A 115,343-nucleotide genomic window follows, 5' to 3' on the forward strand; every position below is an offset into this window, starting at 1 on the left:
GTCAGTTTGCTATTCCTATTTTTTCAACATAAGTGTCGAACCTACTTTCGTCACTTATGCTGAAAAAATAGCTCGAATAAAGACACCCCTTAATCAAACAGACACTGTTAGAAAATAGCCTCTATTTATCCCTGAGACATTCCTTTTACCACACCGATTTTTTCATTGAAAAATTCCACCGATTTTAAATAAGGATTGGCAAAAAATTCCGAATAGAAAAAATTAAGAAACAGCCACCTTAATTATAGATGTCTCTAATATGATGTCATACCTATAAGATAAGCACACATTAAATACTTCCATTTGTTTAATTAACAAACGTTATATTTTCAAAATTCAACATTTTTTAATGAAATTATTCATTTAAAAATCATCGTCCTGAGTGAAATTATTTCATTTATAAAAAATCAAATTTATAGATCGGCATACACCAATAAAACAGAATTTAATTCTGTAAATTAAATTTTATTAAATCAATGATTCATTTGCATAGTATTTACGATCATAAATATTGACTTAAGCCAGTGGAGTGGCAAAATTAACCAAAATTTCATTTTTATATTTTTCTATTTTTCCGTAGGAAAAATCACAGTATAAATATCCAAACTAATAAAATAATGAAAATAACAACAACCCTTTTGTTATTTTCTCCTCCCAAAGTAAAGGACTTTACAGCATGATTAAAAAAGAATTTTATCGTGAGCAGCGTGCTCTAGCGGTAAAAGAGAAATATCCCATATTCTCTATATCGACTAAACATTTACTCAGTAAGCTTTTGCCTGTTTCTCTACTTATGCTGTCTGCCCCGGCGTTTTCAGCGGACTGTTCACCCGATGCGACGGGCTATGTCAGAATTCATGCTGACAGCTGTACAGTCATTACCTCTGATGCTAATGGGTATCAGAATGCGACCGGAAGATATCCAAACCCACGCGTTTGGTTAAGTGGACAGACGATTGACACCACTATCGACGGTAATTTTTCCGTCACCTTTGATACAGCAATTACCTTTGACGGCCTCCGCGTTTACGGCGTAAGCGTCAGCGACGTTCAGGCCGGAGAAGCCTCACGCCCTAAACTCATTACGAAAGACGTCTATTTTAAAGCCTCGGTAAGCGGCGATACGGCAGGAATCATCGGCAGTGCCGCCTATAGCGGTGGCTATATTAAGGGTGAAAATCACACCTATGATCTGTCGCTATCGACAACAGTATTAAACGGCGGCAATACGCCGCTATATGGCATTGTGGCTGGCAGCTCTGTGCCCTCAGGGGAAACGGACGCCGCCTATAACGGCATCTATTCCACCGTCGAGCTAGAGAATCTGACACTAAATCAGAATATACCCACTACAGGAGTTATTCCCCCGCTTAACACGGGCTTAAGAGCTATTCAGGGAGCCTATCAGAATTCTAATAACGGCTCGTCAGGCAGGATTGTTATTAATAACAAACTGGACATGAATCTTGCAGGCAAGCGGGTTGAGGGTATTTACATTTCTGGATCTGCCGTCGATGGAAGCGGTAAAGAAGCCACCAGCATTGTCGAACTCAACCACAGCGATATCGTGCTGTCGGGTACAACGTTAGCCTATGACAGCAGCGCCATCAAAATCGGCAAGTCGCGCTCCGTCGGCAGCGGCAAAGGAACGCTGATTTCCAAAGGGATAATGCGCATTGATGCCTCATCGCCCGCTAAGAGCGCCATTAAAATGGCCGTTTCTGGCTCAATTCTTGATGCATCCGCCGCTACAGCACAGACCGTTGTTCGCGCCAACAATACCGTGCTGAGAGTGGGCTTTGAAGACTGGGGCTCGTCCGTCAGCTCCGATGCCATTTCCGCCAGCTTCAATAACGCCACCTTTAGAACCGACTCAGACACGGCCTCGTTGATTCTGGTCGACAAAAACCAACGACAGGTCGAGCTGGACTTTACGGGAAATACCGTTTACAGCGCAACAGACTTTAACGTCTCTGGCGACACGGAAAATAACCTGCTGGCAGCGACAAACGGCTGGCTGGTTGATGTCAAAACGGGCAGTTCCGTCAATATGAATATTGCTGACGGCAAAATGAAAGGTATGACCAGCATCGAGGGCAGCGGTCAGCTTAACGTGTCGCTCAACAGCGGTGCGTCGTGGGAGCTTTCTGAAAAAGGTAGTGATACCACCACCACCCTCACCTCTTTAAGCCTGAGCGACTCAACGCTGGTTGCCCATAAAACGGCGTCAACTGCCCCCGCGGCTTACACTCTGGTCGGCGACGTCAGCAACCAACGTTCCACTATTACGCTCTCTAACGGAACGGCCGGAGACACATTCACCATCAACGGTAACTATAGCGGCAGTGCCGCTCTTGCTGATGCAGGGCGTATTGCTCTTGATACTGAACTGGGTGACGACGGCTCATTGAGCGATCGACTGATTATTAACGGCCTGGCAGACGGCTACACCAAAATCAGTATCAACAACGTTGGTGGCCTCGGAGACAAAGCGCTGGAAGGCATTGAAGTCGTCACTACTCAGGGCACTACCGCTGATGCGTTTTCTCAGGAAGGTCGCGTCGTCGCGGGGAGCTATGACTACTCGCTGGTCAACAAAGGCACTAACTGGTACCTGACCAGCCAATTTATCGATCCGACCGTTCCCACCGATCCCGATCCAGATCCGGGTACCGACCCTGACCCTGAGCCGGGTGAAAGCATTCGCGTTCTGCGCCCTGAAATCGGCAGCTATCTTGCCAACGCGGCAGCGGGCAACACCCTGTTTACCACCCGACTGCATGACCGCTTGGGGGAAACCCAGTATACCGACGCATTGACCGGCGAGAAGCTTGTTACCAGCATGTGGATGCGCAACGAAGGCGGACGTAACAGCTTCCGCGATGGCTCTGGTCAGCTAAAAACGACCGGTAACCGCTATGTGGTACAAATTGGCGGCGATCTGGCTCAGTGGAGCACTGACGGCCTTAACCGCTGGCACCTTGGCGCCATGGCGGGCTATGCCAACGCCGAGAGTAAAACTCACTCTCGCCTGAAGGGGCACGAGTCTAAAAGCAAGATTGACGGCTACAGCGCAGGCCTCTACGGCACCTGGTACGCCAACGCGCAGGACAAGAGCGGCGCCTACGTCGACAGCTGGGTGCTGTACAACTGGTTTGACAACGAAGTCAAAGGCGACGACCTGAAGGCAGACAACTATAAGTCTCGCGGCGTCACGGCCTCTCTGGAAACGGGTTACAGCTTCAGGCTCGGCGGCAGTGAAAATGCCAGCTACTGGCTGTCACCGCGAGCGCAGGCTGTCTGGATGGGCGTAGGCTCTGACAGCCACCGCGATGCCTACGGTACCCGCGTTCAGGACGGTGAAAGTAACAACCTGCTGACTCGCTTGGGCCTTAAGGCTTACGCCAGCGGCCGTGCGGATACCGACAGCGATAAGCAGCGCACTTTCCAGCCGTTTGTTGAAGTGAACTGGCTTCACTACATGAAAGACGTGTCGGTGAAGCTGGCTAACGACAGGCACTATCAGGACGGTGCGAAAAACATCGGCGAAGTGAAGCTGGGCGTTGAGGGGCAGCTGACTTCAAAACTGAACGTCTGGGGCAACGTGGCGCAGCAGGTGGGCGACAGCGGCTACCACGACTCGCAGGCGATGCTGGGCGTGAAGTACAGCTTCTGATAGCAAAGACGCGCGGCGGCTCGATATGTGAATCCGGGCTGCCGCGTTTTAAACGGAAAGTTGATAGTGATAATAAGGAAAAGACCAAAGTGCCCGTTTTGCAGCAGTGCCGCACACGTCAAAAAATTCGGCAAAAGCCGCAGCGGCCTTCAGCGATACCGGTGCAATAGCTGTGAGAAAACGTTTCAGGACAAGTATATCTACGACGCCTACAAACGATAATCGCTCACCTTTTCGTATGCTCATTCAGCAGCGCCGCACAGGCGGCGCTATTATCTATACCGTATGCCACTATCTTATTGCTATCTATTACGACTGGCGAAAAAAAGACAGAGGGTGACGCTGATGTGATTTCTCGTCAAAGTTGTCTTCCGCTAGCCAGCGCGTTAGCGCCTTTTTGTTTTCCGGCCACTCTTTATCCAACAGCGAAAGCCACGTCGTATCCCGCGTGCGCCCTTTATAAACGACCGCCTGGCGGAAAATGCCTTCAAACGTAAAGCCGAGTCGTTCAGCGGCGCGTCGAGACGGCGCGTTCAGGCTGTCACACTTCCACTCATAGCGGCGGTAGCCTAGCGTGTCAAAAACGTATTCCATTAGCAGATATTGTGCTTCTGTTGCCACTCTAGAACCTTTTAAACTCGGCGAATAGGCAACGTGTCCGACTTCGACGCTGCCGCTGGCCGGTGTCACGCGCATTAGGGCAAAGCTTCCTACCGGCTGCCCGGTTGCATTGTCAATAATCGCGTAGTGGAGCGGATCTTCGCTTTTTTCTATCAGGCGAGCGTAGTCAATGTAGTCCTGCTCTTTCATAAAAGGGCCAACGGGCATCCACGTCCAGTCCCTTCCGTCCGGCGCTTGAGAATAGGCTTTAAACAGCCCAGAAGCGTGCGCCTCTGCGCTATAGGGAATCAGCGTGCAATAGCGTCCAGTCAGCGTAACGCGAGCCGGTTTTGGCGGCGTGACCCAGTTATCTAGCGCATCGCCGATAGGTTGCCCATACTCATTCGTTCGTTGTGTCATAACTCCCTCCTGATAGCTTCTGTAGATGACGCGTTATCTCGCGCGCTTACTTATTTACAATCAATAGACTACCGGATTATCCGCCTCTGACTACTGAAAAAAATGTGTTTGAACAGAAAAAATGCAGAAAAGCAGAAGCGCTAAGACCTCAGCGCCTTCAACATGTGTTCATCAGCGGTAAAATTGAAAGGCAGAGCCCTCTTTTGATGATATTCTTACGCTCAAACGATTCATTCACGGCCTCGGTTTATTCTAAATAACAAGCATGAAAGACGAAAAGCAGCAGCCTACGTTCTACGTTCACGACTATGAAACTTTCGGCATTAGCCCGGCGTACGATCGCCCCGCACAGTTTGCGGGCATTCGAACCGATGAAGATTTCAACATCATTGCCGATCCCCAAGTCGTGTACTGCAAACCCGCTGACGACTACCTTCCCGACCCAGATGCCGTCATGATAACCGGCATTACACCGCAGGAAGCGCAAAGCAAAGGCGTCCCCGAAGCCGAATTTTCTCAACAGATCCACGAGCAGTTTAGCCACCCTAACACCTGTATTATCGGCTATAACAACGTGCGTTTTGATGACGAAGTCAGCCGCAATCTGTTTTATCGTAACTTTTTTGACCCCTACGCCTACAGCTGGCAGCAGGGCAACTCGCGCTGGGATCTGCTCGACGTAATGAGAGCCTGCTACGCCCTGCGTCCAGACGGCATCGAGTGGCCGCTGAACGAAGACGGGCTCCCCAGCTTTCGCTTAGAGCACCTGACCAAGGCTAACGGCGTCGAGCACAGCCACGCGCACGATGCGATGTCTGACGTCTACGCGACTATTGCTATGGCCAAGCTGGTGAAGCAGGCTCAGCCGAAGCTGTTTAACTATCTGTATCAGCATCGCGCTAAGCGAAAAATCGCTACCCTTATCGACATTGTCGACATGACGCCGCTAGTGCACGTGTCCGGTATGTTTGGCGCACAGCGGGGAAACACCAGCTGGGTTTCACCGCTGGCCTGGCACCCAGAAATGGACAGCGCTGTTATCGTCTGCGATCTGGCGGGAGATATGTCACCCCTGCTAGAGCTGGATGCAGACACGCTGCGCGAGCGGCTGTATACCCGCAAAGATGAGCTGCCCTCCGGTCAGTCCCCTATTCCGCTAAAGCTTATTCACACCAACAAGTGTCCCGTTCTGGCTCCAGCCAAAACGCTGCTGCCGGAAAACGCCGAACGGCTGAACATCGATCGCCGCCGCTGTCTGGAAAACCTCCAGCTATTAAAACAGCACCCAGAAGTCAGAGAAAAAGTCGTCGCAGTCTTTAGCCAGTCGAGGCCGTTTCCTCCGGTGTCTGACGTTGACGGCCGCCTGTACGACGGCTTCTTTAACGACGCCGACCGAGCCGCTATTCGTATTATCCGCCAGACCAAACCGGAAAACCTGCCCGCCCTGGATCTGAGCGTGAGCGACAGTCGTCTGGAACCTTTGCTGTTTCGCTTTCGAGCGCGGAACTATCCGCACACGCTGGACGACAGCGAACGCCGGCGCTGGCACGCACATCGACAGGAAGTGCTCACGCAGGATCGCCTGCAGCGCTATGCAGAAAAGATTGAAGCGCTGGCCCAGCAGCACGCCGACAGCGAAGAGAAGATCGCGCTGCTAAAACAGCTCTTTCTCTACGCCCAAAAGCTGGTTGGCTAGCGTTTAGCTAACGTTGATAGAAGGAAAGCGCGACAGCGCTGTTTTTAACATTACCGCGTCCTCTCGAATTACGGGACGCGTTTAAATCAGGTGACAGGGTGATTGCGTTGAGGTCCGGCGCTGCGCTGGCAGTCTTTTCATTCATACTTTGGGGCATTACGCCGCTTTACTATCGGCTGCTTCCCGGTGCCTATCCGCTTGAAATGCTGGCTCAGAGAGTGCTTTGGTCGGTGCCTCTGCTGCTGTTAGTCCGGCCGCTGTTTGTGCACCGAACCCGATGGAAAGAGGCCTGGCAAGATAAGCGATCGATTCTATTTTGCCTGCTCGCCACCGTCGTTATGGCCATTTCCTGGTGTACCTTTACCTACGCCTTAACGCACGACCAGGTGCTGGCCGCTAGCCTCGGCTATTTTATCAATCCTTTGTGTTCAGTCCTGCTGGGAACGCTGTTTCTTCGAGAACGAATGACCATTGCACAAAAGCTGGCGGTTGGCTTTGCTATCGCCGGAGTAGCCTATCAGCTTTTACAGTACGGCCAACTGCCCGGGCTGGCGCTCCTTATGGGTTGTGCGTTTGCTCTATACGGTCTGATCCGCAAGTTTATCCGCTTTGACATCATCACTGCCCTGACGATAGAAACCCTATGGCTAGTGCCGGTAGCGTTGGCTGTCGTAGTTATTCTACCGATGCGCGGTGAAAGCCAGCTGGTAGGAGCCGACCTGCAAACCCATATTTACTATGCGCTCACCGCACCTGTTACCCTATTACCGCTGATGTTCTTCGCCGCTGCTGTCAGGCGCACGACGCTCATCACCGTGGGGCTAGCGCAGTACATTGAGCCTACGCTACAGTTTTTACTGGCTATCTTTCTGTTCAACGAAGCGTTCGACAGCGTTAAAGGCGTCAGCTTCAGCCTGATTTGGATTGGCCTGCTGTTTTGCGTATCAAGCATGTTTAGCCAGTGGTTTAGGCAGTGGAGAAGCAAAAGGCAGGCTGTCTTGAGGTGAATTCAGCCCCCAGACAAGCGATACCCTGTGACGGCCTGGCTTTACTGATTGCTGGACAGCGGTGGCTATCATTAACGATAGCCACGGGGAAATGGCGTTTTTCTCACGCCGTTCAGCGGAGTTTACTGATGGCTGGCCATCTTGGCGACAAGATAATCGTAAAGCTGCTCGGCAAAGCACTCGGCGTGTTCTGTTTTCACTATCAAATTCAGGAAGTAGTGCTGATGCTCCAGCTCTTCAATCTGTGGATGAGAGCACATAAAGAACTCCACGTAAGAGAGATAGAGCCTTTTGATATCATTCGATACCGCCTCTATATCCATGGAGTAGTTAGTGACGTCGTAGAAAATACTCGCGTATTCCTTGTCGATACGACCAATTTTAATAAAAGGCGCGCGCATCTTTTCGCACTCTTGCCAATGAATAGCGCTATTTTTGCTATCGGTATAAATAAATTTTGTCATAATTTTTCTGAAAGCGATGTCTTACTTAGCAAAGCAAATACGCCATCCACGACCTGCGCCATGCGCAGATAGTTGAGGCGATCTGCCGAATCTCCTGCCTGATGATACTGATAGTTTCTATAAAACGCAGTATCCGTAATCATTACCGCGGGAATATCCCGCTTCCAGTAGTTAAAATGATCGGAAAAATCTACGCCCGTTACGCGCTCTGGCGCATTGAGTGAATAAACCGGTAACTCACTAACGGACAACAGCGCAGATTTTACCCGCCTAACTGAACCCATATCGCTGACCCGACCAACCACAGCGATAAAATCACCCTGACGGGGATAAATATAGCCTAGCACAGAAAAAGGGTAGCTCTGGCTGTCGGATTCAGAATTAAAGTAGCCAATCATTTCCAGCGCAATCATCAGAGAAACGGAGCGTTTAGACTGGCTAAATGATGCGGCGTGTACCGCACTTCCCATACTCTCGGTGCGAAAAAACGGAGGCTCTTCCAGAGTGTATGCAACCAACTCAACGCCCACGTTCAGAGGCGCATCTTTTAATAGACGTGCCAGTTCTAATATTCCTGCAATACCACTGGCGTTGTCATCCGCTCCCGGCGTGTGGCTCTCCGCCCCATAGCCCTTTTCATATTGCACGGCCAGGTCAACGTCAGCATGTGAGTCATAGTGTGCCCCTACCACAACTGTTTCTCCGATTTTCGAGCCGAAACGGGCAACAATATTGCGGTAGCGCTTTTGTTCTACATAGTATTCTTGTTCGAACACCTCAGCGCCGCTTTCTTGTAGCACCTGTTTGATATAGTCCGCCGCCGCATTTAAGTTTTCAGCTTGCTCAAAGCTGCGTGGGTACACTGTCTGTGATAGATAGCGCACATGGGCTTCCAAACGGGCGGGATCTGCCTGCCGTTTAGCCGATGGCTGAGGCGTCACGAAAGGCTGAGTAAGGATAAACAATACTGTCAACACAGCGACAGTTAACGCCAAAAGAAAGAGTAATGAAGCACGCTTCGTGGATATGGGCAGGGGCATAATTTCTACTAGTAAACGTCGTTTACGGTTTTCATCGGTATCTTACCTAACCTATCTCATCCTTTGAGTCTCATTCAATAGACAATCGCTATATGACAGCAATCGTACGATAAAAGAGCTGCCTCTTTAAAAAGAGGCAGCCCGTTCATATTTAACGCTAGTTCACCATATCCTGGCACTCTTTCGTCATGCCTGCTGTGTCACTACCGTAAAAATAGTTCCAGTAGGCACGCTTTGTCATAGCAATAGGCAATAAACCACTGCTTCTCATTCTCTCAAGGACATAGGCCTCTTTCGGGGAAAGATTGTCCTTTTCGATAAACATTACCGTTTCAAACTCGTTAAGTCCGACTTCACACGCCTGAGGTAGTGGATAGGAAGTCTTACCCTGTTGATAGTCACTCTTGTTCAGGCTATCGCCCTTTTGCCAAACGGATGCTGCATAGCTGCAATAGTTTGCTAGCGCTTTTTCACCCTTCAGGCTTTTCAGAGAGTAAAGGTCTTTGTCCATTTCCTGCGTCATGCCGCGCAGTTTGGACTCGTCGTTCATGCTAGCCGACATTTTTTTCTGAAACGACGTGCGATACTGTAAACACACCTGTGGCACCATACTCTCAATATGGGCTGTCAAAGCATCCTGATTCAGAGACATGGTGTCCTCACAGGATTCGCCGGTTTTGTTTTGAGCAATAAACTTTTGCTCCAGCAGCTTTCTCTGCGCCTGACGATCTTTCCCCTGCAGTTCTGCCGGCACTTTATCGCCAGCGGCCTGCATCAAACTGGGTTCAGTCATAAAGTCCACCATCACTCGGCAGCTCTGCGGCAGACGAGGATCGTAGCTATACTGTTCGGTTGAAACACAGGCAGAAATCAGCAGGGAAGACGCCGCAATGCTCCACAGGGCAATAATATTTTTCGTTTTCATAGAGATGAGTCCATTTCATCGTTAATAGCAATGGAATAAAGCACAGATCATAACAACCAATTTGCAATAAGAAAAAGCGTTAGCGCAAAAAGTGGGAAAATTAGCACATAAAACAGCACAGAAACCCGCGCAACGATAGACGCCGACAATATTTTGTTTATATCACTACTGCAAGATAGCTACCGTTTATGCACATATTCGCACCTGATACTGAAAGCCTTGCGTTTTTTACTACGTTTAACCTAGCGAGACTGTAGCAACATTCCCACTTTTACGCATTTATTTGCCAGCACCTCAGGATTTTTCTTAAAGAGGTAATTACTATGAACGCGCTTGACTACCATTTCAGCTATCGTGTTGACTCTTTTCTGTTGCTTACTTTCAGAAAGAGGCTCTTTTTCTATTTTGAATACCTGCGACTCTAACCGAACTAGGTTCTCTTCACAGGGCTGAGGCAAAGGATAGGCGGCTTTTAACTTACGGTACTCGTCTTCTGTTATGGGGGCATTTTCTTGCCAGACAGATATCGCATATTCGCAGAAGTTTTTTAGAACCGCTTCTCCTCTTACGCTCTTAAGCCGATAAAGATTGCTGTCCTCTTGTACAATACGATTCGCTGTATATCTCTCACCAAATCCTTTTGCATCCATTTTTTCTTTAAAAAGAGTGCGGTACTGTAAACAAATAGGGGGAATAAATTTATCTATCTTAAGTTTCTCTATCTCCCAGCCTAAAAACAGCAGGCAATCCTCCTCACTCTTGTGAGCGTTAAGCATCATTTCTTCCACCCACCTGCGTAGACCATCGCGTCCCTGCCCTTTTACCTCGTTAGGAATTTTATCCTCTCCGGCAGCAACAATGGCAGGCTCCGTCATGAACTCAGCAACAGCACGACAGCCCATTGGAAGTTTAGGATCGTAACTGTATTCTTTATTGCTACAGGCACTGCTCAATAACGCAAATAAAAACAGGGCAATGGGTATATATCGTTTCTTAATTAACATAGTAGTTGCATCCATTCTAAAAAGCGCCAGAGTCAAAAGTAAAAGACTAATGCCCCTGGGTAGGGAAAACATTAAATACCTGGCTTATCTTCCCACCATCTCAGCACATTCTTTAGCGATGGATTCACGATCGTCGCCGTAAAAATAGTTCCAATAGGCGCGCTTAACCATAACTTTCGGCAAAACCTTACTGCTTTTTATAAATCCCAACGCGAACGCATCATTAAACGAAAAAGAGTCTGGCTTCTTAAAAAAAGCCGCCTCCAGTTCAGACATTTTGTCTTCACACGCCTGAGGTAGCGGGTAGGCCTGCTGTCCTTTGCGATAGGTGTCTTGAGTAACAGACTCCTCATTTTGCCAAACGGAAAGAGCATAACTACAGTAGGCTTTCAGCGTCTTTTCCCCCTTCACGCTCTTGAGCAGATAGATGTCGCTGTCATTTTTTATCTGCTGACGCTTCGTTTTAGAGCTATCCCACTGACTTCCTTCCACTTTGTCTTTAAATAGTGAACGATATTGCGTACAGACAGGCGGCATTATCTGCGCCATGTCAATCTTCACAATGGCTCTCTCCAAAAGTCGATTGCAGTCCTCGGCACTCTTATCGGCACTGAGTATATTTTTCTCTACTAGCTGGCGCTGCTCGTGGCGAGTTTTTCCCCGAAGCTCCTCAGGTACAGAGTCACCACTGCTCTCAATCATTGAAGGCTCAGTTATTAATTCAACAACGCTGCGGCAGCTCATTGGGAGCTGAGGGTCGTAGCTATATTTTTCAGTCGAGGTACAGGCTGCAGTCAGCAAAACCAGAAAAGAGATGGAGCTAAAGGCGGACATTTTCTTCATAGACATGGTGATAAATCCTTTTAGTAGAGGCAGACATAGTTTAAGCAATATAATAAGTTAAACGAAAAAAGACTTCACTGGTTATAGTTTCACACGTGAAATAATTAGCAAAAAAAAACCGCAGCCCATTCAGCACTGCGGTTTTTTTCTGGTGCACGCCTATGTCTCTATTCCACTTTCAGCGGTTCCGGCAGCACTTCCTGCACAGGAGTTTTCCCCATATTAGCGCCCAGCGTCGGCACCGGACGGCGAAAAGCTCGGGTAATAAAGACCAGATAGAGAACCCCTAACCCGCCCCAGATCAGCCCCAGGCGCAGAGAGTCTACTTCCAGATTCAGCCAGAGGATGAATATCATCAGCGCGCCAACCAGCGGCATAATCAGAAAGCTGAACACATCTTTGGCGGTCTTGTTGCGCTTTTGGCGAATAAAGAAGAACCAAAATACTGAGATGTTTACAAAGCTAAACGCCACCAGCGCGCCAAAGTTAATCAGCGAGATGGCACTTTCCAGATCCAAAAACAGCGCTAACAGGGCAATCACACCAACGAGCAGAATGTTGCTGACCGGCGTTTTCCATTTTGGATGCACATAGCCAAAAACCTTTTCCGGCAGCACATTGTCGCGCCCCATAACGTACAGCAGGCGGGCAATACTCGCGTGAGAAGCCAGCCCAGAGGCCAGTGCGCCAACAACAGTACAGCACAGCAGAACGGACTGGAACAGCTTGCCGCCAACGTACAGCGCAATTTCCGGCGTGGCGTTATCCGGGTCGTTAATCAGCGTCAAATCAGGAAAGTAGAGCTGAATAAAGTAGGACACCGCCACGAAAATAATACCGCCGTACAGCGCAGTCAGAAAAATCGCCCGTGGAATAACTCGCTTGGGATCCGGCGTCTCTTCCGACAGGGTGCTAACCGCGTCAAATCCGAGAAAAGAAAAGCACAATACCGTCGCCCCGGCGATAATCGGCACCAGCTTCGCCTCGCTAGAGAACAGTGGCCGGGTCAAATCAACCGGATGCCCCGGCTGGCCCTGGCTAAGCCCTTCCCACACTAGGTAGATAAACACCACCAGAATCGCTACCTGAAAGAAAACCAGCACCATATTCAGGTTCGCTACCCAGTTCACGCCGCGCAGGTTAGTCAGGGTCATGATAGCAATACAGCCAACAACCCAGATCCACGTCGGCACGCCGGGGAACAGCGCCGTCAGGTAAATTTTTGCCAGCAGCACGTTGATCATAGGCAAAAACATATAGTCCAGCAGGGACAGCCAGCCCACCATAAACCCGACATAGGGGTTAATCGCCTTTTGCGAATAGGTATAGGCAGAGCCTGCCTCTGGGAACTGACGCACCAGCTTGCCGTAACTGATAGCGGTAAACAGCACCGCCGCCAGCGCGAGAATATAGGCGCTGGGTACGTGCCCTTCCGTCTTGCCGGAAACAATGACAAATGAGTCAAAGACGGTCATGGGCGTCAGGTACGCCAAACCGATGACAACGATTTGCCACATTTTCAGCGAACGCTTGAGCTGAACGCGATTAGTTACGGGTATGGATGTAGCGGATAAACTAATGGACATAGCCGCATTCCCCCGTGCTCTCAACTTTTTTACTTAATCGAACGTAAAGTAGAGAGGCCGCTGGGGAATGACGCATCGGGCGGCTAGTATAAGAAGAAGGGTAACATCGACTGGCAAAGAGCTGGACGTTCGGGGCGCCATAGTCACTGCGGCGGTATGACATACCGACGCAGAGAGGTGGTTTAAGGATGAATACGCTCATATTTATTCCTTATTCAATAAGTTACCGACTGAGCCGGTATATACGAATAATTATTAACCTCGGAATAAGCCCTATAACTCTTTATAATATAATGAGTTATAACCATTTTTCTCTGGCCGGATGCAAAAAAATAACCGACATTCTGTCATGCCGGTTATTCGTTGTTGGCTGCATTTTGCATCACATTTTTCCCCTTGCCAATAGGTGAAAAAAAATAATTTTTCTTTTTGCAAAAATATTTTATAAATACATTAAAAACAATAGGTTAAAATAGTAAAATTCGCTATGAATTTCTTCTTTTTCGTGGCTGTTTTCCCTTTATTTCGTCACAATCTTGCCCGGTTCTCAGAAAAATTTTGAAACCATTTATCCTGTGGTATATTTTTGTGATCGGTAGCACAATTCAATTTTTGATTTGTATGATGAATTAAAATGTAATGCAGAGGGTAATACCATGCTTCCCTTTTTGGGCTTTTGCTGGCAGTACGTTAGAGCCTTTGCGCTGATTTATCTTTGCCTGCTGGTAGGCAATCTGTGCGCAGACTTTATTCCATTTGAAATTCCCGGCAGCATCATTGGTATGCTGGTTCTGTTTGTGCTGCTGTCTTCGCAAATCCTTCCCGCAGCGTGGGTCAAACCCGGCTGCTATCTGTTTATTCGCCACATGGCGCTACTGTTTGTCCCGATTTGTGCGGGAGTAATGAAGTATTATCCTCAGTTGGTGAGCCAGCTCGGCCCACTGGCCGTTTCCTGCCTGATTAGCAGCCTTGTAACGATGGTAGTTGTAGGATACTCCTCCCATTTTCTACACGGGACAAAGCGCTCACGCGGCGAGAAGGAGTCTTCATAATGTGGTGGGCAATTCCTCTGACCATGATAGCGTTCTACGGCGCCCGTCAACTGGCTATCAAGCTTAAGATGCCGCTGTTGAACCCAATGCTTATCTCGCTGCTGATCATTATTCCCCTGCTACTGCTGACCCATACCAGCTACGACAGCTACTATGCGGGCAGCGCCCCCATGAACGCCCTACTCCAGCCCGCTGTTGTCGCGCTAGCCTTTCCGCTGTACGAACAGCTGCACCAGATCCGGGCGCGCTGGAAATCTCTGCTTCTTATTTGCTTAGTCGGGAGCGTGCTTGCTATGGTCAGCGGCGCTGCCGTTGTGCTATGGCTCGGCTCTTCGCCGGAAATCGCCGCGTCGGTATTGCCGAAGTCCGTCACGATGCCGATTGCCATGGCGACGTCCCACGCCATCGGTGGTATTCCCGCGGTCAGCGCTATCTGCGTGATGTTTGTTGGCATCTTCGGCGCCGTTTTTGGCTACCCCATCCTTAAACTCTTGAGAATTACGACGCCTGCCGCCCGAGGCCTGTCTATCGGTGCGACAGCCCACGCCCTCGGCACCGCCCGATGTGTAGAGGAAGACTATCAGGAAGGCGCCTACAGCTCGCTGGCGCTGGCTATCTGCGGCGTGATTACCTCGCTTTCTGCTCCACTGATATTCCCTATTTTGATCCAGCTATTTTCTTAATCGCTCAGGCCAAAGGCAGAATTGCCTTTGGCCTTACACTGTACAGCGCAAGTCTGTTGCAATTTATTACATCCCACTCGCAGCAAGCTGCAACGCATTCGACTATACTTGGCTCCCCAAGGGGATTGCCCCCGGCTATTCGCCAAAAGTGTCACACGGCTCTCAATAATCAACAAAACGTTTATCTTTTCATAACATTGACTGTACATTTGAGCCGAGTCTCTTAAAATAGCGAACGCCAATGGGCTTTGCCCGATGATTCTTTCAATTACCCGATACCGAAGAGCCAACCTCATGGAACTCGAATACGAAAGTAAACGTCCGCTGTATATCCCTTATTCCGGCCCCGCCCTTCTTGAAACGCCCCTGCTCAACAAAGGCAGCGCATTTACCGACGAAGAGCGAAGCAACTTCAACCTGCACGGTCTGCTGCCTGAAGCCATCGAAACCATAGAAGAACAGGCTGAACGCGCCTATAAGCAGTTTCTCGGCTTTAAAACCGACATTGACAGGCACATCTATCTTCGCAACATTCAGGACACCAACGAAACTCTGTTTTATCGACTGATCGACAGTCATCTGAGTGAGATAATGCCGGTCATCTATACGCCAACCGTTGGCGAAGCCTGCGAACACTTTTCTGATATCTACCGTCGCCACCGCGGCCTGTTCATCTCCTACCCTAATAAAGACAATATTGATGACATGCTGCAAAACGCCACCAAGCAAAACGTTAAGGTGATCGTGGTCACCGACGGCGAACGTATTCTGGGTCTTGGAGATCAGGGCATCGGCGGCATGGGTATTCCTATTGGCAAACTCTCTCTTTACTGCGCCTGTGGCGGTATCAGCCCGGCCTATACTCTTCCGGTCGTGCTTGACGTTGGTACTAACAACCAGCAGTGCCTGAACGATCCGCTCTATATGGGGTGGCGCCACCCTCGTATTACCGGCGACGAGTACTACGAGTTTGTCGACGCCTTTATCAACGCCGTTAAGCGCCGCTGGCCTAACGTGCTGCTACAGTTCGAAGACTTTGCGCAGAAGAACGCCATGCCGCTGTTGACTCGCTACCGCGACGAGCTGTGCTGCTTTAACGACGATATTCAAGGTACTGCCGCCGTCACGCTGGGCAGCCTTATCGCCGCCAGCCGGGCAGCTAACAGCCAGCTGAAAGATCAGACTGTCGCTTTCCTCGGCGCAGGTTCTGCAGGCTGCGGCATCGCCGAGCAGATTATTGCTCAGATGATCGCCGAAGGCCTCAGCGAAGCGGAAGCGCGCGAGCGTATCTTTATGGTTGACCGCTTTGGCCTGCTCACCGACCAAATGCCTACACTGCTGGATTTCCAGGCTAAGCTTGTGCAAAAGCATGATGCCCTCAGCCACTGGCATACTGACAGCGAAGCCATCTCTCTGATGGACGTTATGCGCAACGCGAAGCCAACAGTGCTTATCGGCGTTTCCGGCCAGGCAGGGCTGTTTACGGAAGAAGTTATCCGTGAAATGCATCGCCACTGTGCCCGCCCGATTGTTCTGCCGCTGTCTAACCCAACGTCGAGAGTAGAAGGCCGCCCGGAAGACATTATTAACTGGACCGACGGCGCAGCGCTGGTCGCAACCGGTAGCCCATTCTCGCCAGTGATGTATCAGGAAAAGGTATTCCCCATCGCCCAGTGTAACAACTCCTATATCTTCCCCGGCATCGGCCTTGGCGTTCTCGCAGCCAAAGCTACCCGCGTCACCGACGGCATGCTAATGGCAGCCAGCCGAGCGCTGGCTGACTGTTCACCGCTGGCTAAGTTTGGTGAGGGAGCCCTGCTGCCAGAAGTTGACGATATTCAGGACGTTTCCCGCTATATCGCCCTCAAGGTTGCGAAAATGGCGCAGCTGGAAGGCGTTGCGGTTGTGACCTCTGACGAAGCGCTGCAAAAGGAAATTGAAAACAACTTCTGGAAGCCGGAATACCGTCGCTATAGACGTACTTCGTTCTAACTGTTCTTTCCCAGCGCGGCGGAGAAACGCCGCCGCGCTTTTTTACTCCCGCTTTACTGTTGCATGACTAACGCGTTACTCCCGCAGCTTTCTCGCTAAACTTTTCACTTTCACTCTCTTGTGTTCGCGCGTGGCGTCGAGTAGCCTTGAAAATGTCTCTGCCCTAAACAGACTCAATAAGAATGCTGAAACGCCTGATTTATAGCCTGTTAGCGCTGCTTCTGCTCGCTCTCGGCACCGCCCTGCTGCTCGACCGCTGGATAAGCTGGCGCACGGCGCCCTATGTCTATGAAAACCTGACTGAGCTGCCGTCCAGTCAGGTAGGTGTTGTATTGGGCACGTCTAAATACGTACGTACTGGCGTCCTTAATCAGTATTATCAGTTTCGCATTCAGGGTGCGCTAAACCTGTACAACAGCAACAAGGTCAGCTACCTGCTGCTCAGCGGCGATAACGCCCTGATGAGCTATAACGAGCCCATCACCATGCGTAAGGATCTGATTCAGGCAGGGGTTCCCTCCGCAGATATCGTGCTGGACTATGCGGGCTTTCGCACTCTAGACTCCATCATCCGCACCCGTAAAGTATTTGACACCAACGAGTTCACCATTATTACGCAACGCTTTCACTGCGAGCGCGCGCTATTTATTGCCATGCACAGCGGGATTAAGGCTCAGTGCTACGCCGTCGCCTCACCCAAAAACATGTTTATGGTTCGCGCCAGAGAAGTAGGCGCACGGCTTGGCGCCCTGATTGATTTGTACATTTTGAAGAAAGAGCCGCGCTTTCTCGGCCCGCTGGTGCCAATCCCAACGCCCTATACTATTAAAAGCGACGAGTGGGGTTACCCTGCCGTTTCGCCAGACCAGCTGTCCAAGCAGGAAAACACGACAGCAGCCCCCGCACAGGCCTCCACAGGAACGCCCTCAACAGCACACTAGAGTCAGTTATCTTACTGGCACCACAGCATCAGTAACTCTGCGCCACAGCCACTCCACGGGCCCCTGACGAAAATACCTCAGCCACAGCAGCGAAAATGCCAGATTGATTGCCCAAACGGCGGGCACGATGGCCAGTAGAGAAAGCCTGTCGAAGTGACGATAGCCTCCCAGCCGGTAAAAAAGCGTAGTGCACACCAGCGTTTGTAGAAGATAGTTACTCAGAGTCATTCTACCCACCTTCGCCAAACAGCGGCCTACCGGCGCCAGCATGGCGCTTTGACCATAGCCGAACCACAGCGCCATATAGGCAAGACCCTGTAGAACAGAGCCCAGTTCTTTAACGGTTTGCAGATAGTAGCCCGCCGTAGCGAGCTGCCAGTCAAAGCGCCACTGAAGCGCCACAGCGCCGCCCTTAATTGCCAAAGCGATCAGCATCCACAGCCAGCCCTGACGTCGGTAATCGGCGATGCGCCATTCTCCTTTTAGCCAGCCGCACTCTGTCAGAGCGGCGCCAATGAGCATTGTTCCCATCAGCTGCCAGCCGTACTGAAGAAAAACGGAAAACAGCACAGAGAGAGTCATACTCAGGCGCTCTCCTCTGGCCACTTCGCCTCCGGTAAGTTTCCAGGCCGCTTCGCGATCAAGGTCTACGACAGAGGGCGTCCAGTCAGCGCTAGAGCTACTATCAACCAGTGTCCCCATCCATAACATCAGCAGCAGGCCAATGACAAACAAAACAATCCCGGTACGAAGCATTCCTCGAGGTGACGAGGAAGACCGCATAACGATGACCGCACCCATACCAACAGCGGCATAGGTCAACAGAATGTCCCCTTCCCACAGCCAGACGCCGTGAAAAAAGCCCAGCATCGCTAGCCATCCCAAACGAGACAGATTCCAGGTTGCGCTCCGCTGTCGTAGAAGCGCCAGTGACGCACCAAACAGCAGCGCAAACATAGCAAGAAAGGAGCCCTGCGCCGTCACGTTTAGCACTGACCATACTGCCGCATCAGAAAACGACGGCACCCCCAAATAGGTCGGGTTCATATAGCCAGCGCGCGGTAGCGCAAAACCGCTGATATTAAGAATGAGAATGCCAAGCAGCGCCATCCCGCGGACGCTATCTAACGCCTGAATTCGGGAAGCTTTTACCGTCTCTGCGGGCATATTGGTAGATTAGGGATGGTGAGGAGCGTGTCGAACCGAACGCAAAAATTCCTGACGCGTGCTCGGATTACTTTTAAACAGCCCGCCCAGCGACGTGGTGCTGGTCGAACTGGTGGCATCACACACGCCGCGGGACTTCACGCAGTAGTGGATAGCATCAATAGATACCGCCACGTTAGTGGTACCCAATAGCGTTTGTAGCGCAACCAGAATCTGCTGTGTTAGTCGCTCTTGCACCTGCGGGCGCTGTGAGAAGAACCTGACAATGCGGTTAATCTTCGACAGACCAATCACGTAATCTTTGGGAATGTAGGCCACTGTCGCCTTACCGTCGATGGTGACGAAGTGGTGTTCACAGGTGCTAGTCAGCGTAATGTCACGCACAGTCACCATCTCGTCTACACTCATCTTGTTTTCAATCAGCGTGATTTTGGGAAAGTTAGCGTAGTCCAATCCTGAGAAGATCTCATCCACGTACATTTTTGCAATTCGCGAAGGCGTTTCCGCCAGACTATCGTCCGTTAGATCCAGATTCAGCAGCCGCATAATAGCCGTCATGTGCTCTTCAATCTGCTGCTTGCTGGTCGCAGCATCCACGGGAGCCCCGCGCAGCGGCGTTTCAAGGCCTTTAGCCTCCAGCGCGGCGTGAACTAACATAGCTTCCTGGCTTAGCGACGACATGGTTTACCTCGTGGAATAAAATAGTTTGATAGGGATCACACACAGCACTGTAATTTAGGCCGCCTTCTTTATCCAGCCCTCTGTAGAAATTTTGTTAACACTGTGCCGCTTATCAATCAGCCAAAGCAAAACGGCGCCGTGCAAAACGAGTGTGCTCACCGAGAACAAATCGGGCATAATAGACGCCACTTTTTCGCTTAACCTTCGGGTTTGCCATGGAGCCGCCGGATGGACTGCTGTTCAACGAACTCATCGCTGCTTTCTTTAGAGCAGGCGTTAGAAAAACTGCTTTCTCAATCTTCTGCCATCGCGCAGACAGAGCAGATCCCACTTGCTCAGGCCGTCGGCCGCATTACCGCACGACCAGTGATTTCACCGCTTAACGTTCCACCTTTCGACAACTCAGCAATGGACGGCTACGCCGTACGCCTTGCCGACGTTACGCCGGATGCCGTGTTGCCCGTTGCGGGTAAAGCCTTCGCCGGGCAGCCGTTTCAGGGTGAATGGCCTGCAGGCAGCTGTATCCGCATTATGACCGGCGCACCGGTGCCAAAAGGAACCGAAGCGGTCATTATGCAAGAGCAGGCTGAAGTGTTGGAAAACGGCGTGCGTTTTACCCACTCGCCTAAAGCCGGACAAAACGTTCGCCTCGCAGGGGAAGACATTCGTCAGGACGCAGAAGTCCTGCCTGCCGGCTCTCGCCTGGGCGTAGCTCAGCTGCCAATTCTGGCCTCTCTCGGTATCTCTCAGGTAGAGGTTTATCGCCGCCTTAACGTAGCGCTGTTTTCTACCGGAGACGAACTACAGGCCGTTGGCCAGCCGCTTCAGGACGGGCAGATTTATGACACCAACCGCTTTACCGTTCGCCTGATGCTCGAACAAATCGGCTGTAACGTTATCGATCTCGGCATTATTCGCGATAACGAGCAGGCGCTGCGTCAGGCGTTTCACGAGGCGGATGCACAGGCGGACGTTGTTATCACCAGCGGCGGTGTTTCTGTAGGCGAAGCCGACTATACCAAGCAGATACTGGATGAACTGGGAAAAATCGCCTTCTGGAAGCTGGCCATTAAACCCGGCAAGCCTTTTGCCTTCGGTAAACTGAGTAATGCTCTGTTTTGCGGGCTACCGGGTAACCCTGTTTCTGCTGCCGTCACTTTTTATCAGCTCGTTCAGCCGTTACTGATGCAGCTCTCTGGCCACAGCCAGTGGCAGCCACCGCGCCGCTTTAAGGTAAAAACCACCTCATCTCTGAAGAAGACCCCCGGTCGCTTGGACTTCCAGCGCGGAGTATTAAGCACAGGCGCAAACGGTCAGCTAGAGGTCAGTTCCACAGGTCATCAGGGCTCTCACGTGTTTACCTCATTCAGCCAGGGTGACTGCTTTATCGTGCTTGAGCGCGAGCGCGGTGCCGTCGCGGCCGGAGAGTGGGTCACGGTCGAACCCTTTAATCATCTGCTGGAGCGTTAAACATGCTGCCGGAACTGAGCGATAGCGAAACGCTGCGCTATAACCGCCAGATTATTCTGCGTGGCTTTGACTTCGATGGGCAGGAGAAGCTGAAAGCCTCTTCTGCGCTGATTGTCGGGCTCGGCGGGCTCGGCTGCCCGGTAGCACAGTATCTAGCCGCAGCGGGCATCGGCTCCCTAACCCTGCTGGATTTTGATACCGTTGCCCTTTCAAACCTGCAGCGCCAAATCCTGCATCGCGATGACCGCATCGGCATGGCAAAAGTGGACTCCGCTGCGCTGGCACTGGCGGACATTAACCCCGCCGTCACGCTGAAGAAAGTCAACGCCCGCCCTGACGATAGCGAGCTGGCGACACTGGTTGAGTCTGTCGACATTGTTTTAGACTGCACCGACAATGTCGACACACGCAATCAGCTTAATCAAGTCTGCCATCGGCTGAAAAAACCGCTGGTGTCCGGTGCTGCTATTCGCATGGAAGGCCAGGTCAGCGTCTTTACCTATCGCCCTGAAGAACCCTGCTATCGCTGCCTTAGTCGGCTGTTCGGCAGCGAAGCGCTTACCTGTGTAGAAGCGGGCGTCATGTCGCCTCTGGTAGGGATGGTAGGCACTATACAGGCGATGGAAGCTATTAAGGTATTAACCCACTACGGCACGCCGTTAAGCGGCCGCCTGCTGATGATTGACGCCATGACCATGCAGTTTCGAGAAATGAAGCTGCCGAAAGACCCGCCTGCCCAGTCTGCTCAGGCAGCTAACAAGACTGACTGTAAAAGTTCGTCAGGCATTTTATGTGGCCTGACGAACTTTAAGTGACAATGTCACTAGCTTTCAATAAGCTAAATTCATCACCAGATAAATCAAAAAGAAACTATTTCTAAATGAAATTACTTTCCTGTAAATTAGGTGCTCTCTTGCAAAGTGGCAACGGGCCCCTGTTTATGGACCTCAAGACTAAAGGATATTGCTGCGATCGCTGTGGAAACTACATCGCTCATGATATGGCAGCGACGGAAGAAGAACAGGAGCGCGAAACGGGCAGAACCAAAATCAAGTATCAGGCGATGATCGCCCGCAAAACCGAGTACCACTGGCAGGGCACCAACTACAGCGGCACCCGCTTTCTCTGTCTATCCTGTACTCGAGCATTTCTCTCTTTTATGCGGGACACGTCACCCCTCTCTTCGCCGCCGTCTCCAGCCCCAAAAACTAAAGTACGTCGCCAAAAGGCAAAGACCAGCCACACTGCCGATTTCTAATCACTACCCTTGCTACGGCTAACCCGCGCGTGGCAAAATGCCCCCCTTTTCACTCTCCCGCTTTCGGTGCTCTATGCGCGTTATGCTGGCTCCTATGGAAGGCGTTCTAGACGCGTTCGTACGAGAGCTTCTCACGGACATCAACGACTACGATCTGTGCGTCACAGAGTTTGTGCGCGTGGTGAATACGTTGCTGCCGAAGAAAACCTTCTATCGCCTAAGCCCTGAGCTGTACCACGGGGGAAAAACCGCCTCCGGCACGCCGGTGCGCGTGCAGCTGCTCGGCAACTCTCCAGAATGGATGGCGGAAAACGCCGCGCGAGCCGTGGAAATGGGCTCAAGCGGCATCGACATCAACTGCGGCTGCCCGGCTAAGAACGTTGTCGGCAGCGACGGCGGCGCCAGTCTATTGCGAAGCCCTGAAACTATTTACCGAGTGACCCAGGCTGTTCGCACAGCCATGCCGTCCTCACAGCCGCTATCAGTGAAGATTCGCCTTGGCTGGGACACCATCGACCGCCGCTTTGAAATTGCCGATGCCGTGCAGAAAGGGGGAGCCAATGAAATTGTCATTCACGGTAGAACCAAAGAAGACGGCTACCGCGCCGAGCGCATTAACTGGCAGGCAATCGGCGACATACGCCAGCGCTTAACTATCCCTGTAATTGCCAACGGTGAAGTCTGGAATTACGAAGACGGCCAGCGCTGCCTTGCCGCTACTGGCTGTAGCGACTTGATGGTGGGACGCGGCGCGCTGAACGTGCCGAACTTAGGGAACGTGGTTAAACACCAGCAGGATCCTCTTCCCTGGCCGAAGGTCGTCGAGCTGCTAAAAAAGTACGTTCAAACAGACAACCCTCACGATACTGGCCACTATCACGTCGCCCGAACCAAGCAGTGGTTAGGCTACTTAAAAAAAGCCTATCCGCAGGCAGACAGTCTGTTTACTACTATCAGAACGATTAAAGACGCCCCCACGCTGGCAGAAATCATTTTGGCCTTCTAACGCCGTTTGGATAAATATTCTTAATTTATGAATTAACTTATCTATAGATTTTTTAAATTCACTCTTTCTCAAGTACTTTAGGCATTTTATTGGTTATTGGTTTTATTTTTATTGAAAAACGAAAAAACCATTAAATAACATAACAATAAGAAATCAGGCATGAATAAACCCCGGCATTTATTTGCATAAAACGCCTACTTATTTCTTTTATCATTACCGCAGATCCGGTCACATATTGCTTAACCGTTTAGTGAATTTATCGCCATATTATGCAATAATGCACCTCTTTAAATGAGAATTAAGGCGGGTTGCTTAATGGATGCTCAACTGGCTCTTTTCGAAAAAATAAAACAGCATCTGCTGACCCAGTCGAACAAGACGGGTAAAAAAATCGAAACAGAAACAGCGCTGGCTGAACACTTTGGCGTATCCCGCTATAAAATTCGCCAAGCGCTGACGGCTCTGTCACAAATGGGCTATCTCGATCGCGCGCCGAAGAAAGGCAGCGTCGTTCGTCGCCCTGATGCCGACGCTCTCAGCGATCAGATGAAGTTTCAGTTTGCCGTTGCGGGCTTCAATGCCGCCGAATTCGTTGAGGCACGCGTACTGATTGAAACCGCCATTCTTCCCCTTGCCGTTCGCCGCATGACCCCTTCCCTAATGACCCAGTTGGAATACGCTCTGGAACAGATAGAGGCCAATGCGGACAACCCTCTGGAGGCGGACAAACACGACCGCGACTTTCACCTGCTGCTGCTGCAGGCCTGCGGTAATCGCGTGCTGCAAACCTTTTCCGGCGTGCTGATCACCTATTTTGAGAAAACCACCAGCCTGCTGGCAACCTGCGACCGAAACTACTTTATCGACATCGCAGAAAAAGAGCGTGAGATCCTTCAGGCGATAAAAGACGACAAGCCCGAGTTAGCTGAACGCCTGTTAAAAGCTCACCTAATTGAAAAAGCCGCCCTGCCGGCAAAATAGGCCCTAACGATAAATCTAAAAAAGCCGCCGCAGATTTCCACTGCGGCGGCTTCATCTTCAGCTCGGGTCAGGAAAAGACGCCAACAGAATGCGGTGCTGTCGCCAACAGCTGTACCACGTCATCCATGTCGTTAAGGTCGTCGAGTCCGAGCGTTGTCTCCGCTAGCCGATTGGCTGTTTGTTCATCCCATACCATCAGTGCTAGGCTGCGGTATTTCGCCACCAAAGCTTCCTCCGAAACGGGGTGAGTTGGCGATCCTAAAGGCACGTCTACCCGCCTTACGTAGCGGCGTCCGGAGTGAACAACGAGCGTTACCGTAGGCTCTTCGTCAGCCGCCATAGCGTCATCTACTGACAGCTCAACCAGCTCCAGTACCCTCGCTATATCTGGGTGGTGACGCTGCTCTCGGCCGTAGGCCGTTAGCCCTACGTTTTCCCAAACAAGGCGCGCTGCGATAGCATAAGGAATGCTCATCTGAGTGCGAGACATGGGCTCCAGCTCACGCCCGCCGCACATCCCCTCAACAAAAGCATTGAGCCGAACCTCAACGCGGGCGATATCCTCGCTCTTCAGTTCATTTTCTTTCATCAGCTCGTCAACAGCGTCTACCGCCGCGTGAGTGCTTCGACACGACGCATAAGGTTTTATAGAAACCCGCTGCATCTTCCAGTTGCTGCCGAGCTCCCGCAGCCAGGCCTCGCGATCTTCGCTCTGTGGCGCAAAGGTACGGCTAAAGCCGCCCCACACAGGCTCAAATATTGCCCCTGGCCCCGTAAAGCCCTCTTTCGCCAACAGCGCTGCGGTAAGCCCGCCCTGCGCCGCGTTGCCCGCGTGCAGCCGCTTGCTCTGAGCGCCGTCGTGAATAAACGCCCACAGTCCACCGGAATAGCTGGCAGCTAGCCCAAGCGCCCATCGCATCTGCTCTTCGTTCAGGCCAAGGAGCCTACCCGCGGCGGCGGCGGCGCCAAAGGTGCCGCAGGTGGCGGTCGAATGCCATCCGGCTTCGTTGTGCGGTTCATAAGCGCCGCAGGCTTCCAAAGCGCGGCGCGCAACGTCGTACCCTAATACGACTGACGTAATAAACGTTTTGCCACTGATTGGCGCCTTGCACAGAGCAAGGGCTGCCATTGCCGCAGGGATTACCACTGCACCGGAGTGATCGCACCCACCGGTATCGTCTAGCTCAAAGGCATGGCAGGCAATACCGTTAGCCCAGGCCGCATAGCCGGGCATTGCCTGCCTCCCTGTTCCCCATAAAGGTACCTGACCACCGCCGTCCAGCAGCTTCAACACCTGCGCGGTTTTTACCGCTTCGTCTGAGCGCGCACCGGCCAGCCCGGCGCCAAAAGTATCGAGAATATGCCGTTTGGTTTTTATTACTATAGATGTAGGAATATCGTCAAAGCGCGTGTTAACAATAAAGTCGGCAAGGCGCGCTGAAATCGCTGATGTCATCATCACTCTCTCCGTCTTTCATGACGTCAAGGGCCCGCATTTGCGAGCCCTTTTCATCATCAAAACACTATGGTTGAAATACCGTATCCGGCAATGACGGCAGATATCACCATCACAAATCCCGGTCTCAGGTAGCTGTGGTTTATCACATAGCTGCCAAGCTTGGTGGTTCCCGTTCGGTCAAAGGAAACGCAGCCGATCTGACCCGCGCCAGGGACAATAAAGTCACCGCAGCAGGCTGGGTACAGCGCCACCAGCATCGGGGGCGGAATGCCCATGGATGCGCCTAGAGGCATTAGCGACGCAACGGTTGTTGACGGGCTGAAGATCACCGCAGAAAAGCAAAACAGTACGACACCAAACAGCATTGGCGTTGACTGCACCATGTGCTGGAACAGCTCGATAAACATCGGTTTATAGGCTTCAAAGAACGTACCAGTCATCCATGAAATACCGAATACGCCCACTACACCAATCAGGCCGGAGCGGAACACTGAGCCAGAGGCAAACTTATCGCTTGGCACCTTACTGAAGACGATGATCATCAACGCTGTCGCCAGCATGACCATTTGGATCAGTGACGGCGTTGACAGCGGCACCATTTTGCCACCCTCTTCCCACGCGGGAAGCAGCGACTTAAACGACCCCAGCGTAATCACCAGCGCCACGCCCAGACCAAAAATCAGCACCCCCAGCTTTTCGGCTTTGGACGGTTTGTAGGCCTCTTTTTCCGCCTTTTCGCCATGCAGGAACTGATATTCACCAGAAGCCACGCGCTGGCAGAACACCGGATCTTGCTCTAGCTCTTTACCCCGCTTGAATACGGCCAAACAGCCGCAGAACGTGCCGATAAGAAATGCCGGGATGCTGACCGCCAGAATTTCGAGGATCGAAACGTTATACATCGACAGCGCGGCAATCATGCCTGCAGTTGCGGCACTCATTGGGCTGGCAATCACTGCAATACCCGCCGCAATCACCGACATCGACATCGGCCTCTCCGGTCGGATTTTCGCCTCTGCCGCCACTTCGGCCACCACCGGATAAACCGCAAACGCCACATAGGCGGTGCCGCAGAACATCACGAAAATAGAGCACACCAGCGGCCCAACGAAAGTAATCGCCGTTGGCTTCTTGCGCAGCAGCTTTTCCGCTATCCGCACCAGAAAATCGAGGCCGCCAGCCCCTTGTAGCACGCTGGTACAGGCAATCACCGCGATGATGATCAGCAGTACGGTCACTGGCGGTGAAGCGGGCTTCATGCCGAACACCAGCACCAGAATACAGACCCCTAACCCCCCGCCGCACCAAGACCCACACCGCCAAATCGCCCGCCTATACCGATAGCGAGAACAACTACAGCCAGCTGTAGCCAAAATTGGATATCCATGCTCTCTCCTTCCTTCGTACGCATAACGCACGAAAGCCATAAAGTTCACGTTAACGATGATCGGGTGCCAAAATCGACACCCGTCAATAAAGAAAGGATTTATCCCTGTACGCGGATCAGGCTTTTCGCCTTCTCAATTTGCGCGCGGACAGTTTCAGGCGCAGTGCCGCCGTAGGACGTCCGTGCTGCCACGGAGGCCTCCAGCGTAATAGCCTGATAGATATCCTGTTCGATGTTGGCGTGGAAAGAGTGGAACTCATCCATTGTCAGCGCATCCAGCATTTTGCCGTGCTTCACACAGTAGTTAACGACGCTGCCGACCACGTGGTGAGCCTCACGGAACGGAATGCCTTTGCGAACCAGGTAGTCCGCCATATCTGTGGCGGTGGAGAAGCCCCTATGGGCGGCGTTGCGCGTCCTGTCGGCGTTGACCTTCATTTTCTCCAGCATCGGCGCCATGATTTTCAGGCCAGAAAGCAGCGTATCCATAGAGTCATACACCGCCTCTTTGTCTTCGCTCATATCAGTGTTATAGGCCAGGGGAATGCCTTTCATAATGGTCAGAATTGCCATCAGGTTGCCGTATACTCGGCCGCCCTTGCCGCGCATTTTTTCCGCCACATCAGGGTTTTTCTTCTGCGGCATAATGCTGGAACCGGTACAGAAGTCGTCAGACAGATCGATAAATTTGAAGTCCTGACTGGAGAACAGCACCAGCTCTTCCGACAGCCGAGTCAGGTGCATGAAGCACATCGCTGCGGCAGCGTTAAATTCAATCATATGGTCACGGTCACTGACGGAATCAATACTGTTTTCCGTTGGGCGATCGAAGCCAAGCTCTTTAGCGGTAAAGTGGCGATCGATAGGGAATGTAGTACCGGCCAGAGCGGCGGCACCCAGCGGGCACTCTTCCATGCGGCGATACAGATCGTCAAAGCGGGTAAAGTCGCGCTGCATCATCCAGAAATAGGCCATGATCCAGTGTGAAAACAGAATTGGCTGCCCGGTTTGCAGGTGAGTATACCCCGGCATAATAGCGTCAGTGTTGCCCTCAGCCTTGGCGATAAAGGCAGCCTGAAGCCCGCGAATGGCCTCTTTCACTTCCTCAATAGTGGCACGCATGTGCATTTTTGAGTCCAACGTCGTCTGGTCGTTTCGACTGCGGGCGGTATGCAGTTTGCCCCCAACCGGCCCGACGATCTCCGTCATGCGCTTCTCAATCGCCATGTGGATATCTTCATCTTCAGTTCGGAAGTCGAACTTACCCTCACGGATCTCATCAGCAACCTGTTTCAACCCGGCAATAATCGCATCGGCATCGGCCTGAGTGATAATCCCCTGCTTTGCCAGCATGGTGGCGTGCACAATACTGCCCTGAATATCAAACGGGCAAAGGCGTGTTTCAATAAGAATGGTAGCGTTGAACTCTTCGACCAGCTTATTTGTCGGCATATCAAATCTGCCGCCCCACAGTTTCGTACTCATAGCGATCCTCTTTTCATCTTGATTTTATTTTTAGTGACTTTGGTGACGTTTTTGGTTTGACGCTTTTACCCTATTTACCCAGCTTTCTTCGCCACGGCGAAAAGCGGGCCTGCCAATGTGTCGCCTTTGCGCCTTATGGCTGAGCAAAAACTGACCCACCAATTTGGCGACAAATAGAAATCATGTTCAACACAAATGATTTAGTAACATGAAATAAATCACATTTTTTAAAATTAATTTGTCGCCAAATGGATTTAAATGAAGAATTGAAAACAAGTCGTTAGTTTAATGTAAGAATCATTCAGTGAATGTTAAAACCAAAATTTCATGAACGCGTTTTAGCCAGAAAATGGTGTCGATAAGGTAGTTGCATAAGCCAATATCATGAGGAGAAATACATCGTTAATATAAAAGCGGTGGTCGATATTAAAAATAGCGCACACATCGACACCTCTTTTTTGATTAGAAAAGTCTCCTCGGAGATTCATAAATACAATTGTTTACAAATAAGCGTTATCTCCCTGTAAAAATAATCTTTAAAACCCTGTCAGTAATCCTTAAGCAAAATTATAATTTCTTTGGCTGAACGCTTCGTTCATAGTTATGTCCCTTAAATAAGTCATCTTATGCGCACAAAAATTCGTTTTACTTTATTAAGTCTGGCGCTGTTCGCGTCTGGGCTTGCGATGACAGCCTCCGCTGATACCAAAAGCACCAAGACGGCTTCAGGCCCTGGCCTTGCTTCCAAAAGCGCGCTGGTAGTGGACGTAAAAACCCGAAAAGTCATTTACTCCAACAATCCTGACAAAGTGGTTCCCATTGCCTCACTGACCAAATTGATGACGGCAATGGTGGTTCTTGACGCCAAACAGCCGATGACTCAGGTTATTCCCGTAAAAATTAATGAGACCAAAGAGCTTAGGGGCGTTTACTCTCGCGTTCAGGTCGGCAGTGAGATTACCCGCAAAGAAATGCTGCTGCTGGCGCTGATGTCATCAGAAAACCGCGCGGCCGCCAGTCTGGCTCACAGCTACCCCGGCGGTTACCGCGCCTTTATTAAAGCCATGAACGCCAAGGCCAAGTCGCTCGGCATGAAAAACACTCGTTATGTCGAACCGACCGGGCTTTCAGAGAAAAACGTCTCTACCGCCCGCGATCTGAGCCGATTAATTCTGGCAACGCAAAAATACCCCATGCTCAGCCAGCTCAGCACCACCCCCGGAAAAACCGTGACGTTCGATCATCCGAGATACACGCTGGAATTTCACAACACGAACCATTTGCTGCGCAACGAGGGTTGGGATATTCAGCTGACGAAAACTGGCTATACCGATGAAGCGGGGCGCTGCCTGACGATGCGAACCACCATCAACCACCGCCAAGTGGCGCTGGTCACGCTTGACGCCTACGGCAAATATACCCACTTTGCCGACGCCAACCGATTGAAAAGCTGGCTAGAAACGCAAAAAGCGCTGCCTCTGGCAGAAAACCAGAAAAGTCCACAGAAACAGAAAGCCAAGCGCGTCAAACAGGGATAATGCCGCCGTACGCGAACACACCTCATTATCCAGCACCCCGCTTAGCGGGGCGATAACACAGCGAAAAAAATCATGATGAAGACATCGTTTTACTCTAGTCTGTCGCTAGCCTGCCTACTGGGGTTTTGTGCAGGCTCCGCCCTTCTACCTTCAGCCGCCTACGCCGCACCGTCAACAATGCAGCGAAGCGCGCTACCGGAAATCGCTTCCGGCAGCGCACTGATAGTCGATACCAAAACAGAAAAGGTCATCTATACCCTGAACCCCGGCAAGCAGGTGCCTATTGCTTCTATCACCAAACTCATGACCGCCATGGTGACTCTGGATAAAAAGCTGCCGATGACAGAGGTTATCCCCGTTGCTATTGAGCACACCAAAGAGCTGGAAGGCGTTTACTCTCGCGTCAGAGTCGGCAGTAAAGCGAGCCGAGAGGACATGCTGCTGATGACCCTGATGGCGTCGGAAAACCGCGCTGCGGCCTCCTTGGCTCACAGCTATCCTGGCGGTTATGACGCGTTTATTAAAGCCATGAACGACAAAGCTAAAGCACTGGGCATGAATCACACTCGCTACATTGAACCAACCGGGCTGTCGGAGCAGAACGTGTCTACGGCAGAAGACCTAACCCGCTTACTCATGGCAACGAGACAGTATCCGCAGCTCAGCAAAGACTCCGTCGAACGGGAAAAACCGTCCACTTTCGCCAGCCGGACTACACGCTAGAGTTTCGCAACACCAACTATCTGGTGACCAAAGACGAGTGGAATATCCAGTTAACCAAAACCGGCTTTACCAATCAGGCTGGCCACTGCCTAGCGATGCGCAGCCGCATTGCAGGAAAAGACGTCACACTGGTCGTATTGGACGCCTTTGGCAAATACACCCACTTTGCTGACGCTAATCGCCTGCGCAAGTGGATGGAAACCGGAGAAGCGCCGCCGGTTCCTAAAGCGGCAAAAGAGTATCGTCGCCAGAAAGCCATAGAGACCACTCAAAACTGAAAATATTTTAACGGCGCGCTCAAAGCGCGCTTTTAAGCTCCCGATAAGCTTTTAGGCGTATCGTTGAAAAAACCTTTTACTTTGGAGAAAACACCTTGGCAGGAAGCAGCTTACTGGCCCTACTTGACGATATCGCCGCCGTACTTGACGACGTCGCGCTGATGACCAAAATGGCGGCAAAAAAGACCTCTGGCGTACTGGGGGACGATCTCGCTCTCAATGCTCAGCAGGTAACCGGCGTCAGAGCCGAGCGCGAGCTGCCCGTTGTTTGGGCAGTGGCAAAAGGCTCTTTTCTCAACAAGCTGATTCTGGTTCCTCTGGCGCTGGCCATCAGCGCCTTTATTCCCTGGGCGGTTACGCCACTTTTGATGCTCGGCGGCGCGTTTTTATGTTTCGAAGGGGTCGAAAAGCTGGCTCACCGCTTTCTCCATCGCGACGATCGTGCCAGCGAGGCGGGCAGCGAAGCTGACGTGAAAACGCCAGAAGAAATCGCTGCTTATGAAAAGCAGAAGATTAAAGGCGCAGTGCGTACCGACTTTATTCTGTCGGCTGAGATCGTCGCGATTACTCTGGGTACTGTTGCGGGCGCAACCCTGAGTCAGCAGCTGGCAGTGATGTCCAGCATTGCCATTCTCATGACCGTGGGCGTTTATGGCCTGGTGGCGGGTATCGTGAAGCTTGACGACGTTGGCTTTTACCTGAATCGGAAAAAGGCCGCCGTGCTGCGTGCTATTGGCGCGGGCCTGGTTAACGTTACTCCTTACCTGATGAAAACCCTTTCTGTCGTGGGTACGGCAGCCATGTTTATGGTGGGTGGCGGCATTCTTACTCACGGTATTCCCGTCGTTTCTGACGCCATTGAGCGCGCTGCTCACGCAACGCTGACGCTGATCCCCGGGCTTATTGGCCGGGTCGTCAATGCGCTGACACCAACGCTGTTGAATATGGCCTTCGGCGTTGTTGCGGGCGCTGTCGTTTTGCTGGTCGTTATCCTAATCGGTAAAGTGCGCTCGACAAAGAAAGCCTAAATAAAAAAAGACCCGCGTAGCATGTGGACTTAATTGCTCACCGTACGGCTTACCTCTCTTATCGCTGTGCCGAAACGCCTTCTTCTCTTTTCGGCACAGCGTTCACCGTACGTTTATTGTCCAATATCACAGCGCATTAGCCAACATAGTGCCTGTCAAATTTTTCAATAGATTAACGCCCTGTTTAAAGAACCGGCGAGTTTTTTAACAGCCTTTTTAAACACAGTAATATCTGTAACAGCATCCACACCTATAAATATAATTACCCGACCAGTTTCGCATAAAAAAAGCCACTCAATATATAATATTCAAATCTCATTTTTTATTTATGGAATGTCTCTGCCAGAAAAAAGAACTACTTCCGCATAATAAATAACGCGTTTCGCTAAGTGCCGCACCATGACGGGCTAAAACTGAGATTTGGATTTCAAATAGGCGATAAAAAAGCCGTTTACTAAGAAAAAAAGCGGCAGACTTAGCATATTGAGCGCTTGATTTAAAACGGAAGAATAATATAAGAAGCGCCTCACAGAATTCCTGTCCTAATTGCGTATTGTTAATCTTGTTACTTATTAATGTCGCTTCGTACTTTGCGAGGAGACGCTATTTATTTTTTTCGGCTATCCTATTTTGATGCCATAAAAAAGGGAGAGAGGGAATGTCGACGGCGCTCGAAGAAGACCTGATCCAACGATTAGTACAAGGAACCTGCGCAGACCCCTTTTCTCTCTTAGGGCCTCACGCCTCGCCGGAAGGGCTAATGATAAACGCCTTCCTGCCCGATGCTACCCGCGTTATCGTTCTGGATAAAGACAGCGGTTCTGGGCTGCTTACCCTGAAGCCAAGCCACTATGCGGGATTCTTTTCCGGTACCCTTCCCCCTAGAGAACAGCCCTATCGCTATCAGCTTGCCGTTGAGTGGGGGGACTATCGTCAGGTGATCGAAGATCCCTACCGATTTGGCCTTTTGCTGAGAGAAATGGACGGATGGCTGCTGTCAGAGGGCACTCACCTGCGCCCCTATGAACAGCTCGGCGCTCATCCGATGCGGCTGGACGACGTTGACGGTACCGCGTTTGCCGTATGGGCGCCTAACGCCCAGCGCGTTTCGGTGATCGGGGAATTCAACTACTGGGACGGCCGTTGCCATCCAATGCGCCTTCGAGCAGAAAGCGGCATCTGGGAGCTGTTTCTTCCCCACGTTGAGGAAGGCCGACTGTACAAATATGAAATTATTGACGCCGACGGTCAGACTCGTCTGAAAGCCGATCCCTACGCTTTTGACGGGGAAATACGCCCTGAAACCGCGTCCAGAACCGCCGTTCAGCCACCCTACACTGCCATGCCGTCTTGGCGGCAGCAGGCTAACGGCCTTTCTGCACCAATGTCGATTTATGAAGTTCATCTAGGCTCTTGGCAGCGCGGTGAAGGCGGTCAGTGGCTTAGCTATCGCGAACTGGCCGAGCGCCTTATCCCTTATGTGAAATGGATGGGCTTTACCCATATCGAGCTGCTGCCTATCCACGAGCACCCGTTCGACGGCTCTTGGGGCTATCAGCCCGTTGGCCTCTATGCGCCAACCCGCCGCTTTGGCTCTCCTGACGACTTTCGCTATTTGATCGACTGTGCACACAAAGAAGGAATCAACGTACTGCTGGACTGGGTCCCCGGTCACTTCCCCAATGATGAACACGGTCTGATCAGGTTTGACGGCACTGAGCTGTATGAGTACGCCGATCCCCGCGAGGGCTTCCATCAGGACTGGAATACGCTGATCTACAACTACGATCGCCATGAAGTTCATAACTATCTCACTGGCAACGCCCTGTACTGGCTGGAGCGCTTTGGCCTCGACGGCCTGCGCGTTGACGCTGTCGCCTCTATGCTCTATCGCGACTACAGCCGGGCTGCGGGAGAGTGGGTGCCGAACCGCTACGGTGGGCGAGAAAACCTTGAGGCCATTGAATTTCTTCGCACGACCAATAAAACCATCGGTGCGCAGCGGCCAGGTGCTGCCGTGATTGCAGAAGAGTCGACTGACTTTCCCGGCGTTACGCTGCCGCCGGAAGACGGCGGATTGGGCTTTCACTACAAGTGGAATCTCGGCTGGATGCACGACACTCTCGACTATATGTCCCTCGATCCCATTTACCGCAAGCACCACCACGGCCTGATGACCTTCGGCATGCTGTACGCCTATTCCGAAAACTTCGTCCTGCCCCTATCGCACGATGAGGTCGTCCACGGCAAGCGTTCACTGTTAGGCCGCATGCCGGGCGATACCTGGCAACAGTTTGCCAACCTGCGCGCCTACTACGCCTTTATGTGGGGCTATCCGGGGAAAAAGCTGCTGTTTATGGGGGGGGAATTTGCACAGGGAAGAGAGTGGAACCACGATTCAAGCCTCGACTGGCACCTGCTTGATGACGTCAACGACGGCTGGCACAGCGGCGTTCAGCAACTGTTGCGCGACTTGAACCACCACTATAAAAATCTGCCGCCTCTTTATCAGCTCGACTTCTGCCCAGAAGGCTTTGAATGGCACGTAGTAGACGACAGCGATAACTCGGTATTTGCCTTTCTTCGCCGCGATGAGCAGGGTAATGAAGTTTTGGTAGTCAGCAACTTTACCCCTGTCCTAAGGCAAGGCTATCGCATCGGTGTAGCGCATTCCGGCTTTTGGAAAGAGGTGCTGAATACCGACGCAGGCCTCTACCGAGGCGGTAATGCAGGCAACTTCGGCGGCGTTCACAGCGATGACATACCCGCTCATCAGAAGCCCTTCTCTCTGTCTCTGACGCTGCCGCCGCTGTCAACCCTCTACTTTGTCCGGGAGGGATAGCGTGACGGCAGCAATAGCAGCGGCTCTGGCGGCCGGAAGGCCCTATCCCTTTGGCTGTTACTACGACGGCCAGGGTGTCAACTTTGCAATCTACTCCGCTGACGCCCAGCGCGTAGAGCTGTGCCTGTTCGACGAACAGGGCAGCGAACAGCGTTTACCCCTTCCCTGTCGTAGTGGAGATGTCTGGCACGGCTACCTGCCGGGTGGTCTTCCCGGTCAGCGCTACGGCTATCGGCTTTATGGCCAGTGGGAGCCCTCACGTGGACTACGCTTTAACCCACAGAAGCTGACGATTGATCCCTATAGCCGCGCGCTAGACAGCAAAGTTCCTGACGCTCCGTCGCTGTACGATCGCGAACCGCCCCCTAATTCACAGGACAATGCGCAGTTTGTCCCAAAAAGCGTCGTCGTGCACGAATCCTACGACTGGCAGAACGACAGTCGCCCTTGCGTGCCCTGGTGTAACACCGTTATCTACGAAGCTCACGTTCGCGGCTTGACTAAAATGCATCCCGCTATTCCTGAGGCACTGCAGGGAACTTACGCGGGGCTCGCTCATCCCGCAGCAATCGCTCACTTGCTCAAGCTCGGGATCACCACGCTTGAACTGATGCCGATCCAGTTTCACGTTGACGAACCCCGGCTGCAAAGCATGGGGCTTAGCAACTACTGGGGCTATAACGTGCTGGCGCCGTTTGCCGTAGAGCCTCGATACTGGTCACAACGGCCCGGCTCGACGCCGCTGTCGGAATTTCGCGATCTGGTCAAAGCCCTGCATCTGGCTGGCATCGAAGTTATTTTGGACGTCGTCTTTAACCACACCGCCGAGCTGGATGAATTCGGCCCTACGCTCTCTCTGCGCGGTATTGACAACCGAAGCTACTACTGGTTGGAAGAAAACGGACAGTACGCCAACTGGAGCGGCTGCGGCAACGCCCTGCGGCTCAGTCATCCCGCGGGGATTCAGTACGCTCTCGACTGCCTGCGCTTTTGGGCAACCGAATGCCGCGTTGACGGCTTTCGGTTCGATCTCGGCGTTTCACTAGGCAGAACGCCGGATTTTTCGCCTTCGTCCCCCCTACTCGTGGCGCTACAAAACGATCCACTGCTGTCGACCCTTAAGCTCATCGCTGAACCTTGGGATCTCGGTCCCGGCGGCTATCGTCTGGGAGAATTTCCCCAGCCGTTTGGCGAATGGAACGATCGCTTTCGCGACACCGTGCGTCGCTTCTGGCTCAGAGGCGACGTCGGGCTTGGTGAATTCGCCCGTCGTCTAGCGGCTTCCAGCGATATTTTTGCACACCACGGACGTCAGCCCTGCGCATCGGTCAACCTCATTACCGCTCACGACGGCTTCACCCTCAGAGACTTAGTAAGCTTTGACCACAAGCATAATCAGGCTAATGGGGAAGATAACCGAGACGGACACGGCGAAAACTACAGCGCTAATCACGGTTATGAAGGGCTTGAGGCACCAGATGACATTTTACAGCACCGGCTCAGATCCACACGCTCGCTGCTGGCCACCCTGCTGCTGTCGCAGGGAACGCCGCAAATATTAGCGGGAGATGAACTGGGCAACAGTCAGGAAGGAAACAATAACGCCTACTGCCAGGACTCCCCCATAGCCTGGATTGACTGGTCATCGGCAGACGACTCTCTGACGGCGTTCGTGTCCGGCCTGATTTCTCTGCGTAAGCGCATCCCGGCGCTCACCTCACCGCTATGGTGGCAGGGAGACGCCAAAACGCAGGACGTCCAGTGGATAAATGCCGAAGGCAGTCCTATGACGCCTGAACAATGGGAACAGCCCGACCGGCGAACGCTGCTGGTAGTGCTTTCTGAAAAGTGGCTGGTGGTCATTAACGCCAGCAATATGTCGCAGCCTCTTAACCTGCGACAAACACAGTGGGAAATTGCCGCGCCCTTTTCCCACGACGATATCGACATTCAGGGCGAGCTGTACGCTGCGCGCCCCAACAGCATGACCGTATTGCATAAAAAACGTTAGCGACGCTGCGTTGCGTCTTTTTGTCATTTTTACTTTTTATAGGAACATTTGATGTCTGGAGGAAACATGGTTAGATCGGATGCCAATCACAAGCTGATGCTGGCAAGGCAACTCCCTAAACAGTCCGTCGCGCTGATCCTTGCCGGAGGTCGCGGCTCTCGCCTGAAGGACTTGACCTCCAAGCGGGCTAAGCCTGCGGTACACTTTGGCGGCAAGTTCCGCATCATCGACTTCGCGCTGTCTAACTGCATGAACTCAGGCATCCGCCGCATTGGCGTTTTAACACAGTATCACTCCCACTCGCTGGTACAGCACATCCAGCGCGGCTGGTCGTTTCTCAACGAAGAGATGAACGAATTTGTCGATCTGCTGCCCGCCCAGCAGCGTGAAGACCACGAAGAGTGGTATCGCGGCACCGCCGACGCCATCTACCAAAACCTGGACATCATTCGTCGCTACAGCGCCGAGTACGTGGTTATTCTTGCCGGTGACCATATCTACAAGATGGACTACTCCCGCATGCTGCTTGACCACGTAGAAAAAGGCAGCCAGTGTACCGTCGCCTGTATTGCCGTTCCTCGCTCTGAGGCCTCTGGCTTTGGCGTTATGGACATTACGGAAGATCACCGCATCGTCAACTTTTTGGAAAAGCCGGAGAATCCGCCCGCCATGCCCGGCGACCCAGACGTGTCGCTGGCCAGTATGGGGGTTTATGTGTTTAACGCTCAGTACCTGTATCAACTGCTGGAAGAAGAGAGCCTAAATCAGGACACTCATCACGACTTTGGTCAGGATCTTATTCCCAAAGCCGTCGCTCAGGGAGTCGCGTGGGCTCACCCATTCAACCTCTCCTGCGTCACCTCAGACGTCAACGCTCAGCCCTACTGGCGCGACGTCGGTACCATTGACGCCTACTGGAGCGCCAACCTCGATTTGGCCTCGGTAATGCCAGAGCTGGACATGTACGACACCACTTGGCCTATTCGTACCTACATGGAGCCTCTGCCTCCGGCCAAGTTTGTTCAGGATCGCTCCGGCAGTCACGGAATGACCATGAACTCGCTGATCGGCGCGGGCTGCATTATTTCCGGTTCTGTAGTGCTGAACTCCGTGCTGTTTCCCCGCGTTCGCGTGAACTCGTTTTGCACACTGGACTCTGCTGTGGTGCTGCCAGATGTTCACATCGGCCGCTCCTGTCGACTGCGGCGATGCATTATCGATCGCGCCTGTCACCTGCCGGAAGGGCTGGTCGTTGGAGAAAACGTGGAAGAAGACGAACGCCGTTTTTACCGCTCTTCGGGCGGTATCGTCCTGATAACCCGAGAAATGCTGGCAAAAATGGACAAATAGTCCTCTTTGGGTATCCAACCCTTCATTGGCGAGGGATGCCGAACAGTGCTTAGATTAACGTAGTGAGTATTTTTTAATCGGGAGTATGGATGCGAGTTTTACACGTCTGTTCAGAACTTTTCCCTCTGCTGAAAACCGGCGGCTTGGCTGACGTGCTTGGTGCACTGCCTCAGGCACAGATCGCCGCAGGCGCTGACGTTCGCCTGCTAATGCCGGGATTTCCCGCACTGATGCAGCAGATCCACCCCACCTCGGCGGTAGCAGAAATAGACACATTTGCGGGCAGAGTAACTCTGCGCTACGGCAGCTATAACGGCGTCGGCGTTTATCTGATTGACGCGCCACACCTTTATGACAGACCGGGTAGCCCCTATCACGACGCCTCGCAGCACGAGTATGCCGACAACTACAGGCGCTTTGGCCTGCTGGGCTGGATAGCCTGTGAGCTCGCCTGTGGGCTAGACGCCCTCTGGCGGCCTGAAGTGGTACACGGACACGACTGGCACGCCGGGCTGGCTAGCGCCTACCTGGCCGCACGCGGCTATCCGGCACGTTCGGTGTTCACCGTTCACAATCTGGCCTATCAGGGGCTGTTTTCTTCCCGCCATATGAACGAGCTGTATTTGCCATCGCACTTTCTACAGCCGGAGGGATTAGAGTTTTACGGGCAAATTTCCTACCTAAAGGCCGGCCTTTACTACTCTGATATGGTCACCGCCGTTAGCCCAACCTATGCCGAAGAGATAACCCAAGCGGAATACGGCTTTGGCATGGAAAATCTGCTCAAACAGCGGCAGGAGCACGGCAAGCTGGCAGGCATCCTCAACGGCGTGGACTACGAAGTTTGGAGCCCGGAGAAAGACGCTCTGCTGTCTTTCGACTACAGCAGCAGTAAGCTGGCGGATAAGGCCAAAAACAAAGCGCAGCTTCAGTCTAAAACAGGGCTGGATACGGTAACCGATGCCCCTCTGTTTGCCGTCGTTAGCCGCTTAAGCGCGCAAAAAGGTCTAGACCTGCTGCTGCAGGCACTGCCCGACCTTCTGGATCGCGGCGGGCAGTTAGTTCTGCTGGGCAGCGGCGATGAAGCGCTACAGGAAGCCTATCTGGACGCGGCTCGCCGTCACCCTAAACAAGTGGCGGTGAAAATCGGCTATGACGAAACGCTGGCTCACCACATTATTGGCAGTGCCGACGTGATTCTGGTACCCAGCCGGTTTGAGCCCTGCGGCTTGACCCAGCTTTACGGGCTTCGCTATGGCACTCTGCCGCTGGTGCGTCATACCGGAGGGCTGGCCGACACCGTCTCTGACTGCTCGCTGGAAAATCTGGCGGACAAAAGCGCAACCGGATTTGTCTTTCACGACAGCCGGGTAGAGGCTCTCAGCAGCGCTATTCGACGCGCTTTCGCTCTGTGGGCCGAACCGCCCCGCTGGCGCCGCGTACAAAAACAGGCCATGGCAATGGACTTTAGCTGGCACAACGCCGCACAAAAATATCTCGCGCTGTATCAAAAGCTGGGATAACGCACTTAGCGCCGAAGGCTAACCTTCGGCAAAAATGGATTTTTATCGCTTTACGGCGAGTCAACAAACGGGTGGAAAACAGAAACATGTCACAATTTAACTTTGAGTCACCCTCAGAGCGCATCATGAACCTGAAGACGTCTATTCAGGAAAAGTTAAAGTTTGTTATCGGTAAAGAGCCCGCGCTGGCCACCGAACACGACTGGCTCAACGCCGTCTCCTTTGTCGTACGCGACATGATGGTTGAACGCTGGCTGCGTTCGACTCGCGCCCACTTCTCTCAGTCCGGCCGTCGAGTGTCCTACCTGTCGATGGAGTTTCTTATTGGTCGCACCCTTTCCAACTCGCTGCTAAACCTCGGCATTTACGATGAGCTTTCAGAAGCACTGGGGGATATGGGGCTCAACATCGAACAGCTTATCGGTGAAGAAGACGATCCCGGACTCGGCAACGGCGGCCTGGGGCGACTGGCCGCCTGCTTCCTCGACTCACTGGCTACTCTTGGGCTACCTGCGCGTGGATACGGCCTGCGCTACGAATACGGGATGTTCAAACAAAACATTGTTGACGGCCAGCAGGCTGAATCACCGGACAACTGGCTAGAATACGGCAACGCGTGGGAATTCCCGCGCCACAACGTGCGACATAAGGTGTTTTTCGGCGGCCGAGTGCAAACCGAAGGTAAAATCTCCCGCTGGGTAGAAACGGAAGAAATTTTGGCCTGTGCCTACGACCAGATTATCCCCGGCTATGATACCGACGCGACCAACACACTGCGCCTGTGGTCGGCGCGCGCCAGTAATGAAATCAATCTCGGTAAGTTTAATCAGGGGGACTACTTTGCCGCCGTTGAGGATAAAAACAACTCTGAGAACGTTTCCCGCGTGCTCTACCCCAACGACGCTACCAGCTCAGGGCGCGAACTGCGCCTCAAGCAAGAGTACTTTCTGGTTTCCGCTACGCTACAGGACATTCTGTACAGCCACTGGCGCGCCTACGAAACTTACGACAACCTGCCGGAAAAGGTTGCTATCCACCTGAACGACACGCACCCGGTTCTGGCCATCCCTGAGCTGATGCGCCTACTGATTGACTACCACCGCTTCACGTGGGAAGACGCTTGGGAGATGACTATCCGCATCTTCTCCTACACCAACCACACTCTGATGAGCGAAGCGCTGGAAACATGGCCGGTGGACATGATGGGTAAAATCCTGCCGCGCCACTTGCAGATTATCTTTGAAATCAACGAGTACTTCCTGAAGATCGTGAAAGAGCAGTACCCGGACGATGCCGACCTGCTGAGGCGCGTGTCCCTGATCGACGAAACTAACGGTCGTCGAGTCAGAATGGCGTGGCTGGCAGTCATTGGCGGCCACAAGGTAAACGGCGTTTCGGCGCTGCACTCTGAGTTGATGGTCACGTCGCTGTTTGCTGACTTTGCCAAAATATTCCCGCATCACTTTTGCAATAAAACCAACGGCGTTACCCCTAGGCGCTGGCTGGGTCTTGCCAACAAGCCGCTGTCAGAGCTGCTGGATAACAGTATTGACCGCACTTGGCGCACCGATCTGAGCAAGCTGTCCGCGCTGAACGAGCTGGTGGACTACCCTTCGTTTATCGACCAAATCAAGAAGGCCAAATACACTAACAAAAAAGCGCTGGCGGAATATATTGCTACCCATCTGAATGTCGTCGTCAACCCTAATGCGCTGTTTGACGTGCAGATTAAACGCATTCATGAGTACAAGCGCCAGCTGCTTAACCTGCTTCAGGTTATTACGCGCTATAACCGTATTCTGAAAGCACCTAACGATCCGTGGGTGCCTAGAGTAGTGATATTCGCGGGTAAGGCCGCCTCTTCCTACGTAAACGCCAAGCTGATTATTCGGCTGATTAACGATGTCGCTAAAGTCATTAACAACGATGCTCGCGTACAAAACCGCCTGAAAGTGGTCTTTATCCCTAACTACAGTGTCAGCCTGGCACAGATGATTATTCCTGCAGCGGATCTGTCAGAACAGATTTCACTGGCGGGCACTGAGGCCTCCGGCACCAGCAACATGAAGTTTGCCCTCAACGGCGCGCTCACTATCGGCACGCTCGACGGCGCCAACGTGGAAATGCGTGAACACGTCGGTGAAGAAAATATCTTTATCTTCGGCAATACCACTGAGCAGGTCAGCGAATTGCGCAATAACGGCTACAACCCTCGCCAGATCTACGAGGAGGACGCCGAGCTACACCAAACTCTCAGCCAAATCGCTACCGGCGTCTTCAGCCCAGAAGAGCCCTACCGATACAGTGCGCTGTTTGATTCACTAGTGAACTTCGGTGACTACTATCAGCTGCTGGCTGACTACCGTTCCTACCTTAACGCACAGGAAAGCGTGGATAGGCTGTATCAAAAGCCGAATACCTGGGCGCGTAAGGCGGCGTTGAACATTGCCAACATGGGCTATTTTTCTTCTGACCGGACGATTCAAGAGTACGCGGAAGAAATCTGGGAAATCAAACCCACCAAGCTGTAGGCTGACGCCATGGAAAAAACGTTCCATACGGGTGCCGCCGAGTGCGAAGCGCGCGAGCGGCGCCGCTACGACAGTGCGGGCATTGCCCGCGACTACGTCAACGCAGCCGGAAAAAGAGAGTCTATTTCTGATGCATCGCGCCAAAAGCTTTATGAAGCGATGTCTCAGGAACGTCTTGACGGCGATGCGCTGTCGCCGGTTTACGTTTTTCGTCAGAGAGAAAGTTACAGCGTCACCATAAATAGCCCTGGCCTCTATCAGTGGCGCCTCAGGCCTGAGGACTATGCAGACCGTTCGGCCGACGGCGACGGGCGCTATGAAGGAGAACTTCTCGCACCAAGCCTAGCGCTTTCTCTTCCTGGCAGTCTGGCCTGCGGCTATTATCATCTTACCCTGCGGGCAGGCGCTCAATTCTGGCATTCGCGAATTGTGATTGCCCCTCATCGCTGTTTTGAACGTCCGCCCAATGAAAAGCTGTGGGGCATGTGCGTTCAGCTTTATACGCTGCGATCTGAAGAGGACTGGGGCATTGGTGACTTCAGTACGCTCAAGGACGCGCTGTACCAAACCGCTCGGCGCGGCGGCGCGTTTGTCGGCGTCAACCCGCTGCACGCTCTGTATCCGGCGGTACCGGAGAATGCCAGCCCTTATAGCCCCTCTTCACGCACCGCGCTTAACGTTATCTATATCGATGTGCTGTCAGTGCCCGAGTTTCGAGCCAGCGCTGCGGCTCAGCGCTGGTGGCAAGAAGAGGTAACGCAGTGCGAATGGCGTCGCCTGCGGAGCACCGATTCCGTCGACTATTCGGCGGTTGCAGCCCTTAAACTGCATGCCCTCCGGCTAGCGTGGCAAGCGTTTAGCGACACAGCGCGCCAGCAGGCCTTTCAGCGCTTTCAGGACGAACGCGGTGAATCACTTATCCGTCAGGCGGAATTTGACGCCCTGCACGAGCACCTAAAGCAACAGAACGCAAACGCATGGGGATGGCCCGTCTGGCCTGACGCGTATCGCCAACCGAACTCTGACGCAGTTCGCCAGTTTGTCAAAGCGCATCAGGACGACGTTCAGTTTTATGTCTGGCTACAGTGGTTAGCCCACCAGCAGCTTGGCGAGTGCTTTACCCTATCCCGAAGGCTGGGTATGGCCGTTGGCCTGTACGGTGACTTGGCGGTTGGCGTCGCCGAGGGCGGTGTGCAAACCTGGTGTGATCGCACGCTTTATCGCCTGAAAGCCTCCATTGGCGCGCCGCCCGACCCTCTTGGGCCACAGGGACAAAACTGGGGGCTGCCTCCGATGGATCCTCACGTTTTGCGGCAGCGCGCCTATAGCCCGTTTATCGACGTGCTGCGCGCTAACATGCGCTATTTTGGCGCTTTGCGCGTTGACCACGTAATGTCGCTACTGCGGCTATGGTGGATCCCCTACGGTGAAACTGCCAGCGCGGGCGGCTACGTGAACTATCCCCTTGACGACCTGCTGGCTATTTTGGCGCTGGAAAGCCAGCGCCACCGCTGCGCGATTATTGGAGAAGATCTGGGCATTGTGCCACCGGAGATTGTGCAAAAGCTGCGAGAGGCCGGAGTTCTGTCCTATAAGGTGCTCTATTTCGAACAGCAGAGTGATGGATTTCGCCCCCCCGAGCGCTATTTCCCTCAGTCACTGGCGACGCCAACTACCCACGATTTGCCTACGCTTATCGGCTACTGGCAAAAAGGCGATCTCATCCTTGGTGAATCACTGGGTATCTATCCGGATGCCGATGTTTTAACCTCTCTGCAACGGGCACGCGATGATGACAAGCGGGCACTGGCAAAGCTGCTGGTTGAGCGAGGCCTCTTGGCTGAACTCCCCTCGTTCGATACGATGACAGACGGGCTAAACACCGCCCTACACCGCTTTGTCGCTTCGACATCAAGCCAGATGGTCGGCATCCAGCCCGAAGACTGGCTGCGTGTAGCAACACCTGTTAACGTACCAGGAACGTCGGATCAGTACCCTAACTGGCGCAGAAGGCTACCGGCCTCCCTTGCCTACGCCTTTGAAAGTCCGCTGGGTCAAAAACTGTTGGAAGCCGTTCAGCAAGGCCGCGAAGGCTCGGTACCCGATGCTTGAAATTACTCAAGAACACCATAAGGAAACGCCGACGTGAACATCATCATAGAAACCCGAGACACTTTCACCGTTTATGGCATACGCCACTGTGGGCCGTATAGCGAAATCTATAAAGCGTTTGACGAGCTGTGGCGCTGGGCTCAGGCTGAAGGGCTAGAGTCGAGAGTTCTGTGCGCCCTTGCCGTTTATTACGATAACCCAACTACCAGAACCCCATCGCTGTGCCGTTCAGACGCCTGCTTACAGTTTGATGCACCGCTCGCCGATGAGCTGATGTCCGAGCTTATTCAACCCATCGACGTGCTCGGAGGCTGTTACGCCAAGTACCGGCACGTTGGCCCTTATGAAGCATTGGAATCTGTCTATAGCCATTTTTACCAAACGTGGCTGCCGCAAAGTGACTACCAGCGAACCGAGCTACCCTCGTTTGAAACGTATTTGAATAATCCGCGCACAACGGCGGTAGAAGCGCTGATTACCGAGGTCTATTTTCCTGTGGCGCCAAAGTAGTCTAATCGTATCGGTCTCTGGTCAACAATCTGGCGATACCTACAGCAGATTCATAGACCGAACAGGACAGGTCGATGTGAAGGATGGCTTAAGCATCGCCCTGTCTACCTCTCCTTCATATTGTTCACATTTCCCCTATCAGCGACCTAACACACATTTCACTCTACAGGATAAGTCTTCGTAAAAACGACGTGCTATATTTCCGTTTGCCTGCTGCTATCAAGGAAGGCTCGATAGCTTGCCACAGTCAAGTGCACTTAGCGTTCACCCTTTAGGGCTGAGCAGCAAAGTCCGCGCATCACACTTATCAAGGAGACACTAAAAGTGAACGTCACTATCGAAAACCGCCAGGAAGAAACTGTCTACGGCATCATCCATATTGGTCCCTATGAAGAACTCGGCGCCGCGTTTAACACAATGTGGCAGTGGGTAGTGGATAATGAACTACAGGCACGGACTCGGTCTTTCCTCGGTATTTACTACTGTAACCCGTGCGTAACGCCTGCTGCAGAGTGCCGCTCTGCGGCCTGTATTGGGTTTGATGCGCCGCTTACTGAGCCACTAAATGATGAAAGAGTTCAGACTATCAAGCTAGAAGCCGGACGCTATGCCCGCTACCGTCACGTCGGACCTTACGCCCAGCTTGGAGAAGCCTATGACAATGTCTATGGCAAATGGCTGCCCACCAGCGGCTATGAATGCCGAGAGCTGCCGCCGTTTGAAGTCTATCTCAACCATCCGGATGAAACGCCAGAGAGCGAGTTAATTACTGATATTTACGTTGCCCTCAAGGCATAGAAATACAAAGCGGGGGGAGATTTCCCCCCGCCAGTAAAAACAGCCAAATGAGAATGCGCTATTGAACACAGGTAGCAAATCCTGCTGTACCTGACGGACTTACCACATAGTTATCTGTGCCCGTCCCCTCTTCCATACCGCTGTAATAAGTGCCGCCGCTTTTGGTCTGCGACAGATAAACATAGCCTTTAGAAGAGAACGTTGATGGCCACCCTAATGTACTGAACACAGAATGCAGAGACTGCAGATCGCTGTACGTTGGCGCATTGCTTAGGCTTCCGCACTGAGCTGCAAAATCCCACTTGCTGGCGTCTACTGTGTGCGCCAGTGCCCAGATTTCATTATTCACCGTCGCAGCGGCTGGAACTGTAGCTCCCGACGGCAGCTCTGACTTCAGCAGTGGACGATGCAGCTGCTTACCGTTAATTGCCACTACGTCCTGCATATGCCCCCAGAAATAGGCGGTAGGCGCATTGGGGCTGGTGTTCACAGTAAAAATAGTCTCCAACGTTGATGTCACATTGGCATACTGATCCAACGTGACCGTCAAGGGCGTTTTATACCCCAGCGTATCATCCTGCCTGACAGTGAACGTGGCCGAGCCGTCGGCTCCCGTCATTCCCTGTAGTGAATTACCGCTCTCTGTCATTGTTACCGCACTGCCAGACGAAGGCTGTACCTTAAGATCGTCCATCGCATCCACATTGTCGTACAGCGTTGCCCCGCTGTTTCGCGGTGAAGCGGCGCCGCGCGTCAGTGTAAAGGCCACGTTTGGCACTGGGTTACCCATGCTGTCTTTCACTGTGACAGTAATAGGCATCGTGTCGCCTTTTTTCACCACAGCGGCCTGATAGTCCACATTAAAGTCTGTTGAGGTTAGCGTCACGCTAGATACCGTCGAGTGCGGGTTCACTAGGCAGGCCTGATATGCACGAGTCTTAGTATTTTCAACCACGCCATTGGTCAAGTCGATCGTCTGACACTTTCCTGTAGAGGTATGGGAGCACGCCGCATCGTTCGTCCACCATGCATAACCACCGCTTTTCACTGGCCAGCCAATCTCTGTTGCAATAGAGCCGTTAGGATAGCGGCCAATCAGCGAATTCAATTCGTCCAGCGAAGGATGACGGGCCTCCTCACACGGCGTCGTGCCGCTACCCACATTCTGTGCCCCTGTTGGTGTAGGCCAGCCTTCATTATTGAGTAATACCTTGGTTACCGAACCGCCCGCCGCTAATTCAGCCCACAGTTTCGGCCGTTCAAACACCGTACCGTCAGCCGCCGTCGCAGTCTCCGGCATATGCCCCCAGAAATTTGCCTTAGGCGTATCCGGGCTGGTCACCACGGTGAATATCGCGCTCAGCGTATTTGATGATAGTCCACTGCCGTCATCCGTTTGCGCCGTCAGAGGGATACGCGTCCCCATGCCTTTATTGGTTTGATGCAGGGTAAATTCCACCGTGCCATCCGGCCCCGTCCGGCTATAGTAGCGACTGGTATCATAAAAATATTCAGAGCTGTGACTGTAGCTGTCCTGCACAGAAACCTGCTTCGACATGGTGTCTATCGCAATCGTATTCGTGTTGCGGGCAACGGTCGTACCATGATTTAGCGTAAACGGCACGTTGCCCAGCGGCTGTCCTTGCGCGTCACGGGTTGTCACCTTTACCACTATGCTGTCCTTGCTGTTAACGTAGTCCGTTTTAGCTTTCACCCCATCATTGCCGTCATAGTTCGCCGTCTGCGCCGAGGTGAGCTCAATCGCGGCCACTTTAGGATTCGCAGTGGTTTGACAGGTTAAATAGTTCGCATCACTGGCCGCCTGTGTGCCACTGGTACCGTTGCTGAGCTGCACGCTTTTGTATTTACGGCTGTCCGTCGCCGCATCATCCGCCGTGCTGCTGACATAATTTTTTACCACCGGCCAGCCGTCTATCGCATGGCCTCCCCAGCCGCCGGACAGCGCGACCAGCGCATCCTGAGTTGGGATATAATCCGCACCGCAGCCGTTCAGATCTGTCGATTCCGCCTGAGCTTCGGTAAACAGCGCCCAGGTTTCATTATCCTCGACCTGACTTTTCCGCCCGCTGCTGCTGCCCAGCTCAGCAAGCAGCAGCGGGCGTTTAAACGTTATTCCTCCCGCCGTCAGCGTCTCCGGCATATGGCCCCACATTTTGGCTTTCTCGGTATCTGGGCTGGTGGGCACAGTGAAAATGGTGTCCATACTGGCTTTCTTCGTCGGATCTGAATACAGCGCCACCGTCAGCGCCGTTTTGGTACCGCGAGTGTCCGGTCGGGTAATATTGAGCATTTTACTGCCGCTGCTGTCGGTCATCGCTGTATAGGTGGCTGTCTTATCACTCAGTGTCATTTCGTCAGGCTGACCGCCGTCCACCACTACTGACGAAACCAGCGTACCACCGGCGCCTGCGATATATCTTTCAACGGGATAATGGGTATAGCCATCTCCGCGATTGAGGGTAAACGGCATGTCCGGCATCGGGTTGCCCTGCGCATCTTTCACCGTCACCTTGACCCGTAGCGTTTCGCCCTTTTTCAGCTTCGCCGCGTCTTCCGCTGCGTTCCACTGTGCCGGATCCACGACTTCCAGCGTAATGCTGGCGGCTGGCGCGTTTGCGGTAGTCAAACAGCTGACGTAAGTCGCAGATTCATTATTGTTCACCAGACTGCCGTCATTTAACCAGACCGTGTAGAGATGTGGTACTTTGTCCGCTGGAGAACTGCTCCAGTATGGCTGACGCTGCGTCGGCCAGCCGTGAACGGTTTGGACGGTGTTACCGCTGTTAGCGTTATATAAATCCATCAGCTGTGTCCGACGCGGCAGCATATTGGCGCCGCAGCCGCCTGCGCTGGTATTAGTCTGGCTCGCCTGCGCTACGCGTACCCAAATTTCGTTATTCTCAGTGATGGAACTCTGCGCATTCGCGACTTCTCTCGCCAGCTTGGGGCGGGTAAAGGTCAGGGAGCCAACAGTGATAGCGTCGTCCATATGCCCCCACATCTGTGCGCCCTCAACGTCAGGACTGGTGAGAGCAGTAAAGATCACACTGTAGTTAACGGTATTGGGTATTGAGGAACTAGCAGGGGCAATCGCCAGAGGCGTTTCCAACCCTACCCCCTGCGGCTGTTTAATGACTACGGTAGCGACACCCTGTGCATTCGTGGTGCCTGAATAGACCATTGAGGCTTGAGAAGCTCCAAAGAGAACACCGTTCATCTCCAGCGCTCCGTTAGTTGGATCGGTAAAGCCGGTGACCATTCCTTCCCGATTTCTGCTCGCTCCTTTTGTTATCGTAAACGCAGCATAAGGTACTGGTGAACCGTTAATGGCGTTGACAGTGTGCACCGTCATTGTAATGCTCTCACCCACTTTCACTTTTGCCTGTTTGGAACCGGGCGATGTCTCACTGTCAGTGTTTACCACAACCTGCATAACCGCTTCGTTGCCAGAACAGGTAAGATAGTTGGGCTTAAAGTTAGAATAACTGTCAACGCCGCCTCCGCCGAGATCAACGGATGAATAGGCGCCCGCCTGTTCCACTGCGGTCAGATAGTTATAGCTTTCTGTCGGCCAACCATATTCCGTACTGATAGCGTTTCCGGAGTGTGCGGTATAGAGACTTGACAGCGTGCTTTGGCGAGGAATATGCCCTACGCCGCACTCAGCCTGCATGCTGGTATTTTGATCGTACAGTGCCCAATCTTCATTGTTTTCGCGTACGGAACCTATCTCGTGGGTAGTTTCATCCGCCAGCAGTGGACGTTTAAACAGATTACCCGACTCCACAATTCCACGCGCCATATGCCCCCACATGCGGGCTTTGTCGCTGTCTGGGCTGGTGATAACGGTAAAGATAACGTCTTTGGCGTCTGTCGTAGAGAAATTGCTACGCATTCTCGCCGTGATATGTGTCTTAACGCCAGCACCCTCGGGTTGGCTCAGCGCCAGCGTTGCCTCGCCGTTAACATCCGTTATGCCTTCATAGGTGTGTGCATCCACGCGGTGCAGTCTAGTCCCTCCGGTAATCAGCACTGGATGCGTCTCCCATGAAGCATCAGTTTGGCCTTTACGATTAGTACCGCCATCAAGACTCAGTGAGAAGTAATAGTAGGCTAACGGCTGGTTGCCGTTCAATCTATCGGTAATGGACAGGCGCATAGTGGTGGTATCGCCCACCTTTACTTTCGTCGCATTCACTGACTCGTCAAGGCTTTCCGGTGTCAACACAATTACAGGATCAACATCAGGAGCGGCTTTATCCACGCAGCTAACCAGAAAAGTTGCGCTATCCGGTTTTTGTGCTTCGCTGCGGTTGGTCATATTTGCTGCATGGTGTAACCCTGTGCTCCCCTCCAGTGATGACCAGTAAAAGTCTCCCTGAATCGGCCACCCTAATTCGCTTTGTACCGAGGTAGAGATCACCGTCGCCAGTGCGCCAAACTGGCGCATTCCCGGCAGAATCGTACAGTGCCCATCCGCACCGCTCCAGGTAAACGTTGACCAGGTTTCATTATGGTCGACAACAGTCCCATTTTCATTGCCTACTTCAGCCGCCAGCTTCGGTCGACTAAAGGTATAGCCATGAGCCTCTTTCGTTTCCGACATGTGACCCCACATGTTGGCTTCCGGTACGTCAGGGCTTGTGAGAACGGTGAAAATCACCGCTGTTTCGCTGGTTTGAGAAATCCCCGGCAAGCCCGCAAACAGCGGCGTTTTTACGCCAAGGCCATTCGGCTGTGTCACCTCCACCGTAGCCACGCCGTTAGCATCAGTCGTACCGCGATACTCTGTCGCTGTTGTTGTCAGCTCAGTGGATCCCAACGCGACTGGAGCTGCATTATTCACAGCACCTTGACGATTCTTCGCATCTCCTCGTTTAATCACAAACGGAATATTGCCTGCTAGGTTGCCTTGGCAGTCCTTAGTCGTCACGGTTAACGTTATTTTACCACCCACCTTCGCTTTCGCCGCTGCCAGCGCCTCACTATAATCGCTGGTGCTAACGCTAACCAAGTCGCCCTGCGCTTCTGCGATCTTTAACGTTACTTTCTGATCAGTCAGTGAAACTACCCCTTCATTCGGCACTCCCGTCATCGTCAAGAGATACAGTAAAGGCACTGCCTCCTCCTGATTGACTTGCGGCCAGGCCACTAGCGTATGTCCGGCTAAGTTTTGAGAGCAAAATGAACGATTGCCAATGGGCTGTGGATTAAGCGGCGTTTCCGGTGTCGCAGCCTCAGCCCACACCAGCGAAACGCCGGGAGGCGTCTGGTTTTCCCAACGCAACATCGGCGGCGTAGCAAACAGATCGCCTTGAGCATCCTGAGGATTATTCAGCATCAGTTTTGTTGCCGCATCGTCAACGCTGAACTCACTCGGTTTAGCAAAGGCCTGAACGTCGTGAGTAACGCTAGGATCAAGCTGAACGCTACCCTGATAGATAGGAACACTAGCACTGTCAGCTGTCGGTACCGTACCGTTGATAGCACTGGTGCTGGAGGATGGGCTCTGCCACTCTTCCCCACTTTTTAACGCTGCCTGAGCGGATAGCGTAATAAGGGCTGACAGTATTCCAACCCCAGCAATTTTACTCAGTCTCGACATGCCGGACATAAAAGCCTCATCCGATTGATGTTTATATGCTTTTCAACACACTTTGCTTAACACTCTGCTAAGAAAAATACGCTGAAAACGCCATCCCCACAGGGAATGGCGTTTGTGATTTCAGAACTAGTTGTCGTTGCGCTTGTACTTGATGGATAAACCGTAACCCTGTACGCCATCGGCACCCGCGCCGTTGAAAATAGAGGTTGCTGCGGTATTAGTAGCCGGAATAACCAGATCGGCATTTTGGACACTAGAGTCTCCACCTGCTGTCCCCAGCTGCATACTGGTGCCGGTAAACACCCACTTATAGTCGTACTTGTTAGTAACGTCTTCGTCCCCGGTATTGAAGGTGTTGCTGTTATCCTTATCTTTGTACAGTCTTGCTTTGTAGGTGTGTTCTGTGTGCAGCTTAACGGTATTGCTGGCCAGCAGATCAACGGTAGGCTCTGTACTATCGTAGATCATGACCTTCACGCTATCGTCAACAACCGGGCCGGTTGGAATATCGTCACTGTCTGAACCACCGCCGTCGCTGCTGGACAGGTCAGTTAACACAAGCTGAGTGCCTGCATTTGGAGTACCGGTACTGGTAGTTGGGGTGATCTTAATCCCGATGTAGTAATCCGCATCCGCATCGGTAATAGTGTAAACGTCTTTACCCGTCGTACCGGAAATTTCCTGTGCGCCTGTGCCATCTTGTGATTTGGAACGAACCCAAACCACGGTACCTTTCGTCAATGCATTGACGTCTCCCGTGTTATTAGCGCCTTTATCTGTATCGCCCTGCTCGTCGCCAATCGCCCAGCTAACGGTAAGTTTATCGCCAATATGGAACTGTTTTCCGGCTGGGGTTGAGGGGTTCCTTGTGCCGTAATCAGATACTATTGTCACGTGATCCTTATCGGTAGGCCCCGTTGCCGTGGCAATCCACGGCACTGTCCCCTCAACATTTGCTGTTGAACCCGACACCTGCCATTCATTCGCCGCTCCTAGGTTTCCTCGCTCATCAGCAGCAATCGCTGCAGGAATTGAACAATACCCCGCAATCACCATCGCCAAAGCGACCTTCGTCAAGCGTTGCTTAACAACCCGTTTCATTTAGACTCTCCTTTTTCACTTAATCTTAACGATGACCCCTTGGTCATTGCTTTGGCTATGCCGTTTTTATTTTGATAACAGATTCGGTTTACTGCGTTTTCTTACGGTACTGCACCTGCAATCCATATCCCTGTACGCCGTCAGCACCTGCGTTGGGAAAAATTGAGGTTGCTTCCGCATTGGTTTTTGGAATTGCTAAATCAGCATTTAGCACGCTAGACTCGCCGCCCGCTTTGCGCAGCTGCTTGCTGGTACCGGTGAATTCCCACTTGTACTCATACTGTTCCATTTCTTCGTCAGTGAGCTTTTCTGCCGATTGGAACACGCCGTCCCTATTGCTATCTTTCCAGAGAGCAAAACGATAGGTTTGTCCTACAGACAGTTGCCCCTCTTTATTAATCAGGTTCCCCTCATTCTCTGCGTTGACCTGATAAATGATGGGTTTTAATTCAACAATGCCGTTATCAGTAAAAGTTACGTCAACATAGTTACTGTCGCCGTAGGGAGAGGCTTTAGCCTTCCAGCGGAAGGTGCCAGATAGCGTACTGGCAATGGTTACTGTGCCTTCGTCTTTATTGCGCTCAATGATAAACACACAAGGCTTGTCCGTTGTGCAGGGCTTAGTACTTAGAGATACTTTATTGTTATTCACGTCATACAGTTCAGGCAGCATCTTGTCGTCTTCCAGCGGTTTACCGCTGCTGTCTGCCGTATCTCCGTTGGCATAGCTCAGTGACAAACTCAGGTCTACCGCATCCTTGCCGTTAGCCAGCACACTAGCCTCGTGACTGTGAGCATCCGACTGTCCATCAGCAGCGTCCTTGGCCACCAGCTCGATCTTGCGATTTTGCTGTATTGATAGCTCAACAGGATCGGAATTAATACGGTTGCCTTTCTCGTCTTCCAGCGTGATACGCACCTGCCAGGTGTTTAAGTCTCTGCGCGCTTTCTCCGTCGCACCGTTTTCCCAAGTTGGCAGCTGCAGATTCCAGAGGTTGTTGTTGCCATCGGCTATTGCATTGGCCTTGATGACGGGCATCACCAGTATTCTATTGGCACGGCTTTTTGCCTGCCATTCGGCAGAAACAATCTTGTAACGGTTAGTCACCATGGCATTGATAGTCCAACGGCACTTCTCGAGCCCAGTACCGGCTTCCGGTGTATCTTTAATCACACACTCAGGCTGTTCGTTAGCCGAATCTGCTTTAAGCCACAGTGCAACCTCTAAAGGGTCCTTTTCCCTATATTCAAGAACGATAAAATTATTGCGATCGACAAAATCATGACGACTTCCCACCAGTGTGCGCTTAGCGCTCACTTTTTCAGGATCTAGCTGATTGCTTAGCGGTACGCCGAACTGATAGCTGAGCGTGGCATTAACGGTAAGATCGCTGTTGTCTCCCGTACCTGCCTTATAGTCTGATCCCACGGTCACCAGAGGTACCGGTGTGTAGTTAACTCCCACCGTTACCGCATGGGGATCTTTTTGCAGATTGTCTTTACCAAACAGCGCGACCTCGTCACCGTAGTACTGTTCGTACACCAGCTTACCGCCCAGCTGTGGGTAGAACGGCAGATAGGCTTCAGAGCGCATGTCCCACCCTCTTGCGGGACGCTCTTCGTAAAAGTCGAAGTCTTTGGAGTCCTTCCAGTCAGAAAGGGGATGGTAATAGTTGGCTGACAGCTTGAGATAGTCTGTCCAGGCTTCACCACCAATCCCTAACCTCTCGTGATCCCGAGACAGGTCGCGATCGTAGAACACGTTAGCTCCGAGCAGCCATTTCTCACCAACGTTCTGGCGACCGCCAAATCCGATATTGCTAATGGTGCGATCTTCTTTTCGTTGAATAGAAAACTGATTAAATAGCACTGTACGCTGGTTGTCGTACCAAGGAACAAAGTAGTCCAGCGAGCTGCCTTCCAAATTGCCTTTATCATCAATAGACAGGTTGGTTCGCACGCTGCCGTAGGGAGAGAGAAGCTCTTCTAAATAGGCCTGAGATGTCGACGTTGCTTTGTTCTTCACGTAGCCACGCGCTTGAGACTCAAGCGCCTCCGGCGTCAGGTTTTCAAATCCCTGTGTTGCCGAGCTGGTGAAATAATCGGAGGCCTGTTCTTTCAGGTCTTTTTCTGAGCTCTTTTTTAGATGTTTATCTGCACCGCTGCTTAATTCAGGCAAAGTATCCGCATAAGGAGAGTCATTTTTACTTGCAGCACTCTCCGTTGAACCGCTGGGTGCCGGTGCAGCCCAGACGTATCCATTTAACGATAAAGCAAATGCCACCAGCCATCCTCGCCGCACAACTTAGCTCCCACAGAAAAATAGATAGGAAATAATTTCAATACTTATAATTTCATATTGAAATATACTACAAGGAAATAAGATATCGCTCAATAACCTTATTCCAGAGCGGAAAAAGCACAGGGGAAGTCTATATCGGCATAAAGAGGCGTGGTTATCCGAAAAACGAAATCTCTGGAACACCGCACCAGAGAAGGAATATGGCAGGACGATGTGTGAAAAACTGCTCTAGCGAGGCATTATTCAGCCACTAACAATAAAATTTTATTTATCAATAGTATTACGATATTAAGAGATAGCAAAATCAAGAATAAAACGACAAATAAAAAAGAGGCGAAATAGTCATTTCGCCTCTTTTTTATATTTTCACGCTAAAGAGCGCGACTATTCTTTTTCGCTTAAGTACTCCGCCTCGGCCTCATCAAATCGGGTCAGCATTTTTTCACTCGGCTTACCGCCAATAAGGCTAAATAGCACAATCGCCGCAGAGCCAAATATAAACCCTGGGATGATTTCGTACAGATTAAACCAGCCGAACTGTTTCCAAATCAGCACAGTGGCCGCGCCGACCAGCATGCCCGCCAGCGCACCGTTGCGGGTCATACCGCGCCACAGCACAGAGAACAGGATCACTGGGCCAAACGCCGCACCAAATCCGGCCCAGGCGTAAGCCACTAGCCCAAGCACGCGGTTATCTGGATTGGACGCCAGCGCAATCGAAATAATCGCGACCAGCAGCACCATCAGCCTGCCAACCCACACCAGCTCTCGCTGGCTGGCGCTCTTGCGTAAGAACGCCTTATAAAAGTCCTCCGTCAGCGCGCTGGAACACACCAGCAGCTGACAGCTCAGCGTACTCATCACTGCCGCCAGAATGGCCGACAGCAGCACGCCGGCAATCCACGGATTAAACAGCAGCATGGAAAGCTCGATAAACACCCGTTCGCCGTTTTCGCTTACGCTACCCGCCAAGTGCGGATTATTGGCGAAGAAGGCAATACCGAAAAAGCCAACAGCTACCGCTCCAGCCAGGCAGAAAATCATCCAGGTCATACTGATGCGGCGAGCATTGTGGATCACGTGATGGGAATCCGCCGCCATAAAGCGGGCAAGAATGTGCGGCTGCCCAAAGTAGCCAAGTCCCCAGCCCAAAAGAGACACAATAGCGATCCAGTTCAGGCCTTTAAACATATCGAGATATTCGACGTTTTTTGCCTCAATGACGTCCATTGAGCTGCCGAATCCTCCGACAGCGATAATCACCATCACCGGAGTCAGGATCAGGGCGAAAATCATCAGTGATGCCTGTACGGTGTCCGTCCAACTGATGGCCAGAAAACCGCCGATAAAGGTATAGGCGATAGTCGCCGCTGCGCCAGCCCACAGCGCGGTGTGGTAATCCATGCCAAACGTGCTTTCAAACAGCCGGGCTCCCGCCACTACGCCAGAGGCGCAGTAGATAGTAAAGAAAATCAGGATCACCACAGCGGAGAAAATGCGCAGTACGCGACTCTTGTCTTCAAAGCGAGTGCTGAAGTAGTCCGGCAGCGTCAGCGCGTTGTGGTTAACTTCGGTATGCACTCGCAGGCGGCCGGCCACGATACGCCAGTTAAGGTAGGCTCCGACTGTCAGTCCGATGGCAATCCAGCTTTCGGAAATTCCCGACAGGAAAATAGCCCCCGGAAGCCCCATCAGCAGCCATCCGCTCATGTCGGATGCCCCAGCGGACAGAGCCGTCACGAAGCTCCCCAGACGGCGCCCCCCCAAAATGTAATCACCAAAGTTATTGGTCGCCCGATAGGCCGCTAGCCCAATTGCGATCATCCCCACAATGTAGACCACGAAGGTCACTAGCATTGGTATGCTTTCGGTCATGCAGCTCTCCACATCCACGTCTTGCCTCTATTCAGTCGCTGCCAGTGACGGAGCGATACCTTTCTCAGGTACAGCACTCCCACACAATCAAAAGAGCCTGACGGTGTCACGCTTTCCTATCCTGAATAGCAGAACTTCGATAACAAACTTAACAAAAGGGTAATTAAGTCGCGCTTTCTTATTAATATTGTTCCGATCGTCGGCGCGTATTTCCCGTAGGCGAACGGACAAAAAAGACGGAAATTATCGCCATCTTTCCACAAGATGACAAGCCAACGGGGGATATTTCAGTAAACCCAGCTTGTACAGCATGAATCACCACCTGTTGCGGGATCTACATCACAGGGTTCCCCCGTTTTCCCAGCATCTGTCATATTTAACACCGAATGATTTTACCCTCTTTATCGCGACTAACGCTGAGAACGAAGCCAACTGCGCGAAAATCCATCGTTATCCCCGTCATTTACCTACGGTTTTCCATCCTTTATCCCCTTTTTCAATTGTGGGGATTGTGGTTATACTATCAGCAACCTTGAACATCCCGCGATCCCTCGCGCCGGCCGTAACCCAGCGATTGCCATGAAAACGATCTCTACGTCAGTTCCCGCTCTTGATAAAGTTGTCCGCGTTTGTGACTTTTTGTCCGATAAAAACGGCGCTACGTTTAGCCAGATTTTTCAGGGCGTCGGTATGGCCAAAAGCAGCACTTCTTCACTACTTGGTGCAATGGTGGCTCACGGACTGCTGCGTCAGGATAACGACAAATACTATTTGGGCCTCCGGCTGTATGAGCTGGGCAACAAGGCCGTTGAACAGTATGACATCAAGAAAATCGCCCATCCGGTTTTGGCCGCTCTGCGCGATGACACCAATCTAACCTGCCACCTCGGCGTGCTGCAGGGCTCTTCGCCTATCTATCTCACCAAGCTGGAAAGCCCACAGGCAATCGTCATCCGCAGTTGGGAAGGCAAGCGTCTGTCCCTGCACAGTTCCGGCCTAGGTAAGGCAATAATGGCGTGGCTAAGCCCTGCTGAAGTAGACGACCTGCTCGGCGACGAGCAGCTGCCGCGCTTTACCGACACGACCATTACCGACGTTAACGAGCTTAAAAAGCAGCTTGAGCTGATTCGCCAGCGCGGCTGGGCCTATGATGACGAAGAAGACAGTCAGGGCGTGCGCTGTATCGCCGTTCCGGTGTTTAATCCACAGGGTCAGGTTATCGCCGCGATCAGTATTTCCGGCGTCGCGTTTCAAATTCCTGACGACAAGCGCGAGCAGTTGGCAGAGAGGGTGATGCTGGCAAGTAAAGAGCTGTTGGGGAGACTAAGGTAGGTAGCAAATCGACCGCCTTCTTCAAACGTTTAGACTATCAGTACTCAGAAAGAAGCCACTGGGCTTCTTTTTTGTTCTCTGCACACAGTAATCTCTAGTGCATTTCTCTAATGAATAAAGGTGACATTGTCATCATATTATTTTTCGTCTTACGCAGAGCAGCACAGTTGATGCGCCCGTGACTTATGAACTCCATGCATAAACCCTAGTAAATTATAGCCTCTAATCGGATAGATCTCTCTGCGCTATGCTTTCAGCCACAGCATACAGAGAGGGAATATCCAGTCGCGCAATGCGCCATGGCTACCTGACTCTTAACACTTAACTACGGGACATTTCATCATGCAAACGCGTATTCTCGGTCGGTCCGGTCTGAAAGTTAGCGCACTTGGCCTAGGCTGCATGGGGCTTAGCCACGGCTATGGCCCGGCAACCAGTACTCAGCAGGCTGTAGAACTCATTCGCGCCGCCGTTGAGCGCGGCGTTACTTTTTTTGATACCGCAGAAGTCTATGGCCCTTATCTAAATGAAGAGGTTGTTGGCGAAGCGCTAAAGCCGTTTCGCAATCGTGTAGTTATCGCGACCAAGTTTGGCTTTAACCTCGGTGAGAACAGCCAACAGCAGATGCTAAACAGCCGCCCTGAGCATATTCGTGAGGCCGTAGAGGGTTCTTTACGTCGTTTAAAAACGGACGTTATTGACCTTCTGTACCAGCACAGAGTCGATCCGGATGTACCCATTGAAGACGTAGCCGGTACCGTTAAAGACCTCATTTCAGAGGGTAAAGTAAAGCACTTTGGCCTGTCAGAAGCCGGAGCACAGACCATCCGCCGGGCGCACGCTGTTCAGCCGGTGGCTGCACTCCAAAGCGAATATTCCATGTGGTGGCGAGAGCCCGAGCAGGAAATCATGCCGCTATTGGAAGAGTTGGGCATTGGCTTTGTGCCGTTCAGCCCGCTGGGAAAAGGCTTTTTAACCGGCACCATTACCGCTACAACCTCATTTGGCGATAACGACTTTCGCAGTAAAGTACCGCGTTTCGCTACTGAAGCCCTTGAAGCGAATGAAAAGCTTATCGCTTTACTGGCTGAGTTGGCTTCAGAGAAAGGCGTAACCCCGGCACAAATTGCACTGGCCTGGCTACTGGCGCAAAAGCCGTGGATTGTGCCGATTCCGGGCACGACGAAACTGCATCGTTTAGAAGAGAATTTAGGCGCAGCCAGCACTATGCTCACTCAGGACGATTTACATAAGATTGCACAGGCGCTGGATACCGTGAAAATCGTCGGTGAGCGCTACCCAGCAGCCTTACAGGCGCTTATCGGTCGCTAGCGCTGTTTGAAGCAGGTGTACTTAAAAAGTGCACCTGCCCTTTTGTTCTCTAAAGCTCTCTATAGCGCAATGCCTCTATCAACAGTGCAAACGCCGGCGGATGACGCTTCCTGCTAGGATAGAAAAGATAGTAGCCGGGGTACGTTGGGCTCCACTCGTTGAGAATCTGCACGAGAGAACCTTCGGCTAGCGCCTCGCTTACCCTGTCTTCAGGAATACAGGCTAGGCCAAATCCCGACATCGCGGCGTCAATTCGCTCTGGCAACAGGCTCAGCGTTAGCTGTCCTTCAACTTTTACCCGCAGCGGCTTTCCGTCTTTCTCAAATTCCCAGTGGTACAACCCACCGGCTGTAGGGAGGCGCATGTTAATGCACCGATGCTGCTGAAGGTCGTGAGGCGTTTGCGGGATCCCGTGCGCATCAAAGTAGGACGGAGCCCCAACGACAACCATACGAATATCCGGCCCAATCCTTACCGCGACCATATCTTTTTCAACACTCTCCCCCAGACGCACTCCTGCATCGAAACGACCGTCGACAATGTCGACAAATCCGTTATCTATCACCAGCTCCACGTTAATCTCCGGATAGTCTTTGAGGAAAGGCTTTAGCTTTGGCCAAAGAAGGCTGCATGCCGCGTGTTCCCCTACAGAAAGCCGAATATTTCCCGATGCGGTGCCATTCATCTGGATAATAGATTCTAATTCATGTTCAAGATTTGTCAGGCTGGGTTCAAGACACTGAATGATCTTTTCTCCCGCTTCTGTTGGCGCCACGCTGCGGGTCGTCCTCGTGAGAAGCCGAACGTTTAAACGCTCTTCTAGTGCTTTTATTGCATGGCTGAGGGATGACTGAGAAACCCCAAGCTTACCTGCCGCTTTGGTAAAACTTCTTTCCTTTGCAACGGCAAGAAAGCTTTGAAACTCATTAAAGTTTTCTTTAAGCACTGTGCATATCCTTAACCAAGGCCGCCATTAGAGATACAGAGAGTACAACTTCCGTTCAGAGAACGCGTCATTTTATCGCGATTCAGGGGAGAATTAACAATCGATTTGGCTAGCTCTAGGCCAGAGCTAAAGAGTGTTCTCGGAAAAACATTATCAAAACAATAAAAATCAACACATTTTAAAATAACAAAATTAAATAATAATTTTTTTCATTATCTAGAACCCCCCATGTTTACACAATAATAATTGCATAAAAAAACTATACATAAAAAATCAACTAAAAAGAAAAAATATAAGCAGATACTGAAAATAGTGATATCAACCAAAGATAGATCCAATAGATCGTTTTGATGTCGCTCATTAGATCTAATATGAGATTATGATCCAATTTGTTAAAACAATTTAGAATATAACATCATTATTGTCGTTTTACACAAGATTATAGATCGTGTTTAATTCACTAAAGGATGGATAAGTCTCGTCAAGGATAGAATGCCTCATCCAGATCTGAGGGTATAAACACATATCCCAACACCTTGATAGACACCTTCATCAACTTTTTAAAATTCATCACGCACGTAAGTAAAAGTATCTTAAGTGTTAATGACCAAAAAACAAACAACGCATTTATTGATTGGTTTTTGGTAAAGAATTCTCATTCTACCTAAAAGTGGGAATGTTTATGCAAGCAAAAGTTAAAAAAGGGGCCAGTCGCCCTTTTAAGCCTATTGCTCGCACAGTGAGGGATATAGTTAGCCTAAAAGATATTTCATCTATCAGGGTTGATTATTCCAATTTAAATGACGATGTAAGATCAAAATGGAGTTTGTTATGAAGTTCAATAAGTTTCTTTTAGCTACCGCTATCACTGCATCCTTTGGCGTTACGGCTGTTCAAGCGGCGTCTAACGGTACCGTTAACTTTACCGGTGAAGTTATCGACAAGACCTGTGATATCACCATCGACGGAAACTCAAGCCCAGCGACAGTTGTTCTGGCTGCCGTTGACAAGAGCCAACTGGCGGCGGCTGGCGCCACAGCCAAACGTACTGGTTTCAACATTGAGCTAAGCAACTGCTCCGGCTCTGCTTCTGTTACTAACGCTGCGGCATTCTTTGAAAACGGCTCTACCGTTGATGCCATCGGCTACCGCCTGAACAACACCATTACTGGCGGCACTGAAGCAACTAACGTCCAGCTGCAGCTGGTTGACGCCGCCACTGGCAACGCCATCAAAGTGGGTAGCCCCGATCAGCACACTTCTTCTACCACCTATGACCTGACCTCAGGCTCTGCCACGCTGCCGTACGCCGTTGAGTACTACGCGACAGGCGCCTCTACCCCAGGTCTGGTTGCCAGCGCCGTTAACTTCACCATCAACTACTTCTAATCGTCCGCTTACCGATTAATCGTATTGATGAGCATTACACGGGGTGCGGCACTGTCGCGCCCCGCATCAGGGAGAAGTCTTCATGAACCACCGTACCGTCTATCGCAGCGCCGCAGCGCTTGCACTCTCTTTCATTCTGGCGACACCCGCGTTAGCAGGGATAGTCATTACCGGCACACGCGTTATCTACCCTGCCGGTGAACGCGAGGTGACGGTGAAAATCGATAACCGGGGAGATAAACCCGTTCTGGCTCAAAGCTGGGTAGACGACGGCGATCCAGATGCAACGCCGGAAACTGCCAAAGCGCCATTTACCATTACGCCACCGGTTAACCGCATCAACGCGGGAAAAGGCCAGACACTGCGCCTAATGTACACCGGCGAGCCGCTGCCAGCGGACAAAGAGTCTGTATTCTGGCTCAGCGTGCTGGAAGTCCCCCCGCTGAACAAAGAAAAACAAAACCAGCTCCAGATGGCGTTTCGTTCACGCATCAAGATTTTCTATCGTCCGGCCGGTCTGCCGGGCAATGCTAACCAGGCCGGACAGTCTGTCACCTGGAAAAAGGTTAAAGGCGGCGTAGAGGGCACTAACCCAACGCCCTACCACGTGTCGATGGCCAACATCGCAGAAGACAAAGAGGGTAAACGCCTTATCGGTGACGGCGGCATGATTGCCCCCGGAGGAAAAGAGTTTTTCCCACTGAAGAAGAGCCCAAGCACTATTTATCCTTCTTATATCAATGATTATGGCGGCATCAAGCCAACGCCGCAGCCAGTCACACCGTAAACACCGTGGACTGACACCACAAAGCGAGCGCCGCAGTATCGGCGCCAAAAGAAAAACTGCTTTGTCTTTATCGACTATCGCGCCGCCCCGTTACGGCGCTTTGAGTGAAAGGAATTCACATGCCCTCTTTTCATCGTTCCCTGTCACCGCTTGCTGCCGCCGTTCTGTTAGCCCTCCCCGGCTGGGCTGGCGCAGATGACGATATCGAATTTAATCCCTACTTTATGAGCCCAGGAAGCCAGCAGCGCATCGATCTGACGCGCTATAACCAAGATCTGGCGCCTGCCGGGACTCACAGCGCCGAACTTATCCTCAACGGTCGCCGCATTGGTCGGGATGAAGTCAAAGTTCAGGACATTACCGTAGACGGCAAGCGAGCGCCCAAAGTCGATATCTGCGTGAAGCCTTCAACACTCGCCGCGCTGGATATCAACGTCGAACGACTAACGCCAGAAGCGCAAAAAGAAATTGCCAGTCATAAAGAGGATCAGTGCCTGGCGCTGAACCGCCTGCTGCCCTCGGGCTCGGTGGCGTTTGACGCTAACGAGCAGTCCCTTAACCTGACCCTGCCGGAGATTTATATTGTCCGGCGCCCGCGCGGCTATGTGAACCCAGAACAGTGGGATACGGGTATTACTGCAGCAACGCTGGGCTACAACCTGAACGCCAGCCGCACAACGTTTAACGGCAAGGATAACGACACGCTCTATGGCAACTTTAACGGCGGCTTTAATCTAAAGGGCTGGTATTTTCGCCATAACGGGGTCTATACCAAAACCAGCGATGCCAGCAGCGACTACAACAACATCAATACCTATCTACAGCGGGATATCCCCGCAATTCAGGGACGACTGCTTGTAGGCGATGCCAACACCAAAGGAGAGCTGTTTGACACCCTGTCGTTTCGCGGCGCGCAGATAGCCAACGAAGAGCAGATGCTGCCTAACTCAGTCAAGGGCTATGCGCCAGTAGTGAGGGGGACGGCGCACACGGCAGCTAAAGTGATTATCCGTCAGGGGGGCTACGTCATTTACGAACGCACCGTCGCACCGGGGCCGTTTGAAATTACCGATCTGTACCCTACCGGCTACGGCGGCAATCTGGACGTCTCTATCGAAGAGGCGGACGGCTCACAGCAGAACTTCCAGATCCCCTACGCGGCCACCAGTAACCTGCTGCGCCCCGGAACGCATCACTACAGTTTGACCTACGGCAAACTGCGTTCAACCCAGCTAAGAAGCGAGCCGGTGGTAATGGAGGGCTCTTATCGGCGCGGTATCAATAACAGCCTGACGCTGTACAGCGGCCTACAGGGCAATAACCACTATCAGGCCGTGCAGGGCGGTGCCTCTATTGGTACACCGATTGGTGCCTTCTCGCTGGACGTCACTCACGCCCGTACCGAGTTGGGCAGCGCCTGGGGCGTCGATCGCGGCTCCATGTCGGGAGAAAGCTACCAGCTCAAGTACAGCCAAATCGTACAAAGCACCGGCAGTAACCTGTCAGTGGCGGCCTATCGCTTCTCCACCGACGGCTACATGGACTTTATGACCGCCATGTCGAATCGAGAATTCGACGCTCGCAACTACAACAGATCGCAGTTCAGACGAGCCAAAAACCGCCTGATGATCAGCGCCTCTCAGCCCATGCCGCAAGGCTGGGGGCAGTTCTACGTCAGCGCTTGGCAGCAGGCCTATTGGAACGATGAGCGCACCGATCGTCAGTATCAGTTCGGCTACAACAATCGCTTTAAGAAACTGAACTACAGCCTGAGCGTCAACCGCAATCAGGACGCCTTCGGCAAGTTTCAAAACACCTACATGCTAAACCTGATGCTCCCTCTGGATAGCCTGTTCGGCTTTAACCAGATGGGTACCACCGTGACTCGCGGGCCGGGCAACACCATGAACGAACAGCTGTTTGCTTCAGGAACGTCCGGTGACGAGCGTCAGTACAGCTACAACGTCACCGCAGGTCACAACCGTCAGGGCGGTGAGGGGCGCGGCAGCAGCTCCAGCATCGTGGCTAATGGCTCCGTGCGCACGCCGTATACCACGTTCAGCGCGCTGGCGGGTAGCGGTAAAAGCTATGAAACCTACTCAGCGGGGATGAGCGGAGCGATGGTGGCTCACTCTGGCGGCCTGACTCTGTCTCCCTACAGCGGAGATACCTATGCCCTGATCGAAGCCAGTGGAGCCAAAGGCGCTAAGATCGTCGGCTATCCCGGCATCAAGGTAGACGGTTTCGGCTATGCGCTAGTGCCGTATCTGACCGCCTATCAGCTTAACGAAGTGGAAATCAGCCCGAAAGGCCTCTCGAACAACGTCGAGCTGAATCTGACCAGTCAAAAAGTAGCGCCATACAGCGGCGCAGTGGTGAAAGTGAAGTACGACACCACCGTCGGCTACCCGGCGCTGATTAACGCCCCGATGGCTAACGGCCAGCCGCTGCCGTTCGGGGCAGAAGCCTTTGATGACAGCGGCCGCCGTATTGGCGTCGTCGGTCAGGGAGGCCGCCTGTTCGCTCGCGTTCCGTCAACGGAAGGAAGAGTACGGGTTGTGTGGGGTGACTCGCCGGATCGGCAGTGCTGGGTGCGCTACATGATGCCCGCCAATACAGATTTGGAAAACAACACCACCATTAAGTTTAACTCTCGCTGTGAGTAAAAGTGACGCCATGAGATCGCCAAACATATTCAATCCGCGCTGCCCCTACTGCCATGAAAACGGCAGAGTGACAAAGCACGGAAAAGGCACATCAGGACTGCCCCGCTACTACTGTAAAGGGTGCTGGAAGACGTTTCAAACCCAGTACTACTACCCGGGCAATCACCCTGTGGTCAATGAGCAGGTCAGTCAACTCATCGAGCAGGGCTGGACGCCAGGAAGAATTAGCGCCCACTTAAAAATCAGTGTTAACACGGTCAGCAGCCGATTAAAGCTTTATCAGCAGAATAAGGGAGATTGATGATGAACATAACCGCCCGCTTACTCTCACCGCAGAAGAGATCTCTCAGGCTGTTAGGTGGACTTTTATTTAGCACCTTCGCGCTGACGACCATGCAGTCGCAGGCCGCCTCCTGCGAGCCTTTTACCCCTACTTATTATGAAGATTTCTCAGTTCCTGTCATAGGCCCTGATATCGCAACCATTGGGGAAGATATAGCCGTTGGTGCCGTTATCTACAGCGGTCGCTATAACTTTGCCGTTGCCAATGAGAAGCGAATAGGATGGCGCTGTAAAGTGGAAGAGGCCGATCTTCCTGCCACCTTTGATACGTACATGAAGGCTGACGTTATCGCTATGCCGTCGGGTGCCCCTACGTTCTTTGGCAATAAAGCCGTTTATCCGACTAACGTTCCTGGGATTGGCGTCGCGATTAACGTCTGGTCAGCGGGTCAGAACACTTGGAAATACCCTGACTCTTGGTTTCAAGGATCTGTGCCGATAACCTATGCCTCAACGATACAAAACTTTGGCTATATGAATAGTATCGGCGTAGAGCTGATTAAAACCGGCCCTATTGCTGCAGCGGGAACTCAGCAGGTGCTGAGCGCTTCATTTCCGACCATCCAGCTCTCCGTCGGCGCTGTTGCGCCGGCTCTGTTCGAAAAGCCGTATATGACTATCAACTTTAACGGCGTGATGACGATGCACACGAAAACCTGTCAACTGGCAACGCCTGTCGTCGACGTCGAACTGGGTACGCATCAGGGCGCCGACTTTACCGGGGTCGGTAGCGGAACCGAATGGAAAGATTTTGAGATTGTTCTGAAAGACTGCCCGCCCTTTTATGGCTATTCCACCTCGGACGGTTCTGGATATGGATATAATTACACTGAACGTACAGGCTTAACCACGGGAAGAACCAAAGCCAACAGCGTATCTGCCACGTTTAACAGCGTTCATGGTACTTATAACGCAAGAACAGCTCTGTTGGAAAGCGGGCCGGACTCTGCGGAAGGCATTGGTATTGAAGTTGCCAGAAGAGGAGAATATACCTATAACATCAACCTCAACGGCCTAAGTTCCGCCGGCTTTCTCAACTTAGGTACTGATGATGGAGCAACCTATACCCTTCCGCTGAGAGCGCGATACGTTCAGTACGCGTCAAGCATAAAAGGCGGTAAGGCAAACGGGGCGCTGGTTTTTACAATAACCTATCTGTAAAACGGCAGCGATAGTCAAGGCACTCTCCGTCAATCAAAAGAGTGCCGGTTAAGAAAGAGATACAAAAAAGCCGGGATATTCCCGGCTTTTCTATTTCAGGTTCAGGCAATCTGCCGCAGCGGCGCTAAACCTTAATCCCCGCCCTTCTCATTACCTCAACCAGCTTCAGCGTCTTCTCGTTAGACAGTCGCTCAACCGGCGTCAGTACCTCGGTGGAGATATCCAGCCCGCTCAGGCGAATGGCCTGCTTGATCACGCCAAAGAACGGCGTTTCCAGGCTGTAGACCGTCGACAGCTGAGACAGCCTATTTTGCAGGCTAAACATGGTGTTAAAGTCTTTTGCCTTCCAGGCGCGATAAATACCGCAGGTGATCTCGGAGGCAAAGTTACACGTGGCCGGAATGCCGCCGTTGCCGCCCATGATCAGCGTGTCCATCATGTATTCATCAAAACCGGAGAACACCACAAAGTCCGAACGCACTGGGCGAACCTGATTAATGATTTCCCGCACGTGGCTGATGTTGTCTACCGTGTCTTTGATGCCGATGATATTCGGCTCATTTTCCGCCAGACGCTTAATCAGGCCAACGCTAATATCCTGCCCGGTTAGCGCGGGGAAGTTGTACAGGATCACCGGTGACTTCACTGCGCGGGCTACTCGGCTGAAGTGGTTATACATAAACTCTTCGCTGAGCAGCGCATAGTAGGGATTCAGTACCAGCACGGCATCTACGCCGAGCGAGTCAGCATGTAAGCCAAACTCAATCACCTCTTCCGTGCTCGGACTGCTGATGCCCAGCATGACTGGCACGCGCCCGGCGATATGCTTAACGGCAAACTCTGCCACCTCAAAACGACGCGCTTTCGGCATATGGCAAAACTCACCGCCGCTACCGAGGATCAGCATGCCGTCTACGCCTTCACCAATCAGCTTATCGATTAACTTGCCCATCCCGACGGTATCAAGGCGACCGTCCTGGTGAAATATGGTGGGAACCGGCGGATAGACGCCACAAAACTTGCTTAAGTCAGCCATTGTTTACCTTCTTTACCTGTCTTACTCCATGAAAACTTCGCTTACGGCGCACTGCCCCTTATCCGACAGCGCGCCGCGCTTTACCTGTTACTTCTTTACTGTTACGTCACTACGTTTAACTAGCTGGTATAGGCACCCGCCATCAGGGACGCTGCGCGCTCAGTAAACTGCTTATAGATACCGCGACGAGCCGAGTAGTCAGGGCGCACCCAGCGAGAGCGACGATCTGCCAGAATGGCGTCGATCTCTTCTGGCGTCTTGCGTTCACCCTTCACGCCAACGATGTTCAGGCGACGACCGGGGACGTCCATCTCGATCATGTCGTCATTTTCTACCAGCGCAATCGGTCCACCGTCTGCCGCTTCCGGCGAGACGTGACCTACGCACGGACCGCTAGTTGCACCGGAGAAACGACCATCGGTGATCAGCGCTACGCGACCGTCCAAACGGGCATCGTAAACGATGGCATCGGTGGTCATCAGCATTTCCGGTGCGCCTGAACCTTTCGGCCCTTCGTAGCGAATAAACAGCACATCGCCCGGCTCAACGCGGTTGTTGATGATCGCCTGCTGCGCATCTTCTTCTGAGTTAAACACTTTTGCAGGGCCGGTATGCTGGTGCATGTCTGCTCGGCAGGCTGCGTATTTGATAACCGCGCCGTCCGGAGCGATGTTGCCTTTCAGAATGGCAATTGAGCCAATCTTGGTGGCAGATTCCGGCTTTCTGATCACGTCTTCCGGAGCCACGCGATGGTTCGCCAGATAGCCGCGGTTACGCTCAAAGAAGCCAGACTGCTGCAGCATATCCAGGTTGTCACCCAGCGAGCGGCCTGTCACCGTCATCACGTCCAGATCCAGCTTGTCGCGCAGCAGCCACTGGATCATCGGCACGCCGCCGGCAAACCAGAACAGCTCGGTCACGTATTCGCCGCTCGGCTGAATGTTGGTCAGGTAAGGAATAGAGTTGTTGATGCGGTCAAAGGTCTCCGGCTTGAGTTCCCAGCCCAGCTCGTGAGCAATGGCAGGCAGGTGGATCAGCGCGTTGGTGCTGCCGCCGATAGCCGCGTGCACCTTGATGGCGTTTTCAAACGCCGCCGGCGTCAGGATTTTGCTGCTGGTGATACCCTTTTCCGCCAAATACATTGCCTGATGGCCCGCTGCGCGAGATACGCGACGGATCTCTGACATCGTAGACGGCATAATAGCGCTGCCCGGTAGAGCCATGCCTAAGGCTTCTGACATACACTGCATGGTGCTGGCGGTTCCCATAAACTGGCAGGCGCCCGCCGTTGGGCAACCGCACTGCTGATGAGCTTCAACCTGCTTAATGCCGATCTCCCCTTTCTTCAGCTTGGCGGTTAATCCTCCCAGATCGGAAGTACTCATGTTCGGCGCAGGGCGCATAGAACCGCCGGGAATGTGTACCAGCGGCATATCCAGACGCGCAGCGGCGATCAGGTGTGCCGGCACTGACTTGTCGCAGCTGGAGATCAGTACGGCAGCGTCATAAGGCACTACTGAAGCGTGAATTTCCACCATATTGGCAATGGCTTCACGGGAGGCCAGAATATAGTTCATCCCGTCGTGCCCCTGCCCCCAGCCGTCACAGATATCGGTCACGTGGTGGCGCACTGCGCGACCACCGCTTTCATGCACGCCCAGTACGGTTTCGTAACCCAGCTCCCCCAGATGGAAACTGCCGGGATGGCTTTCACCGTAGCAGTCATCAATCAGCACCTGCGGCTTTTTGGTATCTTCTTTACTGTAGTTCATGCCCATGCGTAGTGCGTCTAGCTGAGACCAAAGGTCGCGGGCGCCCTGACATTTTTGTTCCATTGCTCTATTCCTCGTGTTTCATTCAATCATGACAGTCATGACTGTATTTATTGGTCGACCGCTACTTCTTGGGCGGGCGTGCCGTAATGGCGGGTAAAGTAAACAGTAGCCCGGTAGCTATAAGCAGTGCAGCAACCAGTACAAACATGCCGGCATCCTGACTGACTGTCATTGTCAACAGACCAACCAGATACGGGCCAATGAAGCCGCCGAGGTTGCCCAGTGCGTTAATAGAGCCACGCACGCCGCCAAGAACGTTGGACGGGAACAGCAGCGGCGGCAGAGTCCAGAACGGACCGGCATAGGCCTGTAGGAAGAAGCCGCACAGCACCATGATGCCGTAGGAAACCCAGATACTGTCCTTCATCACCAGAGACAGCGTCAAACAGACGGCAAAGCCCACTAGTGGAATCGCCGTATACAGGCGGCGGTTCATGGTCTTGTCACACCATTTAGCGATGTAGTACTGACCGAAAATACACAGCACGTAAGGTGCGGCAGTCAATACGCCTACCATGGTCATGCCGCTGCCGGTCAGGTTTTTGATCAGATTCGGCATCCACAGGGCAAAGCCGTAGAATCCGACCTGAACGAAGAAGTAAATGCCGATCAGCTTCCACAGGTTAACGCTGCGCAGCACAGTGCTGATGCTGGCCTTGTCGTCAATAGTGCTATTGAGTTTATCTTCTTCCAGCTTGCGCTCAATCCACTCGCGCTCTTTCGGATCCAGCCACTTGGCCTGATGAGGGTGGTCAGACACCATCGGCATCCATACAAACAGCAGCGCCAGTGAAAGCACGCCTTCAATGATGAACATTTCACGCCAGCCGTGAAGTTCAATCAGCCAGCCGGACAGCGGACCGGTAATGATAGAGGCAACGGCCAGGTTCATCTGGAAGAAGGCGATGGCTCGGGCTCTCTCCTCATTAGGGAACCAGTGGCCAATCAGCGCCAGAATGGCTGGATAAACGCCCCCTTCGGCAACGCCGAGGATAAAGCGAATAATCAGCAGCTGAGTCTGGTTTTGAACAAAGCCGGTTAACAGCGCAAAACCGCCCCAGGCGACGATCGTCCAGGCGATAAACTTCTTGGCGCTGTAGCGTTCGGCGATTTGACCGCCGGGAATTTGCAGAAAGATGTAGCCGATAAAGAATATCCCGGCAACCAGACCGGCAAAAGAAGCCGTCATGCCAAGATCTTTATCCATGCCGCCGGCAATGCCGATCGCGATATTGGTACGATCCATGTAGGCGACGATATAGACGAGAATGGTAGCCGGGATGATATGCATCCAGCGTCCTTTCCCTACAGGCTTATTAGTTTCAGTACTCATTGGTTAGTGTTCCTTGGCTCAACCGCTTAATGTTTAACAGGGAAACGCTTTGTTTTACTCGTGTTCTTATCCCTTTCGAGATTTGTTCTATATATGGAACCAATGTTCTATATATAAAACAATATTCTCTTCATCTCACAAGCGTGTCAATCACTGAACATAAAAAAGTTAGATAACTGTGAGCCACTTCATACTCCCAGTGCTGAATCCATCCAACAGAATGGAATTACGCCAGCACAAAACCATAACACCATGATTTTATTTAAATATTATTCAATCAGATCAAAATGCACTTTCTGTCAAAAAATGGCGTTTTCCTATTGACGCCCCTCTATTAAGAGTGAAATATAGAACACAATACAGAACAATAGTTCTATATACAGAATTAAATCACTATTAAGGAGACAGTTATGATCACTACCGCCATTTTTCCCGGACGCTATGTACAGGGTGCTGGTGCAATAGAACATTCTTTAGCGGATGAGTTATTGAGATTGGGCAAGAAAGCGTTGGTCTTGCAGGATCCCGTCGTTAATCAAAAGCTGGGAAGCCACATTGACCAAGCGTTAAAGGGGAAAATCGACTATCAGGTTGAAGTGTTCAACAGCGAATGTTCTGATGAAGAGATTGAGCGCATCTCCACGCTGGCGCAGTCCTACGGCGCTGAGGTTATCGTCGGCATCGGCGGCGGCAAAACTCTCGATACCGCCAAAGCAACCGGTGCCGCCCTTAAGCACCCTATCGCCATCGTGCCGACTCTGGCCTCTACCGATGCGCCCTGTAGTTCACTGGTGGTTATCTATACCGCTCAGGGTCAGTTCAAGCGCTATCTGATGATCCCACGCAACCCTGACGTTGTGATCGTCGACTCTAGCGTAATTGCGCAGGCACCGGTGCGTTTTCTGGTGTCCGGAATTGGCGACGCGCTGGCAACCTGGTTTGAAGCCGAAGACTGCCGCATCAAAATGGCGGGCAACATGACCGGTCGCCCCGGCCCGATGTCGGCCTTCGGTCTCGCTCGCCTCTGCTATGACACTCTGCTGCAGTATGGCGTCCTGGCTAAGTCCGCCTGTGAGCAGCAGAAGGTGACTCCGGCGCTAGAGCATGTGATTGAAGCTAACACTCTGCTGTCCGGCCTTGGCTTTGAAAGCGGCGGTCTGGCGGCGGCACACGCTATTCACAACGGTCTGACGGTGCTGCCACAAACTCACAGCTACTGGCACGGCGAGAAAGTGGCCTTCGGCACGCTGGCTATGCTGATGCTGACCGACCGCGAACCTGATGTTATCGATACGGTTTACCGCTTCTGCCAGAGCGTTGGCCTGCCAACTACGCTTGCAGACATCGGGTTGGCCAACGTCAGCGACGACGACCTGCTGAAAGTGGCCGAAGCCGCCTGCCAACAGGGTGAAACCATGCACAACGAGCCGTACGAAGTGACCCCGGCTAACGTACTGGCTGCCCTGCGCGCTGCCGATGCGGAAGGAAGTCGGCGTAAAGCGGCCTGATAGGTAAAGCACAGCTGATCCAATATCGGCCCCTCTCCACGGGGCCGAATTTTTTCTACACAATGCTATCCAGCACCCGGCGTTCCCCTCCTCCTTTTATCTTCACGAACACAGCCTCATCCATTACTCTATGCTGGACGCACGATGCAGACGCCCTATTAAGGATAATCTTCAGGAGAAAGCCATGAGCAACAGTAGCGATATTTTCACCGCCGCCAGAGCGGGAGACCTACAGCGGGTAGATGCGCTTCTGCGCGCGGACGCTGATCCTGCCGCAGTCAACGACTATGGTTTTACCGCGCTTCACTGCGCTGCGATGGGCACCAACTCTGCTGAAGAGGCCGCTATTGCTTCAGTCATTCAACGTCTGATTGAGGCGAGAAGTCCGCTAGAGCAGCCCAGTAAAGATGGGCGTACTGCGCTGTATTTGGCCGCTGAATTTTCACCTTCCCTTGCTCCGGTTCAGCTGCTGGTTGAGTCTGGCGCAAAGGCCGATACTTATTACGGCACAGACCGCAGCGGCCCGCATATTGTGGTTAACGCCATGGCTCCCGAAGTACAGGAATATCTGTCAGCGCTTACCGGCTTCCCTATTCCTGAGCCCGAACCGGATATTCCGCCAGTAAAAATGACGGCTTCGCAGTGGAAAGAGGCTCGTCAACGCATCGAAAATGTCTTTATTGCCCTGCGGGAAAACGGACTGGTCGCTCTACACGATGCGGGCACGACTCAGGAAGACGGCTTTAGCGACTGCTCTGAAGACTATTTGGCGCAGGGAGGTGAGAAAGCCGGACTGACAGGATTCTGCTTTTATACTCGCCAAGACCTTAACCGCGCCAAGAGAACCAGCCAGCTGTCACTGGCCTTTTGGGCTGCCCCGAACGGAGCGAATAAAGATATGGAAAGCGTAGGTCAACAGATAGTTGATGCTTTCCGGCAGTTCGGCTTTACCGTTTACTGGGGCGGCTCGGCTTCTTTCCGACCTGTAATCTATCTTAGCCAGTAAGACGCTGGAGCCACCTATGCGGCGGTTAACCACCGCCTGCGTAATAGGCATATCGATGAACTTTTCTAAGCCGCCTATGCGGCGGTTAACGCAGCGTGTAGCGCTCAAACGTCCATTGTCTATTTCTAAGCCGCCTATACGGCGGTTAACTAAAAAACACAAGGGATTTAAAATCCCTTGGCTTTCTTACCGCTCCCAACTACAGCGATTTCAACGCCTGGCTCGCCTTATTTAACCAAGCCTTGTGCAGCTTGCGGTAGTGCGGCTTAGAGCGGCGGGCGATAAGCGCGATAGTTTCCAGCTGATGCTTAGCATCCGCAAAGTCTCCGCGATCTTTCAGCAGTTCGGCGTAGCGAAAGCGCGCCTCTGGCCCGGCGTAGTACTCAATCAAAGTGCGGTATTCGTCCTCGGCCTTATTGGTTTCACCCATCTCTTGAAGGGCTCGAGCGTACAGCAGATGGCCGTCGGGTGAGGTAAAGTCTGGATTGTGCTTAATGAGGTCATCGAGGGTATTTCGACAGGAGAGCGCATCGCGACTGGCCAGCTGGGCGTAAGCCAGTTTGAGCATAATATCCGGATCGGTAATAAAGATGCCGCTCAGCGCCTTCTGGTAGTGAATTGCGGCCTCTTCGTGCTGACCGATGCGCGTAAGCTCGTCCGCTAGGAGAACATGATTCTGGCTGGTTTCCGTAATCTCCAGCTCTTCACGCAGCATCCGCACGTGGCGCTCGGGGTCAACCTTATCGTGGGCGTGACGCACCAGCTTTCTGCCGTCTCGGCTGCCCAGCCAGTCGGGAACCATCACTGCCAGCGCATAAATAGCGCAGCCCAGCCCCGGCAGGCCGATGATCAAATAGAGCCAGTAGCGCTCCTGCCCGCTTCTTACGGCGTGAATACCGCACATCACCTGAATAAAAACGATCAACAACGCGGGCATCTTAGCGCTCCTTGCCAGAATAAAAAGATATCTACAGTCCAATGCAGAACGCTATTCTACGGGATAATCACTCATGCAGACAACCGCTCGGCGGCGGCATTGCGATAAAATGGAGTAAATCTCGAAAAGCGGGACATCCCATCTTTGGATGATGTCAAAAACCTGTCGACGCCAATATAGAAAGCCCACGCTTTACACGGCGTGGGCTTACCTTAATACACAAAATACACAACAGGCTGTGGTTTATTTTAATAAAAACAGCCGGCGCTCCATAATCCACTTCATGCCATCGTTATATTTTCTCTCTGGTTCTTCGTAGGCATTAATCGCATCGTTATCCAAACTGCGGCTTTTATAGCCACCAACGTCAGTTTCAACGTAAAAATCCTTTTTCGGGCACTCTTTTTTGGCGTTAGAGAAATCAATGTTGTGCATCTGCATGCCCTTTTTGATCTCTTCTCGCTCGGCATCGGATGTCTGTATCCCCTGTAGAGCGATTAGCCTGCGATTAACATCAAGAAAGTAGGCGTTAATCTGAGCACACTCGTGCAGCATGGTAAAAGACGGATAAAACAGAGGCAGATCCGAAAAGCGGCGACGAGGCTCTGGAGAGTTGTACGACTCAGGTAATACGTCAAACACCGCGGCAGCAAAGTCCCCCTCACGGAAAATCTTGCCCATAACTTTAATGGCAGAAGTAGAGGAAACAGCGTCGGAATAGTCCTGATCGACGTCAAAAAACCAGCTGTAGGTGTCTCCAAGCTTTTCAATCAGCAGGCTATCGTATTTTACGAAATGGCCGGTTATGCTTCTATCTAACACTGTCTGAGTATTTTCATAGCTTTTGAGCATCTGCTCAGCCATTTTATTGCCGTCATAGCCGTCGTTCGCCGTTTTATAAAACACGTAATTTACGTAGTAATTTGATAGCGTAGGGTTAATCAGCCCGCCTTTACTGCCCTTAAACAGGTAAAACGTCGCCGTTTCCCCGTCATAAGAAAGCGTGTGAATGCCGGACTTAAGCTCAACCTTCACGTTACTGGTTGCCGCAAGATCGTAATTCTTGTTGTCCAGACTCACCGTAATAGCTTTGCCTGTCGGATTATCCAGCGTGTAAGGGACGCCGCTTTCAAACAGATCGCACCCGGTTAAAACGAACGCCAGTACCAATAACGCCATATTCTTTATCATTTCATTCCCTCGATTTGTTATCTTACCCGAACTCTAAAATCCAAAAGCCCACGCTAGAGTGGGCTCTATTTTAGCTCTGCTTTAACTTAATTTTCCGTCGCTCTACGCGCCGCCTGAGGCTTACGGCGACGCTGCCCTTGCCCCTGACGCTGTTCGCCTTCCCTCTTTGGCGCAGGACCACGGCCTCTCGGTGACTGAGGGCGATCGCCGCCGCCGCTGCGCTGGCCTCGGTTTTGACGCCCGTTCACAATCGGTTCGGCCTTAATGCTTGGATCCGGCTCATAGCCCGGCAGCGCAAGGCGCGGAATTTCAAACTTCAGCAGGCGCTCAATGTCGCGCAGCAGCTTGTGTTCATCAACACAAACCAGCGACAGCGCTTCGCCGTTACACTCCGCCCGGCCGGTGCGCCCAATGCGGTGGACGTAGTCTTCCGGCACGTGGGGCAGCTCATAGTTTACAACGTGGGGCAGCTGTTCGATGTCCAAGCCGCGGGCGGCGATGTCCGTCGCCACCAGCACGCGAATATTGCCCTGCTTAAATCCTTCCAGAGCCCGCGTTCGCGCACCCTGGCTCTTATTGCCGTGGATAGCCATCGCGCTAATGCCGTCTTTATTCAGCTGCTCTGCCAAGTGGTTTGCACCGTGCTTAGTGCGGGTAAACACCAGCACTTGGCGCCACTGCCCCTGCCCAATCAGCTGTGACAGCAGCTCGCGCTTGCGCTTTTTATCTACGAAGTGCACTTTTTGATCCACCAGCTCGGACGGCGCATTGCGCCGAGCCACTTCAACCATAGCCGGATTATGCAGCAGCGTCGAAGCCAGCGCCTTGATGTCGTCAGAGAAGGTAGCGGAGAACAGCAGGTTTTGCCGCTTTGCGGGCAAACGCGCCAGCACGCGGCGAATATCGTGAATAAAGCCCATGTCCAGCATACGGTCGGCTTCATCCAGCACTAGAATTTCAACCTGAGAAAGATCCACCGCGTTTTGGTGCGCCAAATCCAGCAGGCGACCTGGCGTTGCCACCAGAACGTCTACACCACCGCGCAGCTTCATCATTTGTGGATTGATGCTGACGCCGCCAAACACCACCAGAGAGCGAATTTTCAAATAGCGGCTATAGTCGCGAACGTTTTCGCCTATCTGTGCGGCCAGCTCGCGGGTCGGCGTTAAAATCAGCGCGCGTACTGGGCGACGACCGCTTTTTGCCACCGCAGTGTCAGCCGTCAGGCGCTGTAGCAGCGGTAGCGTAAACCCGGCTGTTTTACCGGTTCCGGTTTGCGCACAGGCCATTAAGTCGCGACCAGTTAGCACCATAGGAATGGCCTGCTGCTGGATGGGCGTAGGCTGGCGATAGCCCATTTCTTCCACAGCGCGAAGAATATCGGCGCTCAGGCCAAGAGAATCAAAAGACATGAAAAAAGCTCCAGACTCGTCCGGCAGCCCGCCAAGAGTGGCGATGGCGCTGCTACGGCCCTGACGAGACATTCAAAAGGGGGATGTGGCAATCACAGGCGTAGACCGAAAGTACGCCGGACGCGAAAGGGTATACTAAACGAGAAGGCGTGTCACGAAAGAAGACGCGTCGCTAAAGCTAAATAGTAAGGGCGCGATAAACGCGCCCTTAACGAAATATACCGAGTCACTCTTAGCGACGGTCACCCAGAATACGCAGCAGCATCAGGAACAGGTTGATAAAGTCCAGATACAGCGTCAACGCACCCATAATAGAGTAGCGGCGATAGTTTTCGCGGTCGTCCATAGAAACTTCTTCACCAATCGCCTTCAGCTTCTGAGTATCGTAGGCGGTCAGGCCAACGAACACGATCACACCGATATAGGTGATAGCCCAGTAAAGCGGAGCGCTCTTTAAGAAGATGTTCACAATAGAGGCCAGCAGAATACCGATAAGCCCCATCACCATCAGGCTGCCTAACTTAGTCAGGTCGCGCTTGGTGGTGTAGCCGTATACGCTCATCGCGCCAAAAGTGCCCGCCGTGATAAAGAACGTGCTGGCAATAGACGCAGAGGTGTAAACAATAAACACGCTGGAAAGCGTTAGCCCCGTCAAGACGGAGTAGAGCATAAACAGCGTAGTCGCCATCGCGCCGCTAATGCGAGAAACCATGCCCGACAGGAAAAAGACCACGCCAAGCTGAGCAATGATCAGCCCGTAAAAGGTAATTTTGCTGGAGAAAATAAAATCCTGCAGCGCAGTGCCGGGCACCAGCCAGGCGGTAAAGCCAGTCAGCAGCAGCCCGCAGGTCATCCATCCGTAGACCTGAGCCATAAACGCCTGAAGACCGCTCTCAGCGCGCTGCGTGATAGTACCGTTATAACGAGGATCCATTAAGTCTGTCCTTCTTAATTTGAACCAAAACAAAAGGTGTAAAAACCACCACCGTCTTATTTAAGATTACCATATTTTAAGACCGCGAAGAGAAGAAATAATTTCCCTCCGGTAGTCACACACCCTACTGCCTCTGCCCCGCCCAACGCAGCGCCGTTTGCGCTACGCGCTGGCCGAACAGGCGCGCAGTTTCCAAATCTCCCGGCAGCGGCGCTTCTTCAACCGAGGCATCCGCCGGTGAAACCGTCATCAGGCCGGAGAAACCCGCAACATAGTTCACGTCGTTTCGGGTCGCCGCCTTGGTGTTAGACGGCAGCATTCCCATCCCCACCCAGACGCCGCCGTGCTCCTGAGAAAGGTGAAACAGGTAGTCGAGGGTGCTGAGCTTATCGCCGTTCATGCTGGCCGAATTGGTAAAACCGGCAAACAGCTTGTCTTTCCACTGCTGCGCCACCCACTGGCGGGACGACGCATCGGCAAACTTTTTAAACTGCCACGACGGCCCACTCATATAGGTAGGGGTGCCGAAAACGATAGCGTCCGCGGCTGCCAACGCGCTCCATCCCTGCTCGGAAAGGTTGCCGTCTGCGTCAATGGCGAACTTTTCAAACCTTACTCTGCCCGTTTCCTCTATTCCTCTGGCAACGGCATCTGCCGCCTTTGCCGTATGTCCATATCCACTATGAAAAACCATGACAACGTGCGTCATTACTATTAGAACCCCTTGAAAAACAAAAATCTATTTAGAAATGAAATAAATGCACTAGAAGAACAATAGTACCATTTTTGCTGCTGACACGGTTGCCAACGCGCGTAAAGATAAGTAATCCTGATGGTCCTTTAATGATAAAAGATAAAGCGAAGAAAATTACAGATGAAACTATTAAAATCGAATATATCTTTGAATATTCTACTGCGATACAGAGATATCGACGCGTAAATACATTGCAGGGAACGTTATGAAGAAAAAAATCGGTTCGTTCTTGCTTATTCTTATGGCCGTTGGCCTGTTCTGGCGTGAAGCGATCCAAGTCGTCAGCGACATTACTAGTAATAGGGAATTGGTAGAAATCTATGCCAAAAATATGCAGTACGCCTGCGGAGAGGACTACACTTACCGAGTTTTCAGAGTAGAGGATAATAAAGGCTCCGGTAAAAAGCTCAAAGACCAGAACACGCTATCGCGCAAAAAGTGGGATCGTGAAATAGATGACCGAATTATGGAACAAGACTTTGTTGTCAAGGAGGGTACGCTGCCGGGCAGAGAGTTTTACATCAAGTTTGAAGACCCCGTAGTAAGAGCCCTTTTTGAGCAGGACAGCGAGTGGCCAACCTGCCAGCTGTACTGGTTTAAAGGCTACCCTAAAACCAACTATATTCCCGATATGGAAGACTCAATTACTGACCACTTTATCGCCAGCGAATATAAAATTATCCGCGACCGGGAGTGCGAAATCGAACGGCAAAGGGAAACAGAGAAGATGCTTCAGGAAATAGCCGCCGAGCAAGCCGCAGCAGAATAAGAACCTCCTGCGGCCTATTTCACAGAACCTCGTAGAGCGAACTACCAGCGCTTCGCCGCCTGGTGGTCGCTGTCGCGGGACTCAACCCAACGGTCGCCTTCCTGTGTGGCTTCGCGCTTCCAAAACGGCGCTTTGGTCTTCAGGTAGTCCATGATGAACTCGGCGGCGTCAAAAGCCGAACCTCGGTGGGCGCTGGTTACGCCGACAAAGACAATCTCTTCGCCGGGAAACAGCTCTCCAACCCGGTGAATTACGCTGACTCTCTGCAAAGGCCAGCGTTCGCGGGCAGCGACGACGATCTCCGCCAGCGACTTTTCTGTCATGCCGGGATAGTGTTCCAGCGTAAGAGCGCTAACGCTGTCCCCCAGATTATGGTTGCGCACTTTGCCGGTAAAGGTCACTACCGCACCGTCGTCATCGCACTGCGACAACCACTGATATTCGTCACCGACAGAGAATTGCGCAGTACCAACGGTAATACGGGTGTTCTGATCTGACATCTTAGCCCCCTGTTACCGGCGGGAAAAACGCCACTTCATCACCGTCTGTTAGCGGATGATCCGCAGTGACCAGCGTCTGGTTAACCGCCATCAGCAGCTTTTCTGGATCCAGCGCCAGCGGCCACTTGTTACCGCGCTGGCAGAGTGCCTGACGCAGCGCTTCAACCGTTGCGTACTCCGCAGGCAGCGACAGCGTATCGGTACCCACTAGCTCTCTGACCTGTGCAAAAAAAACCACGTTAATCATGACGTCTTCGTTCCTTAAATGTCGCTAGCGTGAAAGTTGCCAGACTTCCCGCCGCTTTTCGCCAACAGCCTGACAGGGCCAATCACCATGTCTTTTTGTACTGCTTTGCACATATCGTAAATGGTCAGTGCCGCCACGGACGCAGCAGTCAACGCTTCCATTTCTACACCGGTTTTCCCAGTCAAACGGCAGCAGGACTCAATGCGAACCCGGTTATGTTCCGGCTGCGCTTCCAGCTGAACCTCAACTTTGCTCAGCAGCAGAGGGTGACACAGCGGGATCAGCTCCCATGTACGCTTGGCGGCCTGAATGCCGGCAATACGCGCCGTGGCAAACACGTCCCCTTTGTGGTGGCTACCTTCAACTATCATGGCCAGCGTCTGCGGGAGCATGGTAACAAAAGCCTCGGCGCGGGCTTCTCTGACGGTCTCCGTCTTAGCAGACACGTCGACCATATGGGCTTCACCGGCAGCGTTGATGTGGGTTAACTGTGACATGGATAAGCGAATCTCTATTTTTTACGCAAATGGGGAAGAAAGTTACACGGGCGATGGCGAGCATCCAACTGTTCGACAATGATGCGCTCCCACGCCATACGGCAGGCATTGGTCGAGCCGGGTACTGCGAAGACGATTGTCTGGTTGGCAATCCCGGCTACTGCGCGGGACTGAATCGTCGACGTACCGATGTCTTCATAGGAGAGCATGCGAAACAGCTCGCCGAAGCCTTCCACTTCGCGGTCGAACAGCGGCAACAGCGCCTCCGGCGTGTTGTCACGTGCGGTAAATCCGGTGCCGCCGGTAATGACGACGGCCTGTACGTTCTCGTCGGCAATCCAGTCTGAAACCACAGCGCGGATCTGATAGATATCGTCTTTAATAATTTTCTTATCGACAACCTTATGCCCTGCGGCCTGCGCCGCGTCCACCAAATAGTGCCCGGAGGTGTCTTCCGCTTCTCCGCGAGAATCGGAAACGGTCAGTACCGCAAGAGAAACCGGAATAAATTCACTGGCTGCGTGTCCCATGGAGGCTCCTTATCGTTATGAGTGCTTTACTCAGGCTCAAACAGAGCCCGAATACTGGCGTTTAGCCGCCGATAAATGACAGGTTTTGCGTGATGCCGCTGTTGCCCTGGTGCAGGAAGTGCGTCTGCTTTTTCATCAGCAGCTTTTCCTGTATGCGATCTTTTAAATCGCCTAGCTGAGCATCGTCAGCCAGCAGGTCGCGCAGCGTAATGCCCTGCTCACCGAACAGGCAAAGATGAAGGTTGCCGACGGCAGAAACGCGAAGGCGGTTACAGCTCAGGCAGAAATCCTGCTCATACGGCATGATGAGGCCGATTTCGCCCAGATAGTCGGGGTGGGTAAACACCTGAGCCGGGCCGTCGCTGCGGCTACGCTCAGCCTGCTGCCAGCCGCTAGCGAGCAGCTGACGGCGAATGACTTCCCCAGAAACGTGATGTTGACGAAACAGCGATGTGCCCTCTCCTGTTTCCATCAGTTCGATAAAGCGCAGTTGGATGGGACGAACGCGGATCCATTCAAGGAAGCTCGATAGCGCAATATCGTTGACGTTGCGCATCAGCACGGTGTTCACTTTGATTTTTTTGAAGCCGGCGGCAAAACCGGCGTCAATGCCGTCCATGACCTGGCGGAACTTGTCCTGACCGGTAATGGAGTGAAATTGACGGGCGTCCAGACTGTCGACGCTGACGTTAATCGACGTCAGCCCCGCCGCTTTCCAGCTCTCAACGTCTCTAGCCATGCGGTAGCCGTTGGTTGTCACCGCCAGAGTGCGGATTGCGGGATTTTCACGCAGGGCTGCAATCACGTCTACAAAGTCGCGACGAAGAGTTGGCTCACCGCCTGTTAGCCGGATTTTCTCCGTCCCAAGCTCAGCAAAAGCGCGCCCCACGCGGCGGATTTCATCCAGAGACAAAAAGCGTGTGTTGTCGTGCGGCTTATAGCCATCGGGCAAGCAGTAAGTGCAACGGAAGTTGCAGACGTCGGTAATCGATAGACGCAGATAGTAGAACTTGCGATCGAACGCGTCGGTCAGCTGAGATAGCATAAAACACCTTTCCAATTCGGGAGGCGCAGGCATTTCTACCTTACACCCTGGTGACTTAAAGCCACGGCTGCAGCACCATATCGGGTCGACTTAGGTCGGAGCAGCTCAGAGTTTCATTTTTCATTTAATAGAGGGCATAAGCCCGCCTATTTCACTAATACTAACGGCTAAAATAGCCTATTGCCAGAATATATTATCGTTATGCATTTATTTATATAGCGTTTATTCTTTACTATACCGTATGCACCATACTGAAAATTCTCCTCTTCAAGCTTGATACAGGTCAATCTTGATAAACATCACGCAACCCAACGGAGACTTCGCCTTTTGATAAAAAATCGGGTAACTTATGCCGCGAAATCCGGCTATGAAAAGGAATCCCATGCGTAACCGCACGTTAAACGATCTGGAACACGTTGTCGCCCTGGGCGGAGGACACGGCCTTGGCCGCGTTATGTCAGCGCTCTCTTCGCTCGGCTCTCGGCTTACCGGCATCGTCACCACGACCGACAACGGCGGCTCTACGGGAAGGATCCGCCAGGCTGAAGGCGGCATCGCCTGGGGCGATACCCGCAACTGTCTGAATCAGCTGATTACCGAACCCAGCATCGCCTCTACCATGTTTGAATATCGTTTTTCAGGCAACGGAGAACTGGCGGGGCACAATCTGGGAAACCTGATGCTTAAAGCGCTAGACAACCTGAGCGTCAGGCCGCTGGAAGCCATTAATCTTATCCGCAATTTGCTCAAAGTAGACGCCTACATTATTCCAATGTCTGAGCACCCCGTTGACCTTGCCGCTCGAGATGTTGAAGGCAATGTCGTATACGGTGAGGTCAGCGTTGACGGCCTACACCAGATGCCGGAGAAGCTCTGGCTAGAGCCGCAGGTAAGCGCCACCCGCGAAGCCATTGATGCGATTATCGAAGCAGAGTTAATCCTTGTCGGCCCGGGCAGCTTTATGACCAGCCTGCTGCCCCCTCTGCTGATGGCCGATCTTGCCGATGCCCTGCTCCACAGCAAGGCAAAAATCGTCTATATCGGCAATTTGGCTAAAGAGCTTAGCCCAGCAGCCGCCTCTTTGAGCTTAAAGCAAAAGATGCACGTCATTGAGCAAACGCTAGGCGGCAGGAAAATAGACGGCATTATTGTCGGGCCGCATACGCCCGTTGAAGGCATTGCCGATAAGGCCATCGTGCAACAGGCGTTAGAAGCAGACGATATTCCCTATCGCCACGACCGCGACATGCTGCGCAACGCGCTAGAATGTATGCTGCGCAGATTCAGTGCCGCGGCGAAGCCTTAAGAGAATCACTGTTCGTGTCGAACCACGCCGTTTTAGTGGCTACTTTTGCGCATCGGGCCGTGAATCAACAATCACCCGCGCCGGTTTTCCCTCAATCACCAGCACCCGCTGGCCGATCGCCAGAGGCTGCTCAATGCCCTGCGCAACGGTAATCAGGCCGCTGTTGTCAGTCTGAATCACGTACTCTATTGCCTGCTGTTTAGAGGCGCTCTTTTCTATAGACGATCCGGCAAGGCCGCCCAGCAGCGCACCGCCAATGGCTCCCAGAGCGTTAGCCCTGAAGCCGCCGCCAATAGCCGAACCCGCCACACCTCCCGCTGCCGACCCCACCAGCCCACCGATGCTGCTGTTGCCCTCAACCTCAACCACCCGAGAGCTAACGATAACCCCCGCCAGCGTTCTGCTCGCCTGCCCAACCTGCCCTTCTTTATAAGCATCTGACGAGAGATCGGATGAACATCCCACAAGCGACAGCGCCAGCCCCCCGGCTAGTGCGACGCGTAAACCGTACGATTTCATGTTCTTTCTCCTTCTAGCGCACGAGCGCATGCCGATAACAATAGTCTGAATGAAAATAAGTATAGCGCCGGGCGCAAGGTTAGAGAGGAAAGATGAGCTTAACAAAGCCGCACCTTGCGGTTTTGATTTTAGAAGGATAAGGCAGATAGCGGGTTAGGTCATTGATACAACGGTCAACCGACTCCGACGATGGGTTTCGACTTTGATTGGTTTCTTGTGGGAATAAGCGGAGTTGTGTTTGAAGAGGTGTTTTTTGGGTAATGTCATACTGAGTAAGATAATCATAGTCTGTAAACAAGATGGTATTTTACTCCCCCATCAACAGCTTACTCCCCCCACTTCCCCCACGGGTTGGCTTCGTTTTTTCCCTCTTCCATCAGCGATAGATAGAGATCTTCAACCTGCTGGCGCGCCCACGGGGTTCGGCGCAGGAACTTCAGGCTGGACTTTATGCTGGGGTCACTTTTAAAGCAGTTGATATTCACTCTCTGAGCCAAAAATGCCCAACCGTGCTGTTCAACCATGTCGGTCAACAGGCGTTCGAGCGTTACGCCGTGTAGGGGATCGTTAGCATGCATGAGTGATTAACCGCGAATATTGATGATGTTGAAAAGTCCAGTAAGGCAAGAGTAGCAAAATTGCGTCTCTGGGTCACTGACTGCCTGACTTGCATCTCTGGCTGTAGAGAAAAATCAAGGGCGGCCGCTGGTCGCCCTGTTTCGTATTTTATTGCCTGAGTACACGCTAAGACAGCGCAATAAACCGCTCGCGCAGACGCTGAAGCTCGTCTCGAAGCTGTGCGGCCTCTTCGAACTCCAAATTCTGAGCGTGCTGGTACATCTTGCCTTCCAGTTCGTGGATTTTTTTGTCCAGCGCCTGTGGGGAAAGTGCCTGATAGTCCACCGTCGGCTCCGCTGCCCGCTTTTTGCCGCGACCCTTGCTGTGTTTCAGAGTACCCAAACCCTGACCCAGTTCAAGAATGTCCTCAACTGACTTGTTCAGCCCCTGCGGCGTGATGCCATTGGCCTCGTTATAGGCCATTTGCTTCGCGCGGCGACGCTCTGTCTCTTCAATGGCCTTCGCCATGGAGTTGGTTATCCTGTCGCCGTACAAAATCGCCTTGCCGTGCAGGTTACGGGCAGCGCGGCCGATTGTCTGGATTAGGGAGCGCTCGGAGCGCAGGAAGCCTTCTTTGTCGGCATCCAATATGGCTACCAGCGAGACTTCCGGCATGTCTAGCCCCTCTCGCAGCAGGTTTATCCCCACCAGCACGTCGAACTCGCCTAGGCGCAAATCGCGAATGATTTCGACCCGCTCGACGGTATCAATATCCGAGTGCAGGTAGCGCACCCGCTCGCCGTGTTCTTCCAGATATTCGGTCAGGTCTTCCGCCATTCGCTTGGTCAGCGTCGTCACCAGTACCCGCTCGTTCTTCTCGGCGCGTATACGGATCTCCGACAGCAGGTCGTCTACCTGCGTCGCCACCGGACGCACCTCAATTTCAGGATCCAGCAGGCCAGTCGGCCTGACGACCTGATCAATCACTTCGCCGCAGGACTTCTCCAGCTCATAGTTACCCGGCGTGGCCGATACGTAAATCGTTTGCGGAGCCAGCTGTTCAAACTCTTCAAAGCGCATGGGGCGGTTATCCAGCGCTGACGGTAGGCGGAAGCCGTATTCAACCAGCGTTTCTTTGCGCGCTCGGTCGCCTCGGTACATGCCGCCGATCTGCGGCACGGTAACGTGGGATTCGTCAATCACCAGCAAGCCGTCTGCGGGCAAGTAGTCAAACAGCGTCGGGGGCGGTTCCCCTTCTTTACGCCCGGAGAGGTAGCGAGAGTAGTTTTCAATCCCCGAGCAGTAGCCCAGCTCGTTCATCATCTCAATGTCGAACTGAGTGCGCTGCGTCAGGCGCTGCTCTTCCACCAGCTTGTCGTTCGCCAGCAGCACTTTGCGGCGATCCACCAGCTCCTCTTTAATGCCTTCAATAGCCTCAAGAATACGCTCACGCGGCGTTACGTAGTGGCTTTTTGGGTAAACGGTAAAGCGCGGCACTACCTGTTGAACCTGACCTGTTAGCGGGTCAAACAGCGACAGACGCTCAACCTCTTCATCAAACAGCTCAATGCGCAGCGCGTATTCGTCCGATTCTGCCGGGAACACGTCAATCACCTCACCGCGCACGCGGAAAGTACTGCGCTGGAAGGCCTGATCGTTGCGCGTGTACTGAAGTTCAGACAGCCGCTGTAGGATAGCGCGCTGATCGATAATCATGCCGCGCGTTAAGTGCAGCATCATCTTTAAATAGGCGTCGGGATCCCCCAGACCATATATCGCCGAAACGGACGCAACCAGCACCACATCACGGCGCTCCAGCAGGGCTTTGGTCGCCGATAGCCGCATCTGTTCGATGTGTTCGTTAATGGAGGCGTCTTTCTCGATAAAAGTGTCGGAACTCGGCACATAGGCTTCTGGCTGGTAGTAGTCGTAGTAAGAGACAAAATACTCAACGGCGTTTTCCGGAAAGAAGGCTTTCATTTCGCCGTAAAGCTGAGCCGCCAGCGTTTTGTTGGGCGCCAGAATCATGGTCGGGCGCTCCAGCTGAGCAATCACATTAGCAATGGTGAACGTTTTACCGGAGCCGGTCACTCCCAGCAGCGTCTGATGCGCCAGACCGTCCTCCAGCCCTTCGGATAGTCGCCGAATGGCCTCAGGCTGATCGCCTGCGGGCTGAAAGGCTGAATGAAGCTTAAATGTTTTGCTCATGATTAAGACTACCTGCACTCATCGTTAATGGCCGACATGACGCCGTGAGAACGCGATCTCTTTAGTATGTAAAACGAGGGCTTTTTTACCACACACATTATACTGTATATTAAGCCAGTATAGAACCTTTGTCTGATAAGCGACTCATTGTTCAGCGTAAATTGAAGCCGACAAATAGGGTCACGCAGAACAGCATTCGTCAAGTAACAAAAATCGGTTTTATCCCCAGAAACTGATTGACATTTTATATTTCAGGCAATTCTCTCGCCATGGCAGAGTCGTTGTAAAACGTCGACGAATTCGGCCCCTTGATTTTGTTTAATTTATTGATATTAAATAGTTTTAAATTAATGACGAGAATCCAGACAAAAACAGAAAGAACCGCACTCCCACTAGGCTGACGTCATTTTTCTAACGTTAATACACAAGGTTATCCACAGGAATGGTGGATAAGTAAAATTTTCCTACTAATACTGCTACATTGCGAATGACCGGCGGCTCGCTCAAGCCGGAAAAACGTCGCTAATAAAAAAATTTTTGTGCTGTTTTCACAGAAAAGAATGCATAAAAAAATGGGTGAAATTCGTGACATATATCGAAAGAAAAACCAACGCGCCGCAAGCACAGTAACAGATTGGCGATTTATGCCGCAGATCTTTTGATCGCTCTATCATTTTATGGTCGAATGGAGGCTCTCTCCCAACACTTAACCCGGCGCCTCGCGATATACGATGAAATACCAGATTATTGCCCTTGATTTAGACGGCACGCTGCTGACGTCTCAAAAACAAATCTTACCCGAGTCCCTCAACGCCTTAGCACAGGCACGCCGTCAAGGCGTGAAAGTTGTTATCGCTACCGGACGTCACCACGTGGCTATTCATCCTTTCTATCAGGCGCTTGATTTGGATACGCCCGCCATTTGCTGTAACGGCACCTATGCCTACCACTATCAAAATCAGCGCGTACTTTCCGGATCGCCGTTGAGCAAAGAGCAGGCGCTTCATCTCGCCAAGAGGCTGCGAGAGCATCCTATTCGCAGCCTGCTGTATGTTGACGGTGCCATGCAGTATGAACGCCACGATGAGGCCATTGGGCGCTGGCAAGCATGGGCCTCGCGCCTCCCTGAACATCAGCGTCCGGTCATTGAGCAGGTCGAAAGCTATGAGGCCGCGATTGAACGAGCGGATAACGTCTGGAAGTTCGCTACCGTTTGTGATGACGCTGAGCTTCTGTCTCGCTTTAGCGACCAGATAGAACAGGAGTTGGGATTAACCTGCGAACGCTCATGGCACAACCAGATCGATATGGCGCAAAGGGGTAACAGTAAGGGAAGTCGATTGCAAGAATGGGTAATGTCGCTAGGGCTATCAATGGATAACGTCATTGCCTTTGGTGACAACCTCAACGACATTAGCATGCTGTCTCAGGCTGGGCTTGGCGTCGCGATGGGGAACAGTAGTGATGAAGTAAAAGCCGCTGCTGACATGGTGACAACAGAAAACGAGCATCCTGGTATTGCTGAGGTGATTAAACAGCACGTGCTGATGGGCTAACTGCCTATTTTCTCTCTTACAGCTTGGGAGGCGGCGAGTTAGCCAACTTCCCGGCTGATGGAAACACTCTTTATCTGCGCAAACAGCCGTTGGCCAACGGCAATATCCAGCTCGTCTCGCGCCCATGGTGAGATCCTCGCCCATAGCGTGTGCTGTTCAACGTTGAGCTTAACTTCGACGCGATCGTCATAATCTCGAACTTCAATGACTTCAGCAGGCAAAATATTGCGGATACTGCTCTGCTCCGGCAGGCTCAGCGCCAAAGACACATCGGCAGCGCTGATGCGCACTCTCACTCGATGGCCTATCGGCGTCTCCAAGCGGTTGACCCACAGGCGGCTTTCACCCAGCGCCAGCGCGCTCATGGGATAAACGTCGTGCTGATGTGACAGTGTGACGTTCCATACGCTGCTCTGCTCTTCCTGCTGGAGCCAAGGAATCATGGCATCGCTCGCCCAGACGGCTTCAAGCTCGCCTGAAGCCCGAACCTTTCCGGCATCCAGTACGATGACCTGCTCCGCCAGCCGTAGAATCTCTTCCATGCTGTGGGTGACGTAGAGAATGGGAATATTGACGTCTTTCGCCAGCCTTTCCAAATAGGGGATTAGCTCTCGCTTACGCGGCACGTCTAAAGACGCCAAAGGCTCATCCATTAACAGCAGCTCTGGCGACGTTAGCAGTGCACGACCAATAGCCACGCGCTGTTTTTCCCCACCTGAAAGGGTCATCGGAAAGCGCTTTAGTAAATGGCCAATGCCCAGCAGTTCAACAATGTCGTCAAACTGAGTGCGCATCTTTGCCTTCATGCCGTACTGAAGATTGCCCCGAATGCTGTAGTGAGGAAACAGCCGTGCTTCCTGAAAAACGTAGCCGATACGGCGCTTTTCAGGGGGTAAATAAAGGCCTTTGCTACAGTCCACCAGCGGGCGGTCGTTAAGCGTAATCACGCCGCTGTCCGGCTTTGTCAGGCCGCTTACTGCGTTGATGAGGGAGGTTTTCCCTGCGCCTGACAGGCCAAATACGGCGGTGATGCCGTTGGCAGGAACCTCAACGGAAACCGCTAGCCCCAGCGCACCCAGCTGCTGTTTAAAATCAAGTTTAAGCATTAGCCTCTCAGCCTCTTCTGGCTCCAGCGCGCCAGCCACTCTGACATCAGCAGCGACAGTAAAGAGAGCAAAATAGCGATAATGCACAGACGTGCCGCATCGCCTTCAGCCCCAGGCGTTTCAATCAGCGTATACATTGCCAGCGGGATAGTTCGCGTTTCACCGGGAATGTTTGAAACAAAGGTTATCGTTGCGCCGAACTCTCCCAGCGAACGGGCGAAGGCTAATACAACACCCGCCAAAAGGCCGGGAAACGCCAGCGGCAGCGTAACGGTAAAGAACACACGCCAAAAGCCCGCACCCAGCGTTCTTGCCGCCTGTTCCAGTCGAGTATCAACTGCTTCCAGAGCCAGCCGAATCGCCCTAACCATTAGAGGAAAAGCAATCACCGCTGACGCCAACACAGCGCCTCGCCAGCTAAACGTGAAGCTGAAGCCGAACCACTCATACAGCCACTGGCCGATAATGCCCCTTTTCCCCATGCCTATCAGCAGCAGATAGCCAATAACAACGGGAGGGAGCACAAGAGGAAGGTGAATAACGCTGTCAATCAGGGCTTTACCGGGAAAATTACAGCGAGCCAGCACCCAGGCGACCATGATGCCGATCGGAAGGCTAAAAGCCACTGCCACTGCAGCCACTTTCAGGCTCAGCAGCAGGGCTTCATACTCATAGGCAGAAAGCATTACTTCACGCGCGGGCTAAAGCCGTAACGGGTAAAGACTTCTGAAGCCTCAGGCGTAGCCAGATACTTGGAGAATGCCTCCACAACTGCGGTGGAATGCCCCTTAACAGTGGCCATCGGGTACTCTACCGGCAGGTGGCTTTCTTCAGGGAAGATACCGACCACTTTGACCTTCTTGCTGGCTACCGCGTCAGAGCCGTATACGATGCCTAAAGGCGCTTCTGCACGTTCAACCAGAGCCAGTGCAGCGCGGACGTTGTTAGCACGAGCCATTTTGGGAGAAAGCTGATCCCAAGAGCCCAGATAGGTTAACGCCTGCTTAGTATATATACCGGCTGGCACGTGATCCGGATCGCCCACTGCCAGCTTGCTGTCTTTCAGCAGCACTGACCAGTCAGTGACTTTATTAACGTTAACGTGCTTAAGCTCACTCTCCATTGGCGCTACCAGCACCAAATCGTTGCCCAGCAGCGTGACACGACTTTTCTCTTCAATCAGCTTCTTGTCTGCAACATAGTCCATCCACTGCTGATCGGCGGAAATAAACATATCTGCCGGAGCGCCCTGCTCAATTTGGCGAGCCAGCGTTGACGATGACGCATAGGACGCTTTAATTTCTACGCCAGATTCTTTCTGGTATTTAGCCGCAATTTCATCCAGCGCGTTGGTTAACGACGCAGCCGCAAATACGGTGATTTTCTCTGCCGCAATGGCTGTATTCAGTGCGCCAGCGGCCAGTAAGGCGATCAGCGCCGTCATTTTAAATGTCTTTTTCATTATTGCCTCGTTGTGATGATAGAACGCTCAGACAGGACCCTCTCGATATGTAAAACATAATATAACGAGTTCCGTTCTCTTTGTCATTGCCTCCAACAGGTTATAGGCGATAAATATTTGGCAATAAAAAGCCGGTGCAGACGTTTTAATCTGTACCGGCTTTTTAAACAGCGCCCATCGGGGAGCTGAAGCAAAAGTGTCGCTAGTCGCTGTGGCCGAAGCTGGAAATAAAGTTACACAGCTCACCGAATGCGTAAATCAGCCCCAAAATAATCGCCATCACGACGGGAACCATGCAGGCTGCAAACACTAGGCTTTTCAATAATTCAAACATCGTTCTTCCACCAGAATCCAGGGAAATGCTTTTTGCATTCCGCACTTATACTCACCGAATAGTAGCACAGTTTATTGCCTTTTCGCCGAGAAGTTTCAGCTATCCGTGCGGCGAATCAGCGCAGTCCGCGCACTCTTCACCACCATCTGGATACAATCCTCCATTTTCTTCATCAGCTTTCCTTGGCGTCGGTTCACTTGTTTGCGCCTCTCGCCTATGGCAAGGTAGTCAATTATCCCCTTAAATCTATACGGTCTTCGCCTCATGAATGCTGAATTATTATTGACCTTTAAGCTGCAGGGACAGCTGTTCGCCGACCCTAAACGCATTGCTCTTCTCAAACAAATCGATATCACAGGGTCAATAAGCCAAGGCGCCAAGCAGGCAGGCATTAGCTATAAGAGCGCCTGGGATGCGGTGAACGAAATGAATCAGTTGACCGATCGCCTGTTGGTGGAACGCGCTACCGGCGGAAAAGGCGGCGGCGGCGCACATTTAACCGCCTACGGCAAGCGCCTGCTTCAGCTTTATGGCCTGCTGGAGAAAATTCAGCAAAAGGCGTTTGATGCGCTGCACGATGACGATATTCCTCTAGATAGCCTGCTGGGCGCCATTGCTCGCTTCTCGCTGCAAACTAGCGCCCGCAACCAGTTCTTCAGCACTGTGCTACCGGCCGAATCTACCGTACCGCCGGGGTACATTCAGGTGCTGTTAGCCGATGGGAAAACGCGCCTGTATGCCTCCCTGACAAACCAGAGCATTAAAAGACTGGGTCTAGTACAGGGGAAAGAGGTGCTAGCGCTGATAAAAGCCCCACTGATTGAACTCCACAACGCTGAAGTCAAAGGCGAAGATAACTGTTTATCTGGGCGAGTTGCGTCAATTACGCCAAGCGAGCAGCGCGTGGAAGTGCTGCTCACCCTTGAAGGCGGTGAAACGCTGTGCTCTACCGTTACTCCTTCACAGGCAAAAGCGCTGGAGCTCACAGAAGGCCAAACACTCTGGGCCACGTTCCATGCAGAAAGCGTGATTATCGCCACGCTCTGTTAAACGGGCGCTCAGTAAAGCGCCCTTTCATTGTTCTCATTCAATCACTCCCTGAGCGCAGCACGTTATGTTGCTGCGTTTTCACAATGGGTTTGACATGATGAAAGATCTCTCTTTCTAAAAATTACACTTACAGTCATCACCGCACGGCGGCATCATCAGGAAAGGTCATATCATGAAGCAGCTCACTGTCTCAGAGGGGAACTTTCGGCTAAGCGACACCAAAACTCTGTCCTTACCGGCACTCGCAATTAACGAAGGGGAAAGCTGGGCGTTTGTCGGCAGTAACGGCAGCGGTAAATCGGCTCTGGCTCGCGCGCTTTCTGACGAACTTATTCAGCTCAACGGCTCTAGAGAAACTGACTTTAGCCGCATCGTTCGCCTTTCGTTTGAACAGCTGCAAAAGCTGCTCAACGAAGAGTGGCAGCGCAACAATACCGACCTGTTGAGCGAGGGTGAAGACGACACCGGTCGAACAACCGCTGACATCATTCAGATGCACCATCGTGATGACGCCGAATGCCAGAGACTTGCTGAAACGTTCGGCATTGCCCACCTGCTCAGTCGACGTTTTAAATACCTTTCCACTGGGGAAACGCGCAAAACGCTGCTGTGTCAGGCGCTGATCTCCTCGCCAGACCTCCTGATTCTGGATGAGCCTTTTGACGGACTGGACGTCGCCTCTCGCCATCAGCTGGCAGAACTTCTGGCGTCCCTGTCTGGTGAAGGAATTACTCTGATTCTGGTGCTTAACCGCTTTGATGAAATTCCTGACTTTGTCAGCCACGTCGGCATTCTGGCGGACTGTCATCTGGTACGTACCGGTTCCCGAGATGAAATTCTTGCCGAAGCGCTGGTTGAACAGCTGGCGCAAACCGAACGCCTTTCCGGCGTTTCGATTCCTCCTCCCGAGAGTAAAGAGACATCTCCGCTGATGGCCGACACGCCGCTGATTGTGCTTAATAACGGCGTTGTTACCTACAGCGATCGGCCGATTATTAACGGACTTAACTGGCGAGTACACCAAGGGGAGCACTGGCAGATTGTCGGCCCTAACGGCGCGGGCAAGTCAACGCTGCTTAGCCTGATCACAGGGGATCATCCGCAGGGGTACAGTAACGATTTGACGCTGTTTGGTCGCCGCCGCGGCAGCGGAGAAACCGTTTGGGATATTAAAAAACACATCGGCTATGTCAGCAGCAGTCTGCATCAGGACTATCGCGTCAGCACCAGCGTTCGTAATGTGATCCTATCTGGCTATCTTGACTCCATAGGCATCTATCAGGCCACGTCAGACGCACAGCAAAAGCTGACGCAGCAGTGGCTCACCCTACTGGGGTTTGACGCCATTGCCGACGGGCCGTTTCACGCCCTCTCTTGGGGGCAGCAGCGGCTAGCGCTGATCGCTCGGGCGCTGGTCAAACACCCTCATCTGCTGATTCTAGATGAACCTCTGCAAGGGCTCGACCCTCTTAACCGCCAGCTGGTGCGCCGCTGGATCGACGTGCTGATGCAGGGTGGAAAAAGCCAGCTGCTGTTTGTCTCTCACCATGCTGAAGACGCGCCCGCATGCATTACTCATCGTTTGAGTTTTATTCCAACGGGCAATAGCTATGCTTACGGCATTGAGCAACGGCAGAGCGGTGAACGTTAACCTATACTCAACGACGTTCCCCTTAACTGGCAGAGGATAAGATAATGAACAGTGCACTGATTGTGATTGACCTGATTAATGAAATTATCGGTGAAAACGGTCACTCAAACGCCAGCGCCGAACAAACCCGCCAGCGTGACGTTGTCGCAAAAGCCAACCTTGCTGCCGCCTGTGCGCGAGCCAAGGGTATTCCGGTGGTTTGGGTGAAAGTCGGCTTTGCCGACGACTACAGCGATATTCCGCCCTTTTCTCCAATGTTCAACGCCGCTAAACAAAACGGCGCTCTGCGCCTAAGCGAAGCGGGCTGCAACTGGGTCGCTGAACTTGAGGTTCTACCGCAGGATGAAGTGGTGGTGAAAAAGGCCGTATCGGCCTTTGCCGGTAACACGCTTAATCAGTGGTTACAGGACAGAGGCTACGACCATATTCTGCTAGCCGGCGTTAGCTCAGTGATGGCGATTCAGAGCACTGCCCGTCAGGCGCACGATCTGGGTTTTCGCGTCACAGTATTAGAAGATCTCTGCGCTGCGGCGACTCTCACACTTCACCAGCAGAGTATGGATATGTTAAAACCTATGGCAGAAATCACTACCAGTGATGCATGGTTTAGCCAATAGCTTTGCAATTAAGAAAGCCCGTGGGATTAGATGCGTTTTTTCCATGTGTATTTTGGCGCTTTCCATCAAGCTGCTACAATTGTTGCCGAACGCGTTAAGGAAAACCAAGCCTCTTAGTCAGTCAAGGTGACTACTGACGGTTCACTGCATGATTAAGACTTTGTCATTGGCTACTTTAAGGGATTAAACGTTTTCTATGTTTCCTATTAATACCATCTATATCATCTTCGGTTCTGTTGCCGCCGTTGTCGCTATTGCCCTGTTTATCGTTTTCCGCAAAAGCAATATGCTGAAAAAAGGCGCACCCGCACTGGCGCTGGCTGCTCTGGCGGGCGTTTACATGTTCTGCGTCAATCACGTTTATATCGTGACTGACGATAACAGCGTTGACGAATACGGCCTGATTATGTCCAGCGACTTTACCCTGGTAAACGGCTCTAGCATTCGACTGGTACCGGAAAAGAAAATCGATAAGTCATGGCTTGTAAACAACGGCAGCCGCCGTCTGGTTTTTGAAACGGTTATTTACGGCAATACCAGCAAAAACCCATACGACTTTGAGCTGGATGGCTACAAGGCAATTGGCCTTGATAATGCGATCGACTATCTGTTCGTGACCCCGCCCAACAGTATCAAGACCAAAAGCAAATCGGCTACCAAGGGCTGGCTGCACCGCTAACCGCCCTCAACGCCCGCTTCCTGCGGGCGTTTTCTTTTTGATATCTCATTGATTCCTCTGTCTATCACTCCAAACACCATATCGTGACTTTTTAATCTTCATCACTTTCCCTTTAGACGGCTGTGCTATGATTACGCCGATTTTACTTTTTGGAATGTTGATGAATGAACGTATTGATTACCGGCGGTTTGGGCTATATCGGCAGCCACACTTGTGTACAGTTGCTTGAGGCGGGACATACGCCCGTTATTATTGATAACCTGTGCAACAGCAAGCGAAGCGTGCTGCGGCGCATCGCTCAGCTAACAGGGAAAACGCCTGCCTTTTACCCAGGCGACGTGCGCGACCCGGCACTGCTGGACAGTGTTTTCGCCGCCCATTCCATTGACACCGTTATTCACTTTGCAGCCCTTAAGGCCGTCGGTGAGTCAGTGCAAAAGCCGTTGGAATACTATGAAAACAATATTCACGGCACACTTACTTTGGTTAGCGCCATGCGCCGCGCCGGGGTCAAGAATTTCATTTTCAGCTCGTCGGCGACGGTTTACGGCGAGCAGCCGACAGTACCCTATACTGAAGACATGCCCGCAGGTCAGCCCACCAGCCCCTACGGCCAAAGCAAGCTGATGGTGGAACAGTGCCTCAAAGACCTGCAAAAAGCAGAGCCGGACTGGAGTATCGCCCTGCTTCGCTATTTTAATCCGGTCGGTGCTCACCCCTCCGGCCTGATGGGGGAAGACCCTCAGGGCATTCCTAACAATCTGATGCCGTTTATCGCTCAAGTCGCCGTGGGTCGTCGAGAATACCTGTCCATTTTCGGCAACGACTACCCTACCCCCGATGGCACCTGCGTGCGCGACTACATACACGTTGTGGACGTCGCCGACGGTCATGTGGTTGCTCTTAACGCACTGAGCAATAAGCCGGGCACACACGTTTATAACCTTGGCGCCGGGAAAGGCTACAGCGTGCTGGACGTGGTTAACGCCTTTAGCCGCGCCTACGGCCAGCCAATCCCTTACCGTTTTGCACCTCGTCGCTCGGGCGATATCGCCTGTTTTTATGCCGATGCGGATAAAACCGCTACAGAGCTCGGCTGGCGGGTAAAACACACTCTGGATGAAATGTGCGCCGACACCTGGCGCTGGCAATCCACCAATCCACAGGGCTATCCCGATGAATGATGACGCAGAAGGCGAGTTTAAACCGCTGGACCACCCTCACCGCCGCTACAACCCGCTCATTGATCGGTGGGTTCTGGTATCTCCGCATCGGGCAAAGCGCCCGTGGCAGGGGCAACAGGAGCTAGCAGAGGTTCAACAGCGGCCGTCATACGATCCTTCTTGCTATCTGTGTGCGGGCAATACCCGCGTTACTGGGGACGTGAATCCCGACTATCGCGGCACCTACGTTTTCACCAACGACTTTGCCGCTCTGATGCCGGATACGCCCGCCTCTGGCGAGTCTAACGATCCCCTTTTCCGCGCTCAAAGCGTTCGCGGCACTAGCCGGGTGATCTGCTTTTCTCCCGATCACGGTAAAACGCTGCCGGAGCTTTCTCTTCCCGCACTGGAAGAGGTAATCACTACTTGGCAGCAGCAGATGACCGAGCTAGGTGCAAACTATCCCTGGATCCAGATTTTCGAAAATAAAGGTGCGGCGATGGGGTGTTCAAACCCTCACCCTCACGGGCAAATTTGGGCCAACGACTTTTTACCCAACGAAGCCGAGCAGGAAGACCGACAGCAGCGAGACTGGCTGACGCGCCACGGCTCGCCGATGCTGGTTGACTATGTTAGCCGCGAGCTAGCAGACGGTAGCCGCACCGTTGTTGAAACTGCCCACTGGCTAGCGGTTGTTCCCTACTGGGCGGCCTGGCCCTTTGAGACGCTGCTGTTACCAAAAAGCCACGTTCGCCAAATGACAGATCTGACGCCAGAACAAAGCCGCGATCTGGCTGTTGCGCTGAAAAAACTAACCAGCCGCTATGACAACCTGTTTACCTGCGCTTTCCCCTATTCAATGGGCTGGCACGGGGCTCCGTTTAACGGAGAAGATAACGAACACTGGCATCTGCATGCACACTTTTATCCTCCTCTGCTGCGCTCCGCCAGCGTGCGTAAGTTTATGGTGGGTTATGAAATGCTGGCAGAAACCCAGCGCGATCTGACGCCTGAACAGGCTGCCGAGCGCTTAAGAGCCGTAAGCGACGTTCACTATCACGAAGCCTGATGTCTGCTACGTTCCTGCCTTAGGGTCGGAACACACACTCTATCGATATAAATAGCCTCTCCTCCCCAAATGGGGTATGTTTTTTATTAAAGATGCATTTAAAATACATTTTATATTTTATAGAAAGAGGTATTAGCTATGGCTTTCCGCGATCGTCCCTTGGGTGAACTGGCACTGAGTATTCCCCGCGCTTCTGCGCTATTTCGCAAATACGGCCTCGACTTTTGCTGTGGCGGTAAACAAACGCTGCAGCGCGCCGCCACTAAGAAAGAGCTGGATCTCGATACTATTGAAGCGGAACTAACCGCTCTCTCCGTAGAAACGCCGGAAAAAGACTGGCAAACAGCACCGCTGGGGGAAATCATCGACCATATTATCATTCGCTATCACGATCGCCATCGCGAACAGCTCCCTGAGCTGATTTTGCAGGCCACTAAGGTTGAACGCGTTTATGCCGATAGCCCTAACGCACCGCGCGGGCTAGCCAAATACCTCACCATGCTCAACGACGAGTTGAGCAGCCACATGATGAAAGAAGAGCACATCCTGTTCCCGATGATCAAACAGGGCATGGGCAGCCAGGCCTCAGGCCCGATTTCCGTTATGGAAAGTGAACATGACGAAGCCGGAGAACTGCTGGAAGTCATCCGACACGTCACTCATAACGTGACGCCGCCGCAGGAAGCCTGCACCACGTGGAAAGCCCTTTATAACGGCATCAATGAGTTAACAGACGACCTGATGACCCATATCAGTCTGGAAAATAACGTACTCTTCCCGCGCGCGCTGGCGGGGTAATCTAGCACCTTACGTTAACCTTCTCGCAAAGCGGGCTCCTACGGCCCGCTTCTTATTCCACAGGCGTTTTCCCCTACATCTCAGCAAGATTTGCCCTGGTATTCCGTTAACTCAAGCAAAGAATGGCGTAATTTTTAATGATACACTGAGTGAACTATAGTGAATCTGGAGCCTTTCATGACCTCACTGCTTGCCCAAACCCAGTCCCTGTTTCAAAACACCTTCGGCAGTTCTCCCACCCTGAGCGTACAGGCACCCGGGCGTGTTAACCTTATTGGCGAGCATACTGACTACAACGGCGGCTTTGTGTTGCCCTGTGCTATCGACTACCAAACTGTTATCAGCGCAGCTGCCCGCAGTGACGGTACTGTTCGCGTTGTAGCGGTTGACTACCAAAACCAGCATGACAGCTTTTCTCTTCACCAGCCTATCGTGCCGCATGCCAACATGATGTGGGCGAACTACGTGCGCGGCGTTGTGCTCTACCTGCAAAAGCGATTTCCAGAGCTCGGCGGCGCCGACTTAGTGATCAGCGGTAACGTTCCACAAGGTGCCGGGCTTAGCTCGTCAGCCTCGCTGGAGATCGCTGTCGGCAAAGCTTTTCAGGCACTGTACCATCTTCCTCTTGACGGCACTGCGCTGGCGCTGAACGGCCAGCAGGCGGAAAACGAATTTGTCGGCTGCCAGTGCGGCATTATGGATCAGCTTATCTCGGCGCTCGGCCAAAAGGATCACGCGCTGCTTATTGACTGCCGAAGCCTGCAAACGCGGGCAGTGTCTATGCCGTCAGAAATGGCCGTGATGATTATCAACTCTAACGTCAAGCGTGGTCTGGTTGGCAGTGAATACAATCTACGCAGAGCCCAGTGCGAAACGGCAGCGCGCTTCTTCGGTGCTGATAGTCTGCGAGACGTCACATTAGAGCAGCTCATGCAGTCACAGGGCGAGCTGGATCCGCTGGCGTTTCGTCGCGCCCATCACGTCATCACCGAAAACACCAGAACGCTGGCTGCCGCTGACGCGCTGGAAAAAAGTGACTGGGTCACCTTAGGAAAACTGATGGCGGCATCCCACGCTTCCATGCGCGATGACTTTGAAATCACCGTTCCCCCCATTGATGCGCTGGTCGACATCATTCAGCCCGTCATTGGCGAGATCGGCGGCGTTCGCATGACGGGCGGAGGCTTCGGCGGCTGTGCTGTTGCGCTGGTTCCGGAACCCTGCATTGATGCCGTCAGGCGTGCCGTGAGCGAGCAGTACCACGCCCGCACCGGCATCAGCGAAACTGTTTATTTGTGCCGCGCTTCGGCAGGAGCCAGTCTATGTTAACCACGCACCCTTCTCTCGCTCCAGACGGCGCGCCTTTTACCGTTCTGACCCTCACTAATGCTCAGGGCATGCGGATTTCCCTCATGGACTGGGGAGCCACCTGGCTTTCCTGCGAGGTCCCTATGGGAGATGGGCAAATGAGAGAAACGCTGCTGGGCTGCCACTCCCCTCAGGACTATTTACGCCAGACGGCCTATTTAGGTGCGACAGTGGGGCGATATGCTAATCGCATCGCGTTTTCGCAGCTGACTCAGAGGAGTCATACCATCAAGCTAGTCCCCAATCAGGGCGAGCATCAGCTGCATGGCGGTGCCAATGGGCCAGATAGGCGGCGATGGGCGATAGTCGCTCGCGATGAGCAAAGCGTGACGTTCAGCCTCCGTTCTCCGGACGGCGATAACGGCTTTCCCGGCAATCTGGCGGTAAAAGTGACCTATACCCTGACCAACGAGGGACGGGTTGAGATTCGCTACGTCGCTGACGTCGATCGCCTCTGCCCCGTCAACTTTACTAATCACGCCTACTTTAATCTTGATGACAACAGCACCGATTGCCTGGATCACCGGCTCTTTATTAACGCCGAATCCTTTCTACCCGTTGACCGTGAAGGTATTCCCAATGCAGCGTTAACCCCTGTAAGCATCGGTGGTATGGATTTCCGCCAGCCCAAGCGAGTTGGCCAGGATCTTCTCTCTGACGATGGGCAGCGCTGCGTCGGCGGCTACGATCACGCCTATCTGCTGTCAGAACACTGTCGTGACGGTCAGTCCCCTGCCGCTACGCTGTGGTCTTCTGACGAACGCGTCATGATGAATGTCTACACCAGTAAGCCTGCCCTTCAGTTTTACAGCGGTAACTTTCTGGCAGGTACTCCATCACGAGACGGGGGAGAATACGGTCGCTTTGCCGGGCTGGCGCTAGAGAGCGAATTTCTACCGGATAGTCCTAATCACCCTGAATGGCCACAGCCAGACTGCTGGCTCACGCCGGGAGACACTTATCATTCAATGACTGCCTATCAGTTTACCGTTCTCAAATAGCTTTTTCCCGGCTCTTTCAGGAGCCGGGTTCCCCCCTCCCTCCTGATGATTTCGACTATCCTTAATCTGTCGGTTTGCATTTATGACCATTAGAGTATAATGATAATTATTATCAATAAGGCATTTCTGTAAGGAGCACACTATGGCGGTTAAGAAACTGGTTCTCGTCAGGCACGGTGAAAGCGAGTGGAATAAAGAAAACCGCTTTACCGGCTGGACTGACGTCGATTTGTCCGACAAGGGGCGCGATGAAGCGGCACAGGCTGGAGAGCTGCTAAAAGCAGAAGGCTTTGTATTCGACTTTGCCTATACCTCTGTCCTGAAGCGTGCCATCCACACCCTCTGGGGCATTCTGGACAAGATGGATACCCAATGGCTACCGGTAGAGAAATCCTGGAAGCTTAACGAGCGCCACTACGGTGCGCTTCAGGGACTGAATAAGGCCGAAACCGCCCAAAAGTACGGCGATGAACAGGTTAAGCTGTGGCGCCGCGGATTTGCCATTACCCCTCCTGAACTCACAAAAGAGGATGAACGCTATCCCGGGCACGATCGCCGCTATGCCTCTCTTTCCCCCTCAGAGCTGCCGGTAACAGAAAGCCTGGCCACCACCATTGAGCGCGTGATCCCCTACTGGAACGACGTTATTCTGCCGCGAATCACTACCGGAGAACGAGTGATTATCGCTGCCCACGGCAACTCGCTGCGCGCACTGGTGAAGTATCTGGATAACCTGAGTGAAGAAGAGATTCTGGAGCTCAATATTCCTACTGGCGTACCGCTGGTTTACGAATTTGATGACAGCATGAAGCCGATAAAACGCTACTATCTGGGCGACGCTGATGAGATTGCCGCCAAGGCAGCAGCTGTCGCCAATCAGGGCAAGGCAAAGTAGCCAATACTGTAAAAAAACGGGAGCGATATTCGCTCCCGTTCTCTTTTCTCATCGCGCTATGCTTACTCTTCGTGATGATTATCGCGGCGTGCCCGCACAGCATAAGCCAGATTTTGCAGCAGCAGTTCGGTATCTTCCCAACCAATACAGGCGTCGGTAACGCTCTGGCCGTATACCAGAGGGCTGTCGCCGTCGAGGTTTTGAGCCCCTTCCACCAGATGGCTTTCCACCATGACGCCGGTAATAGCTGTGTCTCCACCAGCGATTTGCTGACAGACGCTCTCACACACTTCCATCTGCTTGTGGAACTGCTTGCAGCTGTTAGCGTGGCTGAAATCGATCATAACGTTCTGCGGCAGCTTTGCCTTGTTTAGCGTCTCTTTTACTGCTGCAACGTCCGCAGCGCTGTAGTTCGGCTGTTTGCCGCCGCGCAGAATAATGTGACAGTCGTGGTTACCGCGAGTATTTACAATCGCAGAGTGGCCATACTTGGTAACAGACAGAAAACAGTGCGGTGAGCTCGCGGCGTTAATCGCATCGATAGCCACTTTAATAGTGCCGTCGGTACCGTTTTTAAATCCAACAGGGCAGGAAAGACCAGAGGCCAGCTCACGGTGAACTTGAGATTCCGTCGTGCGCGCACCGATTGCGCCCCAGCTCATCAGGTCAGCCATGTACTGAGGGGAGATCATGTCCAAAAACTCCCCCGCCGTTGGCAACCCGCCGTCGTTGATGTCCAACAGCAGCTTGCGGGCAATGCGCAGGCCGTCGTTAATCTGATAGCTGTGATTCAGGTATGGATCGTTAATCAGCCCTTTCCAGCCAACCGTTGTACGCGGCTTTTCAAAATAAACCCGCATCACGATTTCCAGATCTTTACTCAGGCGCTTACGCACTTCGTTCAGGCGACCTGCGTACTCTAACGCCGCGTCGATATCGTGAATTGAGCAGGGGCCGATAATCACCAGTAGGCGGTCGTCTTCCCCGGCAAGAATGTTATGAATCGACTCGCGCGCACTGGCTACTGTCGCTGCCGCTCTCTCTGTTGCGGGATATTTTTCCAACAGCGCTACCGGAGGCAATAGCTCATTAATCTCTTTAATTCTAACGTCGTCGTTCTGATAGTTCATGATTATCCTTCTTTGACCCCATCCGGTACGTTTGTTTACTTGTTCTTCGTTTCACGCGCAATTGTACAGCCTACAACAGGTAGATAGGGGGAAACAACCGGGAATAGCTGCCCTTCTCACCTTTTCATAGAAATCTTGTTCCCTTTTGCTTACAAGAACTCTTTACGCTCAGGAAGCGAATGCAGGTCACAAATTCAACATAATGTTGATTATTTGACACATTTCATTGGAAATCACGCTTTTCAAGGGCTATACATGTTAAATCGATGTGACACGCTATAAAGGAGCGTTCGGGATGGGACTTAGCGACAACGACTTCGTTAATTTTTCTGAGGACTATGAACTGGATTACCATTTACTCAAAGTGGATAAACAAAAGTCAGAAGTTAACCGTATGACCCTCAGGATAATGGGCAACGAGCTGAAAAAGCGTCTTGGTGTCACCCGAATTACACATAAGCAGATACATGATGATATCCTCGGGCAGTTGAACCGCCTCAGCTAAGCTGGCACCCTATTTTCCTACCGTGTAAATCCTATATAGCACTCTACTGAGTGTTATATGTTTTGATGGTTTTTCTTTTAATGAAACCAGACTGCCCGTTTGAGCTCCTACTTAAGCTCTCTGTTTAAACAGCATTAAGCCCGAGCCCTTTTCATAAATAATTACACAACTAGTTTCAAGTGATATTATTTATCTGTTATTTATCTATTATTTATCTATTATTTATCGATACTGAAAGGGACTGTTTTATGTTTAAAAAAGCGCTGGTTTTTATTGCTGCAATTGGCTTAGCAGGATGTTTTGGCGGCAGTAAAGAGTTCTCTATAGACAACCCGACAGATAAGCCACTGTCTGTTTCCATTGATAATAAAGAGTACACTGTTCCCGCCGGAGAAATGCAGAACGTAACGCTGAGCGCCGGTCCTCATAGCCTCACTTTATCAACTGGGGAAACCGTTAAATTCAGCGTGCTTTGCGCTTATGGTAATTCCGAACGCTCGGGAATTATTAATCCAACTCGAACCCGCTACGTTTATGTCGTACAGAAATATTTGGCCGATGGCACACAGCCCTTTACTGAAAACGGTGAAGTGCATGTATTAAAAATCAACGGTGAAGAATTTACCGGACCGTTTACCGACTTAGGCAATGAGCTGTTTATCGACAGCCATATTAAAAACTGGAGTTTTGGCCCAACGGAATCCCTGCCCGAAACCGTTTACGCTAGCAGCAAAGACACTTATAAAACAAAGCTTTTCAGGGTCAACGACTTTATCCATTACTACAATACCGACTTCTCGCCTTCCGAAGACTATAGCCGCCGCACGCACATTCGCGAATCCGCCTATAAAAAACCGGAACTGTCCTATAACGCTACCGAACCGGAACTTCAGCAGAATCTCTCCGATGCGTTAAAAATTTATCATCAGTTCATCCACGCAGATTCAGCCAGTAAGCAAAAGGACTTAATGGAGCAGTTTGAACAGCAAGAACGCGCTAAATGGAAAAATCCCAAAACAAAATCGGCTGAAAACGCCCGCTATTATGAAGTGATGAGCAATATTAACAGCGTGTTTTGGAGCTCTATCGTTGAATTAAGCGACTAGCGTTACGCCTCTGTCTGCTTTTCCCGTCGCCGCATAATCCCCCTAACTGCGGCGACGTTGTGCGTCTTTCGGCGAAGAATATCCAAGCGCCTTGCCCCAACTCTTCGGTCAGCCGCCCTGAGGATATTTATTAATCCCCATTTATCATGAATAAATTGTTTATTAAGCAGCTGCTCTTTAGGCGTATCGATGTATTCCCGTATAAGATTAGAAATATCATAAACGTCCGTCAGGTAGGGATAATAACGGCTCACTTCACCACCATAGTTTTTAATTATCCCGCCTTCAGTAACAAAGTCCTTTGGGTAGTCCCAGATAATTTCTTTATCCAGCGTAATCCAATAGCGCGGCAGACTGGTGCTACCGCTTTGGCTGCGCATGGGGTAAGCCGTGCAGTGGATTTGGAAATCGACGTCCGGTGAAATCAAGAGATAGAGCGCTTTTTGCAGTTTACTCCAGGGTTTTTGTTTCATTGATTTTCGATACCCCGTTTAACTGCACCCTTTTTCATGGAAATATTCATACGCGTAGGCTTCAATATTTCCACCGGTAATTTCGTTATTATCTTCATCATGAATTCGATATGAAATTTGGTGCTCACCAATATGCGTTTCGCCGTCAAGCCCCAGCAGTATGGTATAAAGTGTATCGGTTAATACTGCATCCAATACTTCTCTTAACTGCTGATGTTGAACATCAGTCAACCCCATATTCTCAACCAATCGTGACGTAAGCCGCTGGTTATTAAAATCCAATGCTCCATTAACGTCTGACTCTTTCAGCAGCCAAAACTCTTTTACAAACTCTTCAGCAGTCATTAATGGCTCCTTTTTTCATTAACTACCGAATCGCTACAATTTCAGCGACCAGCCTAGGGTAGGCTTTTTGCAGCTCGCTGCCCGTCATAGGTTCTCTGTCCATAACCCGCTCCATAGCGTCGTAGTTGATAACGTCCTTCATCTCGCCAACGGCATCGCGAATTTCGGAGTTGTCCTGATTATCGTTGTTTTCCGAATAGGCATCATCGGCGACGTAAAGCAGCCCTTCGGCCCATGAGTCACCGATATTAAAAGAGTACTTACCGTTGATAAAGGCGTTTATATCCTGAGAAATCTCGTCAAAAAAGCCCTTGCCTTTGAGCAGTAGCCAGCATCTGAAATAGATAAAACCGTCTTCGGAAATATAGTCGTCAAAGGTTATCGCCCCATCGTCTATTGTGAATCTGTTTTCTAAAATAATGCTGAGCTCGGCGATGTGCGCCGTATAGAGCCGATGGAGGTTAATTTGCAGATGACGCTCAAAAAGAATAAGCGACTCTTTACTCTTTTTGGCCAGCAGTGCAGTGAGGTTTTCAAGATGCTCGTCAATGTCGTATTCTGACCAATGGGCTTTCTTCCACTTGTTAGATCTATTGATGGCATCCCAGAAGAGAGCTTCCCCCTGCTCTTCTTCCGTTAATTCACGCTTTTCAGGCACTGCTTGAGCATTGGCAGCTTCCACATACCCTTTTCTTAGCTTTTGGGCAATCAGCTTTTCTGAGTCCATTTGGCAGCTTTCTGAGTCATCAAACTCTTTTTCTGCCATGCGGCCTTTGGTATCTATTCTGCCCCAGTGGATGGTTTGTATATGACCGTGAGTCTCAATATGCCAGAACTTATTGGTCGTTCCGTCCTGCTGGATAAGGTACTTGGTGATGTCCATTTCAGCCTTCCTGTAGAGTACTTATTTATTGAATATTTTCTGATAAATCATATCTGCATCTAGCTTCGCTGCTTTTTTGTCTTCGTCGCTCAGACGTTCAGCAAGCTTTTCTACCATCCCCTGATAGGTGAGGTCATAGCACTCCGGGGCGCTCCACTTGCAGGAAGTAAACCTCATAGACAGAACGCGGTTAGCGAGGAGATACCAAACATAGGCCTGCCTGTCATCCTTCTCTTGTTCATACTGGATAGCGTTAAACAGCATGCCTTGGGTATCCTTCTGCATTGCCATGGTTTCGTACCAGTAATGTTTGTCTTTTGAGGTAGGTGAGTAATAGGAATCGCTGAGTAAAAGCATCGCGTTAACGTTGCCCTGCTTCGCCGCCAGCCTTAACCACTTCTCTGCGGGATCTTTTTCACGGGAGGAGTACAGATTATGACCCAGCTGATACTGAGCCTCGGCATTGCCTTTCTCGGCTAGCGTCGTTAGCTCTTCGTTTGGCAGTTGAGCAATACGCTCGCTTGTTAAGCTGCCCTGAGACCAGACTGAAGTACAAAACAGAAACAGGAAGGAAAAGAGAAGTCCGTTGACGTTATACACGCTAAATATTTCCTATCGGGGCTAAAAGGCCATCAGCCTTTATTGAGAGTTCGAAAGCGCCTTAGTTAATTAAGACATAATTATACGCGGCTCCAATCGCTTAAGGCCAGACAGTGATTAAGGGGAACTGCGCAAAATGGGCCTGAGACTCTTTTTGCGCGCCTGACGAGACCTTATTTAGTGTTCTTATCTTCGTTATCCCATTCCCCAAAAGATGTCCCACAGCTTTTTTATATAAGACTTAAACCAGTGTCGCCATTTTGAAAAAGAGAACAGCAGATTGCGAATAAATGAAAGTGTGGCGATAAGAATCAAAATCAGTGAAATGACTACACTGAGAAAAATAAGTACGTCTTGGCTGTCCATGCATACGCCATCCTAAAGTCGTGAATAGTTACACTATCACTGCAGGGCTGGCTTCGCAAAAGCAGAAAATTGAACGACGGGCACAAAAAAAGCGCCTTTTGGCGCTTTCATTCAGGATGGTGGGTCGTATAGGATTCGAACCTATGACCAATTGGTTAAAAGCCAACTGCTCTACCGACTGAGCTAACGACCCTCACTGAAGATCTCTACAAACGCTTAAATGGTGGGTCGTATAGGATTCGAACCTATGACCAATTGGTTAAAAGCCAACTGCTCTACCGACTGAGCTAACGACCCTTAAGCGTTACTGCTGCCGTTATCACCGGCAACGGCGGCCTATAATACTGACTTCCAGAATCTGTGCAACAAAAATTTTCCAACTTTTGCTTAACTGCCCGATATTTAGCCATTTAACGCCACAATGCGGTATAAACGGTGAATAACTGGGCAGAATATAGCGTTTAGAGCCCGGCCAGTCGCTTTTCAGCCTGTTTGGCAATGGCTGTATTCGGGTATTGAGAAACAACGCGCTGATAAACCGCCTTAGCGTTATTCTTGTCACCCTTTTCCTGCATGATAATGCCAACTTTCAGCATAGACTCAGAAGCCTTAGCAGACTTTGGATAGCTTTTTACTACCGTAGCATAGTAGTAAGACGCATCATCCTTTTTGCCTTTGCTATAAAACAGCTGCCCTAGCCAATAGTTGGCATTGGACTGATAGCTTGACTTTGGATAGCGCTTGATAAAATCCTGGAAAGCAGCAATTGCGCTATCCGCTTTAGACTTATCGTTCACCATCGCAACGGCATTGTCGTAGTCCTGCTTCTCGTTGCCGGTAGAGGCTGCCGGAGAAGAAGAACCTGCTGACGCCCCTGTCGTACCGCTGTTAGTCGCGGAAGTAGACGAAGGGGAAGCCCCTTTCGTGCCAAGTTCATCAATCTGCTGAAGGATGATCTTCTGGCGTTCAACAATCTGTTCTAACTGATACTGGTTCGTCTGGATCTGACCGCGCAGCGTGTCAATGTCGCGCTGTGAATCAGACAGCTGCTGCTGTAGCTGCGTCAGAAGCTGCCCTTGAGCGTTAGAAATACGCTCAAGCTGAGTAATGCGGTCATCCGTTGACGCGGCGATAGCGGCCCACGGGGCCGCTATGCCAGCCAGTAACGACAGACTTAATACACAACATCTGAAATTACTGTTCATGAGGCTCTCTTAGTAAACCAGTACGGCGCGACGGTTTTTAGAGTAGGCCGCTTCATCGTGACCCAGAACCGCCGGCTTTTCTTTACCGTAAGATACGATAGACATTTGCTCGCCAGGAACGCCTTTACCCTGCAGATACATCTTCACAGCGTTAGCACGACGTTCGCCCAGAGCGATGTTGTATTCCGGCGTACCGCGTTCGTCAGCGTGGCCTTCGATGGTCACTTTGTAAGACGGGTTAGAGCGCAGGAAGGCTGCGTGAGCATCCAGCATTTGAGCAAAGTCAGAGCGAACGTCATAGCGGTCATAGTCAAAGTAGACAACGTTCTGCTGCTGAAGCTGTTGCAGCGTCAGACGAGCCTGTTCGTCTCCGGAACCAAAGCCGCCGTTGGTACCATAGCCACCACCTGCACCACCGTTGCTGCCATCAGACGAGCTGTCAGTAGAAGAACATGCGGCCAACGCCATAATTGGAAGAGCCAGCATCAGGCCTTTAACCACTTTATTCAGTTGCATTATTTTCGATCCTTTTCAATATTAAGTTGCAATACATAAGCATCACAGGTACGGCGACCAGGCAGGGAATTTAACCTGACCATCGGTTGCCGGCAGACGCGCTTTAAAACGCCCGTCGGTCGAAACTAAACGTAATACGCTACTCAGCCCCTCGGAGGCGCTGTAAATAACCATAGTACCGTTAGGCGCGATGCTGGGCGTTTGATCCAGGAAGGTATTGGTCAGTGTTTGCACCGCTCCCGAGTCCAGATCCAGTTTTGACAGATGCTGTTGACCACCGCCGGAGCTTACCATCACCATAAACTTACCGTCTGGTGACACGTCCGTGTCTTGGTTCTGAGCCCCTTCCCAGGAAACGCGAGCCGGAGCACCGCCGTTGATATTGACTTTATAAATCTGCGGACGCCCGCCCTGGTCTGAAGTATAGGCCAGAGTTTGGTTGTCCGGGTACCATGAAGGTTCGGTGTCATTACTGCGGCTACGAGTCACTTGAGTGATTTGCCCTGAAGCCAGATTCATAACGTACAGGTTCAGGCTGCCGTCTTTAGACAGCGCAAAAGCAAGCTTAGAGCCGTCCGGCGAGAAAGCCGGCGCGCCGTTGTGGCGTGGGAAAGAGGCAATGCTGCGGATCGCGCCGTTAGACAGAGTCTGCACAACCAGTTCAGAACGACCGCTTTCAAACGTTACATAGGCCAGCTTGCTGCCATCTGGTGACCAGGCCGGTGACATCAGCGGCTGGGAGGCGCGACGAACGGTAAACTTGTTGAATCCGTCATAGTCGGAAACCTGCAGTTCATAAGGGAACTGCCCGCCGCTTTTCTGAATGATGTAGGCAATGCGCGTGCGGAATGCACCCTTGATGCCCGTCAGCTTTTCGAAGATACCGTCACTGGCAGTATGCGCGGCATAGCGCAGCCACTGTTTGGTAACAGGGAACTGACTTTGAACCAGCACTGACGGCGTCGCAGACGACGTATCAACCAGCTGGTAGGAAATCAGATAACCGCCGTTAGCGCTTGGCTGAACCTGCCCTACCACAACCGCATCAATGCCCAGTGCAGACCAGGCAGCAGGCGTCACTTCAGACACCGACGTTGGCGACTGAGGGTTACGGGCTGCAGGCAGCGGATTGAATTTACCGCTGTTTCTCAGGTCAGAAGCGATAATATCGGCAACGTCTTCTGGCATGGCACCGCTGCCGGTCCATTTAAACGGAACGACACCGATTGGGCGCGCAGAATCCACACCACCATCAATAAGAATCCTGACTTCCGCGTGCAGCACGGAAGCCCATAGAATAAGCAATCCCATCGCTAATCGAAATGCATGCTTCATGTTTTCTCCCTTATCTTAGCCCTTGGCTTTGATAATTTGCTGTTTGCTAACAAAGCGATAACGCTAAACTCATCAACTATTGGTCATAACGCGTGTTAAATCAAGTCAGTTTACCTATCAACACAATTACTTCGGCTGAAAGTCAACCAACGCATTCTTAAACTTCTCGTAAACCGCCGTTGACGGCGGTTTGGGGATTTTTGCCTGCTTGGCCGCCATAATAGCGACCTGACATAGCGTTGCATCCCCGCTCTCTGCCTGAACATTAAAGAGCGTACCGTCCGGAGCGAGCTTAATCCTTAGCGTACAGGTTTTACCTTTATACAGTGAAGGATCGATAAACTTGTTCATAATCGCGCCGCGAACCTGCGCCATATAGGCATCGACTTCAGGCCCACTGGCACCGGCCTTGTTACCACCGCCGGATGCACCATTAGCGGAAGGCGCATTTTTATCGGAGGCTAAACCACCGAACAGATCGTCAACCTGTTTGGCTGACTCTGCATCAGCTTTGGCCTTGGCTTCCGCATCAGCCTTGGCTTTTGCTGCCGCCTCGGCCTTTTGCTTCGCCTCTGCGTCAGCCTTTTTCTGGGCATCTTCTGCCTTTTGTTTGGCTTCTAGAGCCTTTTTCGCATCGGCTTCAGCCTGCCTCTTCTCAGCCTCAGCCTTAGCTGCGGCCTGTTTTTTTGCTTCAGCGTCAGCAGAAGCCTTCGCTGCATCAGCTTCGGCCTGCTTTTTCGCTTCTTCGGCTTTCTTCGTTGCCTGCTCCGCGGCCTTCTGCTGTTCTTGCTGTTTTTTAGCTTCTTCCTGCGCCTTCAGGCGATCTTTTTCCGCCTCTTTAAGGCGCTTTTGCTCTGCCGCCTGCTGCAGTTTCTGCTCTTCAGTTTGGCGATCGGCTTCCTGCTGGCGCAGCTTCTCGGCTCTTTTTGCATCAAGCTTTTGCTGCTGCACGCGCTCGGCCTGCTGAGCCATCATGTTGGGATCGACCATTATCGCGTCAATAGCAGAGCCACCGCCACCGCCGCCAAGCAGTACGTCCTTTTGCATAAAAGCGCCCACGGCCAGAAGGCCGATAACCACAATATGCAACACGACCGACGCCATGACGGAGCGATTGAGTTTATCGTTATGCTCTGTATCTTTTGCCACGTAACGCTTCCAAAAAGCTAATAACAAAATTCGAAATCTATTCACTTTCAAACGCCGGCAAGCCGGCGTTATGTAGAAAGCGTGTTTTACCCTGTCGCGCGAGCCCCGCTAACTGTCAGCCTATATAGGCTGAGTCATCAGCCCAACGGACGTTACGCCAGCGCGGTGCAGCATATTGAGCGCTTTAATAACTTCGTCATAGGGCACTTCTTTCGCCCCGCCAATCAGAAAGACCGTTTTCGGATCTTCTTTATGGATGCGCTCAACTTCTGCAACAACCTGCTCTGGAGGAAGCTGCGACATGCGATCTTTATCAATCACCAGCGTGTACTGCCCGACTCCAGACACTTCCACAATCACCGGTGGCTTGTTGTCTGTTGAAACCGTTTTAGAGTCGCTGGCCTCTGGCAAATCGACTTCAACACTTTGGGTAATGATCGGCGCTGTCGCCATAAAAATCAACAGCAACACAAGCAGTACGTCCAAAAGTGGAACAATATTTATCTCGGCGGCTTTACCTGCACCGTGCCGCCGGGAAGAACGTTTATACGCCACGTTTACCCCCTGCCCTTATTTATTCTCAGTTGAGAACGCCTGACGGTGGAGAATCGTCGTAAACTCTTCCATAAAGTTGTCGTAGTTTTGCTCAAGCTTAAAGACCCGCAGGCTCAGGCGATTGTGAGCCATAACCGCAGGTATCGCAGCAAACAGACCAATAGCCGTAGCAATCAGCGCCTCGGCGATACCCGGTGCAACCATCTGCAGTGTCGCCTGCTTGACGGCACCCAGAGCGATAAACGAGTGCATGATCCCCCATACCGTACCAAACAGGCCGATGTATGGGCTGATTGAACCAACAACGCCTAGGAAAGGAATATGGTTTTCCAGGCTTTCCAGCTCACGATTTAAAGACAGACGCATAGCTCGCGTCGCCCCTTCAATGGCGGCTTCCGGCGCGTGGGTGTTGGCACGGTGCAAACGAGCAAACTCTTTAAAGCCAGAGTAGAAAATCTGCTCTGAACCCGCCAGCTCGTCGCGGCGATTGTTGCTTTCCTGATACAGACGGGAGAGATCGATGCCCGACCAGAACTTGTCTTCAAACGCTTCAGCCTCACGCCTGGCGGTACTCAGTATCCGCGTGCGCTGGATAATGATGGCCCAAGAGGCGATCGAAAACCCAATCAGGATCAGCATAACAATTTTTACGAGTAGACTAGCCTCAAGGAACAGGCTAACGATATTCATGTCGGTCACTTCTTCAACTCCGCGACAATAGACCTTGGAAGCTTTGCGGGCTTCATCAGGCGTGAATCAACACATGCGACTAACACATCGGCCTGGCTCAGTAGCTTGCCATTTTGGTCGAATATGCGTTGTGCAAACGTAAGGGATGCACCGCCCATAGAGACGATTTCAGTTTCCACTTCCAGCAGGTCGTCAAGACGCGCGGGAAACAGATACTCAACGCTCATTCGGCGGACAGCGAAAGCGACATGCTCACTCAGCAGCTGCTGCTGATTGTAATTGTATTGGCGCAGCATCTCTGTGCGCGCTCTTTCATAAAAGGCCACATAGCGGGCGTGATAAACCACACCGCCTGCATCAGTGTCTTCAAAATAGACCCGAACGGGCCAACGGAACAGCGAGTTACTCACGATATTTCCAGTGTGTCTGACTATAGCACTAACCGACTGATACTATACGCAACTGAAAACCGCTTGGGAATGGGCAGAAAGCACGTAGGCAAAAATAATTCTCAGTTAACTCAGCGAGAATTATTTTCCCTATCGATTAAGCCAGCCTAAGCCAAAAAGTAGGCAAGTCCTGCGATCAGGATCGCAATTGCGGGAAGTGGCGTGAAAAAAGCCTTCCAGAGCGTCTTTTTCGGCCTAAAGCCCACACCGTGTACGACACCGGTACAGATAGCCCACATGACCAAAAAGCTTTGCCAAACGGCAACTACGCTGGTTTTAGCCGCAAAGCGGGAAGGATCCCAAAACACGCAAAACGCCAGCGAAAACGCCAATATTAAAGAAAGGGCCCTTAACGGGCCCTTATCCATAACAGCGTACAGTTTGTTAAACACAGTACCCATTATTCTCGTTCTTCTTTATTTCCATTGTTGGTTTCATACCAGATTGCACCGATGATACCACAAGCACAGGCAAACAAAGTACCGAGACTCCAGGCAAAATACCACATTGTTTTGCTCCTTATTGTTGGTATCAATTAGTACAGAGACGCGTGGTTGTCTTCGATATGTTTCTTATCGAGACGACCAAACATCTTGATATAGCTCCACAGCGTATAGACTAATACGATAGGAACAAATATCAGCGCAACAAACGTCATGACCGTCAGCGTCAGGTGGCTAGAGGTCGCATCCCACATTGTCAGGCTGACGTTCGGAGTAATGCTTGACGGCATAATGAACGGGAACATAGTGATCCCTGCCGTAAAGATAACACACGCGATGGTCAGTGAAGAGAACAGGAATGCCAAGCCGCCGCTGTTAATGCGAGAAGCAATAATGGTCAACAGCGGTAACGCTACGCCCAGTGCAGGAACGGCCCACAGGATAGGATAGGTGTTGTAGTTCACCAGCCATGCACCCGCCTGCTGAGCAACTTCTTTATTGATTGGGTTAGACGCTGCGGTGTGATCCAACGCGGACGTCACGATGTAACCGTCCATGTAGTACACAACCCAAATGCCAGCTGCTGCGAAAGCAACAAGCACAATCAGCGCACAGATTTGAGTCGCAGCGCGAGCGCGCAGGCGAAGCTCAGCGGTCGTCTTCATCTGCAGCCACGCAGCGCCCTGAGTGATTAACATCATCAGACTGACAACGCCAGCAATCAGTGCAAACGGGTTCAGCAGCTGGAAGAAGTTACCTTCATAACTCAGGTGCGACATGCTGTTCATGGTAAACGGTACGCCCTGAAGCAGGTTACCGAACGCCACGCCGAACACCAGCGCAGGAACGAAGCTGCCTAGGAAAATGCCGTAGTCCCACATTGTACGCCAGCGTGAGTCGTCAATCTTGCCGCGATAGTCGAAACCGACCGGGCGGAAGAACAAGCAGGATAGCACCAGAATCATAGCAATATAGAAACCGGAGAACGCTGCTGCGTAAGCCTGAGGCCATGCGGCAAACAGCGCACCACCTGCAGTGATCAGCCACACCTGGTTACCGTCCCAGTGAGGCGCGATGCTGTTGATCATGATGCGACGTTCGGTATTGGTCTTGCCGATAATAGGAACCAGAATACCAACGCCCATGTCAAAGCCGTCAGTGACAGCAAAGCCAACCAGCAGAACGCCGACTAGCAGCCACCAGATAAATCGTAGTGTATCGTAATCTAACATGTCTGGACTCCTGTTTACCGTGCTTCTTGCGCTAATGCCGCGCTGCTCTGTTCAAAATGGTAACGTCCGGTTTTCAGGCTGCTAGGGCCCAGACGCGCATATTTAAACATCAGGAACATTTCTGCTACCAGGAACAGCGTATACAGTCCGCAAATCAGAATGATCGAGAACCAGAGATCGCCAGTTGTCAGAGCCGATGTCGCTGCACCAATAGGCAGGACGTCCGCAATGGCCCAAGGTTGACGACCGTACTCAGCCACAAACCAGCCAGCTTCACAGGCAATCCACGGTAAAGGAATGCCGTACAGAGCCAGACGCAGCAGCCACGGTTTTTCACCAATACGGTTTTTCAGCACGTGGAGTACAGAGATGCCAACGATAAGCAGCATCAGGAAGCCACAGCCAACCATCAGGCGGAAAGAGTAATACAGCGGAGCAACCTGAGGGATAGTGCTCTGAGCAGCCGCTTTGATTTCATCTTCCGTCGCGTTATTGATATCTTTGGCGTGGATATTCAACAGAATACCGTAGCCCAGATCTTTCTTACTCTGCTCAAAGGCG

99 protein-coding genes, 2 tRNA genes, 2 pseudogenes and 1 riboswitch (1 of these 104 running past the window's edge) are annotated in these 115,343 nt (G+C 52.1%); of the genes and pseudogenes, 48 read left to right on the forward strand and 55 right to left on the reverse strand.

What is annotated here, in order from left to right; translation table 11 throughout:
- Positions 1-676: 676 nt before the first annotated feature.
- Positions 677-3,676 (forward strand): autotransporter outer membrane beta-barrel domain-containing protein, encoded by a 3,000-nt coding sequence (locus tag DQM29_RS10135; protein ID WP_111740583.1) that lies wholly within the window; start codon positions 677-679, stop codon positions 3,674-3,676.
- A 66-nt stretch (positions 3,677-3,742) separates the two neighbouring features.
- The gene (locus DQM29_RS18740) at positions 3,743-3,898 is read left to right on the forward strand and encodes an IS1 family transposase (RefSeq protein ID WP_170126520.1); all 156 of its coding nucleotides are present in this window, start codon (positions 3,743-3,745) and stop codon (positions 3,896-3,898) included.
- Positions 3,899-3,985: 87 nt separating this feature from the next.
- On the opposite strand, the gene DQM29_RS10145 is transcribed toward DQM29_RS18740, so the two are convergent.
- Positions 3,986-4,696, reverse strand: a complete 711-nt coding sequence (locus DQM29_RS10145) for a GNAT family N-acetyltransferase (protein WP_111740585.1) — start codon at positions 4,694-4,696, stop codon at positions 3,986-3,988.
- A gap of 265 nt (positions 4,697-4,961) precedes the next feature.
- Between DQM29_RS10145 and sbcB the strand changes: the two genes are divergently transcribed.
- Both sbcB and rarD read left to right on the forward strand, forming a co-directional pair.
- Positions 4,962-6,392 (forward strand): exodeoxyribonuclease I, encoded by a 1,431-nt coding sequence (gene sbcB, locus DQM29_RS10150; protein WP_111740586.1) that lies wholly within the window; start codon positions 4,962-4,964, stop codon positions 6,390-6,392.
- A gap of 101 nt (positions 6,393-6,493) precedes the next feature.
- Entirely contained in the window at positions 6,494-7,399 is a 906-nt protein-coding gene (gene rarD, locus DQM29_RS10155) for an EamA family transporter RarD (protein WP_111742064.1), read from the forward strand.
- A 122-nt stretch (positions 7,400-7,521) separates the two neighbouring features.
- Here the strand turns inward: rarD and DQM29_RS10160 are convergent, their stop codons facing one another.
- The 6 genes from DQM29_RS10160 to DQM29_RS10185 form a co-directional block, all read right to left on the reverse strand.
- Entirely contained in the window at positions 7,522-7,863 is a 342-nt protein-coding gene (locus DQM29_RS10160) for a hypothetical protein (protein WP_111740587.1), read from the reverse strand.
- Entirely contained in the window at positions 7,860-8,903 is a 1,044-nt protein-coding gene (locus DQM29_RS10165) for a M28 family peptidase (protein WP_111740588.1), read from the reverse strand. The genes DQM29_RS10160 and DQM29_RS10165 overlap by 4 nt, the downstream gene beginning before the upstream one ends.
- Positions 8,904-9,060: 157 nt before the next feature.
- Positions 9,061-9,828: a hypothetical protein gene (locus DQM29_RS10170; protein ID WP_111740589.1), complete on the reverse strand. Its 768-nt coding sequence runs from the start codon at positions 9,826-9,828 to the stop codon at positions 9,061-9,063.
- Positions 9,829-10,070: 242 nt separating this feature from the next.
- Positions 10,071-10,847: a hypothetical protein gene (locus DQM29_RS10175; RefSeq protein ID WP_145960358.1), complete on the reverse strand. Its 777-nt coding sequence runs from the start codon at positions 10,845-10,847 to the stop codon at positions 10,071-10,073.
- 69 nt (positions 10,848-10,916) lie between these two features.
- Positions 10,917-11,681 (reverse strand): hypothetical protein, encoded by a 765-nt coding sequence (locus tag DQM29_RS10180; RefSeq protein ID WP_111740591.1) that lies wholly within the window; start codon positions 11,679-11,681, stop codon positions 10,917-10,919.
- 161 nt (positions 11,682-11,842) lie between these two features.
- Complete coding sequence (locus DQM29_RS10185; protein ID WP_111740592.1) at positions 11,843-13,261, reverse strand: APC family permease; 1,419 nt, start codon at positions 13,259-13,261, stop codon at positions 11,843-11,845.
- A gap of 656 nt (positions 13,262-13,917) precedes the next feature.
- Here DQM29_RS10185 and DQM29_RS10190 point away from each other — a divergent pair.
- The 4 genes from DQM29_RS10190 (at position 13,918) to sanA (ending at position 17,929) form a co-directional block, all read left to right on the forward strand.
- On the forward strand, positions 13,918-14,313 hold the full coding sequence (locus DQM29_RS10190; protein ID WP_111740593.1) for a CidA/LrgA family protein: 396 nt from the start codon (positions 13,918-13,920) through the stop codon (positions 14,311-14,313).
- Positions 14,313-14,996 carry a CidB/LrgB family autolysis modulator gene (locus DQM29_RS10195; protein ID WP_111740594.1) on the forward strand — a complete coding sequence of 228 codons (684 nt, stop codon included), beginning with the start codon at positions 14,313-14,315 and terminating at the stop codon, positions 14,994-14,996. Before DQM29_RS10190 ends, DQM29_RS10195 begins: the two co-directional genes overlap by 1 nt.
- A 294-nt stretch (positions 14,997-15,290) precedes the next feature.
- Positions 15,291-16,988, forward strand: a complete 1,698-nt coding sequence (locus tag DQM29_RS10205) for an NAD-dependent malic enzyme (protein WP_111740596.1) — start codon at positions 15,291-15,293, stop codon at positions 16,986-16,988.
- Positions 16,989-17,170: 182 nt separating this feature from the next.
- On the forward strand, positions 17,171-17,929 hold the full coding sequence (gene sanA, locus DQM29_RS10210) for an outer membrane permeability protein SanA (protein WP_111740597.1): 759 nt from the start codon (positions 17,171-17,173) through the stop codon (positions 17,927-17,929).
- A 6-nt stretch (positions 17,930-17,935) separates the two neighbouring features.
- On the opposite strand, the gene yeiB is transcribed toward sanA, so the two are convergent.
- Together yeiB and folE are read right to left on the reverse strand one after the other, a co-directional pair.
- A complete protein-coding gene (yeiB, locus tag DQM29_RS10215) occupies positions 17,936-19,096 on the reverse strand; it encodes a DUF418 domain-containing protein YeiB (protein WP_111740598.1) in 1,161 nt (386 codons plus the stop codon).
- A 9-nt stretch (positions 19,097-19,105) separates the two neighbouring features.
- Positions 19,106-19,777, reverse strand: a complete 672-nt coding sequence (gene folE / locus DQM29_RS10220) for a GTP cyclohydrolase I FolE (RefSeq protein WP_111740599.1) — start codon at positions 19,775-19,777, stop codon at positions 19,106-19,108.
- 228 nt (positions 19,778-20,005) lie between these two features.
- On the opposite strand from folE, the gene moeA reads away from it, so the two are divergent.
- The 5 genes and pseudogenes from moeA to DQM29_RS10245 all read left to right on the forward strand — a co-directional run bounded on the left by moeA (position 20,006) and on the right by DQM29_RS10245 (position 24,492).
- A complete protein-coding gene (moeA, locus tag DQM29_RS10225) occupies positions 20,006-21,247 on the forward strand; it encodes a molybdopterin molybdotransferase MoeA (RefSeq protein ID WP_111740600.1) in 1,242 nt (413 codons plus the stop codon).
- 2 nt (positions 21,248-21,249) lie between these two features.
- A pseudogene (gene moeB, locus DQM29_RS10230) lies at positions 21,250-22,004 on the forward strand (molybdopterin-synthase adenylyltransferase MoeB).
- Positions 22,005-22,187: 183 nt separating this feature from the next.
- Positions 22,188-22,505, forward strand: a complete 318-nt coding sequence (locus DQM29_RS18205; protein WP_170126521.1) for a hypothetical protein — start codon at positions 22,188-22,190, stop codon at positions 22,503-22,505.
- 73 nt (positions 22,506-22,578) lie between these two features.
- Positions 22,579-23,511, forward strand: coding sequence for a tRNA dihydrouridine(16) synthase DusC (dusC, locus tag DQM29_RS10240; protein ID WP_111740602.1), 933 nt, complete (start codon positions 22,579-22,581; stop codon positions 23,509-23,511).
- A gap of 315 nt (positions 23,512-23,826) precedes the next feature.
- A complete protein-coding gene (locus DQM29_RS10245) occupies positions 23,827-24,492 on the forward strand; it encodes a FadR/GntR family transcriptional regulator (protein ID WP_111740603.1) in 666 nt (221 codons plus the stop codon).
- A gap of 67 nt (positions 24,493-24,559) precedes the next feature.
- Here DQM29_RS10245 and DQM29_RS10250 read toward each other — a convergent pair whose 3' ends face one another.
- The 3 genes from DQM29_RS10250 to argH all read right to left on the reverse strand — a co-directional run bounded on the left by DQM29_RS10250 (position 24,560) and on the right by argH (position 28,823).
- A complete protein-coding gene (locus tag DQM29_RS10250; RefSeq protein WP_111740604.1) occupies positions 24,560-25,951 on the reverse strand; it encodes an MmgE/PrpD family protein in 1,392 nt (463 codons plus the stop codon).
- Positions 25,952-26,007: 56 nt separating this feature from the next.
- Positions 26,008-27,210: an anaerobic C4-dicarboxylate transporter gene (locus tag DQM29_RS10255; RefSeq protein WP_232054899.1), complete on the reverse strand. Its 1,203-nt coding sequence runs from the start codon at positions 27,208-27,210 to the stop codon at positions 26,008-26,010.
- A gap of 227 nt (positions 27,211-27,437) precedes the next feature.
- Complete coding sequence (gene argH, locus DQM29_RS10260) at positions 27,438-28,823, reverse strand: argininosuccinate lyase (RefSeq protein ID WP_111740605.1); 1,386 nt, start codon at positions 28,821-28,823, stop codon at positions 27,438-27,440.
- A 626-nt stretch (positions 28,824-29,449) separates the two neighbouring features.
- On the opposite strand from argH, the gene pbpG (DQM29_RS10265) reads away from it, so the two are divergent.
- From pbpG (DQM29_RS10265) to DQM29_RS10315, 11 genes and pseudogenes are all read left to right on the forward strand, one after another.
- Positions 29,450-30,361 (forward strand): D-alanyl-D-alanine endopeptidase, encoded by a 912-nt coding sequence (pbpG, locus tag DQM29_RS10265; protein ID WP_111740606.1) that lies wholly within the window; start codon positions 29,450-29,452, stop codon positions 30,359-30,361.
- Between the two features lie 72 nt (positions 30,362-30,433).
- Positions 30,434-31,362 (forward strand): annotated as a pseudogene (gene pbpG / locus DQM29_RS10270) (D-alanyl-D-alanine endopeptidase).
- 95 nt (positions 31,363-31,457) lie between these two features.
- The gene (locus DQM29_RS10275) at positions 31,458-32,390 is read left to right on the forward strand and encodes a DUF808 domain-containing protein (protein WP_111740607.1); all 933 of its coding nucleotides are present in this window, start codon (positions 31,458-31,460) and stop codon (positions 32,388-32,390) included.
- 658 nt (positions 32,391-33,048) lie between these two features.
- On the forward strand, positions 33,049-35,232 hold the full coding sequence (glgB, locus tag DQM29_RS10280; RefSeq protein ID WP_111740608.1) for a 1,4-alpha-glucan branching protein GlgB: 2,184 nt from the start codon (positions 33,049-33,051) through the stop codon (positions 35,230-35,232).
- Position 35,233: 1 nt separating this feature from the next.
- Positions 35,234-37,243, forward strand: coding sequence for a glycogen debranching protein GlgX (glgX, locus tag DQM29_RS10285; protein ID WP_232054900.1), 2,010 nt, complete (start codon positions 35,234-35,236; stop codon positions 37,241-37,243).
- A 66-nt stretch (positions 37,244-37,309) separates the two neighbouring features.
- Positions 37,310-38,593 carry a glucose-1-phosphate adenylyltransferase gene (gene glgC / locus DQM29_RS10290; protein WP_111742067.1) on the forward strand — a complete coding sequence of 428 codons (1,284 nt, stop codon included), beginning with the start codon at positions 37,310-37,312 and terminating at the stop codon, positions 38,591-38,593.
- 89 nt (positions 38,594-38,682) lie between these two features.
- Positions 38,683-40,116 carry a glycogen synthase GlgA gene (gene glgA, locus DQM29_RS10295; protein ID WP_111740609.1) on the forward strand — a complete coding sequence of 478 codons (1,434 nt, stop codon included), beginning with the start codon at positions 38,683-38,685 and terminating at the stop codon, positions 40,114-40,116.
- An 86-nt stretch (positions 40,117-40,202) separates the two neighbouring features.
- A complete protein-coding gene (gene glgP / locus DQM29_RS10300; protein ID WP_111740610.1) occupies positions 40,203-42,647 on the forward strand; it encodes a glycogen phosphorylase in 2,445 nt (814 codons plus the stop codon).
- 9 nt (positions 42,648-42,656) lie between these two features.
- Positions 42,657-44,759, forward strand: a complete 2,103-nt coding sequence (malQ, locus tag DQM29_RS10305) for a 4-alpha-glucanotransferase (protein ID WP_111740611.1) — start codon at positions 42,657-42,659, stop codon at positions 44,757-44,759.
- A gap of 33 nt (positions 44,760-44,792) precedes the next feature.
- Complete coding sequence (locus DQM29_RS10310; protein ID WP_111740612.1) at positions 44,793-45,269, forward strand: AraC family transcriptional regulator; 477 nt, start codon at positions 44,793-44,795, stop codon at positions 45,267-45,269.
- Positions 45,270-45,593: 324 nt separating this feature from the next.
- Entirely contained in the window at positions 45,594-46,067 is a 474-nt protein-coding gene (locus tag DQM29_RS10315; RefSeq protein ID WP_170126522.1) for an AraC family transcriptional regulator, read from the forward strand.
- Between the two features lie 58 nt (positions 46,068-46,125).
- On the opposite strand, the gene DQM29_RS10320 is transcribed toward DQM29_RS10315, so the two are convergent.
- The 4 genes from DQM29_RS10320 to putP all read right to left on the reverse strand — a co-directional run bounded on the left by DQM29_RS10320 (position 46,126) and on the right by putP (position 56,971).
- On the reverse strand, positions 46,126-51,693 hold the full coding sequence (locus tag DQM29_RS10320) for an adhesion domain-containing protein (RefSeq protein ID WP_172622644.1): 5,568 nt from the start codon (positions 51,691-51,693) through the stop codon (positions 46,126-46,128).
- Positions 51,694-51,819: 126 nt separating this feature from the next.
- The gene (locus DQM29_RS10325) at positions 51,820-52,794 is read right to left on the reverse strand and encodes a SinI family autotransporter-associated protein (protein ID WP_111740615.1); all 975 of its coding nucleotides are present in this window, start codon (positions 52,792-52,794) and stop codon (positions 51,820-51,822) included.
- Between the two features lie 88 nt (positions 52,795-52,882).
- The gene (gene sinH / locus DQM29_RS10330) at positions 52,883-55,078 is read right to left on the reverse strand and encodes an intimin-like inverse autotransporter SinH (RefSeq protein ID WP_111740616.1); all 2,196 of its coding nucleotides are present in this window, start codon (positions 55,076-55,078) and stop codon (positions 52,883-52,885) included.
- 402 nt (positions 55,079-55,480) lie between these two features.
- A complete protein-coding gene (gene putP, locus DQM29_RS10335) occupies positions 55,481-56,971 on the reverse strand; it encodes a sodium/proline symporter PutP (protein WP_111740617.1) in 1,491 nt (496 codons plus the stop codon).
- 579 nt (positions 56,972-57,550) lie between these two features.
- Here putP and DQM29_RS10340 point away from each other — a divergent pair.
- Together DQM29_RS10340 and DQM29_RS10345 are read left to right on the forward strand one after the other, a co-directional pair.
- Positions 57,551-58,303, forward strand: coding sequence for an IclR family transcriptional regulator (locus DQM29_RS10340; RefSeq protein ID WP_111740618.1), 753 nt, complete (start codon positions 57,551-57,553; stop codon positions 58,301-58,303).
- Between the two features lie 342 nt (positions 58,304-58,645).
- On the forward strand, positions 58,646-59,635 hold the full coding sequence (locus tag DQM29_RS10345) for an aldo/keto reductase (RefSeq protein WP_111740619.1): 990 nt from the start codon (positions 58,646-58,648) through the stop codon (positions 59,633-59,635).
- Positions 59,636-59,684: 49 nt separating this feature from the next.
- Here the strand turns inward: DQM29_RS10345 and DQM29_RS10350 are convergent, their stop codons facing one another.
- Complete coding sequence (locus DQM29_RS10350; protein WP_111740620.1) at positions 59,685-60,581, reverse strand: LysR family transcriptional regulator; 897 nt, start codon at positions 60,579-60,581, stop codon at positions 59,685-59,687.
- A gap of 831 nt (positions 60,582-61,412) precedes the next feature.
- On the opposite strand from DQM29_RS10350, the gene DQM29_RS10355 reads away from it, so the two are divergent.
- The 5 genes from DQM29_RS10355 (at position 61,413) to DQM29_RS10370 (ending at position 66,926) form a co-directional block, all read left to right on the forward strand.
- Positions 61,413-61,970, forward strand: a complete 558-nt coding sequence (locus DQM29_RS10355) for a fimbrial protein (protein WP_111740621.1) — start codon at positions 61,413-61,415, stop codon at positions 61,968-61,970.
- A gap of 82 nt (positions 61,971-62,052) precedes the next feature.
- A complete protein-coding gene (locus tag DQM29_RS10360; RefSeq protein WP_111740622.1) occupies positions 62,053-62,757 on the forward strand; it encodes a fimbrial biogenesis chaperone in 705 nt (234 codons plus the stop codon).
- Positions 62,758-62,876: 119 nt separating this feature from the next.
- Positions 62,877-65,423: a fimbria/pilus outer membrane usher protein gene (locus DQM29_RS10365; protein WP_111740623.1), complete on the forward strand. Its 2,547-nt coding sequence runs from the start codon at positions 62,877-62,879 to the stop codon at positions 65,421-65,423.
- Positions 65,424-65,433: 10 nt separating this feature from the next.
- The gene (locus DQM29_RS18115; protein WP_145960359.1) at positions 65,434-65,724 is read left to right on the forward strand and encodes an IS1 family transposase; all 291 of its coding nucleotides are present in this window, start codon (positions 65,434-65,436) and stop codon (positions 65,722-65,724) included.
- A complete protein-coding gene (locus DQM29_RS10370; RefSeq protein WP_111740624.1) occupies positions 65,724-66,926 on the forward strand; it encodes a fimbrial protein in 1,203 nt (400 codons plus the stop codon). The genes DQM29_RS18115 and DQM29_RS10370 overlap by 1 nt, the downstream gene beginning before the upstream one ends.
- Before the next feature lie 124 nt (positions 66,927-67,050).
- Here the strand turns inward: DQM29_RS10370 and DQM29_RS10375 are convergent, their stop codons facing one another.
- The 3 genes from DQM29_RS10375 to DQM29_RS10385 form a co-directional block, all read right to left on the reverse strand.
- A complete protein-coding gene (locus DQM29_RS10375; RefSeq protein ID WP_111740625.1) occupies positions 67,051-67,962 on the reverse strand; it encodes a dihydrodipicolinate synthase family protein in 912 nt (303 codons plus the stop codon).
- Between the two features lie 119 nt (positions 67,963-68,081).
- Positions 68,082-69,797 carry a dihydroxy-acid dehydratase gene (gene ilvD, locus DQM29_RS10380; RefSeq protein WP_111740626.1) on the reverse strand — a complete coding sequence of 572 codons (1,716 nt, stop codon included), beginning with the start codon at positions 69,795-69,797 and terminating at the stop codon, positions 68,082-68,084.
- Between the two features lie 61 nt (positions 69,798-69,858).
- Positions 69,859-71,130 (reverse strand): MFS transporter, encoded by a 1,272-nt coding sequence (locus DQM29_RS10385; protein WP_111740627.1) that lies wholly within the window; start codon positions 71,128-71,130, stop codon positions 69,859-69,861.
- 410 nt (positions 71,131-71,540) lie between these two features.
- On the opposite strand from DQM29_RS10385, the gene DQM29_RS10390 reads away from it, so the two are divergent.
- Positions 71,541-72,638 carry a glycerol dehydrogenase gene (locus DQM29_RS10390; protein ID WP_111740628.1) on the forward strand — a complete coding sequence of 366 codons (1,098 nt, stop codon included), beginning with the start codon at positions 71,541-71,543 and terminating at the stop codon, positions 72,636-72,638.
- A 184-nt stretch (positions 72,639-72,822) separates the two neighbouring features.
- Positions 72,823-73,644: an ankyrin repeat domain-containing protein gene (locus DQM29_RS10395; protein WP_111740629.1), complete on the forward strand. Its 822-nt coding sequence runs from the start codon at positions 72,823-72,825 to the stop codon at positions 73,642-73,644.
- A 199-nt stretch (positions 73,645-73,843) separates the two neighbouring features.
- On the opposite strand, the gene DQM29_RS10400 is transcribed toward DQM29_RS10395, so the two are convergent.
- The 5 genes from DQM29_RS10400 to DQM29_RS10420 all read right to left on the reverse strand — a co-directional run bounded on the left by DQM29_RS10400 (position 73,844) and on the right by DQM29_RS10420 (position 78,827).
- A complete protein-coding gene (locus DQM29_RS10400) occupies positions 73,844-74,581 on the reverse strand; it encodes a tetratricopeptide repeat protein (RefSeq protein ID WP_111740630.1) in 738 nt (245 codons plus the stop codon).
- Between the two features lie 243 nt (positions 74,582-74,824).
- Positions 74,825-75,772, reverse strand: a complete 948-nt coding sequence (locus tag DQM29_RS10405; protein ID WP_111740631.1) for a hypothetical protein — start codon at positions 75,770-75,772, stop codon at positions 74,825-74,827.
- A gap of 86 nt (positions 75,773-75,858) precedes the next feature.
- Positions 75,859-77,184, reverse strand: coding sequence for an ATP-dependent RNA helicase RhlE (rhlE, locus tag DQM29_RS10410; protein WP_111740632.1), 1,326 nt, complete (start codon positions 77,182-77,184; stop codon positions 75,859-75,861).
- 232 nt (positions 77,185-77,416) lie between these two features.
- Positions 77,417-78,118, reverse strand: coding sequence for a Bax inhibitor-1/YccA family protein (locus DQM29_RS10415; protein WP_111740633.1), 702 nt, complete (start codon positions 78,116-78,118; stop codon positions 77,417-77,419).
- A 124-nt stretch (positions 78,119-78,242) separates the two neighbouring features.
- The gene (locus tag DQM29_RS10420; RefSeq protein ID WP_111740634.1) at positions 78,243-78,827 is read right to left on the reverse strand and encodes a flavodoxin family protein; all 585 of its coding nucleotides are present in this window, start codon (positions 78,825-78,827) and stop codon (positions 78,243-78,245) included.
- Positions 78,828-79,077: 250 nt separating this feature from the next.
- Between DQM29_RS10420 and DQM29_RS10425 the strand changes: the two genes are divergently transcribed.
- Positions 79,078-79,641, forward strand: coding sequence for a hypothetical protein (locus DQM29_RS10425; protein WP_111740635.1), 564 nt, complete (start codon positions 79,078-79,080; stop codon positions 79,639-79,641).
- Between the two features lie 41 nt (positions 79,642-79,682).
- Here the strand turns inward: DQM29_RS10425 and moaE are convergent, their stop codons facing one another.
- The 5 genes from moaE to moaA all read right to left on the reverse strand — a co-directional run bounded on the left by moaE (position 79,683) and on the right by moaA (position 82,460).
- Complete coding sequence (gene moaE, locus DQM29_RS10430) at positions 79,683-80,141, reverse strand: molybdopterin synthase catalytic subunit MoaE (protein ID WP_111740636.1); 459 nt, start codon at positions 80,139-80,141, stop codon at positions 79,683-79,685.
- Position 80,142: 1 nt separating this feature from the next.
- On the reverse strand, positions 80,143-80,388 hold the full coding sequence (moaD, locus tag DQM29_RS10435) for a molybdopterin synthase sulfur carrier subunit (RefSeq protein ID WP_111740637.1): 246 nt from the start codon (positions 80,386-80,388) through the stop codon (positions 80,143-80,145).
- A gap of 14 nt (positions 80,389-80,402) precedes the next feature.
- The gene (gene moaC / locus DQM29_RS10440; RefSeq protein ID WP_111740638.1) at positions 80,403-80,885 is read right to left on the reverse strand and encodes a cyclic pyranopterin monophosphate synthase MoaC; all 483 of its coding nucleotides are present in this window, start codon (positions 80,883-80,885) and stop codon (positions 80,403-80,405) included.
- A 14-nt stretch (positions 80,886-80,899) separates the two neighbouring features.
- Positions 80,900-81,415 (reverse strand): molybdenum cofactor biosynthesis protein B, encoded by a 516-nt coding sequence (gene moaB, locus DQM29_RS10445; protein ID WP_111740639.1) that lies wholly within the window; start codon positions 81,413-81,415, stop codon positions 80,900-80,902.
- Between the two features lie 61 nt (positions 81,416-81,476).
- The gene (gene moaA / locus DQM29_RS10450) at positions 81,477-82,460 is read right to left on the reverse strand and encodes a GTP 3',8-cyclase MoaA (RefSeq protein WP_111740640.1); all 984 of its coding nucleotides are present in this window, start codon (positions 82,458-82,460) and stop codon (positions 81,477-81,479) included.
- Positions 82,449-82,583, reverse strand: a riboswitch (molybdenum cofactor riboswitch). (Overlaps the previous gene by 12 nt.)
- Positions 82,584-82,842: 259 nt before the next feature.
- Here moaA and yvcK point away from each other — a divergent pair.
- The gene (gene yvcK / locus DQM29_RS10455; RefSeq protein WP_111740641.1) at positions 82,843-83,766 is read left to right on the forward strand and encodes a uridine diphosphate-N-acetylglucosamine-binding protein YvcK; all 924 of its coding nucleotides are present in this window, start codon (positions 82,843-82,845) and stop codon (positions 83,764-83,766) included.
- 39 nt (positions 83,767-83,805) lie between these two features.
- On the opposite strand, the gene DQM29_RS10460 is transcribed toward yvcK, so the two are convergent.
- The 3 genes from DQM29_RS10460 to uvrB form a co-directional block, all read right to left on the reverse strand.
- The gene (locus DQM29_RS10460) at positions 83,806-84,285 is read right to left on the reverse strand and encodes an outer membrane lipoprotein (RefSeq protein ID WP_111740642.1); all 480 of its coding nucleotides are present in this window, start codon (positions 84,283-84,285) and stop codon (positions 83,806-83,808) included.
- Positions 84,286-84,611: 326 nt separating this feature from the next.
- Entirely contained in the window at positions 84,612-84,863 is a 252-nt protein-coding gene (locus DQM29_RS10465) for a VF530 family protein (RefSeq protein ID WP_111740643.1), read from the reverse strand.
- A gap of 166 nt (positions 84,864-85,029) precedes the next feature.
- Positions 85,030-87,051, reverse strand: a complete 2,022-nt coding sequence (uvrB, locus tag DQM29_RS10470; protein ID WP_111740644.1) for an excinuclease ABC subunit UvrB — start codon at positions 87,049-87,051, stop codon at positions 85,030-85,032.
- 731 nt (positions 87,052-87,782) lie between these two features.
- Between uvrB and DQM29_RS10475 the strand changes: the two genes are divergently transcribed.
- Complete coding sequence (locus DQM29_RS10475) at positions 87,783-88,607, forward strand: pyridoxal phosphatase (RefSeq protein WP_111740645.1); 825 nt, start codon at positions 87,783-87,785, stop codon at positions 88,605-88,607.
- Positions 88,608-88,645: 38 nt separating this feature from the next.
- Here the strand turns inward: DQM29_RS10475 and modC are convergent, their stop codons facing one another.
- The 4 genes from modC to DQM29_RS10495 form a co-directional block, all read right to left on the reverse strand.
- On the reverse strand, positions 88,646-89,713 hold the full coding sequence (gene modC, locus DQM29_RS10480) for a molybdenum ABC transporter ATP-binding protein ModC (RefSeq protein WP_111740646.1): 1,068 nt from the start codon (positions 89,711-89,713) through the stop codon (positions 88,646-88,648).
- A complete protein-coding gene (gene modB, locus DQM29_RS10485) occupies positions 89,713-90,399 on the reverse strand; it encodes a molybdate ABC transporter permease subunit (protein WP_111740647.1) in 687 nt (228 codons plus the stop codon). The genes modC and modB overlap by 1 nt, the downstream gene beginning before the upstream one ends.
- Positions 90,399-91,175 (reverse strand): molybdate ABC transporter substrate-binding protein, encoded by a 777-nt coding sequence (modA, locus tag DQM29_RS10490; RefSeq protein WP_111740648.1) that lies wholly within the window; start codon positions 91,173-91,175, stop codon positions 90,399-90,401. Before modA ends, modB begins: the two co-directional genes overlap by 1 nt.
- A gap of 202 nt (positions 91,176-91,377) precedes the next feature.
- Entirely contained in the window at positions 91,378-91,509 is a 132-nt protein-coding gene (locus tag DQM29_RS10495) for an AcrZ family multidrug efflux pump-associated protein (RefSeq protein WP_111740649.1), read from the reverse strand.
- Between the two features lie 264 nt (positions 91,510-91,773).
- On the opposite strand from DQM29_RS10495, the gene modE reads away from it, so the two are divergent.
- The 10 genes from modE (at position 91,774) to gpmA (ending at position 101,800) form a co-directional block, all read left to right on the forward strand.
- A complete protein-coding gene (modE, locus tag DQM29_RS10500) occupies positions 91,774-92,559 on the forward strand; it encodes a molybdenum-dependent transcriptional regulator (RefSeq protein WP_111740650.1) in 786 nt (261 codons plus the stop codon).
- 172 nt (positions 92,560-92,731) lie between these two features.
- Positions 92,732-94,210: a molybdate ABC transporter ATP-binding protein ModF gene (gene modF / locus DQM29_RS10505; protein ID WP_111740651.1), complete on the forward strand. Its 1,479-nt coding sequence runs from the start codon at positions 92,732-92,734 to the stop codon at positions 94,208-94,210.
- Between the two features lie 44 nt (positions 94,211-94,254).
- On the forward strand, positions 94,255-94,827 hold the full coding sequence (locus tag DQM29_RS10510; RefSeq protein WP_111740652.1) for a cysteine hydrolase family protein: 573 nt from the start codon (positions 94,255-94,257) through the stop codon (positions 94,825-94,827).
- A gap of 196 nt (positions 94,828-95,023) precedes the next feature.
- Complete coding sequence (locus DQM29_RS10515) at positions 95,024-95,506, forward strand: hypothetical protein (RefSeq protein WP_111740653.1); 483 nt, start codon at positions 95,024-95,026, stop codon at positions 95,504-95,506.
- A gap of 164 nt (positions 95,507-95,670) precedes the next feature.
- Positions 95,671-96,690 carry a UDP-glucose 4-epimerase GalE gene (gene galE / locus DQM29_RS10520; protein ID WP_111740654.1) on the forward strand — a complete coding sequence of 340 codons (1,020 nt, stop codon included), beginning with the start codon at positions 95,671-95,673 and terminating at the stop codon, positions 96,688-96,690.
- Positions 96,683-97,738 carry a galactose-1-phosphate uridylyltransferase gene (gene galT / locus DQM29_RS10525; RefSeq protein WP_111740655.1) on the forward strand — a complete coding sequence of 352 codons (1,056 nt, stop codon included), beginning with the start codon at positions 96,683-96,685 and terminating at the stop codon, positions 97,736-97,738. The genes galE and galT overlap by 8 nt, the downstream gene beginning before the upstream one ends.
- A 138-nt stretch (positions 97,739-97,876) precedes the next feature.
- The gene (gene ytfE, locus DQM29_RS10530) at positions 97,877-98,536 is read left to right on the forward strand and encodes an iron-sulfur cluster repair protein YtfE (RefSeq protein WP_111740656.1); all 660 of its coding nucleotides are present in this window, start codon (positions 97,877-97,879) and stop codon (positions 98,534-98,536) included.
- Between the two features lie 177 nt (positions 98,537-98,713).
- Entirely contained in the window at positions 98,714-99,865 is a 1,152-nt protein-coding gene (galK, locus tag DQM29_RS10535; protein WP_111740657.1) for a galactokinase, read from the forward strand.
- Positions 99,859-100,905, forward strand: a complete 1,047-nt coding sequence (galM, locus tag DQM29_RS10540) for a galactose-1-epimerase (RefSeq protein WP_111740658.1) — start codon at positions 99,859-99,861, stop codon at positions 100,903-100,905. The genes galK and galM overlap by 7 nt, the downstream gene beginning before the upstream one ends.
- A gap of 142 nt (positions 100,906-101,047) precedes the next feature.
- Positions 101,048-101,800 (forward strand): 2,3-diphosphoglycerate-dependent phosphoglycerate mutase, encoded by a 753-nt coding sequence (gene gpmA / locus DQM29_RS10545; protein WP_111740659.1) that lies wholly within the window; start codon positions 101,048-101,050, stop codon positions 101,798-101,800.
- Positions 101,801-101,862: 62 nt separating this feature from the next.
- Here the strand turns inward: gpmA and aroG are convergent, their stop codons facing one another.
- A complete protein-coding gene (aroG, locus tag DQM29_RS10550; RefSeq protein WP_111740660.1) occupies positions 101,863-102,930 on the reverse strand; it encodes a 3-deoxy-7-phosphoheptulonate synthase AroG in 1,068 nt (355 codons plus the stop codon).
- Between the two features lie 295 nt (positions 102,931-103,225).
- Between aroG and DQM29_RS10555 the strand changes: the two genes are divergently transcribed.
- Together DQM29_RS10555 and DQM29_RS10560 are read left to right on the forward strand one after the other, a co-directional pair.
- A complete protein-coding gene (locus DQM29_RS10555; protein WP_111740661.1) occupies positions 103,226-103,435 on the forward strand; it encodes a hypothetical protein in 210 nt (69 codons plus the stop codon).
- Positions 103,436-103,614: 179 nt separating this feature from the next.
- Positions 103,615-104,541 carry a hypothetical protein gene (locus DQM29_RS10560; protein WP_232054901.1) on the forward strand — a complete coding sequence of 309 codons (927 nt, stop codon included), beginning with the start codon at positions 103,615-103,617 and terminating at the stop codon, positions 104,539-104,541.
- Positions 104,542-104,543: 2 nt separating this feature from the next.
- Here the strand turns inward: DQM29_RS10560 and DQM29_RS10565 are convergent, their stop codons facing one another.
- From DQM29_RS10565 to cydA, 17 genes are all read right to left on the reverse strand, one after another.
- Entirely contained in the window at positions 104,544-105,014 is a 471-nt protein-coding gene (locus tag DQM29_RS10565; RefSeq protein WP_111740663.1) for an SF0329 family protein, read from the reverse strand.
- A gap of 18 nt (positions 105,015-105,032) precedes the next feature.
- Positions 105,033-105,359, reverse strand: a complete 327-nt coding sequence (locus DQM29_RS10570) for a hypothetical protein (protein ID WP_111740664.1) — start codon at positions 105,357-105,359, stop codon at positions 105,033-105,035.
- Between the two features lie 22 nt (positions 105,360-105,381).
- The gene (locus DQM29_RS10575; RefSeq protein WP_111740665.1) at positions 105,382-106,242 is read right to left on the reverse strand and encodes a DUF4240 domain-containing protein; all 861 of its coding nucleotides are present in this window, start codon (positions 106,240-106,242) and stop codon (positions 105,382-105,384) included.
- 21 nt (positions 106,243-106,263) lie between these two features.
- Positions 106,264-106,842 carry a tetratricopeptide repeat protein gene (locus DQM29_RS10580; RefSeq protein ID WP_111740666.1) on the reverse strand — a complete coding sequence of 193 codons (579 nt, stop codon included), beginning with the start codon at positions 106,840-106,842 and terminating at the stop codon, positions 106,264-106,266.
- A 483-nt stretch (positions 106,843-107,325) separates the two neighbouring features.
- Positions 107,326-107,401 (reverse strand) — tRNA-Lys (locus DQM29_RS10585).
- Positions 107,402-107,429: 28 nt separating this feature from the next.
- Positions 107,430-107,505: transfer RNA gene (locus DQM29_RS10590), tRNA-Lys, on the reverse strand.
- 164 nt (positions 107,506-107,669) lie between these two features.
- The gene (ybgF, locus tag DQM29_RS10595) at positions 107,670-108,413 is read right to left on the reverse strand and encodes a tol-pal system protein YbgF (protein ID WP_111740667.1); all 744 of its coding nucleotides are present in this window, start codon (positions 108,411-108,413) and stop codon (positions 107,670-107,672) included.
- A gap of 9 nt (positions 108,414-108,422) precedes the next feature.
- Positions 108,423-108,929 (reverse strand): peptidoglycan-associated lipoprotein Pal, encoded by a 507-nt coding sequence (gene pal, locus DQM29_RS10600; RefSeq protein ID WP_111740668.1) that lies wholly within the window; start codon positions 108,927-108,929, stop codon positions 108,423-108,425.
- A 42-nt stretch (positions 108,930-108,971) separates the two neighbouring features.
- The gene (gene tolB, locus DQM29_RS10605; RefSeq protein WP_111740669.1) at positions 108,972-110,264 is read right to left on the reverse strand and encodes a Tol-Pal system beta propeller repeat protein TolB; all 1,293 of its coding nucleotides are present in this window, start codon (positions 110,262-110,264) and stop codon (positions 108,972-108,974) included.
- 126 nt (positions 110,265-110,390) lie between these two features.
- Positions 110,391-111,413 (reverse strand): cell envelope integrity protein TolA, encoded by a 1,023-nt coding sequence (gene tolA / locus DQM29_RS10610; RefSeq protein WP_111740670.1) that lies wholly within the window; start codon positions 111,411-111,413, stop codon positions 110,391-110,393.
- Positions 111,414-111,533: 120 nt separating this feature from the next.
- Entirely contained in the window at positions 111,534-111,968 is a 435-nt protein-coding gene (gene tolR, locus DQM29_RS10615; RefSeq protein ID WP_111740671.1) for a colicin uptake protein TolR, read from the reverse strand.
- 15 nt (positions 111,969-111,983) lie between these two features.
- Positions 111,984-112,667 (reverse strand): Tol-Pal system protein TolQ, encoded by a 684-nt coding sequence (tolQ, locus tag DQM29_RS10620; protein ID WP_111740672.1) that lies wholly within the window; start codon positions 112,665-112,667, stop codon positions 111,984-111,986.
- A complete protein-coding gene (gene ybgC, locus DQM29_RS10625; protein ID WP_111740673.1) occupies positions 112,664-113,068 on the reverse strand; it encodes a tol-pal system-associated acyl-CoA thioesterase in 405 nt (134 codons plus the stop codon). The genes tolQ and ybgC overlap by 4 nt, the downstream gene beginning before the upstream one ends.
- A gap of 146 nt (positions 113,069-113,214) precedes the next feature.
- Positions 113,215-113,508, reverse strand: a complete 294-nt coding sequence (ybgE, locus tag DQM29_RS10630) for a cyd operon protein YbgE (RefSeq protein WP_111740674.1) — start codon at positions 113,506-113,508, stop codon at positions 113,215-113,217.
- Positions 113,508-113,615, reverse strand: a complete 108-nt coding sequence (cydX, locus tag DQM29_RS10635) for a cytochrome bd-I oxidase subunit CydX (protein WP_111740675.1) — start codon at positions 113,613-113,615, stop codon at positions 113,508-113,510. Before cydX ends, ybgE begins: the two co-directional genes overlap by 1 nt.
- A gap of 27 nt (positions 113,616-113,642) precedes the next feature.
- The gene (cydB, locus tag DQM29_RS10640; protein WP_111740676.1) at positions 113,643-114,782 is read right to left on the reverse strand and encodes a cytochrome d ubiquinol oxidase subunit II; all 1,140 of its coding nucleotides are present in this window, start codon (positions 114,780-114,782) and stop codon (positions 113,643-113,645) included.
- Positions 114,783-114,796: 14 nt separating this feature from the next.
- Positions 114,797-115,343 carry the final stretch of a cytochrome ubiquinol oxidase subunit I gene (gene cydA, locus DQM29_RS10645; protein ID WP_111740677.1) on the reverse strand. Its footprint extends 1,025 nt past the window's final position, so the window shows 547 of its 1,572 coding nt (coding positions 1,026-1,572); the start codon falls outside the window, past its right edge; it ends in the stop codon at positions 114,797-114,799.

It is taken from the genome of Leminorella richardii, from assembly GCF_900478135.1.
GTDB classification, from domain to species: domain Bacteria; phylum Pseudomonadota; class Gammaproteobacteria; order Enterobacterales; family Enterobacteriaceae; genus Leminorella; species Leminorella richardii.

Excerpts from the sequence above, each read along its gene's own strand:
- DQM29_RS10135 (WP_111740583.1), top strand. The coding sequence starts at position 677 with ATGATTAAAAAAGAATTTTATCGTGAGCAGCGTGCTCTAGCGGTAAAA.
- DQM29_RS10145 (WP_111740585.1), bottom strand. The coding sequence starts at position 4,696 with ATGACACAACGAACGAATGAGTATGGGCAACCTATCGGCGATGCGCTA.
- sbcB (WP_111740586.1), top strand. The coding sequence starts at position 4,962 with ATGAAAGACGAAAAGCAGCAGCCTACGTTCTACGTTCACGACTATGAA.
- DQM29_RS10160 (WP_111740587.1), bottom strand. The coding sequence starts at position 7,863 with ATGACAAAATTTATTTATACCGATAGCAAAAATAGCGCTATTCATTGG.
- DQM29_RS10165 (WP_111740588.1), bottom strand. The coding sequence starts at position 8,903 with ATGCCCCTGCCCATATCCACGAAGCGTGCTTCATTACTCTTTCTTTTG.
- DQM29_RS10170 (WP_111740589.1), bottom strand. The coding sequence starts at position 9,828 with ATGAAAACGAAAAATATTATTGCCCTGTGGAGCATTGCGGCGTCTTCC.
- DQM29_RS10175 (WP_145960358.1), bottom strand. The coding sequence starts at position 10,847 with ATGGATGCAACTACTATGTTAATTAAGAAACGATATATACCCATTGCC.
- DQM29_RS10180 (WP_111740591.1), bottom strand. The coding sequence starts at position 11,681 with ATGTCTATGAAGAAAATGTCCGCCTTTAGCTCCATCTCTTTTCTGGTT.
- DQM29_RS10185 (WP_111740592.1), bottom strand. The coding sequence starts at position 13,261 with ATGTCCATTAGTTTATCCGCTACATCCATACCCGTAACTAATCGCGTT.
- DQM29_RS10190 (WP_111740593.1), top strand. The coding sequence starts at position 13,918 with ATGCTTCCCTTTTTGGGCTTTTGCTGGCAGTACGTTAGAGCCTTTGCG.
- DQM29_RS10195 (WP_111740594.1), top strand. The coding sequence starts at position 14,313 with ATGTGGTGGGCAATTCCTCTGACCATGATAGCGTTCTACGGCGCCCGT.
- DQM29_RS10205 (WP_111740596.1), top strand. The coding sequence starts at position 15,291 with ATGGAACTCGAATACGAAAGTAAACGTCCGCTGTATATCCCTTATTCC.
- sanA (WP_111740597.1), top strand. The coding sequence starts at position 17,171 with ATGCTGAAACGCCTGATTTATAGCCTGTTAGCGCTGCTTCTGCTCGCT.
- yeiB (WP_111740598.1), bottom strand. The coding sequence starts at position 19,096 with ATGCCCGCAGAGACGGTAAAAGCTTCCCGAATTCAGGCGTTAGATAGC.
- folE (WP_111740599.1), bottom strand. The coding sequence starts at position 19,777 with ATGTCGTCGCTAAGCCAGGAAGCTATGTTAGTTCACGCCGCGCTGGAG.
- moeA (WP_111740600.1), top strand. The coding sequence starts at position 20,006 with ATGGACTGCTGTTCAACGAACTCATCGCTGCTTTCTTTAGAGCAGGCG.
- DQM29_RS18205 (WP_170126521.1), top strand. The coding sequence starts at position 22,188 with ATGGACCTCAAGACTAAAGGATATTGCTGCGATCGCTGTGGAAACTAC.
- dusC (WP_111740602.1), top strand. The coding sequence starts at position 22,579 with ATGCGCGTTATGCTGGCTCCTATGGAAGGCGTTCTAGACGCGTTCGTA.
- DQM29_RS10245 (WP_111740603.1), top strand. The coding sequence starts at position 23,827 with ATGGATGCTCAACTGGCTCTTTTCGAAAAAATAAAACAGCATCTGCTG.
- DQM29_RS10250 (WP_111740604.1), bottom strand. The coding sequence starts at position 25,951 with ATGATGACATCAGCGATTTCAGCGCGCCTTGCCGACTTTATTGTTAAC.
- DQM29_RS10255 (WP_232054899.1), bottom strand. The coding sequence starts at position 27,210 with ATGAAGCCCGCTTCACCGCCAGTGACCGTACTGCTGATCATCATCGCG.
- argH (WP_111740605.1), bottom strand. The coding sequence starts at position 28,823 with ATGAGTACGAAACTGTGGGGCGGCAGATTTGATATGCCGACAAATAAG.
- pbpG (WP_111740606.1), top strand. The coding sequence starts at position 29,450 with ATGCGCACAAAAATTCGTTTTACTTTATTAAGTCTGGCGCTGTTCGCG.
- glgB (WP_111740608.1), top strand. The coding sequence starts at position 33,049 with ATGTCGACGGCGCTCGAAGAAGACCTGATCCAACGATTAGTACAAGGA.
- glgC (WP_111742067.1), top strand. The coding sequence starts at position 37,310 with ATGGTTAGATCGGATGCCAATCACAAGCTGATGCTGGCAAGGCAACTC.
- glgA (WP_111740609.1), top strand. The coding sequence starts at position 38,683 with ATGCGAGTTTTACACGTCTGTTCAGAACTTTTCCCTCTGCTGAAAACC.
- glgP (WP_111740610.1), top strand. The coding sequence starts at position 40,203 with ATGTCACAATTTAACTTTGAGTCACCCTCAGAGCGCATCATGAACCTG.
- malQ (WP_111740611.1), top strand. The coding sequence starts at position 42,657 with ATGGAAAAAACGTTCCATACGGGTGCCGCCGAGTGCGAAGCGCGCGAG.
- DQM29_RS10320 (WP_172622644.1), bottom strand. The coding sequence starts at position 51,693 with ATGTCGAGACTGAGTAAAATTGCTGGGGTTGGAATACTGTCAGCCCTT.
- DQM29_RS10325 (WP_111740615.1), bottom strand. The coding sequence starts at position 52,794 with ATGAAACGGGTTGTTAAGCAACGCTTGACGAAGGTCGCTTTGGCGATG.
- putP (WP_111740617.1), bottom strand. The coding sequence starts at position 56,971 with ATGACCGAAAGCATACCAATGCTAGTGACCTTCGTGGTCTACATTGTG.
- DQM29_RS10340 (WP_111740618.1), top strand. The coding sequence starts at position 57,551 with ATGAAAACGATCTCTACGTCAGTTCCCGCTCTTGATAAAGTTGTCCGC.
- DQM29_RS10345 (WP_111740619.1), top strand. The coding sequence starts at position 58,646 with ATGCAAACGCGTATTCTCGGTCGGTCCGGTCTGAAAGTTAGCGCACTT.
- DQM29_RS10355 (WP_111740621.1), top strand. The coding sequence starts at position 61,413 with ATGAAGTTCAATAAGTTTCTTTTAGCTACCGCTATCACTGCATCCTTT.
- DQM29_RS10360 (WP_111740622.1), top strand. The coding sequence starts at position 62,053 with ATGAACCACCGTACCGTCTATCGCAGCGCCGCAGCGCTTGCACTCTCT.
- DQM29_RS10365 (WP_111740623.1), top strand. The coding sequence starts at position 62,877 with ATGCCCTCTTTTCATCGTTCCCTGTCACCGCTTGCTGCCGCCGTTCTG.
- DQM29_RS18115 (WP_145960359.1), top strand. The coding sequence starts at position 65,434 with ATGAGATCGCCAAACATATTCAATCCGCGCTGCCCCTACTGCCATGAA.
- DQM29_RS10370 (WP_111740624.1), top strand. The coding sequence starts at position 65,724 with ATGATGAACATAACCGCCCGCTTACTCTCACCGCAGAAGAGATCTCTC.
- DQM29_RS10375 (WP_111740625.1), bottom strand. The coding sequence starts at position 67,962 with ATGGCTGACTTAAGCAAGTTTTGTGGCGTCTATCCGCCGGTTCCCACC.
- ilvD (WP_111740626.1), bottom strand. The coding sequence starts at position 69,797 with ATGGAACAAAAATGTCAGGGCGCCCGCGACCTTTGGTCTCAGCTAGAC.
- DQM29_RS10385 (WP_111740627.1), bottom strand. The coding sequence starts at position 71,130 with ATGAGTACTGAAACTAATAAGCCTGTAGGGAAAGGACGCTGGATGCAT.
- DQM29_RS10390 (WP_111740628.1), top strand. The coding sequence starts at position 71,541 with ATGATCACTACCGCCATTTTTCCCGGACGCTATGTACAGGGTGCTGGT.
- DQM29_RS10395 (WP_111740629.1), top strand. The coding sequence starts at position 72,823 with ATGAGCAACAGTAGCGATATTTTCACCGCCGCCAGAGCGGGAGACCTA.
- DQM29_RS10400 (WP_111740630.1), bottom strand. The coding sequence starts at position 74,581 with ATGCCCGCGTTGTTGATCGTTTTTATTCAGGTGATGTGCGGTATTCAC.
- DQM29_RS10405 (WP_111740631.1), bottom strand. The coding sequence starts at position 75,772 with ATGATAAAGAATATGGCGTTATTGGTACTGGCGTTCGTTTTAACCGGG.
- rhlE (WP_111740632.1), bottom strand. The coding sequence starts at position 77,184 with ATGTCTTTTGATTCTCTTGGCCTGAGCGCCGATATTCTTCGCGCTGTG.
- DQM29_RS10415 (WP_111740633.1), bottom strand. The coding sequence starts at position 78,118 with ATGGATCCTCGTTATAACGGTACTATCACGCAGCGCGCTGAGAGCGGT.
- DQM29_RS10420 (WP_111740634.1), bottom strand. The coding sequence starts at position 78,827 with ATGACGCACGTTGTCATGGTTTTTCATAGTGGATATGGACATACGGCA.
- DQM29_RS10425 (WP_111740635.1), top strand. The coding sequence starts at position 79,078 with ATGAAGAAAAAAATCGGTTCGTTCTTGCTTATTCTTATGGCCGTTGGC.
- moaE (WP_111740636.1), bottom strand. The coding sequence starts at position 80,141 with ATGTCAGATCAGAACACCCGTATTACCGTTGGTACTGCGCAATTCTCT.
- moaD (WP_111740637.1), bottom strand. The coding sequence starts at position 80,388 with ATGATTAACGTGGTTTTTTTTGCACAGGTCAGAGAGCTAGTGGGTACC.
- moaC (WP_111740638.1), bottom strand. The coding sequence starts at position 80,885 with ATGTCACAGTTAACCCACATCAACGCTGCCGGTGAAGCCCATATGGTC.
- moaB (WP_111740639.1), bottom strand. The coding sequence starts at position 81,415 with ATGGGACACGCAGCCAGTGAATTTATTCCGGTTTCTCTTGCGGTACTG.
- moaA (WP_111740640.1), bottom strand. The coding sequence starts at position 82,460 with ATGCTATCTCAGCTGACCGACGCGTTCGATCGCAAGTTCTACTATCTG.
- yvcK (WP_111740641.1), top strand. The coding sequence starts at position 82,843 with ATGCGTAACCGCACGTTAAACGATCTGGAACACGTTGTCGCCCTGGGC.
- DQM29_RS10460 (WP_111740642.1), bottom strand. The coding sequence starts at position 84,285 with ATGAAATCGTACGGTTTACGCGTCGCACTAGCCGGGGGGCTGGCGCTG.
- DQM29_RS10465 (WP_111740643.1), bottom strand. The coding sequence starts at position 84,863 with ATGCATGCTAACGATCCCCTACACGGCGTAACGCTCGAACGCCTGTTG.
- uvrB (WP_111740644.1), bottom strand. The coding sequence starts at position 87,051 with ATGAGCAAAACATTTAAGCTTCATTCAGCCTTTCAGCCCGCAGGCGAT.
- DQM29_RS10475 (WP_111740645.1), top strand. The coding sequence starts at position 87,783 with ATGAAATACCAGATTATTGCCCTTGATTTAGACGGCACGCTGCTGACG.
- modC (WP_111740646.1), bottom strand. The coding sequence starts at position 89,713 with ATGCTTAAACTTGATTTTAAACAGCAGCTGGGTGCGCTGGGGCTAGCG.
- modB (WP_111740647.1), bottom strand. The coding sequence starts at position 90,399 with ATGCTTTCTGCCTATGAGTATGAAGCCCTGCTGCTGAGCCTGAAAGTG.
- modA (WP_111740648.1), bottom strand. The coding sequence starts at position 91,175 with ATGAAAAAGACATTTAAAATGACGGCGCTGATCGCCTTACTGGCCGCT.
- DQM29_RS10495 (WP_111740649.1), bottom strand. The coding sequence starts at position 91,509 with ATGTTTGAATTATTGAAAAGCCTAGTGTTTGCAGCCTGCATGGTTCCC.
- modE (WP_111740650.1), top strand. The coding sequence starts at position 91,774 with ATGAATGCTGAATTATTATTGACCTTTAAGCTGCAGGGACAGCTGTTC.
- modF (WP_111740651.1), top strand. The coding sequence starts at position 92,732 with ATGAAGCAGCTCACTGTCTCAGAGGGGAACTTTCGGCTAAGCGACACC.
- DQM29_RS10510 (WP_111740652.1), top strand. The coding sequence starts at position 94,255 with ATGAACAGTGCACTGATTGTGATTGACCTGATTAATGAAATTATCGGT.
- DQM29_RS10515 (WP_111740653.1), top strand. The coding sequence starts at position 95,024 with ATGTTTCCTATTAATACCATCTATATCATCTTCGGTTCTGTTGCCGCC.
- galE (WP_111740654.1), top strand. The coding sequence starts at position 95,671 with ATGAACGTATTGATTACCGGCGGTTTGGGCTATATCGGCAGCCACACT.
- galT (WP_111740655.1), top strand. The coding sequence starts at position 96,683 with ATGAATGATGACGCAGAAGGCGAGTTTAAACCGCTGGACCACCCTCAC.
- ytfE (WP_111740656.1), top strand. The coding sequence starts at position 97,877 with ATGGCTTTCCGCGATCGTCCCTTGGGTGAACTGGCACTGAGTATTCCC.
- galK (WP_111740657.1), top strand. The coding sequence starts at position 98,714 with ATGACCTCACTGCTTGCCCAAACCCAGTCCCTGTTTCAAAACACCTTC.
- galM (WP_111740658.1), top strand. The coding sequence starts at position 99,859 with ATGTTAACCACGCACCCTTCTCTCGCTCCAGACGGCGCGCCTTTTACC.
- gpmA (WP_111740659.1), top strand. The coding sequence starts at position 101,048 with ATGGCGGTTAAGAAACTGGTTCTCGTCAGGCACGGTGAAAGCGAGTGG.
- aroG (WP_111740660.1), bottom strand. The coding sequence starts at position 102,930 with ATGAACTATCAGAACGACGACGTTAGAATTAAAGAGATTAATGAGCTA.
- DQM29_RS10555 (WP_111740661.1), top strand. The coding sequence starts at position 103,226 with ATGGGACTTAGCGACAACGACTTCGTTAATTTTTCTGAGGACTATGAA.
- DQM29_RS10565 (WP_111740663.1), bottom strand. The coding sequence starts at position 105,014 with ATGAAACAAAAACCCTGGAGTAAACTGCAAAAAGCGCTCTATCTCTTG.
- DQM29_RS10570 (WP_111740664.1), bottom strand. The coding sequence starts at position 105,359 with ATGACTGCTGAAGAGTTTGTAAAAGAGTTTTGGCTGCTGAAAGAGTCA.
- DQM29_RS10575 (WP_111740665.1), bottom strand. The coding sequence starts at position 106,242 with ATGGACATCACCAAGTACCTTATCCAGCAGGACGGAACGACCAATAAG.
- ybgF (WP_111740667.1), bottom strand. The coding sequence starts at position 108,413 with ATGAACAGTAATTTCAGATGTTGTGTATTAAGTCTGTCGTTACTGGCT.
- pal (WP_111740668.1), bottom strand. The coding sequence starts at position 108,929 with ATGCAACTGAATAAAGTGGTTAAAGGCCTGATGCTGGCTCTTCCAATT.
- tolB (WP_111740669.1), bottom strand. The coding sequence starts at position 110,264 with ATGAAGCATGCATTTCGATTAGCGATGGGATTGCTTATTCTATGGGCT.
- ybgE (WP_111740674.1), bottom strand. The coding sequence starts at position 113,508 with ATGGGTACTGTGTTTAACAAACTGTACGCTGTTATGGATAAGGGCCCG.
- cydX (WP_111740675.1), bottom strand. The coding sequence starts at position 113,615 with ATGTGGTATTTTGCCTGGAGTCTCGGTACTTTGTTTGCCTGTGCTTGT.
- cydB (WP_111740676.1), bottom strand. The coding sequence starts at position 114,782 with ATGTTAGATTACGATACACTACGATTTATCTGGTGGCTGCTAGTCGGC.